This window comes from Bacillus cereus group sp. MYBK216-1 (assembly GCF_051916495.1).
Taxonomy (GTDB): Bacteria; Bacillota; Bacilli; order Bacillales; family Bacillaceae_G; genus Bacillus_A; species Bacillus_A thuringiensis_K.
The window spans coordinates 173,014-285,888 of sequence record NZ_JBQAGT010000004.1 but is presented as its reverse complement, the minus strand read 5'-3'; the positions used below and the strand labels follow the sequence as shown (position 1 = coordinate 285,888).

Below are 112,875 nucleotides of genomic sequence, written 5' to 3'. Positions count from 1 at the left end.
GCCAAAAATCGCTCCAGAGCATGGTGAAATACCAGCTTGTTTTGCTTTTTGAACTGTATCAACACGATCATCGTACGTATGAGTTGAACAAATACTATCGTAATTATTTGCATGTGTATTTAAGTTGTGGTTATAACGATGCACGCCTGCTTCCGCTAAACGTCCTGCTTGATCTTCATTTAAGAAACCTAAACAACAACAAATCTTCAAGTCTGTCGTTTCACGAATTTCCTTAACTGCTCCAATTACGTGATTTACCTCTTTATCCGTCGGACGACGACCAGACGCTACAATACAATATGTACCTGCTTTACGGCGTATTGCTTCATGTGCCCCTTCTACAATCTTCTCCTGCGTTAACCATGCATATTTATCAATCGGTGCTTCTGAAATAATAGACTGTGAGCAATATCCACAATCTTCAGGACATAATCCAGATTTCGTATTAATAATCATATTCAATTTTACTTTCTTACCAAAATGATGATGGCGAATAATGTAAGCTGCATTCATAATTTCTAAAACTTCTGTATCATCAGCTTCTAATATCGCTATTGCATCTTCTTTCGTAATCATCTTCTCTTCCACTACGTCGTATGCTAGTTTTTTCCAATCCTTTTTTGTTTGCACTTGTTTCATTTCATCTCTTCCCCTCTTTTGTTATATGCATAAATAAAGCATGATACGTTGCCATTATCCCTTCATTTCCCGTGAAGTCTCTTTCGTATATGCGTAGCATCGCACGAAAGAGTGAGGGACTTTGACAATATGATCCTTCATTGCTATTAGTTGCTCCTACTTTTCGAATAGAATGCAGAAACTCCTTAACTTCTGTAAAACTCTCTATGTAACATGTTTCAGAAACATGCACCTCCCCTGTTTCTATCTTGCATATATGAAGCAACTGATCTTTTGAATAAAAACGTTGACCAATCGATGTTTCATTTTTTATATTTCTTTCTTCTTTCGCACGTTGGAACGAAGCATGCAATTCTTGAAATGTTTCATGTCCAAACGTTGAAAAGAGTAATATCCCATCTATAGACAAATGTTGAAATAAATTTCTTAACACTTGTTGTAAATTATTTAACCATTGAAATGTAGCATTTGAAATAATGACATCATATGATTCTTCTAATCGTAATCGCTCAATATCTTCACAGTGAAACGTTACATTTTTTACATTTTGTCTAGTTTGCGCAATCGCAATCATACTTTCAGCAAAATCAACTGCTGTAATATGTGCTTTCGGAAATAACTTTGATAATTGCTCTGTTACATAACCCGTCCCGCACCCCAGTTCTAAAATACGTATCGGTGCCGTTTCACTATATCGTTCCTTTAAGATTGAAAGTAATGAATGTGCCATCTTTTTTTGTACATTTGCATATCGATCGTAAGATACGGCTGCCCCATTAAACCGTTTTTGTAGTAACGTTTTGTTGATCATGTCGTATCCCCTCTACAAATTGAATTATCTCATTTGCGCAATATTCAAAATTCGTTACACATAATGCATGCCCTGCTTCACTTACTACTTTCAGCTCGCTGCTGCTATTCTCCGTCATACTACGTGCCGCAGACAATGGGCATATTACATCCTGTTCTCCGTGGATAAGTAGTATAGGTACTTTAATTTCTTTTAGTTCTTCTCTCATATCTGTTTCTATTAAATAATCCAAACCTAGTTGTAAAGACTGAATAGAATCACCTTTAAAATGTTCTACAATGTCCTCAAAGTTTTTGTTCTCTTTTAGCTCATCTTTCGTAAACATATTTTCATAAAACCGCTTGAGCGTATCTTCTTTCCTTCTCGCCAAATTCCTTTTCAGCCGTTCTACATGCAAAGCATTCCATCCATTACTATAGTCGCTCGTATTTGTAAATTTAGCGGTCCCACCAATTAATACGATACCTTTTGCCTCAATCTTTTTATAAGCTTCAACTGCTGTTAACGCTCCTAGTGACCATCCAACTAAAATTACGTTGTCGTTATGCGCTACATCTATAATTCGTTCTGTAAATTCACTTCGTTCTTTCACATTACGCCAATCTATGCATTCAACAGGATATCCTTTAAAATACGGAAGTACTAAATCCCAAATATTCTCTTCCATTCCCCATCCGGGGATAAAAATAATCTTTAGCTCGTTCATACGAAAATCTCCTCTTCTTTCGCAATGTGAATAATTCGGTCAATAGCCCATTTTAAATCAGCTATTGTATGTTGCGATGTAACTGCAAAGCGAATTCGAGAACTATGAACCGGCACAGTTGGCGGACGAATTGCAATGGCCGCAATCCCTGCCTCTTGCAACCTTTTACTAAATCGTAAAGCATGTTCATTTGAACCGACTACAATCGGTACAATATGAGTTGAACTATTCCCAATATCAAAACCAGCATCCCTTAATTTAGTTCTGAAGTATTCTCCGTTTGCTATAAGGTTCTCTCTTCTTTCGTTATCTTCTTTTACAATTTCAATTGCTTTTTGCACTGCTCCTAACGTACTTGGTGGTAAAGCCGTAGTAAAAATAAAGCTTCTCATCATATTTTGTAAATACTCTATATAAATTTCATCGCCTGTCAAATACGCACCATAACACCCTAAAGCCTTGCTAAACGTCCCCATATGTATATCAATTTTTTGAGCAAGTTTTTTTTCTATATGAGATAACCCAGCTCCGCCGATTCCATATATTCCACTCGCATGTGCTTCATCGACTATAATGATTGCCCCGTATTTCTCTTTCAGCTGTACTAAATCTCTCAAATACGCAGTATCACCATCCATACTAAAAACGGTATCTGTTACGATTAATTTCCTTTTTTCAGGCGAAGCCATTTTCAACAGCTTCTCTAAATGATCCAAATCATTATGACGATACCTTTTATGCTCTGCCCCGCTTAATATGATTCCATCAACAATACTTGCGTGATTTAACTTATCACTAAAAACAATATCGTGCCGAGAGGCTAAAGAAGATATGGCACCTATATTTGCCGTATACCCACTATTTACAATTAAAGCTCTTTTAGTACCTTTCCAGTCACATATGCTTCTCTCAACCTCTTCATATAATGGATGATTTCCTACAACGAGACGAGAGGCAGTCGCTCCAGTTCCATATCTTTTTGTACAGGCAATAGCAGCTTCTTTTAACCTTTCATCTCCAGCTAACCCTAAATAATTATTTGACGCTAAATTTAACATCCTTTTTTTATCTCGAATAAGCCAAGTCTCTTCTGCCTTCTCTGTTACATGCAAATCACGATACTGCCCTTGCTCATGTAATTGTTGTAATTTAGATTGAAGGTGCGCCCGCCAATTTTGATTCATTTTGGATAAACTCCTCTAATTTTGAAATCATAATATATTCTTTTGCAGATTCTAATACTTCTTCTTTCGTAAACTCACCTTCAAAGAATGGTAATAATCCTAAAACTGGTACCCCACTCAGCTCTTCAATCATTTCTTTATTTTCTTGCACTCTTTCCATTTCACATTCTTTGCAACCTGATAAAATGACACCCGCTACGGTTAAGCCATGCGCCTTTGCGTAAGCAATCGTTAACACTGTATGATTTACTGTTCCTAATGTAGGACGAGCTACTACAATAAGAGGCAACTGTAATTCTTTTGCAAAATCAATTACTAAAGCATCTTCTGTATATGGGACAGCAAGCCCACCTGCTCCTTCTACAAATAAGCTATTAAACTCTTTTAATAGTTCATTATAGTAATCAGTAATTTCTTTTAACTTTACTACTCTTCCAGCTCTTTTCATGGCAAGTCTCGGAGCAAGTGGTTCTTCAATAGAATAAGGGCAAATTTCATTTTCTTGTGTCGGTACACCTGATAATGCTTTTAACCTTGCTGCATCTCCCTCAGGGTTTGATGCAACATGCCCACTTTGTAACGGTTTATACACCCCTACGTTATATCCTAATTCTCTAAATACACCTGCTATAGCACCTGCAACTACTGTTTTTCCAACTTCAGTATCCGTTGCTGTTATGAAAAAACCACTCATTATTCTCCCTCCGTAACATCCGAGATTGCCTTATATAAAATGCGTAACATATCATCAATCTCTTCAAAAGTAGAAGCAAGTGGCGGCATAAATACAATCGTGTTACCTAGCGGTCGTAAAATCATACCCAGCTCTCTTGAGCGTTTACATACTTGAACACCGATCCTCTCTGTCCAGTCAAACGCTTCTTTCGTTTCCTTATTCTTCACAAGCTCAATACCAACCATTAATCCGCACTGACGAATATCACCTACATGTTTATACGCAAAGAGCTTTTCTAATTGCGCTGCCACATAATCCGTTTTACGTGCCACTTCTTCTATTAAATTTGTTTTTTCATATAGTTCTAGATTCGCGATTGCTACCGCACACCCTAACGGATTGCCTGTGTAGCTATGTCCATGAAAAAATGTTTTTTGTTCTTCATATTCTCCTAAGAAGGTATTATATATTTCATCTGTCGTTACCGTAACTGCAATTGGTAAATATCCACCTGTTAAACCTTTCCCAGCAGTTAAAATGTCTGGCGTCACATTTTCATGTTCACACGCAAACATTTTCCCTGTACGCCCAAATCCAGTCGCTACCTCATCTGTAATAAATAATACATTGTACTTAGTACATAAATCGCGCAGTCCTTTTAAATATCCTTTTGGCATTGTAATCATCCCGCCAGCACCTTGCATTAATGGCTCTACAATGATGGCAGCTACTTCTTCATGCTTTTCTTTCAACAATTCTTCCATTTCTTCTAAATGGCTTTTTACAATTTCCTCCTTATTATTTCCGTAAGGAGAACGATATGTATATGGATACGGCATTTTAATCGCATCAAATAAGAGCGAACTATACACTTGGTGAAACAAGTCTATTGCTCCTACCGAAACAGCTCCAATTGTATCACCGTGATATGCTTCTTTTAATGTAACGAATCTTTGTTTCTTTGGTTTCCCTTTATGCTGCCAATATTGGAAAGCCATCTTAATTGCAATTTCAACAGCCGTAGAACCTGAATCAGAATAGAATACCTTCTTCAATCCATCTGGTACAACCTCAATAATTTTTTCTGCTAATAAAATAGATGGAACGTTAGCAAGTCCTAACATAGTAGAATGAGCAATTTTATTTAATTGCTCACGAATTGCTTCATCTAATTCCGGTACTTGATGTCCGTGAACATTTAACCATATAGATGAAACACCATCCCAATATTCATTACCATTTACATCGTATAGCTTTCTTCCCTCTCCACGTTCAATAATGACAGGATCTTCTTCTAAATAATCTTTCATTTGTGTAAATGGGTGCCATACGTAAGCTTTATTTTTCTCTGCTAATTCTTCATATGTATAAGATGATTTTTCAATCGTTTTACTTTTTATTGTCACAATTGCCACCCCTAATGTTAACTTATTTATAAATATAGTTAACATTAAATCCGAATGACTGTCAATTATTTTAAAATCAAATAGTTCTTAAAAAAGAACAACTTATCATACGATAAGTTGTTCTACTTTCCATGCTGTATCTTTCCAATTTCTAAAATAATTTCTTCATCTTTTTTCCCCTCTGTATCAATTCCAAGTTGCTTAGCGTGCTCAATTAATAAATCATGACGCTTCTCAAACCTAGCGGTATTTACTTCTTTCGTAACCTCTTCTTTTGTTTTCCCCTCAGTAGAAACTCCTAGTTTCTCTGCTGCTTTTTCCATTGATTTCTTCTCTTCTATTTCTTTTACTTTCTTCACTTCTGACTGTTGTATTTGCTTTTGTTTCAACTGCTGTGATTCAGCCGCAAAAGCTGTGTAAATTCCAGCACTTCCGCCAACGACTAGTAAGATGGTAAAAAGAATTATTTTTTTCTTCACTCTTTCCTCCCCTTTCAAATTCATTATAACGTACAAAATTAGAGCTTTAAAACAATTATCCTTTATTTCCCTAAAAAAACATTTAATATTTTTATTGACATGTAAGATGAAAATATGATAAAAATTTAACTAACATCATATGAATCGGCGTTGATAGGATTTAGTAGTATTTCGATTTCTGATTTCAGAGAGCTGGTGGTCGGTGCGAACCAGTACAGAGCGAATTATGAATTACCCCCTGGAGCTTCTTTTACGAAACGTGAGGAGTAGTGAAAGACGGTTATAGACCGTTATGTCTAAAGAGTGGTGAAACGACACTGTTTCACAATTTAGGGTGGTACCGCGAATTTTTCGTCCCTGCATATATTGCAGGGGCGTTTTTTATTTTATAAGCGCATATCATATGACCCTTTATTTTGTGATACATTCATTTCACAAGCTAGGGTGGTACCGCGATTTCTTCGTCCCTGCATAATTATATGCAGGGACGTTTTTTTATCCAATCATTTCCGCATCATATAGAAGAACTAACAATTACCGGTAATTTGTCACAAAATTCTAAATTTTAGAAGGAAATATACAATATTGGCGAATTTTATATAAAAAAGAGCTATTTCACATTACTTAGGAGGGGAAAACAATGGTTTCAAAAATTGAGTCTGTTCTTTTAACAATTTTTATCTTTTTCTGTATTGGTTTTAGTGTTATTCAATTAGAAGTTTCACCACACATCCCAATTTTATTTGGTATCGTTCTTTTATTAGCATTTGGATTCTTAAAGAAAATCTCTTGGTCTACTATGGAGAAAGGGATGATTAGTAGTATTTCAGCTGGTATTCCATCTATATTTATTTTCTTACTTGTAGGTGTATTAATTAGCGTTTGGATCGCAGCTGGAACTATTCCGACTTTAATGGTATACGGCTTCCAACTTGTATCTCCAAAAATTTTCGTTCCAACTGTTTTTGTTGTTTGTGCAATTGTTGGAACGAGTATCGGTAGTGCTTTTACAACTGCTGCAACTGTAGGACTTGCCTTTATGGGAATGGGTACTGCCCTTGGATACGATCCAGCTCTTATTGCTGGTGCAATTATTTCTGGTGCATTCTTCGGAGATAAAATGTCTCCTTTATCTGATACAACAAACTTAGCGCCTGCTGTAACGGGTGTAGATTTATTTGAACATATTCGTAACATGCTTTGGACAACAGTTCCAGCTTTCATTATTGCTTTTATCGCATTTTTCATTTTAGGAAGCGGATCTGGTGGAAACGTTGATTTCTCAGCATTTATTAACACACTAGAAAAAAATGCAACGATTTCTATCGTTACACTGATTCCTATTTTATTACTGTTCCTATTCGCATTTAAAAAGGTACCCGCAGTTCCAACATTACTTGCAGGAATTGTGGTAGGGATTATTATTCTCTTTATTTTTAAACCTAGCACTTCTTTAGCTGATTTAATAAAAATTATGCAAGACGGTTACGTTTCTAAAACTGGTATCAAAGACATTGACAGCTTATTATCTCGCGGTGGCCTGCAAAGTATGATGATGTCAATTGCTCTTATTTTCCTAGCTCTTTGTATGGGAGGATTATTACAAGGAATGGGTATTATAGCGCAGCTGATGAATATTATCTCTAGCTTCGTAAAAACTAGTACACGCTTAATTATTTCTACTGCTTCAACTGCAATTGGTGTAAACTTCTTACTTGGTGAGCAGTACTTATCCATCGTTTTAACAGGACAAGCATTTGCTAATAAATACGATGAAGTCGGTTTAGAACGTCGTAATTTATCACGAGTATTAGAAGATGCTGGTACAGTAATTAACCCACTCGTACCATGGGGTGTCAGTGGCGTATTCTTAACAAACGTTCTTAGCGTTCCAACATTCGATTACCTGCCATACGCAATCTTCTGTTTAGCTTGTCCAGTCGTAACCATTATCGTCGGCTTTACTGGATTCGGTCTTTCATGGAAAAAAGAAAAAGCAGTACCAGTTTCATAATATAACAAAAAGGATTACCAAATCGGTAATCCTTTTTATATTTCTCGACTATCTATTCGCTTTCTTTCTTCTAAATAACATAAGTAATCCCGCTCCAACAAACGCAAGACCAGCTCCAATTGTAGAAGCAATACTTGCACCTGTTTTCGGTAAATCACGTTCATCTTTTTCAGCTTCTTTATTTTCACTTACAGTTGTTGTTTCTTTTGTATTTTGATCATCTGTTGTAGTTTGTCCAGATCCAGTAGTGTTTCCATCTTGCTTTGGTTCATTACCATTATTACCTTCTTCTGTTGGTGGTGTTGGTTTTTCTTCATTACCTGTTGGCGGTGTTGTTGGGTTTTCTCCATCACCTTTTGGTGGTGTTGTTGGATTTCCTTCACCAGTTTCTTTATCATCATTCTTCTTCGTTATATCAATTGCATATTTAGCAAATTCATTTTCAGATGGTCCAACATATGAAATCTTTCCATCTGCCTTTATATACTTTTGTGCATTTGGTGAAGAATCAAATGTTGTATTTAATTTATCTGCAACAATCGGTTTAAACGTCCAATTTTGATCAGCTGCTGGATTAATAACTGGTGTTTCTTGCATATACTTCACAATAATTTGACGTGTTTCATCTTGCGATTGGTAAATAACTTCTCCTTTACTTACACCAGGGAACGTTTTACTGCTACCGCGATAATTATTTGTAGCAACGATGAACTTTTGATCATCAGCTACTGGCTTACCTTCATATGTCATATTTACAATACGATTCGTATTTGCATTTACAACTTTTCCATCTTTATCGTATTTCGCCGGTTGTGTTACATCAATTTCGTATTTTAAGCCATCTAAAATATCGAAGTTATATGTAGGATAGCCTATATTTACTAACGGCTGTTCTTCTGTTTTCTTTGGATCAATTTGATTAAACTGACCTGCAGACATTTCAAGCCATTCTTTCACTTGTGCCCCATTTACTTTTACAGCATATAACGTATTTGGATATACGTATAAATCTGCAACGTTTTTAATCGCTAACGTTCCAGCTGGAATATCAGTATAATATGTTGCACCGTTTCGGCCACCTGCTTTAAATGGTGCACCTGCAGATAAAACCGGAATATCTTTAATCTTTTCATACTCTGGTTTTTTAAGTTCTTGTTCTACATACCATTTTTGCGCATTTGTCACAATTTGTACGGAAGGATCATCTTGTACTAATGAAAAATAACTATTAATTGGTGCAGTTGTTTTACCTACAGCTGTATTCACATAATCGATTGTCGCTTGATGATCATCTTTAATTTCATTAACTAGTTTTTGATCAGATTCTACTAATGGATTACCTTTACTATCAGCAATCGGACGAAGTTGCGGCTTAGACTGATCTTTTTGCACTTCCCATTTTCCGTTTACCTTTTTCAATTGCATATCAATAATACCTAAGTTACTACCAAAAACACCAGGCATTACAACTGGAACACCATTAAATACATCCTTCACTTCGGTATGTGAATGTCCCATTAATACTGCATCTACGCCAGGAACTTGTGTTGCTAAATAAAACGATGCATTTTCCATTCCTTCGTTGTATCCACTCTTATCAACACCTGAATGCGCTAGTGCAACTATAATATCCGCACCTTGCGCCTTCATTTCCGGAACTAATTTTTTCGCTGTTTGCACAATATCTTTTGCCTTTACTTTTCCTTCTAAATTCGCTTTATCCCAATTCATAATTTGTGGTGGAACAAATCCCATTACACCAATTTTCACTATTTGTTTTTGGCCTGCTTCATCCACTACTTCTTTCTCTAAAATATGATATGGTCTATCAAAGTAATGCTCGTCATTCTCATCATTACCATCATGGTCATCTATATAGACATTCGAGTTAATAACCGGGAAATCCGTTTTTTCAATCACTTTGTTTAGGTAATCTAAACCGTAGTTAAATTCATGATTCCCAAGAGAGATGACGTCATACTTCATTAAATTCATTAAACGATATAATGGATGTGTATAACTAGGATCCACACGATTCTTCGGATCTTTTATTTTATTCGCTACATAATCTCCAAGCGGTGTCCCTTGTAATGCATCCCCATCATCAAATAGGACAGAGTTTTTCGCTTCTTCACGTGCTTTATTAACAAGTGTTGCCGTTTGTACGAGACCTACTTTATTATCTGTTTTCGTTTGATAATAATCGTAATTCATTAAGTTAACGTGAATATCTGATGTTTCTAGAATTCGTAAGTTAACTGTACTCTCCCCAGTGTTCTCATCTGCATGAGCTGTTGCTGGCATTACTTGCGGTGCTATAACACCAATCGCAAGAGTTGCTCCAGCTAGCATTTTTTTTGACTTTTTCACAAAAAATCCCCCTTATACAATTACCAGAAATAATGAAATGAATCCCTATCTGTCTCTAACCACATACCTTTTTTCTTCTATTAGAGACACAATTTTCATTTCACCCTGCGCTAACGAGTAGTCCCCTTAAACGCCCGATTGATGATGACTAACAATTAATAGGAAATAAAGCTCCCACTAATTAAAGTTTCACCTTATCTGACATTATCATATATAAAGTTCTTTCCTATCGTCAATATTTTTTGACAAACTTCAACAAATTTTCTGTAAAGTTATTATAAACTTTTCATAAACATATAATATGCCCTTACATTGCTAATACTGCTGAATATGATACAATTACCAATTACAAGGAGGATGAATTTATGAAAAAAGTCATCTTAACAATTGTTTGTCTCCTCCTTCTGATCATTTCTTATTCTTATTTTGAAAAGAACGACGAGACAAAACAAAATGAATCTGAAGAAAAAACAGAAAAAACATCTGCTCCAAATTGGATTGATAAGCAAACAAACGAATCTTTTTATCATCTTGTATTAGGTGATTCACTCGCTAAAGGATATGGATCGACACAAGGTGGGTTTGCTGAATTAGCTTCTAAGCAAATAGAAGCACAAATTCACAAACCAATTACAGTAGAAAACCTTGGGGTAAACGGTCTTACAACAGATCGTCTCGCAAAAAAAGTTCAATCAGAAGATGTAAAGGAAAAAATTAGAGCAGCAAATATAATTACAATTAATATTGGAGGAAATAATTTATTTCGTTTAAATCGTGATGTTGGTGTTATAGATGGTATAAAAATGTTAAATAAAGAAAAAGCCCATTTTGAAGCGGATATAAAAAGTATTGTAAAGACAGTTCGAGATCAAAATCCTGACGCTTTACTCATTCTCTCAGAACTCTATAATCCGTTACAACTCGATGACTCCATCGCAAGTTATGCAGATATGTTTTTAGATGGCTGGAATGAATCTGTTTATTCCATTTCCAAAGCAAATCAACCATCTATCGTTTTACCAATTCGCAAATTAATATCGAATGATAAAAAAGAGTTATTATTTGACCAAGTACACCCAAATGATAACGGCTATGCGATTATTGCCAATACATTTACAAAGCAAGTGTTATCCTACAAATATTAAAGCGACCATGAAACAATTCTATTTTTATAACATGTCTTTTTTGTTACAATGATAGTGGAAGGGGGCCTTTATATGGAATCACGCGAGTGGGAACGTATTGTTGATCATCTTCTTTCGCTAGTGCCTCTTTTTTATCGCAAATTTATGCTTCCTGGAGAATTTTCTTCTCAAAGACATATGCCGCCATCACATACACAAGTATTACTGCTTTTGCATGAAAACGGCACATTAGCAGTTTCCGAAATCGGCAAGCGGCTAGCGATTTCACGGCCTAACATGACACCTCTATTAAACAAACTTATTCAAGAAGAACTAATAGAGCGTCATTATAGCGAAAAAGATCGACGGGTCATTTTAATTTCTCTAACAGCTGAAGGGAAATTATTAGTAAATCAGTATCAGCAATTCATTTTAGACAAACTAAAAGAAAATTTCCAAACATTATCTGAGGAAGAGCGCGAAAAGCTCATTCATTCTCTTCAAACCATTCAAAATTTAATTTTGAAAACAAACGTATAAAGCTGCTTCTAAATAGAAGCAGCTTTATGATTCGTAATAGTTACCATAGTATACATTGGAATATGGCCATGTTGTTAAATATGGTTTTTTTTCCTGCGTAGGCTGTTGTGTTGGTAATTGTGGTATTTGTGATAATTGCTGTAATTGTTGTTGCCGATATAATTCGTATTGTCTACTCGTATCATAAACCGGATAATAACTTACATATGGATATACTTGAGGTACGTAATAATAATACATTATCCTCTCCTCCTTTTTCTTAAACATATTCAAAGGAGAAAATGAATGTGACATTGTTTATAATTGTACAAGTGGTTCTCTCACTCGTTTCTTCCTTTTCTTCAAACGTAACTTACGGTTCTTTTCGTATAAATAATGCACAACGAAATATGAAATGAGACCAAACCCAACTCCTAAAATCGTCATTCCAATTAATACATACACTTCACTTTGTAATAAGCTCTTTAATATCGTAAAAATGTGACTTGAAAACAAGTCCGATATCGTAAATGGTTCATGTTGAATTTTCTGTACATGAAATGGATAAATCATTTTTCCTAGCGCATACGCAAGCGGAAATAAAAATACTGGGAGAAACGATATTTTCCCAATAATATTGCCAATAACTGCCGCAGGAAAAGATCCCTTTGCTAACCTGACGATTGGATAAAATATTACATATACGAGCGATGCCGTATAAATGACTAACATTTCTAAGCCGAATCCTATAGCAAACCCTAACGATACTTTCTTTGCGCCTTCTGGCGATCGAAGCAACTTATAATATTGAAACTTTAATATTCTCCACATCCGCTGAAAAAACGAATATGTTTTCTTAGTTGTTTTCACCCTCATCATCTCTTTAACTATATTTTTATATGTAGTATGTCCTTACACACTCTGAACAACAAATTTAGTTTTCTCTTTTATTATAAATGATATCAAAATGGTTAACCAAATATACATCCAACATTTTAATATAAAAAAACCTCCCTTTTAGGAAGGCTCTTCTACATTTTTAAATAAACTCACTAATAACGCTTTTTGAGCATGCAATCGATTACCAGCTTGCTCAAAGACGATAGACTGTGGTCCATCTATAATTTCTCCTGTTACTTCTTCTTCACGATGGGCAGGTAAACAGTGTAAGAAACGATATGTTTGCTTCGCATGCTTAACAAGTTCGTCATTGATTTGGTAAGGTTGAAATAAAGTATATTTCTCTTTTTCGCCCTCTTGCCCCATGCTCATCCAAACGTCAGTATAAATGAAATCTGCTTCATTCACCGCTAATTCAGGATCATGCAAAACTTCAATTTCAGCTCCTGTTTCCTTGGCAATCGCTAACGCTTTTTTTACAATCTCTTCATTCGGTTCATATCCTACAGGCGTTGCAACAGTCATATGCATTCCGACTTTTGCACTCGCTAGCAACAATGAATGACATACATTATTTCCGTCACCTACGTAAGCCAATTTTATTCCTTTAAATGTATTTGTTTCTTCATATATCGTCATGAGGTCTGCCAATGCTTGACAAGGATGATGATCATCCGTTAAACCGTTAATAACAGGAATACTCGATTCTTTTGCAAGCTCTTCTACATCCGCGTGTGAAAATGTACGTATCATGATCCCGTCAATATACTGTGATAATACTTTCGCAGTATCTGAAACGGTTTCTCCTCTTCCCATTTGCATCTCTTTCCCACTTAAAAACATACCATGTCCCCCGAGTTGTACCATTCCCGCTTCAAAAGATACACGAGTACGAGTTGAATGCTTATCAAAAATAAGCCCTAATATTTTGCCTTGTAATAAAGGCTCTTGCTTATTCTTTTTTAAATATATAGCGAACTCAATTAATGAAATGATTTCTTCTTGCGTCAATTCTTCTAATGTTAAAAGATCTTTCGTATTTAATTTTGGTACTTGTACAGTTGACATGAAACTTCCCCCTTATATAATTGATACGTTTTTTGTAAAAACTACTTTTTTTATTATATATACTGCCTGTTCTAACTCTTCATTCGTGACAATGAGTGGCGGTAATAGTCTTATAACATTAGGCCCTGCTTGTAATACGAGAAGTCCTTCGTTTTCTAGTTGCTCTATAAAACTTGCAACTTCATGCTTACACTCAATCCCAATCATAAGCCCTTTACCACGTATATTTTGAATACATTCGACATGCTGTAATTCCTCTTGCAACTTCTGTAATACGTACTCGCCCTTTTCCTTTACTTCTTTTAAAAACGATGGTTTCTTAGTTATTTGCAATACTTCTTTCGCTGCAGCCATTGCAATATAATTTCCACCAAACGTTGAACCGTGTGATCCTGCAGGAAACGATGTTCCAAGTTCTTTCCGGCCAATCATTGCTCCGACAGGAATCCCATTCCCAAGTGCCTTTGCAACGGTAACGATATCAGGCTCTATTCGCACTTGTTCATAAGCGAATAGTGTTCCAGTTCTTCCTATCCCCGTTTGAACTTCGTCTATAATAAATAAGGAACCGAACTTATTACATAATGTTTCAATCTCTTTCAAAAAAGATAGATCAGCAGGTATCACTCCTCCCTCTCCTTGAACAACTTCTACCATTACCGCCGCAACTTCTTCATTCATTACTTCCTCTAATGCTTTAATATCGTTAAAAGGGATATGTAAAAAAGATGGAAGTAATGGACCAAATCCTTCTTTTACCTTATCTTGGCCCGTTGCACTCATCGTTCCAAATGTTCTACCGTGAAAAGACTGCTGGCATGTTACGACGAGAGATTTTCCAGTATGCTTACGTGCTAACTTTAAAGCCGCTTCATTTGCCTCTGCCCCACTATTACAGAAAAACACATAATCTAATGCTCTATTTTCTGTTAATAATGACGCAACTTCTTCTTGTAAGCTGTTTGTAAACAGGTTAGATATATGCCATATATCATCAAGTTGCTCTTGTACACTTTTGAAAACAGTAGGGTGACAATGTCCTAAATTACATACGCCAATTCCTGATGTAAAATCTAAATATTGCTTACCTTTATTATCAATAACTTTCGTTCCAGTTCCCTTTACAAACTCAATAGTTCTTCTGCCATACGTTTGAAAAAGATGACTCGTCATACAATACTCACACCTTTCGTTACCGTCGTTCCAATACACTCTCCCGTAACCTCAGTAAAATCTTTTGTACCATTCACAATACTTATCTTTTGCACTCCCATTTTTAATGATGCTAGTGCCGCCTGTACTTTCGGAATCATCCCACCTGTAATAACACCTGTTTCTATAAAAGTAGCAATTTCAGATTCATCCGTTTCCTTTACCAAATTCCCTTCATGTAATATTCCATCTACATCCGTAATAAAAACAAGCTCTTTTGCCCCTAACGCGGCCGCAATCCCAGCTGCAGCATTGTCCGCATTTATGTTATAAATTTCATTACCATTTACCCCGATTGGAGCAATAACAGGAATATAATTCATATTCATTACCCCTTTTAGTAAGGACGTTTCGACATAACTTACTTCTCCCACATATCCTATCTCCTCGTTGACAGGTTGAATTTGAAGTAAATTGCCGTCACACCCTGAACAACCTACCGCAAGTAAATTGTGCTTTTGTAAATTCATTACGAGTTTTTTATTCGTACTTCCGCATAGCACCATTTGAACAATATCCATAACTTCTTTTGGTGTTACGCGTAATCCATCTCTTTTTTCTACGTTGATGTTACAATCTTTTAATTTGGCATCAATTTCTGGCCCACCACCATGGACAATCACTACTTTATACTTCTGCTGTAATTTCTTTATACAATCAAAAAACACATCATTTAATTGATCCAACATACTACCGCCGCATTTCACTACAATATAATCGCTCATCTTCCCTCTCCTTATGTACGATAACAAGCGTTTATTTTCACATATTCATAGCTTAAGTCACAGCCCCAAGCTGATCCTGTCTCTTCTCCTAAATGTAAATACACATCAATCATAATTTCATGTTCTTTTAATTTCATTTCCATTTCCTCTTCAGAAAACATTTGAGGTTCACTATTTTTCAGCACCGTAATAGATTGAAGAGTAATATCAATTGTATTTGGGTTAATCGTGACTTCACTTTGTCCAATACTGCTAATAATTCGCCCCCAGTTTGGGTCTTCACCATGTATTGCTGTTTTCACAAGACTCGAACCGACTATTTTCTTTGCAATTTTCTTTGCCTCTTCATTCGTTCGAGCTCCTAACACATTTACTTCTATTAACTTCGTAGCGCCCTCACCATCTTGTGCGATTTTTTTCGCTAAATCTTCACATACCTTCTGTAAAGCAAATACGAAAGTTTCCCAATCTGCATGTTCCATATTGATTGGTTTCGTTTCTGATAATCCACTTGCCATAACGATGACCATGTCATTCGTAGAAGTATCTCCATCTACCGTAATTTGATTAAATGTACGATTCGTTATTTGTGATAATGCTGTTTGCAATTCTTCATGTTCTATATTGGCATCTGTCGTAATAAAACTAAGCATCGTTGCCATATTCGGATGAATCATCCCTGAACCTTTTGCAACACCAGCAATCGCCACTTTCTTCCCATCAATAATCATTTCATAGCAAGTTTCTTTCGTTATAAGATCCGTCGTTAAAATTGCTTCCGAAAAAGAATATGATTCACTTTCTTCCTTCGTCGGTATAAGAGTTGCAACTCCCTTTCGGATTATATCCATCGGCAGCGGAACACCAATTACACCTGTTGAGGCTATTGCAACGTAGTTTTCTTTCATCCCAAAATGTTCTGCCCCTAATGCGCGCATCTCGTAAGCATCTTGCAATCCTTTCATTCCTGTACAAGCATTTGCATTTCCACTATTAACGATAATAGCTTGTAATTTCCCCTCAGCCGTTATACTATCCTTCGTTACTTGCAAGGGGGCTGCTTGTATTTGATTCGTTGTATACACAGCGGCACATGATGCTGGTACATCACAAACGATGGCACCTAAATCCTTTTTCTCCTTTTTCAAACCATTTGCAGTACCAATTGCCGAAAAGCCTTTCGGCGTTACAATTGAACCATTTTCTAATTTTGTAATAGACGCTACTTTAATCATCATGTCCCCCTTATGGATAAAGCGGCATATGTTGTAAACCTGTTGTCTCTTCTAGTCCCGCTATTATGTTTGCATTTTGCATCGCTTGCCCAGCCGCGCCTTTCATCATATTGTCTATAACAGAAACGACCGTAACTCTTTCTGTTCTTTCATCGTAAGCTATGCCAATATCACAATAATTTGAGCCTCTCACTTCCTTTGGACTTGGAAATTTGCCTTGCGTACAAATTCGGATGAAAGGCGATTGTTCATACGTTTCTTCATACAATTTTTGAAGTTGCTTTATTTCCATCTTTTGTTTTACTTTTGCATAAAGTGTAATCATGATTCCTCGTGATATCGGTATTAAATGTGTGCTAAATGTAATTGGCTGTAATTCACTATTCCATTCTGTAAGCATTTGCTCAATCTCTGGAACGTGCTGATGCTGGTTTACTTTATAGATATGTAAGTTATCGTATAGCTCAGGAAAATGAGTCATTGTTGTTGGTGTTTTTCCTGCTCCTGATACCCCTGATTTCGCATCAATAATAATCGAATCTTCTTCAATCATGCCGCTACGTACTAACGGCGCTATCGCTAGCAATGTGGCTGTAGCAAAACATCCTGGGTTTGCAATTAAATTTGCATTTTGAATCTCAGACCTTTTCCATTCACTTAACCCATACACTGCTTTTCTAAGAATTTCTTCTTTCGCTGCTGGCCTTTTATACCACAGTTCATATGACGAAGGATCTATCATACGAAAGTCTCCAGATAGGTCAATTACTTTTAAACCTTCTGCTAATAACTTGGGAGTTAACTTCGCCGATACTCCTGCTGGTGTTGCTAGAAATACAATTTCTGCTTCTTTCCCTATTGTCTCCACATCAATTTCTTGTAACGTATGAACGAGAACATTTCGAAGGTGTGGATATACATTTGTTATACACTCACCAACTTGTGAAAAAGAATGAAGAGATGCTATAGAAAAATATGGATGTTGTTCTAATAAACGAATTAACTCAATGCCCCCATATCCAGTGGCTCCAATAATTGCGACTTTCATAAGTTCCTCCTCATATTGATTCTTTAAATTAAGTATGATTATAATATTGTATATTTATAGAGTCAATTAAATATTTATAAATTTTTAAAACTAAAAAAACTTAATTTTACTAGAAAAACAATATGCACAACCGAATTTTTATACACAAATAGTGCATGGTAGTTTTTTTATTTCACTTCAAGTACAATAAAACAATACATACGTACATACAGGCGGGAAAAAATATGAACGAAAAATTAATTGAGAAAATGATTATAAAAAGTTTTCAACAATATCAATGCAGTCCAATATCAAAAGAAGATCGGGAAATGCTAGTGAAACATATTCAAACGGTGACTCATTCAAATATTGAAATTGATTTATACGAGGAGATTGAGGATATTGTTTATGATTATGTGACTGGAAAACAATAAAAAATAGGAGATTTCCATGTGGAAATCTCCTATTTTTTACTTAATGATTTACCTGCTACACGTTCAAATAAACCTGGGAATAAAGCATAAAGTTTCGGGCCAATTCCCATCCACTTCGGTAAGTTTACTTCACGTTTTTTCGTGTGCATCGACTTTACGATTTGTTCTGCTACGTATGTTGGTTTTAACATGTAACGTCCCATATTCTTTACATATGTACCAGATTGATCCGCTATTTCAAAAAAGTTTGTATCTATCGGACCTGGATTAATTGCTGTAACATAAATATGTGTATTCGCTAATTCCATGCGTAAACTATTCGTAAAACCTAATACAGCATGTTTCGTTGCTGCATAAGCACTCGATTTCGGAGTTGCAATTTTTCCAGCAAGTGAAGCAATATTAATAATATGTCCTTCGTTCTTGTTTACCATATAAGGTAGTACCGCTTTCGTACATGCTACTAATCCAAATACATTTACTTGGAACATATCTTTTACTTCATCCATTGACGCATCTTCAAACGTTTTAAAAATACCAAATCCCGCGTTGTTTACTAATATATCAATACGTCCTACTTCTTGTAATACCTTTGAAAAAACAGACTGTACTTCTATCTCTTCACTTACATCTAATACATAATAATAGCAAGGCGTATTATAAGTTTCTTTAATTTTGTCTACTAACGCTTGTAGTTTCTCTTCTGTTCGAGCCATTAATACGGGAGTCGCTCCCTGTGCTGCAACTTGCATTGCAACTTGCTCACCAATCCCACTAGAAGCACCTGTAATGACGATTACTTTATTTTGTAAACGTCCTGTCATTGCTGTCACCTACTTTGCATAATAAATCAATCGTTGCGATGACTCATCAATCATCACTTGTTGATTATATGCTAAATAGTCCAATTGTCCAACCGTTTCTGAAATAGTAAGTGGTAACTGTTCTTTATATAATACCGGAAATAGTTTTACACATACTTCAAATGCTGTCATTGGTTTTTCCTTTAATAACTCAAGCACTTTAAAAGCACGTGTTTCTTGCTTTTGTAATCTCGTTTCAATAAGTTGTTTCACATTTAGAACATCTTCCCCATGCCCTGATAAAATGCGTGAAATATTCATTTCGCTTAAACGCTGTAATGTTTGATTATATTGTAGTAATGGGCGTGCCCGCTCTGTTTGCCCTTCATATGGCGGTTCTAGTATTGGATTCGAAGAAATATGACTAATGAGAGCATCTCCACCAATTAATATTCCATCAGATTCTCTATATAAAGAAATATGAGTAGAAGCATGACCTGGTGTTTCAAGTACTATAAATCCAGGCAAAGAATCAATACGATCTCCTTCTCTGACAGTATGCGTTAACGATCTATTACAAGAATATTTAAGTGTCCTCGTCGTCAATAACGACTCGTCTTTCAAAAATGCTGCTGGCACACCAAACTGTAAGGCCGTCTCTCTAAAAAATTCATGATACCGCTTTAAAAATTCTGGATTTTGTGTAATCCAAGGCTCATTCCAAGGATGTCCAATAATATTCGTCTTCTCAGAAAATATATTTAAAAGTCCACAATGATCTGCATGATGATGCGTAATGACTACTGTTTCAATTTCTTCTATCGTATGCCCTAATGCACCTAATTGACTTTCTAACGCATTCCTTGCCTCTTCTGTATTCGTCCCTGTATCAATTAATGTTAATGTCTCCCCCTCAACTAAAAACACATTCACAGTTTCCACTGCAAATGGTACAGGAATCTCCATTCGGTGAATCGCCGTCATGCTTAGCCCCCCTGTCTCTTTCCGGTTCAAAAATGAATACTTCTTCAGTTTACAACTTCTATATATATTTGTCATTATTTTCAGACAAAAAGAGGTGTTTCCTATAAAAAAACGAATGTATGTACATTTATAAGAATTTCTAACCAAAATTAAAGGAGGAACATCATGTCTATTCAAAACATTTCCTTTCTCGGTGCAGGCTCTATTGCCGAAGCTATTATTGGTGGCTTGTTACATGCAAATGTCGTTAAAGGTGAACAAATTACTGTAAGTAATCGTTCTAACGAGACAAGATTACAAGAGCTACATAAAAAATACGGTGTCAAAGGTACTCATAATAAAAAAGAATTACTTACTGATGCAAATATTCTTTTTCTAGCAATGAAACCAAAGGATGTTGCAGAGGCGCTTACCCCTTTTAAAGAATACATAAATAATAACGTGCTTATTATTTCATTACTAGCAGGTGTTTCTACTGACTCAATTAGAAAACTACTTCAAAAAGACATTCCAATTATTCGTGCAATGCCAAATACATCCGCAGCCATTTTAAAATCAGCTACCGCTATCTCCCCTTCAAAACATGCAACAGCGGAGCATATTCGCACTGCAACATCTTTATTTGAAACGATTGGTCTCGTCTCTGTTGTAGAGGAAGAAGATATGCATGCTGTCACTGCATTATCCGGAAGTGGACCTGCTTATATTTATTACGTAGTGGAAGCTATGGAAGAAGCTGCAAAAAATATTGGTTTAAAAGAAGATGTTGCAAAATCACTTATTCTTCAAACGATGATTGGTGCTGCTGAAATGCTAAAAGCAAGTGACAAACACCCTTCTATTTTGCGAAAGGAAATTACTTCTCCTGGTGGAACTACCGAAGCAGGTATTGAAGTATTACAAGAACATAAATTTCAACAAGCACTTATTTCTTGTATTACACAGGCAACGAAACGATCACATAACCTTGGAAAAACATTAGAACAACTAACAAAAGAAAAATAGAAAAAGGAGCTCAAGTTTATTTGAGCTCCTTTTTCTATAATTACACTTAGTTATTGTTCTTCCCAAAAATCTCTTCTTGCAGGCGACGACCAGTTGGCGTTGCTGCAAGTCCACCTTCTGCTGTTTCACGAAGTGCTACTGGCATCGTTTGTCCGATTCTAAACATTGCCTCAATTACTTCATCACATGGAATTGTACTCGTTACACCAGCTAATGCTAAATCTGCTGAAATCATCGCATTTGCAGCTCCTGCTGCATTACGTTTTACACAAGGTACTTCTACAAGTCCTGCAACAGGATCACACACTAAACCAAGCATGTTCTTTAATGAAATTGCCATCGCTGTAGCTGCTTGATCTTGTGTTCCACCAGCCATCTCAACTGCAGCTGCAGCCGCCATTCCACTTGCTGAACCAACTTCAGCTTGGCATCCTCCCGCTGCACCAGAAATACAAGCGTTATTCGCAACAACCATACCGAAAGCTCCTGCTGTAAATAAGAATTCAATCATTTCTTCACGTGTAGGCTGCAATTTTTCTCTTAGTGCAAATAGTACACCTGGCACTGTTCCAGCAGACCCTGCTGTTGGTGTTGCACAAATAATTCCCATCGCCGCGTTTACTTCATTTGTTGCAACAGCTTTGCTTACTGCGTCCAAAATCGTATCTCCTGATAAGCCTTTTCCGCTCTTCATATACGCTTGAACTTTTACAGCATCTCCACCAGTTAAACCAGTTGGTGATTTCACGCCGCGAATACCACGTTCTACTGCTTGCTCCATCACTACTAAGTTCTTTTCCATACCAGCAATTACTTCTTCACGTGAAATACTTCTTGTTTCCATTTCACATTGAATCATAATTTCTGCGATTTTTACATTTTGTTCTTTAGCTTGCGCCACTAGTTCCGCTGCGTTCCGAAACATGGTGTGTCCCCCCTGCAATTATTCCATAATAGTTACTTGACAAATATTTTGTTGCGCTTTTATTTCTTCAATTACTTCATCTGCTAATAATTCATCTGTTTCAATGACCATAAGTGCTCTTCTTCCTTTTTCTTTACGAGAAACACTCATTGTACTGATGTTAATCTCATGTTTCGCAAGGATTGAAGCTACCGCTGCAATAGCACCGAAGCGATCGTTATTTACAATAAGTAGTGCTGGGCTCGTGCCTGATAATTGAAGATCGAATCCGTTTAATTCTACAACTTCAATTTTACCGCCACCAATTGAGCAAGCAACAACTTCAATTTCATCTTCACCTTTATACAAACGAATTCTCGCTGTATTTGGGTGAGGTGCATTGGCATCTTCTTCAATGAATTCCACTTCAATTTCGCGCTCTTTTGCTATTTCTAGCGCCTCTGGAATACGTAAGTCATCTGTTTCAAATCCTAATATTCCACCGATTAGTGCTACATCCGTACCATGCCCTCGATACGTCTTTGCAAATGATCCATATAACGAAATGCTTACTCTTTCTGGTTCATGACGAAACAGCTGGCGAGCAACTTGCCCCATTCTTGCTGCGCCTGCTGTATGTGAACTTGATGGTCCAATCATAACAGGACCGATAATATCAAATACTGAGCGATACTTCATCATAACTCCCCCTAAACCTCTATGAAAAAAATTTATTCTACTATTCTATTAAGCTGCTACATCTGTCGCTTTTCCAGTTGTACCACGAATTTGTTCTGCTGTACGAATTGGATAGTTTTGAATAAAAGTAATCCAATATAATCTGAAATAATACCAGTTATCATAATACATAAGAATCTTAGTATTATTTTTATAAAAAAATGATATAAGATAATCCACAATAAAGTCTGGTAGCAATCCAAAGTTTAACACAGAAGCCATTGGAAGCATAGCATAAACAAGTGATATAACCATTGCTAATGCAACTAAATTTGCACCCGCTATTCCGCCTATACTACCTGCTGATGTTCTGAACTCTTTTAAAGAGTGGTGTACCAATTAAATCTCCACCACCTTATTAATAAAAAGCTTCTACTAAGGAACTCGCAATAGATACACTTGCTAATCATATCGTTTAGATAAAAAGTGAAAAAGACTTATGACAAATAATAGTAATATCTTTCCTATTATAATTCTCGTGTTACTCTCTCATGATTTAGTCAACTTCACTTGTTACGATAATGACTAAAATACATGTGACTTATCATAAATTATAATCTGCCCTCATTATAGCTTGTTTTTTATAAAACGCTTACTTTTGTTGAATTTTAAAAGTTCTGAATAAAAGTCCATTTCTGCTATTTGTATCACTTGTATGTCATCTGACTTATATAACAGTTTTTCTAAATAATCATTATTTCGTATTTTTATCCTATATATTCAAACCATCCTAATCTTCTGTATCATCCAAGTATAAGTATAAAATAATAACAGTTTTATTTTTAAATTTTTTTAGACATAAAAAAATGGTAACCCGCCGTTACCATTTTTTACGAAATTATCATTTTTCTACTGGGAATGATTTCAAATCTGTCGCTATTTCTGTATTAGAAAACAACTCTCTAGCCTCTTTCAATAATTCCTTATATGTATCTCCTTGATAGCGAGAACTAATGTGAGTTAATATTAGTCGCTTCGCATTTGCCTGAAGTGCAATGCTCGCAGCTTGCTTAGATGTAGAATGAAAATAATCATACGCTTGTTGCTCATCTTCTGCTGCGAAAGTCGCTTCATGGACAAGTACATCTGCATCTTGCGCAAGCTCCCTACTCGCTTCGCAATATCGCGTATCACCTAAGATAGTAATAATTCTTCCTTTTTGAGGTGGGCCGATAAACTCATTTCCATTTAATATCGTGCCATCCTCTAATTCAACTACTTCACCATCTTTTAAACGTTTAAAGATTGGACCTGGTTTCACACCCATCTCAAGCAACTTATCAACTAAAAGAGCACCTTGTATATCTTTCTCTACAATACGATATCCAAAGCATTCTATACCGTGTGACAATCTTTTCGTTTCTACATAAAATTCATTATCTTCAAATACGGTACCTTCTTCTGTTATCTCCACAACTTCAAGTGGATATTTCACATGTGTCGTACTTACCGATAATGCCACTTCAATAAATTGTTTAATTCCTTTCGGTCCATACACCGTTAAAGGCGTAGTTCCTCCTTGAAATGAACGGCTACCTAATAAACCAGGCAACCCAAAAATATGATCGCCATGTAAATGCGTAATAAATATTTTTTCAATGCGGCGCGGACGTACAGATGTATGTAATATTTGATGTTGCGTGGCCTCACCACAATCAAATAACCAAGTTTGTCCTCGTTCTTCTAACAATTGTAAAGCAATTGCTGAAACGTTCCTTCCTTTTGAAGGAACACCTGCACCAGTTCCTAAAAATACAAATTCCACTTTCTTTCCTCCAGCTCTAAATATACTCTATCTCTCATCTTACGGAATGTTATTTCAAATGGCAAATTGAATTTACATAACGAAACATCTAGACAACTATATAACACGAACGTTATACTTAAAAAATTTAGCTATCGTTCGTTTTTTGTGTTAAAATAATTATACTACATTTTAAGGGAGCGTTTTATTATGAAAGAAGTATTTCGTTTACAAACTGATTTTTCATCTTCATTTGATCGCTGGGTAAGTTCTTTCGTGTCTGATCACCCAGCACAATTAGAATGGACAACTTTAAAGGAATTAATCCATGAATATACAACATCACATACAAATGATACGTTACCAGCATATATTTCTTCAGCTTTAACATATTACGCCCAACGCGTTTCAACTACAAACAGTTCAGAGATTGTTATTTTTGAAAACCCTACAATCTCGTAATCTATAATAAAAAAAGCACTAGTTACAGTGCTTTTTTTATTTATACTTATTTAACAAATAATCATATTCCGTCCAAAAGTCGGTATACATACTTCGCTCAAACTCATTTGAAATTATCTTTTCACTTGATTTATTAAATAATTCTTTTGCTTGTAGTGCAAAAGAAACAATTTGTTTTCTATATTCATTTTCATTCAATTCTATATGAAGTCCTTCATAGTATATAGCCTTTTGATTAGTAGAAATAACTTTGACAAAGTCCTTTAAAATCACGTTTTCACCTATATGGTTTATAGTCCAATGAATTGAAATTGGGCATCCTAACATTAACATAGTGCCACATCCGTGCAAAATAAGCCCCTCTTCATTTTCAATATCACAAATATATTCTTTATCTAAAGTTCGTAACAAAGCTAAAGCTGATTCACTTATTCCCCATTCCTCATCCATACCTGTCTGCGTAATAATCGTTCCAGCCACATTTAAATATATTTCTCCATGAGAACATAAATCTTCCTGCTCATTAAACAACCATTTTTGATTTTCAATTAAAGATTTATTTTTTAATCAATCTTCTTTGACAGGGGAAGCACTTCCTGTAGAAAAATACGAACACTGCTACCATACAGAAAATAAGCATATCTTACCGAAAAACATGAAAAAAATTACAATCCACTCGATACGGAAAACCTTTGCTTCATGGGAACAAATATTGTAAGTGGTAGCGCAAAAGCTGTTGGCATCTCAACAAGTACCGATACGTATTTCCGCTCTTTAGCAAATAAGGTAATTGGAAAGCGTGTAGAAACAAGCTTTGATAAAGGTGTAAACAAAGTAAGCTGGCTCTTAATTACATTCATGCTTATTATGGCAATCGGGATTTATATTCCATTCTCATCACTTGGTGCCTGTATAATAGGAAAGGTGTCATGATTTTACTACTTCATGACACCTTCTACATAAACTTATTTTCTAACTTTTGTTGAAACGACTTCTCTTGCTTACGTAGTAGTTGACTACCTCGTTGTAAAATTGGTGTTCCATACTTATCATTAATTTGATCAATGACAGCAAGTAGTGGTTCTTTTTTCGCATCCTCTTCAAATGAAAACAAATCTAATTGTTTCACCGATTCTGTCTTCCACTCTATTTCAGTAGCTGTAACACCTAGTAAACGAACAGAATCACCATCCCAATGTTGCTTCCATAAACGGGATGCTGCTTGAAAAATATCACGTTCCTCCCAAATTGCATTTTTCAATTGCTTACTCCGTGTTACTGTTCGCCTATCATGGTATTTAATCATAATTTGAATATTATAGCTGACAAGGGTTCGCTTTTGTAATCTTTTACTCACTGATTTTGATAACCGTTCTAACATATCAAGTAATTCTTTCTCTTCATCCATATCCTTTGAAAAAGTCATCGAGTTACCGACACTTTTATGTTGGCCCATTTGACTCGGATCCACTTCCCTATCATCCGTACCTTTTGCACGCTTCTGTAAATCAATACCGTGCTTCCCAATTTTAGCGCGAATGATATGCTCGTCTCCCTTCGCTAATTGTTCAATTGTATGTATATGAATTTCATTTAATTTTTCAGCTGTTTTTTCTCCAATCCCATGCATTGCTTCAACTGGAAGTGGCCAAATCATTTCTGGAATATCACGTTTTCGAAGTACGGTAATACCGAGAGGTTTTTTCATATCAGAAGCTGTTTTTGCTAGGAAAAGATTTGGAGCGATTCCGATACTACACGGAAGCTGCAACTCTGTTAGTAGTGCTTGTTGAATCATCTTTGCTATTTCAAGAGGCGAACCAAGTGCGTAGCAATCTGTAATATCTAAATATCCTTCATCTATTGAGACTGGTTGTATCTTTTCTGTAAAACGAGAAATGACTTGAAACATTTGAAATGAAGCTTCGCGATATAATGTGAAATTAGGACGCCTTACAACTAATTGCGGGCATAACCTTTTCGCTTCCCAAAGGGGCATCGTCGTACGTATTCCGTATTCTCTCGCCTCATAACTACATGTTATAATAATTCCTTTTCTCTCTTTTTCATTTCCAGCAACCGCTAATGGCTTTCCTTGTAATGATGGATCATGAGCAATTTCAACAGATGCGAAAAAACAATTCATATCTACATGTAAAATTACACGACCATTTTTCGGATACATTTCTCGCATAGTACTCACTCCTAATCAGAACGTTCGTTCTTTTATTATATCAAATTTTGCACAATAGTTATAATAATTACTTGTTCTTTTTTATAGTCGATATAAAGAGGATATATAATAAAGTGAAAGTTTAATCAGCCCTCACCAATCGGGCCTTTACGGGCAGCAGGGCCCCACCTAACTTTTTTACTTTCGCTGAATTTTGAGGTAGGGGTGTTACTGCCCGGCAAATAGCGGGATAAACTCAACTATACATTCCTTTTTGTTATATTAATCATTGCAATTAATTATTTACTACTTCCCATTTTCAATATGAATACGTTAGGATTATTCCCTCGTCTAGTATATGTAGCAACAACGTATATACTTCCATAGGTTTTCTTATATTGGCTTATACGTTTTGTCAAAGCAATCGAGTCAAAATAAAAAGCGTGTAAATCACAATTGATTTACACGCTTTTTCTATTCCATTACTTCGCTACTTCTTCAATAATTGCAACAACTAATTCTGCTGTTTTTGCTAACTCTTCAACAGGAATCTTCTCGTTTGTTGTATGAATTTCTTCATAACCAACTGCTAAGTTAACTGTTGGGATACCATGTCCTGCAATTACGTTTGCATCACTTCCGCCACCACTTTGGTGAAGAGAAGGTGTACGACCAATTTTTTCAGCTGCACGTTTTGCGACTTCTACAACGTGATCGCCATCAGCAAATTTAAATCCTGGGTACATAACGTTTACTTCAACGTCTGCATGACCGCCCATTTCTTTTGCAGTTGTTTCAAATGCTTCTTTCATTTTCGCAACTTGTGCTTCCATTTTCTCATTGATTAAAGAACGAGCTTCTGCAAAGATTTGTACATGATCGCAAACGATATTCGTTTGTGTACCACCTTCAAAACGTCCAATATTTGCAGTCGTTTCAGAGTCAATGCGACCAAGTGGCATCTTCGCAATTGCTTTCGCTGCGATAGTAATTGCAGATACACCTTTCTCCGGCGCTACACCAGCGTGAGCTGTTTTCCCGCGAATAATTGCGTTCACTTTCGCTTGTGTTGGAGCTGCAACAACGATTTCACCAACTTTTCCATCGCTATCTAATGCGTAGCCATATTTCGCTGTAATACGCTCACGGTCTAATGCTTTTGCACCAACAAGACCTGATTCTTCTCCGACTGTAATAATAAATTCAATTTTACCATGAGGGATATTTTTCTCTTTTAAAACACGGATTGCTTCGAACATTGATGCTAATCCAGCTTTATCATCCGCACCTAAAATTGTTGTACCGTCTGATACGATATATCCATCTTTAATAGAAGGCTTAATTCCATTACCAGGAACTACTGTATCCATATGAGAAGTAAAGTAAATTGTATCAACACCCTCTTTTGTTGCTGGTAAAGTACAAATTAAGTTACCTGCACCATGACCAGTTACAGCCATTGTGTCATCTTCAAATACTTCTACACCTAAATCTGTAAATTTCTTCGTTAATACTGTGCAGATTTCTGCTTCAAATTTCGTTTCAGAATCTACTTGTACTAATTCCATAAATTCATTTACTAAACGTTCTTGATTAATCATAAGACTGCGCCTCCTGCACTACCATTATGTATGTAACACTATTAATTATAACAGAATTTCGCAAAAGTTTCGAAATACAAGACAAAAAACAGATGGTTTACATGTCTAGATAACCATCTGCTTTCTATTACTCATTTAACAATACCCAGCGCATATGATCTTCCCACACGCCATTTACCATTAACATCTTCCTAGACACGCCTTCATATTGAAAACCTATCTTCGTTACTACTTGTATAGATGCTAAATTACGAGGCATAATCGGAGCTTCTATACGATGTAACTGAAATTCCTCAAAAGCAACTTGAATCGCTTTTCTAAGTGCTTCTGTCGTATACCCTTTGTTTAACTCTGCTTTATCTAATTTATAACTGAGTACACAAGATTGATAAATGCCACGAACGATTAAATTAAATGAAATACACCCAATTATTTTCGTATCATCACCCTTTTTAAAAATCCATAGTCTGATGATTTTCCCTTCTTCGAACTCTTTTCTATCCTTTTGCAATTTTTTCTTTTGATAATCTAGCGTAAAAAAATCATCCGGTCTATACTCTTCCCAAGCTTTTAAAAATTCACGATTTCTGTCGTAATATTGAAGAACTGTTTCAGCATACGACTCATCAATTTCCCTTAAGTATAAACGATCTGTTTCGTATATTTTCATCATCGTATCTCCATTCTTCAGCTTGCTCAACTAAAAATTAACAATATACCCTTTAACTATATTCTCTATACACACTCAAATTTCCTGTTATATTTTGCAATCCCCTCCCGAATTTTGTCCTCACTCTCCTCTTGTCCATAATTTCATTTCTCGTTACAATGAAATTGTACTGATTTGCAAGGAGGTATAACGATGCATAAAAAAGCTCAAAAAATTATGGTTTATGTGATGCTAATTTCTATGCTTGTAACAACATTACTTGCTGGCGCGAGTATGTTTTGGTAAAAAGGGCGATGTGTTCGTCCTTTTTTTACTTTTTACACATGAAAAAATAAACCATCTCGACATCGAGATGGTTTATTTTATATAAAACACAATCGCTACAATACTAAAGGAAAATGACATTACAAGTGCTATTACAAAACTTGTATATTGTTTCTGCTGAAATGCCCCAATAACAAAAGTGAGATTAAGTAATGCCATACATACAATCGCTACAAGATAAGAACATATATTAAAAGTTGCCAATATGAATGTAATAACAAATAGAAATCCCATAAAAAACTGCATATATGAAAGTTTCGGATTCAAGTACATATGAGCAACCCCTTTATCTAATTTTATCTTTCTATACTCTCATTAACGCACGGTTATGTACACATGTCAAGACAACTTATTATAATAGAAAAAGCCAACCTTTTCGTTGGCTTTTTCATATGCAACGGCTCCTTTTTCTTTTGCCAATTGCTGAAATGATTTTTTCGATTTCACAATCCATACTTTCGTTCCAATTGGAATGCGATCAAACAAATATTCCACATCGTTTTTCTTCATTCTTATACACCCTTGTGAAATATACTTTCCAATTGAACTCGGTTGGTTTGTTCCATGTATTCCATATTTACTTCCATCAGTTCCTCTTGCATTAAATCCAATCCACCTTGACCCAAGTGGATTTTTTGGCGATCCACCTGGAATATCCTTCGCAATGTAATACGGATCCTTTGCTTTCATTACAACATCAAAAGTTCCTTCTGGAGTTAATTCATTCGTTTTCCCTGTCGCTACTGGAAAAACCTTTTGAATCTTTCCATCGTCAATGTAAGCTAATTTATTCGTTGCTTTATTTACAATAATAAAAGGATCTCCGGCACGTGGATTATCCCCAAGAGGCCAAATCGGCGATAAAGAAAGACATAATATGATAGAGAGAAGATACGGCATAGATAATTCCTACCTTCTATATAAGTTCTTTTATATTATCCTTTCCCTTAAAGCGACTTTTAATGAGTAAATATTGTTCCATTTCATACACAAGTTGAACAAGTTTCGCACGTATCTCAAATTCTTCGCGTGTAACTGGCAATGGCATGTCTCTAAATAATTCCCTCATTTCTTGAAGCTGCCTTAAGGAAATAACGCCAGTACTCTCAGGGCTAATAGCATTACCAATGTTTTCAACAACATCTGCAATCATGTCAGCTTGTTCATATGTCCACGATAAAGAAGCTGCTAGTGGTATCATTCGCTCTAAAATTTCGAATTGTTGCATGCGCATATTAAAATAACGATAGTAATAATCATCTTCTCGCATAAATGCATTCTCAAGTTTTTTAAACGATAAATCCCTTGCTTCATTTAACATATTCTCGGTTTCAATGAGTTCTGCTCCACTCCAACTACTTTCTCGATTTCGTAAATACACAACCATTTCAAACAAAATCGTTTTAAAATTACTCTCTATTTTATCCTGATACTCTTTTAGCTTATTTTCACTACTCGGCATATACATATTTACTAATAACGCCACGCTAATCCCTATCGTTAATATAGCAATTTCATTTCCAACTATAAGCCATGTAATTTGCTTCAATGAATATAGATGCATAACAATAACTGAACTCGTGACAATACCTTCTTGAATTTTAAGCATTACTGCAGTCGGAATAAATGTAAGTAACAATATGCTAATTGCAAGTGGTGTATAGCCTATCGTTTCAAAAATACAAAACGCGAATACCATTGATAATACACACGCTAGAAAACGATGTAACGACACTTGAAGCGATTTGCGCTTCGTATTTTGTACACATAAAATAACTAAAATACCTGCTGAACTATAAAATTCTAATCCTAATAACTGAGCAATAAAAACTGCCGCGCCTGTCCCTATTGCTGTTTTTACTGTACGATATCCAATTTTAAACATATCATTACTCCTATATGTATAAACGTATTTACAGCTAGTATAAAAAAAGGATGACACAATGTCATCCTTTTCTACTTATTATTCACATAACCTTTTCATATTACAATATTTTTTGTAAAAATTGTTGCGCACGTTCACTTTTCGGCGCTGCAAAAAATTCTTCTGGCGCACTATCTTCTACAAGCTTTCCTCCGTCCAAGAAAAGAACACGATCTGCCACTTCTTTTGCAAAACCCATTTCATGTGTAACGATAGCCATCGTCATTCCTGTCGTAACTAACGATTTCATAACTTCTAACACTTCTTTCACCATCTCTGGATCTAGCGCCGATGTCGGTTCATCAAATAACATAACTTCCGGTTCCATTGCTAACGCTCTTGCAATTGCTACACGTTGCTTTTGTCCTCCCGAAAGACGATTTGGATACGTATCTTTTTTATCTACTAATCCAACCTTTTCTAAAAGTTTCTCAGCTTTCTTTTCAGCTTCTTGCTTCGTTACCCCTCTTACATTGATAGGAGCATACGTAATATTTTCTAATACAGTCATATGAGGAAATAAGTGAAAATGCTGAAATACCATACCGACATTTTCACGAACATGCATAACATTCGTTTTCGGATTGGTTACTTCTTCCGTTCCAATCCAAATGTGACCATCCGTTGGTGCTTCTAACATATTCATACAACGTAAAAATGTTGATTTTCCTGATCCAGAAGGTCCTATAATTGCAACTACTTCCCCTTTTTCAATCGTTGTTGTAATTCCTTTTAATACTTCGTTTTTACCAAATGATTTATGAAGGTTTTCAATTTTAATCACTTTTCTTCATTCTCCCTTCAATTGCCTTCCCGACTAATGTAAGAATAATGACTAACATATAATAAATCAGTCCAACAAAAAGTAATGGTTCAAGATATTTAAATGTCTCACCGCCTACAATGTAAGCACGACGCATTAAATCAGTCGCGCCTATTACTGTTACTACAGCCGATTCTTTCGTAAGTGTCGCAAATTCATTCACAAGCGCTGGTAATATATTTTTTAATGCTTGAGGGAAAATAATATTTCTCATCATTTTTCCGTATGGTATCCCTAAAGCCATTGCTGCTTCTGTTTGTCCTTTATCAACCGCTTGAATACCAGCACGAATTACTTCTGACATGTATGCACCTGAATTCAAGCTAAACGCAAGTACAGCTGCTAAGAATGCTGGTATTTCATAACCAATTATTTGTGGGACGCCGAAATAAATAATCATTAATTGCAATACAAGTGGTGTACCACGAAAAATTGATGTATAAAAATCTGCTGCTATATTTAATGCTCGTATTCTAACAATTTTACAAAGTGCTAATAGCGTTCCTAAAATAAATCCTGCTAAAGCTGATACCGCTACAATTTTCAAAGTAACTTCTAAACCTTTTAGTATATATGGTATCGAAGGCGTAATCGCTGAAAAATCTAAATTCATTCTTTTCATTCCCCTCACAGAAAAGTGAAAGGCAGCTTATTTTCCGCTGCCAAACCATTTCTTCACTAATTTATCCATTTCTCCATTTTCTTGCATTTTTTTAATTACTTTATTAAATTCAGCTGTTTTATCACTGTTTTTCGGAAGGGCAATTGCTGCTCCAACTTCTTCTGGTGCTTCTTTAATTTCAATTCCTTGTAAATCTTTCATTTTCTCTAAATAATTTTTAGCAACTGTGTCTTCTATAATTGCAGCCTCAAAACGACCAGCTTTAATTTCTTGTACGATTTCTGGTATACGGTCACGTCCCTCAACTTGGAAATCTACTTGTTTTTTAAATTCGGCTGCTTTCTCTTCTTGAATAGACCCTGTTTGTACTCCTACTTTTTTCCCTTTTAAATCCTCTACAGATTTAATGTTAGAATCCTTTTTAGAAACGACCATATTTTTCGCAACAAAATAAATATCTGTAAAATCAACGTTATTTTTACGCTCTGCAGTTGGCGTCATGCCTGCCATTACGAAATCAACTTTTCCTGAACTAAGAGATGCTAATAAACCACCAAAATCCATATCTTTCACTTTCACTTCATACCCAAGTTCTTTTCCGATATATTTAGCAACATCAACATCAAAACCAATAATTTCATCACTTTTTGAAGCTTCCACGTATTCATATGGTTTATAATCCGCTGAAGTCCCCATTACGAGTACTTTCTTATTTCCTTTTCTTTCTTTCGGCTCCCCATTACTACAAGCGCTGAATATACTTACAATTAAAATAAGTGCAAACGATATTGATACTAACTTCTTCATCTTTCTTCCCCCTAATAATGTATATTTAAAAGTTTAATAGAATATTTATTCGATGTTTGTATTGTATCAGCACTTTTATTTTTATGCAATATATAAAATAAAAATAAATAAAACAGCAATACAAACGCTGTTTATTATGTATAAAAAAATGCATAAAACAACATAACTATGCATATCTCAGAAATTTTAATAATAAATAAAAAAGCGGCACATCCACTTGATTGTGGATGTGCCGCTTTTTTATTTATTATAGTTCTTCACAATTCTCTTCGAAATACGATTGTAGTTTCGCAATAACTTGCATCGGTTCATGACCTTCAATTTCATGACGCTCTACCATCGTTACAATTTTTCCATCTTTTAATAAAGCAAATGATGGAGAAGAAGGTGGGTACCCTTCGAAATATTCACGCGCTCTTGCTGTCGCTTCTTTATCTTGACCTGCAAACACCGTTACAAGGTGGTTAGGACGTTTATCATAATGTACGGAATGCGCAGCAGCAGGACGAGCAATACCACCTGCACAACCACATACAGAGTTTACCATTACAAGTGTTGTTCCATTTCTTTTAAATGCTTCTTCTACCGCTTCTGGCGTCGTCAATTCTGTATATCCAGCAGAGACAATCTCTTCACGCGCTTGGCGGACAACATCATTCATAAAAAAGTTAAAATTAATCACTCTTTTCCCTCCTCTAAAACTACCTATTTGTATCTTACCAGTTAATGTTTATGAAATACAAGTAAGTTTACTTGTATTTAAGTATAGAAAAGGTGTTAGAGCTCTTGCTCTAACACCTTTTCTTTAATGACCACGATGTTTTTGCTTTGCTTTTTGTACTTTAATTAAACGTCTTCTTTCTTTTTCAGCTTCTCGCTTCTCTTTAGACTGCACTTTCTTTTCTTGCTTATGCAATTCATAAGATAAACTAATCGCCTCTTGCGCCTTAGTAAAACGTTTAATAGTTGTTTCTTTTGCTGCTTGTCGTATGATACGCTTTATGTTTTTAGGACGCTGTTTTTCATTAACTTCTACACCACATTTTGCAAAGTGCTGAAAATGCTCTAAAATTGAACCATTCACAAACATAAGCACTTCTTCATCTGACGGTTCCGCTCCAAAAATATACCTCGCTCCATACAATTTCCCTTTTTCTTTACATGTAATAATTCCAACAAAAAATTGACCATCGTGATATACTGTCAAATCCATTGACAGCCCCTCCTTTAAAAGATTAGAAATACGGGACATCCCGGAGGGGAAGGTTACTGACATGAAATCATGCGTCTGGACTACCAACCAGAGCTGTGTTTTTGTATTTCTTTCACTATTATTATATCTTTTTTTCCATAATCTTCATATATTCAGCAATCATTTTTTTATGCGATCCTACAATATAGTCAGGTAGTTCTGTTAGTGAAAAGAATTTAAGCTGAACTGCTTCTTCTTTATTCATAACAAAATCCCCTTCGTATTCATCCGTATAATAGGCGGTTGTTACAGATTGAAATTCATCACCGTTTGCTAATTTTGTAAAGTAGTTCGCTCCAGAAAATACATTGATTAGTCGCAAATTCTTCACTTTTATTCCTGTCTCTTCATATACTTCACGATAAGCTGTTTCTTCTGGTGATTCACTAAGCTCCATTAGCCCGCCAGGTAGCCCCCATTTTCCGTACGGCTCTGTCCGCTGCTGTAATAAAACATATCCATTTTCATTTATAACGAGTACAACAGCACCAACTAAAATTAAAGGGCGATGACCAACTATTTTTCGTAATTCTTCTACATATCCCACCGTATCGCCTCCTTTTTCGTTGTCCACACTATTGTATCATATGTACGAAACGACAAAATGCGTATATCTTTCATTTTTTTAACAAAATATTTATTTTATGTGATTCATCTATTGTAGCTAACATGATAGATTCGACTTCTGTACTCTCCTCTATAAATTCTCTCGCCCACGCTTCTGTTTTTCCTAATAATGCAAGAACATCTTTCTGTATCCTCCCATCCTTTACTAATACAAAAGAAACTGGAGATTTTTTTCCCGCCACTTTAAGATCAAGCCGCGAAACTGCTTCATATTCTGGATACCGAAATATAGAAACGACACCGTTCGCTTCCCATAATGCTAATTTAATCGTTTGAATATCGCTCACATTTCGCATACGAAATTCCGAAAATAAATATCCCGCCGTAATTCTCGCCTTTTTCAAATTGCTACAATCAATGGAACCATTATGTATAAGAATAATCGGTGCAGGCTTTAAAAACCGTCTCCATCTATCCCATTTCAACATTAAAATAGAGCTTACAATATGAAGTACAACTAGTATACAAATTGTACTCATTGAACCAAGTAATCCGACCTTTTCATCAAAAACTGCATTAGAAATATTCCCGCCAAGTAATAACACTAATACAACATCTAAAAAACGAAGTTGTGCGATAGACCTTTGCCCATCGCTTTCGCAACTAATATTAAAAATATGTATGCTATAATAGCCCGAATAACCCATTTACTATTAGAAAGATGCCGTGCTCCTTCAAAAATATGCATATGCATCACTTTGCACTCCTTACCCGTCTCAAACTGCTATCCTGTTTAGTTTGCAACGTTTATGAGCATATATGTAAAAAAGCTGGTTCGTTTAAAAACGAACCAGTTTTTTTTACTTAACTGAAAACATATATTTTTTATAAGTTTTCCGTACCGATAGTATGAGCCCCATCATAATCATATTCGAGAATAAGGAACTTCCCCCATACGATAAGAAAGGTAATGCAATACCTTTTACAGGCATTAATCCAACAATCATACCGATGTTTTGGAATATTTGAACTGTTAATATACCGATCGATCCAGCGCATAATAATGTACCAAATAAATTATCAGCGGAATAACCAATAATAATTGTTCGATATAGTAGTAATAGGAACAAGAAGACAACTAAGGCTGCTACGATAAATCCACCTTCTTCGGCAATTGTAGCGAAAATAAAGTCAGTATGCTTCTCTGGGATATAGACGCTTCCTCCACCGTATCCTTTACCTTCCATACCTCCACTACCTACAGCTAGAATCGATTGCTGTGTTTGATAGCCTTGATCTGTATGTTCAAATGGGTCCAACCAACCTAAAATACGTGACTGTTGGTGAGGTTTTAGTAATGTAACTAAATTATTATAGAAAAAATCCTGATACTTAAAGTAAATAAACATTAACACAGATAATATCGTCACCGGAATAACTGTGCATATTGCTATCAATTTCTTCTGAATACCTGACATAAATAAAATACATGCAATAGCAGCAGCATATAAGAACACCATACCTGTATCCGGTTGGCTATATACAATTGCCGTAGGAGGAATAGATACTAGCATAATCTTTCCTACTAATATTAAGTCTGTTTTAAATGTTCGAACCATATGCTGTGCATTATGCTTTACGGCTAAATTTGCTACTAACATAACCAGTGCAATTTTGAAAAACTCTGACGGCTGAATAGATCCAATTAGTGGAAATCTAAACCATCTTTTTGCTCCTAGTATCTCCGGTGTAAAGGTTGAAACCGGTAATATTTTTAGTAGAATAATTGACAAAAACGTTGCAATATACAATGGCCATGATAATTTTTGTAGCTGATCTGAATCAACACTTGCAACAAGAAGTAACATTACAATTCCAATTATGTAGTTAATACCTTGTTTCAAAGCAAAATTCTCAGCCCCATATTGGCCAGTTTGCTGACTGCTATATATAGCAGCTATACTCGTCACACATAGTGCACACAAAATTAAAATTAATTTTACATCTAAACTTTTTAGAAACTCGGTACTTCTTTTCATGACATCCTCCTGAAACATTGTTACGGCAAAAATAAAAAACCAGGAGTCAACATTCTTCATGTTTTGACGACTGATTACACATTATCTATAAAACACTTATATAGAATAACTCTCTTTTTCATACAATACAATATATTATACTACAGTTTCATCAGTAAGATTTGCCAAAAAAATTATTCTTTTCTTATTTTATATCCATATACCATATATCAGCAATGTATTTTCGTAAATTCCTAATACATAATCGTTTATTGTAAGATTACTGGGAAAGGTATTTATACATATAGTAGGATGTAGATGAAGAAATAAGATAATAAAAAGCTCGCATAAGCGAGCTTTTTATTAATATACAGATGTATTATTTTCTGACATGTTTTCCAAAATTTCTTTAACACGTCCTAAGAACTTACCACAAATTAAACCATCAAGTACTCGGTGATCAAGTGATAAACATAAGTTAACCATATCACGAGCACCGAACATACCGTTATCCATAATTACTGGGCGTTTTACAATTGATTCAACTTGTAAAATAGCCGCTTGTGGGTAATTAATAATACCCATAGATTGAACAGAACCGAATGATCCTGTGTTATTAATTGTAAATGTTCCACCTTGCATTTCGTCTGCTTTTAACGATTTCGTACGTACTTTTCCTGCAAGTTCTGTAATTTCACGAGCGATACCTTTAATTGTTTTCTCGTCCGCTTGCTTAATTACTGGTACAAATAGTTCTTCCTCTGTTGCAACAGCGATAGAAAGGTTAATATCTTTCTTCTGAACAATTTTATCGCCAGCCCACATTGAATTAATTTGAGGATACTCTTTTAACGCTTGTGCTACTGCTTTTACGAAGAAAGCAAAGAACGTTAAGTTAAAGCCTTCACGCTTCTTAAAGTCGCCTTTAATTGAGTTACGGTATGACACAAGGTTTGTCACATCTACTTCAATCATCATCCAAGCATGTGGTGCTTCGTGTTTACTACGTAACATGTTTGCTGCGATTGCTTTACGCACACCTGTTACTGGAATTTCGATATCTCCAGGCATTGTAGGTACAGAAACTGGTTTCGCAGCTTCTACTTTTTGCGCTACTGGTGCTGCTGGGCGAGCTTCTACTACTGCCGCTACAGCTTCCTCTTTCTTCGCCGCACCTGCTTGCGGAATATTTCCAGATTCCACTAGCTTTAAAATATCTTTACGAGTGATACGGCCGTTTGCTCCCGTACCCTCTACTAGATCTAAATCAACGTTATGCTCACCCGCAAGTTTTAACACAGCTGGTGAAAAACGTGGTTTTCCATCAGTTGGTTGTTTTACTTTCGGTGCTTTTTCAGGCGTAATTGCTGCTGCCTTTGGTTCTTCTTTCGTTTTTTCCTCAACAGCTGTTGCTGCTACTTCGTCTGCGCCTTCTACTTGAATCACACAAACTACTTCACCTACAGCTAACGTATCACCTTCACCAGCGATTAACTCTTTCACAATACCAGTGAAAGAAGATGGTACTTCAGCATTTACTTTATCAGTCATTACTTCTGCAAGCGGATCATACTTGTTTACGTGATCGCCAACATTAACGAGCCATTTACTAATTGTGCCCTCTGTAACGCTCTCCCCGAGCTGAGGCATTGTAATATTTTCTACAGCCATGTATAGTCCCCCCGATTAAAATTCCGCAAGTTCACGCATTGCTTTTTCAACTTTATCTGGATTTACCATAAAGAATTTTTCCATTGTTGGTGCATATGGCATTGCTGGAACGTCTGGACCTGCAAGACGTGCGATTGGCGCATCTAAATCAAATAGACAGTTTTCAGCAATAATTGCTGCCACTTCACTCATAATGCTTCCTTCTTTATTGTCTTCTGTTACAAGAAGAACTTTACCTGTTTTAGAAGCTGCTTCAATGATTGCTTCTTTATCTAATGGATATACAGTACGTAAATCAAGAATGTGTGCAGAGATGCCATCTTGTGCTAACTTTTCAGCTGCTTGAAGAGCAAAATGAACACATAATCCGTACGTGATAACTGTAATATCATCACCTTCACGTTTTACATCTGCTTTTCCGATTGGTAATACGTAGTCATCCTCCGGCACTTCACCTTTAATTAAACGATATGCACGTTTATGTTCGAAGAATAATACTGGATCTTCATCACGAATGGCTGCTTTTAATAAGCCTTTTGCATCATATGGTGTAGAAGGGATAACGATTTTTAAACCTGGCTGGTTTGCAAACATCGCTTCTACAGATTGTGAATGATACAATGCACCGTGAACACCCCCACCAAATGGTGCACGGATTGTAACTGGACAAGTCCAATCATTATTAGAACGATAACGAATTTTTGCTGCCTCAGAAACAATTTGGTTTACTGCTGGCATGATGAAATCAGCAAACTGCATTTCAGCGATTGGACGCATACCATACATTGCTGCACCAATTGCTACCCCAGCAATTGCAGATTCTGCAAGCGGTGCATCAAGCGCACGATCTTCACCAAATTGATCATACAAACCGTGTGTCGCTTTAAATACGCCACCTTTTTTACCAACATCTTCTCCTAAAACGAATACTTTTTCATCGCGTTCCATTTCTTCGCGCATTGCTAATGTAATAGCATCAATATAAGACATTACAGCCATGAAACGTTCCCCCCCTATTCTGCGTATACGTGCTTCAATGCATCTTCAGGTGCTGCATACGGAGCATTTTCTGCATATTCTGTTGCTTCATTTACGATATGCATAATTTCGTCTAACATTTGTTTTTCCAATTCCTCAGTTAACACACCAGCTTCTTTTAAATAAGCCGCGAATGTTATAATTGAATCTTTTTTCTTTGCTTCTTCTACTTCTTCTTTATCACGATAAACACGATCATCATCGTCACTAGAATGTGCTGTTAAACGATATGATACTGTTTCAATTAAAGTTGGGCCTTCACCACGACGACCGCGATCTGCTGCTTCTTTTACAGCTTTATATACTGCAAGCGGATCGTTTCCGTCTATTGTATATCCAGGCATACCATAACCAATTGCACGATCTGATACGTTTTTACATGCTAATTGTTTTTCAACCGGAATAGAGATTGCATATTTGTTATTTTCACACATAAAAATAACAGGTAGTTTGTGTACACCAGCAAAGTTTGCCCCTTCATGGAAGTCACCTTGGTTTGAAGAACCTTCTCCAAATGTAACGAACGTTACTAAATCTTTCTTCTCCATTTTTCCAGCTAGTGCAATACCAACTGCATGTGGTACTTGCGTTGTTACTGGAGATGAACCTGTGACAATACGATTTTTCTTTTGACCGAAGTGACCAGGCATTTGACGACCACCAGAGTTTGGATCTCCAGCTTTCGCGAAAGCAGACAACATAAGCTCTTTAGCTGTCATACCAAATGCTAGTACAACACCCATATCACGGTAGTATGGTAATGCATAATCTTTCTCTCTATCAAGAGCGAACGCCGCTCCAACTTGTGCAGCCTCTTGTCCTTGACAAGAAATTACGAATGGAATTTTTCCAGCACGGTTTAATAACCACATACGTTCGTCGATTTTACGTGCAAGTAACATCGTACGGAACATTTCTAATACTTGCTCATCACTTAAGCCAAGCTCTTCATGGCGCTTTTCTTTTACTTCTGCCATTTTTCATAACCTCCTAAATCCACATTTTTATGCGTGTAACGCTCTTCCATCTACAGCAAGTGCTGCTTCACCAATCGCCTCAGATAATGATGGATGCGGATGAATTGTATGTGCTACTTCCCAAGGTGTTGCATCAAGTACTCTTGCAAGACCAGCTTCAGAAATCATATCTGTTACATGTGGTCCAATCATATGAACACCAAGAATGTCATTTGTCTCTTCATCAACTACAAGTTTTACGAAACCATCTGATTCTCCGTATACAAGTGCTTTTCCGATTGCGCGGAATGAGAACTTACCTACTTTTAACTTATAGCCTTTTTCTTTCGCTTCTTGTTCTGTTAAGCCAACAGAAGCAACTTCTGGACTGCTATATACGCATTTTGATACCATAGAGTAATCAATTGGTGTAACTTCTTTCCCTGCAATATGTTCTACTGCAGTAATTCCTTCATGAGAAGCAACGTGAGCAAGTTGCAGGCCACCGATTACATCTCCAATTGCGTAAATATGCGATTCTTTCGTTTGATAAAACTCATTTGTTTGAATGTATCCTTTTTCCACAACGATATCTGTGTTCTCTAAGCCAATATTTTGCGTATTCGCTTGTCTTCCTACAGATACAAGCATTTTTTCTGCTTTAAATTCTTTATTTTCACCGTTGTGTTCAGCTTGGATTGTTACTCCATTATCTTTTACCAATGTTTCTGGTAATACTTTTGCACCAGTTACCACTTTAATACCTTTTTTCTTGAATAGACGTTGCATTTCTTTTGAAACGTCTTGATCTTCTAGTGGTAATATCGTTTTTGCATACTCTAATACTGTAACTTCTACACCGAAGTCAGCAAGCATAGATGCCCACTCAATACCGATTACACCGCCACCAACGATAATAACCGAACTAGGAAGCGTTTCCATTTTTAGGGCATGATCCGAAGACATTACGTATTCTCCATCTAATTCTAAACCTGGTAATGAATTTGGACGAGAACCTGTTGCAACAAGTACATTTTTTGGAATTAACATTTCATTCTCTTCTCCACTTGCAAGTTCAACTGAAATTGTCCCTGGCATCGGAGAGAAAATAGATGGGCCAAGAATACGGCCAATACCTTCAAACACATCAATTTTACCTTGTTTCATTAAGTGTTGAACGCCTTTATGAAGCTGCGTTACAATCTTCTCTTTACGCTCTTGTACTTTCGCAAAGTTTAGTTCTACATTGCTTGCAATAACTCCGAACTCTTCGCTTTTTTTAGCAGTTGCATATACTTCCGCACTACGTAAAAGAGCTTTACTAGGGATACATCCTTTGTGTAAACAAGTACCACCAAGATTTTCTTTTTCGACTAGTGCAGTTTTTAACCCTAGTTGTGATGCACGAATTGCAGCAACATATCCACCAGTACCGCCGCCAACGATGACTAAATCATATTCTTTTGCCATTATCTCAACCCCTAGCTACCGTTTCTTTTTCACGTACAACGTATTCTTTTGGAGCTTCTTCTTCACGTAATACACGAAGTGCTCCTTCTGCTAACGCTTCTAACTCATCTTCGCCTGGATGTACAATAACATCTGCAATCCAGTCCACTCGCTCTTTTATTTCATCGACAAGAATTTTACTGTATGCCAGTCCACCAGTTAATACGATTGCATCGATTTTCCCGTGAAGTACAGCGCTAGCTCCGCCAATCTCTTTTGCAACTTGATATGCCATTGCTTTATAAATAAGAGTTGCTTCAGGATCACCTTTTTCAACCATTTTCTCTACTTTAATCGCATCATTTGTACCGATTAAACTTACAAGTCCACCTTGTCCGACAAGCTTTTTAATCATTTCATCTCGGTAATACTCACCAGAGAAACACATTTCTACTAGTTGCCCTACTGGTACTGTACCAGCACGCTCTGGACTAAATGGTCCTTCTCCGTTTAAACCGTTATTCACATCGATTACTCTTCCTTTTTTATGAGCACCAACTGTAATACCGCCACCCATATGTGTAACTAATAAATTTAAATCCTCGTATTTGTGATTTAACTGTTCAGCTACTTTACGAGCAACTGCTTTTTGATTTAATGCATGGAAGATGCTTTTGCGTTCCATACCAGCAATACCACTTATACGAGCAACCGGCTCCATCTCATCTACAACGACAGGATCCACAATGAATGCAGGAATGTTTAATCCAGAAGCAATTTCATATGCTAAAATGCCTCCAAGGTTTGAAGCGTGATGACCGCTAAAGCCATTTTTCAAATCTTCTAACATCGCATCGTTTACTGTATACGTACCGCCTTCGATTGGACGAAGTAATCCACCACGCCCACAAACAGCGTTTAATTTTGAAATGTTAATACCATGAGAATGTAGAACTTCTAAAATCGTTTCTTTTCGAAACTCATATTGGTCGATAATTCGCTTGTATTTCCCAATCTGTTCTACGTCATGACGAATCGTTTCTTCTAAAACGGGTCTTTCATTATCAAAAACACCAATTTTTGTGGATGTACTACCTGGGTTAATAACAAGAATTCGATTTACAGACAATGTTGCTACCTCCACTAATAAATTCAAAAGGAAGCGGAAACCTCATAAGAGGTAACCACGCCTTTTGTAAAAGTTATATATGAATGATTAGCGACGGCTAATAATATCGTGACCGTTGCGTAAGTAAGTGCTACGAGAATTTTTCAAGCTTGCAATGCGCTCTTCAGCTAGACGATCTGCCGCTACATAAGTTGCTATGCCATCGCGTTTTGAAATTTCGATTACTTTTGCAATTGTGTCATAAATAGACTCAACACGTTTTAGTGCACGTTCTCTATTGTATCCATATAATTCGTCTGCTACGTTAATTACGCCACCTGCATTAATTACATAATCTGGTGCGTATACAATACCCATTTCATGAATGATGTCACCGTGACGATTTTCTTTTAATTGGTTATTTGCAGAACCTGCGATTACTTTTGCTTTAAGTTGTGGAATAGTTTCATCATTAACTGTTGCGCCTAATGCACATGGTGCGTAAATATCGCATTCAACACCGTAAATTTCATTTGGTTCAACTGCTGATGCACCGAATTCTTCTACAGCACGTTGTACAGCTTCTTTATTAATATCTGTAACGATTAATTTTGCTCCTTCAGCGTGTAAATGTTTGCATAGGTGATATGCTACGTTACCAACGCCTTGAACAGCAATTACTTTTCCTTCTAAATTGTCAGTACCGAAAGCTTCTTTTGCAGCTGCTTTCATACCACGGTAAACACCGTATGCAGTTACTGGAGATGGGTTACCAGAAGAACCGAATGATGGTGAGATACCTGTTACAAAGTCAGTTTCTTCATGGATAATATCCATATCATCTACTGTTGTACCAACATCTTCAGCTGTAATGTAACGTCCGTTTAGTCCTTGGATATAACGTCCTAGTGCACGGAACATTGCTTCGCTCTTATCTTTACGAGGATCACCGATAATTACTGTTTTCGCACCACCTAAGTTTAAACCAGCTGCTGCGTTTTTGTATGTCATCCCTTTTGCAAGACGCAATGCATCTTCAATCGCCGCTTCTTCAGAATCATATGTCCACATTCTTGTTCCACCAAGAGCCGGTCCAAGTGTTGTATCATGAATTGCAATAATTGCTTTTAAACCAGATTCTTTATCTTGACAAAATACTACTTGCTCATAATCATATTTTTCTAAGTATTCGAAGATTTCTAATGTCATTGTCGTTTCCCCCTAATGTTTTACCCTTTTTGGTTTATTTTGAAGCAGTCGCAACTGCCAATGCTAATGAATATACTTTTGTTTCTGCTGAATCAGCACGAGATGTTAAAACAATCGGTGCTTTTGCGCCAGCAATCATTGCTCCTACTTTTGCATCCGCAAAGTATACGAGTGATTTATATAGCACATTTCCAGCTTCAATCGTTGGGACGAGTAAAATATCTGCCTTACCTGCTACATCACTTACTATGCCTTTATGCTCTGCTGCAATTTGTGATACTGCATTATCTAAAGCAAGTGGTCCATCAACGATACAACCTTTAATTTGTCCGCGGCGATTCATTTGTGTTAACATCGCTGCATCAATTGTCGCCTGCATCGCTGGATTCACAACTTCTACTGCTGCGATTGGTGCCACTTTGGGCAAGTCGATTCCTATTGCCTGGGCAACTTCTACAGTATTTTGTATAATAGCAGCTTTTTGTGTTACGTCAGGTGCGATGTTCATCGCTGCATCTGTAACGAAAATAAGACGGTCGTAATTTTGAACTTCAAATGCTGCTACATGTGAAAGTACGCTACCTTTACGTAGGCCCCACTCTTTGTTTAACACAGCCTTCAAAATATTTGCTGTTGGGATGTTCCCCTTCATAAGCACATCTGCTTCACCATTTCTCACAGCTTTAACAGAAAGTTCTGCAGCTTCAGCACTAGACATTGCTGCAATCACTTCAACATGTTCTGAAGTTTGTAAACCATGTTCTTGTAGCATCCCCATTATTTTTTCTTGATTTCCATATAGACGAAATTGAGCTAGCTGTAATTTAATTGCTTTCGCTACAGCTTCAATTACTTCATGATCTTCAGCTACTGCTACAGCCACAGTTTTTTTAGGCTGTCCTGCTTGATCAATTAAGTATTCTAACTTCATATTTTGTAATCAACCCTTTCCGTCGTCCCTCGTCCATTTATAAAGCAAATACCGTGCCAACTTTTAAAAGTGGTCTTACCAATAATGAAAACGTATTCAAAATGCAGTAAAATCAATACTTTGGAAAATAACGAAAAATTCTGTCTTATCTTGTCGCTTTTTGCATACCATGCAATAAATTGCACGGCATGCAATTTATTGCGTGCTATTTTTTGCATGGTTATACTTTTCTAGCTTGTAATATAAATTTCGAACGGAAATTCCTAACGCTTTTGCAGTTTGTGTTTTATTCCCATCAAATCTCTCCAAATATTCATAAATAATATTCCCTTCAAACTCTGTCACTAAATGTTCAAGTGGCTTTTCTTCTAATTCAGGTAATAAATGAGATTGCTTTGACTCCACCTGCTCTTCGTTATGTAATGGCGGTAAATGGTGTACATCAATATAGGTCTCGTTATAATTCATAAAGATAATAGCTCTCCCCAAAATATTTTCAAGTTCCCTCACATTTCCTGGCCATTCGTATGATTGTAAATATAAAACGGCTGAATCAGTGAGCCCTTCTACATTACGACCGTAATCTTGATTAATTTTTTGAATCAACCTGTCCGCAATTGTCGGTATATCTCCTTTACGTTGACGAAGAGATGGAATTTGAATTGGGATTTTATTTAATCGATAATATAAATCCTCCCTAAACTTCCCTTCTAGAATAGCCTTTTCTAAATTCACATGTGTCGCTGCAATTACTCGAACATTAATAGGTATCGCTTTCGTTCCACCAACTTTTACAATTTCTTTTTCCTGCAATACACGAAGGAGTTTCGCTTGTGTATTTGCAGACAACTCCCCTATTTCATCTAAAAAAATACTACCGTTATTCGCTTCCTCAAAGAACCCACGTTTCCCGCCTCTTTTCGCTCCAGAAAACGCCCCTTCCTCATAACCAAATAATTCACTTTCTAACAACGTCTCCGAAATGGCCGCACAGTTTACACGGACGAACTTATTGTATTTTCGATTACTTCCATTATGGATTGCATGTGCAAACAATTCTTTACCAGTCCCAGATTCCCCGCGTAACAGTACTGTTGCTGGTGTATTCGCTCCTAGCTTCGCCTGTTCGATAGCTGCAGTTGTTTCATCTGAATTTCCGACAATATCATCAAATGAATATTTCGCTTCTAATGTGCGAATAATTTGCCTTGCTCTATTCAATTCATTTGTTAATTTTTGAATTTCCGACACGTCACGGATAACGCCGACGCTTCCTTTCAATATTCCATCCACAATAACTGGTGCTACGTTTACAATTACATCTCGCTTTTTTTGCCCAATCTTCATATGTATTCCGCGCACCGCACGACGCGTTCGAAGTACTTTCATATGCATACTTTCGCCTTCTACAATATCAGTTGTAGCAGGCTTCCCAATAATATCTTCTTCTGTTAAACCCGTTAATTTCGTATATGCCGGGTTAATGACTAAACCTCTTCCTTTTTCATCCACAACTGAAATCGCTTCTTCAGATGAGTTAATAATTGCCTCTAATAGTGTTTGAATTTCTTTTAAATCTGTAACTTCTTCCGCAAGATCTACAACTTCTGTTATATCTTTAAAAATTGCAAATGCCCCTTGCACCTCTCCGCCTTCTTTTAATATTGGAATACGCGTTGTAATAATTTTCTTTCCATTCTCTAATGTCAGTTCATAATTTACTTCTATTTGTTTCGTACGTATAATGCGAAGTAATTTACTAGTTGGAATGACTTCTAAAATATATTTTCCTATCGCCTCTTCTTTTTTATATCCGATAATACGCTCTGCACTTTTATTAAAAAGACGAACTTGTCCCTCTCGATCAATTACGATCATGCCGTCATGTGTAGAATTTAAAATTAATTCTCCTTGTTGCGTTTGTTCCTCTAACTGCCCAATTAGCCCTTCCTTCTCATGCGCTAATCCTGTAACAATTTTTGCGATATCACCTGGTATAAGAAGAGTGTCTTTTTTCTTTTTTTCCAATAAAACTTTATGTACATCATCTTCACCTGTCATATCAAATATTACATCAATATGCATAGAAAGAAATGGAGTTACACTTTCTCCAATTGCAATCCCGTATTCCTTAGCAATTTGTAATCCTTTTGCCAATGGATTTATATCAATAATCCCTATAATTTGAAATATATTCGAACTTTGTAACAGATTCAGCAGTGCGCTCCCGCCTTCACCCGCACCAACAATTAATACTTTTTGTTTCATATATTACACTTCCTCTCGAAGTAACTCTGCAAATTTTTTCACACCCTTATCTTACTCGTTCAGCACCCTCTTGACAAACCCCTTTCCGTATAACATCATTAAAATATACGAAATAATCTGAAAAGGAGTATTATGTATGCAGCGTTACGTTGCTCTACTATTAGCACTCATCCCTATTTCATTAGCTGTATTTGGTATAAAGTTAATGAGAGATACGGTATTCGGGATTCTATTTCCACCAATTTCTATACTGTGGTTACAATTTTTAATCGGCGCTCTCTGCTTCGCGCTCGGCTTTTATATCTTTGGTGGCTTCGTCTTGCACCGAGATCGCAAACGAAATAAAGTACAAGCTCGCTTTAGAAGATAGGAATGCCCCACTATTTATAAATAAAAAAATGAGACCGTTACACGCGGTCTCATTTTTTTATTGGCAATAACGTTCTTGCCGTTTCAGGGTAATCAGTAATAATCGCCGATATATTCATATCAAAATATTTACGCATAAGCGTTTCTTCATTAATTGTATAAGGGCGAACCTCTACACCACTTTCCATCGTTAGTTCGACAATAGCATCTTGAAGGTAACGATAATTCGGATGTACTGCTGTAGCCCCCATTTTTTTCGCGTATGCCCACGGACTATGCAAACCTTCGCGATATAAAATTGCTGTTTGAATATCAGGAGCCATCATATGGCACCGTTTCATACTGTAGTGATTAAACGAAGAAAATACAACACGATCCTCTAAACTAAATTTCCGTACAAGCGTTATAACTTCTTCCTCTAAACCTCTGTATGGAATTTTATTATTTTTAAGTTCAATATTAAGTAGCAAACTCGTTTGTTCAAGCCATTCTAATACCTCTTCTAAAAGTGGTATTTTACAAAAACCTACTTTATCACCAAATTTATAACTTGCATCTAACTTACATAAGTCCTCATATACATAATTCCGAACCGCACCTTTTCCATTTGTTGTCCGGTCCACCGTTTCATCATGAATGACGACAACTTTCCCATCTTTCGTTAATTGAACATCAAGTTCAATTCCATCCGCTCTAAAAGACTCAGCCGCTTCAAATGAAATCATTGTATTTTCTGGGTACGTTCCAGCCGCACCACGATGTGCAAATATAAGAGTCATCCTCACTCCCCCAATCTTATGCTATACTATACGAAAAAGGAGGTACTTCTATGAAACCATTACAAATTTCTCCAGACACTGCAGTCCGCTTATCAAAAGCACTAGGTGTTCCACTTGAACAACTCATGCATATGCCGCAGCACATTTTAATTCAAAAGCTAGTTGAATTAGAAAAACAAAATAAAGACGAAGAATAATACAGTCCTGTTTTGCAGGACTTTTTATTATTTTCTATTATATCATGGATGCCTTTCCTACTAAAATCCTTTAACAGATGTGCTACGATGCAATTTAGCCGTCCCTTCATCATTTAATAATGAATCACACCTTTTCTTTTTTGTTACATGTAATAAAGAAAGCAGACCATTTATTTATAAGTTCCCATTGCGTCCTAAAAACACGATTATAAAAAAACTAGAAGCCCTTTATATTATTTTTTATTGAACGTGCGGAGCATCCCCTGATTCGTACAATTCTTTCGCTTTTTCCTCCCCGAATGTAGTTAAAATATAATGTTGCTCTTCTAACGCATCCATTGCTCTAGTTGCTTTACAAATGCTATCTTCTTGAGCATCCGACAAATAACTGTGATCTTCTACAATTTTACTAAAATCCTTTTGTACCCATCTATTAGCAATTGCTAATAGCTCATTTTTCTTCGCAAAGCTATTCTTATTTATAATTTCTTTTAATTTTTTAGCATTATTTTGAATAATTGGGATAGAGCCCGATTTTCGTCCTGCCACCACTTTTTGATGAGTCATGCGATGCATTGCTGTAATGACTTCTCTTTCAGTAGAATTTTCAGTAACATACACATCAACAAAGACTCCATCTATCTACTATTGTTTGGTCTTCTTTTTTATCTATTTGAGCACTCTCTTCTTTATCTACTGGATTATGGGCAAGTTCTAACATTCCAAATGTAACTGCAATAGCAAGAACTCCCATAGCTGCTACTATTCCTAGCCAAGTTGAAATTTTATTTTTCATTCCCCTTCTCCCTATCTATATCTATTTAATTGCCTTATAAAAAACTCACTTACATGTAATATTACTAAAAGTAGGTTTTATTTTCCATGATATCAAATAGTCTCTTTTTCTCAACAAAATAAAAAGACCAACGAATTATAACATTCATTGGTCTTTCATTAAAAAGTTTATTGATTTTAAAATTACTATTGAGCATAGAGTTCCAGCATGCATCGGTTTTACTAAAACGAAAACCCTTTGGTACTTCTACTCTCAGCTAGCTTTATGTTCAAGTCTCAACTTATCCGCAACCATTGCGATAAACTCAGAGTTCGTAGGTTTTGCTTTTGACATGGATACTGTATAACCAAATAAGGACGATATAGAATCAATATTCCCACGGCTCCACGCTACTTCAATTGCGTGACGAATTGCGCGCTCCACACGGCTCGCTGTCGTATTATATTTCTTTGCGATATCTGGATACAATACTTTCGTAATCGATCCTAATAATTCGATATCGTTGTATACCATGGAAATCGCTTCTCGTAAATACATATATCCTTTAATATGAGCGGGTACACCAATTTCATGAATGATACTCGTAATACTCGCATCTAAGTTTTTCGGTTTTCCATCTACTGTTGTTGCTGATCGGAATGATGGTAGTGGACGTTTAATCATAGCGTTTGCTTTACCACTCACTTGACGAATATGACTTGTTAAATTCTCCATATCAAATGGTTTTAATATGAAATATGAGGCACCTAAGTCAACAGCTTTTTTCGTCACATCTTCTTGCCCGAATGCCGTCAACATAATTACGCTAGGCTGTTTTAACCTTTCAATATGTCGCATTTTTTCCAATACAGCTAAACCGTCTAAGTGTGGCATAATAATGTCTAAAACGAGTACATCAGGTTGCTTATCTGTTAATAAGTTTAAACACTCTTGACCATTATAAGCAGTACCGATTACTTCCATATCATCTTGAGCGGCTACATAGCTCTCTAACATTGATACTAGTTCTTTATTATCATCCACAAGACATACTTTAATTTTCTCCACAGCTTTTCCTCCCTTACCGAATCGATTCTCCGACATGTGTATCCTTCTAGGCTACATGAATTGTTCGACAATTGTGTGAAAATTCCCTTTTAAAGTTTCTTACTTTCCGATAAAATCACAAAAAAATATGTTTATCGTTCATTTATTCCCTTTCGCAACACATTCCATCATAGAAATACAACGAAACGTTCAACCCTTTCCTTTTATTTTACAACAAAAAACACCTCTTGCGGAGCTTTTACAAAATTTCAACGAATTTTTCAACAGAAAAAGCGAGCTAATAATATATATTAGCTCGCTTTTTTCTCTTGATCATAAATATTAATTCCAGCTTGATGTAACATCCATTCAATATGAACACCATATCCTGATGTTGGATCATTTACAAATACATGTGTAACAGCACCAATTACTTTTCCATTTTGTACAATTGGACTTCCACTCATTCCTTGTACGATACCGCCCGTTTTCGCTAATAGACGTTTATCTGTTACTTTTATTACCATACCCTTTGTAGCTGGGAATTTTTGCTGCACTGTACTAACAACTTCAATATCAAACGCCTCTACTTTATCTTGATTAATAACTGTTAATATTTTTGCTGGTCCTTCTTTTACTTGATGAGATAATGCAATAGGCATTGCTTTATCCATTATACCGTTTTTCATATTCGTCTTTAATTTTCCAAAAATACCATATGGACTATTAATTGTAATATCGCCAATCACTTCACGGTCTGGTGAGAATCTTGCTAATTTCTCTCCTGGATTCCCATGACTACCTCTTTCAATCGATGTAACTGTCGAGCGCATAATTTGTCCATCTTCGACTTGAATCGGCTTTTTCGTATCATTATCAGAAATAACATGACCAAGTGCCCCATATTTCATAGAATCTGGATGAACAAATGTCATCGTTCCAATTCCAGCTGCCGAATCACGGATATACAAGCCAATTCGATAAGACGATTCACCGTTGTCTTTTTGTGGAGTTAGCTTCGTACGAATATATTTTCCATCTCTTAACAATACAAGATTAAGCGGTTCACCTGTTTCTCCACTATTATGAATAAACGGTGCTACATCACTCATTCTTTCAATTGTTTTACCATTAATTTCAGTAATCATATCTCCGATTTGTACACCTGCTGTTTCACCAGGAGATATTTTACCTTTTTCAGTTTGAATTAAATGATGGCCTACAACAAGTACACCTTTTGTATTTAATTTCACACCAATTGATTGTCCACCTGGAATCACTTTAAAATCTTTTAACACTTTCACATTTACTTTTTTCACTGGAAAACCAGCAAGCTGAAATACCATATCAGCTTCACCATTTTGATGAGAATTTACCATAAGTCCTTGTTTTTGTTCATTCGAACTCACTGTAAATACATGACGATTTGTGGATGAAGCTTTGAAAACTGGTAATGATGATATTTCTGATTGTTGTCCTTCAAAAACAACAAGTTGTTTCGGTGATGAAATAAACGTTCGAAGCGGTTTAAAACATCCAATAAAAACTAAAGAAACAAGGAGACAAAGACCTATTATTTTTCGAAATTTTTCTAATTTCAACTTGTTCACTCTCCTCGCTCCTACCCCACATTCAGCCTCTTGGCTTCACTTTTTAATCTCTCCTTGCAATGCTTTATTTATAACCGGAAGAATTAAGAAATCTTCATTTGAGAAAAAAAGCTATCCATTACTGGATAGCCTCTGCTGTCTGTTTAAAATGATGCGCTTGCGTAAGTAATTCTTTCGCATGCTCTGTCGTTAAATCTGTAATTTCCACACCAGAAATCATTCGAGCTATTTCTGTTACTTTATCCTCCATAGTTAAAACAGTAACCGAAGTAATTGTCCGATCATTCGCTACTTGTTTTCGAATAAATAAATGCGAATCCGCCATTGAAGCTACTTGAGGTAAGTGCGTAATACAAAGCACTTGCGAGTTTACTGATACTCGATAAATTTTTTCTGCAATAGCCTGTGCGACCCGGCCACTTACACCCGTATCCACTTCATCAAAAATAACAGATGCAACCCCTTGATGCTTAGAAAAAATGCTTTTTAAAGCTAAAATGATACGAGATAACTCTCCTCCAGAAGCAACCTTTGAAAGTGGTTTTAGCGGCTCTCCTGGGTTCGTTGAAATATAAAATTCCACATGATCGTAACCGTCCGCCGTAAGTCTTACCGGTGCACCCTCCACAAGGGGCTCTTCTGCATTTCCTTCTCTCTTCATAATTCTCACTTCAAATTTCGTTTTTTCCATATATAATTCTTTTAATTCCTGATGAATTGCATTTGTAAGATGTTCTGCAAGCTCATGACGCATATTACTTAACAACGTTGCTTCTTTCAGAATAACACTTTCTAATTCCTTCAACTGTTTCTTCGTCGTTTCAATATGAACGTCTTTATTTTCAATCGTAAAAATTTCCTTTTCAATTTTATCAGCATACGCTAAAATCTCTTCTACAGTATTTCCATATTTTCTCTTTAGCATACGAATTTCATTCAAACGTGTTTCGATTTCATCTAAACGATTTGGATCATATTCCATCATATCGAGCTTTTCTCTCAGTTGATAGGCAACCTCTTCTAATAAGTAATAACTATTTGCAATTGAATCATGATTCTCTTGATACACTTCATCTAAATGTGTAATACTTTCCATTTGCCCCATTGCACTTCTTACATTATCTAATCCTTGTCCGTCGGCACTTAACGAACGATATGCATCACCTAACGCTTTATAAATCTTTTCAAAATTAGAAATTTGTAATCGTTCCTCAGTTAATTCATTTTCTTCATCCAGCTTTAAATCCGCCTTGCGAATTTCTTCATGCTGAAACTGAATTAAATCTAAGCGATGTGCCATTTGTTGTTCATTTTCACTTAACGATTTCAATTGTTTTTTTAATTTTTCATAGTCAGCGTATACGTTTTGATATATATCTAATTGTTTAACGATTCGATCCCCATCAAAATGATCAAGCATAAACAGATGTCGTTCTTCATTCATTAAATCTTGCGTTTCATGCTGTCCATGAATATCAACAAGTGTTTTCCCAATTTCTTTTAATATGCTAAGTGTAACAAGCTTCCCATTTACACGACATACACTCTTCCCGTTCGCAGCAATATCACGCTTTAAAATAATCATGCCATCTTCTATTTCTATATCTAACTCTTCTGCCTTTTCAATACATGGATGCTTCTCATCTTCAACATAAAATAACCCTTCAATCTCAGCCTTTTCTGTTCCATATCGAACAAATTCTGCTGACCCACGGCCACCTACAAGTAAACTAATTGCATCAATAATAATCGATTTTCCGGCCCCTGTTTCACCGCTTAAAACCGTTAAACCTTTTTGAAAAGAAATATTTAATGCTTCAATAATAGCAAAGTTTCTAATCGATAATTCCGATAACAATGCCCCATTCACCTCGTTATAAAATAATCCCTTACTAAAGGATTTTCTCAGTTCTTCATTCAAATAATCATGCTATATATTTGTATGTATATACTCTTCTAACCCGCTTCATTGTACCAAACATTTGTTTTACGGGTCAATCCATCTATTTTTTAACTTTATACACACAAAATATTATATTACAATTGAAAATTCATATTTTTAAACAATAAAAATATCTTGTTCACTTTCCACTTTATGATGGAAAGCAAACAAGATTTTTTGTTACAACATATTTAAGAAACGATCAGAGACAACACCTGTATCTTCAGGTGTACGGCAAATAATTAAGCAAGTATCATCACCACAGATGGTTCCGATGATCTCATCCCACTCTAAATGATCAATAAGTGCTCCAAGTGAATGAGCGTTACCAGGCAATGTTTTTAGCACAAGCATATGTCCTGCCGTGTCTAATTTTACAAATGAATCCACTAGATTTCGTTTTAATTTTTGTAACGGGTTAAATCGTTGATCTGCTGGCAAGCTATATTTATAGCGCCCATCATGTAATGGCACCTTCACTAAGTGCAATTCTTTAATATCGCGCGATACTGTTGCTTGCGTTACATTAAATCCCTCATTACGTAAAATATCAACTAATTCATCTTGTGTTTCAATTTCTTTGTTTGCAATAATTTCCCTGATTTTAATATGGCGCTGACCTTTATTCATACATTTGCACCTCACACTATCTCTTACCATAGTTTAAACATTGGTATACTTCACTTATTTATGTTAACTTATAATTCGTTTCTTGTACACAATTGTTTTTGCAATCATTATACAATTAAAGCAAAAAGAGGAACAACGTATGTTATTCCCCTTTCCCTTTTTGTTTTAGAACGTCATGCGCTTCTGTAACAACTTGCTCTATAGAAATTGGAGAATGATTTTCGCCATTCTCACGTTCACCATGCCATTTCAGATGAATTAAAAATTCAATATTACCATCCCCACCCGTAATTGGTGAGAATGTTAAACCTTCCACATCATAGCCTTCTTTTAAAGCAAAATCGACAATCATTTCTACAACAGCTTCATGTACTTTTCTATCACGAACGATACCTTTTTTCCCAACTTGCTCTCTTCCAGCTTCAAACTGCGGTTTAATTAACGCTGCTACATCTCCGTTAGGCATAAGCATTGTTTTTAAAACTGGCAGTATAAGCTTTAATGATATAAATGAAACATCAATACTTGCAAATTGCGGTAAACCACGTTCTAAATCTGCTGGTGTCACGTAACGGAAGTTTGTTCGTTCCATTACAACAACACGCTCATCTTGACGTAATTTCCACGCTAGTTGATTGTATCCTACATCTAATGCATAAGATAATTTCGCTCCATTTTGAAGCGCGCAATCTGTAAAGCCACCAGTTGATGAACCAATATCTATCATAACTTTATCTTGTAAATCAAGATGAAATGTCTCTAATGCCTTTTCAAGTTTATAACCACCACGACTTACATACGGCATAACTTGTCCTTTCACCGTAATCTCAGTATCTTGCGAGATTTTCTCTCCTGGCTTATCAAGTCTCATCTCATTTGCATATACGAGTCCGGCCATAATGGCGCGCTTTGCCTTCTCACGCGTTTCTATAAGTCCTCGCTCTACTAATAGTACATCTACTCTTTCTTTTTTTACGCTCATTTGTTACGCCCTTTTTTGTTTTGATGGAATCATTGTATGAATACGGTCTACAACAGCATCTGTCGTTAAACCAATTTCTTCTAATAATTTTGTTACACTTCCGTGCTCTATGAAGCGGTCTGGAATACCCATTCGTTCAACTAATGCACTATGGTAACCATTTTCAGATGCAAATTCAACTACTCCTGTTCCAAAACCACCAATTAAACAAGCTTCTTCAATCGTTAAAATCGGTATATTCTTTCCTAGAAGATCATGTAAATATGCTTCATCCATTGGTTTAATAAAGCGAGCATTCACTACTTTCACTGAAACCCCAGCTTTTTCAAGACGCTCAGCTGCTTCCATTGCCATTGGTATTGTCGTACCAAACGTTAAAATAGCTGCTTGTGTACCCTCTTTTAACGTCTCCCACGTACCGATTGGAATCGCCTTTAATTCTTCATCCATATGAACGCCAAGTCCATTACCGCGCGCATAACGCAATGCGATTGGTCCATCTTCATATTGCATCGCCGTATAAACTAAATGTTGCCCTTCATTTTCATCTTTCGGCATCATAAGCACCATATTCGGCAAGTGACGTAAGAATGAGATATCAAATACGCCTTGATGCGTTTCACCATCTGCTCCTACTAATCCCGAGCGATCTATTCCGATGAAAACATTTAAATTTTGGCGGCATATATCATGAACAACTTGGTCATATGCTCTTTGTAAAAATGTCGAATAAATTGCTAAGAATGGCTTCATTCCTTGCGTTGCCATACCTGCTGCCATTGTTGTAGCATGCTGTTCTGCAATACCTACATCAATCATACGATCTGGGAATTCTTTTTGGAATTTCTCAAGTTTTGATCCAACAGGCATTGCAGGTGTAATTGCTACGATACGCTCATCTGCTCTCGCTAGCTTAAGTACTGTTTCACTAACGACAGCACTCCATGCTGGTGCAACTTCTTTCGGCTTAACGAAGTCACCTGATTCAATTTTATAAGGTCCTGTTCCATGCCAAGTACCGATAACGTCACTCTCAGCCGGTTTATAACCTTTTCCTTTTTTCGTAATAACGTGAACGAGTACTGGGCCTTTTGTTTTCTTTGCATATTGCAACGTTTCGAATAACTTTTCATAATCATGCCCATCGACTGGACCTAAATATGTAAAGCCTAACTCTTCGAAAAAGACACCAGATACTAGTAAATATTTAAGACTATCTTTTATTTTCTCTGCTGTCGCAGCCACTTTCCCGCCAACTGCTGGAATTTTCTTTAATATATACTCTAATTCATCTTTTACCCAGTGATATTTTCCTGCAGTACGTAAACGACCGAGTACATTATGAAGCGCACCAACGTTTGGTGCAATTGACATTTCATTATCATTCAAAATAACAATCATGTCTGTTTTTTCATGTCCAATATGGTTCAATGCCTCTAAAGCCATTCCGCCTGTTAAAGCACCATCTCCAATAATTGGTATAACATATTCTTTCGTTTTCTTTAAATCACGTGCCAGAGCCATTCCCATTGCAGCCGATAACGAAGTCGAGCTATGACCAGTTTCCCATACATCGTGCTCACTCTCGCAACGTTTCGGGAAACCACATAGACCTTGATATTGCCTTAATGTACCAAACTCTTTCGCGCGTCCAGTTAAAATTTTATGTACATAGGATTGATGTCCTACATCCCATAAAAATTTATCTTGCGGGCTATCAAATAATTTATGCAGAGCAATTGTGAGTTCTACTACACCTAAATTAGGTGCAATATGTCCACCTGTTTGAGAGAGCTCTTCAATTAAAAACTTACGAATATCCTCACTCAATCCCTCTAGTTCACTGATAGACATATCTTTCAAAAAACTAGGGTTTTGAATTTGCGTTAGATCCACATGGATCACTCACTTTCATTTCATAATCTGTCAACATGTCAAATATTATAAAAAAACATTTACACAAAACAAGAAATTCTCTTTTCTATTTTTCGTCTTGTCCCGCTATTAACCAGTCTATTGCGCCCTAATCCTATTATAAACCATATTTCTTTAGGCGATGAAAAAAATAGCCGCTAACACGAAGTGATAACGGCAATGTAATCTACATATATTTTTGCCAATAACAAGAAAAGAAAAACCTTTTCCTACATTTATATCATAAAATGATGAATGACTCAACAAATGAAAACGCTGTTATATTAGTTATTACGTTTTGCAATCAAATCACAAATAGATAGTAAATATTCATCTTGTAATTGCAAGGAGCTAATCGCACCTTTTGCTTCTGCAATTGTTTCTTCTAAAATATCCTTTGCTCTATCTATAGTAAACAACGTCGTATATGTGCTCTTTTCGTTAGAAAGATCGCTACCAATCGGTTTTCCAATCTCTTCTTCAGTTCCTTCGACATCTAAAATATCATCTCGAATTTGGAAAGCTAGACCGATATATTTAGCAAAAGTAAGCAACTTTTCTTCTTGCTCTTCTGTCGCATCAGAAAGTATCGCACCCGCAAGTACAGCAAATTCAAGCAGTTTTCCGGTCTTATGTTTATGGATGTACTCCAATTCATCAATCGTAAGGCGTTTCCCTTCCGCTTCCATATCTGCCACTTGTCCGCCAACCATTCCTTCTGGTCCTGCTGCTTTTGCAAGTTCAAGTACAAGTCTTACTTTTTTTTCAGCAGAAATTTCTTTTTGCTCATATGCCATAATAACTTGAAAAGCATACGTCAATAAGCCATCTCCTGCTAAAACTGCCATCGCTTCACCAAATACTTTGTGATTTGTGGGCTTTCCTCTTCTTAAATCATCATCATCCATACAAGGTAAATCATCATGAACTAACGAATATGTATGAATCATTTCAAGAGCACAAGCTGCACCTACTCCAAGATTTCTTTCTTTCCCAAACGCTTGTAATGTTGCAAACAAAAGTAACGGGCGGAGACGTTTTCCACCCGCTTCCAAAGAATATGCCATTGCTTCACGAAGTACATTTGGACATTGTAATTCATTTGCATAGCTTACAAGTTTTTCTTCTACGAAAGTTTTACTTTCTTTCAAAAAAGTATCAAAAGCAATCGTCACTATGCTTCATCTCCTAAAGCAGTAAACGGTTCAAGCTCTCCATCTTCCCCAAGAATAACTGCCATTTGTTCTTGTACATTCTTCAGCTTCTCATCACAAAGCTTAGATAATTCCATACCTTCTTTAAAATAAGAAATCGCTTCTTCTAAAGGTACGTCACCTTGTTCTAGCTTAGAAACAAGATGCTCAAGTTGCGAAATTGCCTCTTCAAAGCTTAATTTATTTTCCATTATTCAATTCACGCTCCTCTATGCCTGATACGCTACAATCTAGTATTCCATCTTGTAATTGAACTGAAACAGCATCTCCAAGGCTTACATCTTTCACACTTTTTAACACTTGCTTCTCTTCATCATATACAAGCCCGTACCCTCTCATCATTACTTTAAGCGGACTTAACGCTTCAAGTTTTTGAGCAGCTCTTACAAAGGCAAATTCTTTCGTTTGAAGTAACGTTTGCATTTCACGTTGTAATTGCTTTTGCAACGTTTCAACAGCTACCTTTGTTTGCATAATTTTTTGAGATGGGTGGTGCTTCTCTAAATAAAATGAAAGTTGCTTTAACTGATTCACCTTTTTATCAATATAGCGCTCTTTCGCTAAAACAAGCTGTTCTAGCGCTCTATCTAATTGCTCTTCCTTTTGCTCATATACTTGTCTTGGATAACGGAACGCATACGATTTTTGCAACACTTGTAGTTTTTCTTCTTTTTTATGTACTAACTCTCTCATCGCTCTTTGCAATCTCAGAGTTCTTTGTAATACCTTTTCTTGTAACTCTATAATGTTAGGTGCTGCCAGCTCAGCTGCTGCAGTCGGTGTTGGCGCGCGTAAATCTGCAACAAAATCTGCGATTGTAAAATCCGTTTCATGGCCTACTGCCGAAATAATAGGAATTTCACTCTTAAAGATTGCTCTTGCAACCATTTCCTCATTGAAAGCCCATAATTCCTCAATAGAACCTCCACCACGTCCAACGATTAGTACATCTATCTCTCCCATTTCATTCGCTGTACGAATCGCTTGTACAATCGAGGGAGCCGCTGACTCCCCTTGTACAAGTACCGGAAATACAATAACATTCCCAATTGGATAACGACGTTTAATCGTTGTTATAATATCACGAATCGCTGCTCCTGTTGGCGACGTAATCACACCTATTGTTTTAGCGTAAGGAGGAATTGCTTTTTTATAAACTTGAGAAAAAAGTCCTTCTTCTTCTAAACGAACTTTTAACTGTTCGTACGCTAAATGTAAATTTCCGACTCCGTCAGGCTGCATGTCTTGAATATAAATTTGATAAGAACCACTCGCCTCGTAAACAGAGATTTTCCCTTTCACGAGTACCTTCATCCCATTTTCAGGTTTGAATTTAATATTACGATTATGACCCGCAAACATAACCGCTGCGATTCTTGCATTTTCATCTTTCAATGTAAAATACATGTGGCCACGGCTATGATTTTTAAAGTTGGAAATTTCACCTTTTAACCAAACAGACTGCAAATGCGGATCATATTCTATTTTTGTTTTTATATAGCGTGTTAACGCTGTAACGGTTAAATATTGCTTCTCCATTTCTCTCTCCTCATAGCCGATTCAAATTATTTACAAACGACACCTGCACGTTTGGCAGATTCAACAGTATTATGAAGAAGCATTGTGATTGTCATTGGACCAACACCCTTTGGTACAGGTGTAATGTAACCCGCAACATCTAACACGTTGTCAAAGTCAACATCACCACAAAGTTTTCCTGTTTCTAAACGGTTAACACCAACATCAATTACAACCGCTCCTTCTTTCATATAATCAGCTGTTATCATTTTAGGTCGTCCAACAGCTACGATTAAAATATCAGCTAACTTCGATAACTCTTTCATATTTTGCGTCTTAGAATGACAATATGTGACAGTTGCATTTTCATTTAAAAACAATTGCCCCACTGGTTTACCGACAATATTACTTCTTCCAATTACTACTACATGTTTCCCAGAAATATCAAGATTTGTTTCTTTTACTAATTCTACAATACCATGCGGTGTACATGGAAGGAATGTATCTTGTCCCGTCATCATGCGTCCCACGCTGATTGGGTGAAATCCGTCTACATCCTTTTCTGGTGAAATTCTTTCAATGATAGCTTTTTCTTCAATATGTTTTGGTAAAGGTAATTGCACTAATATACCATTAATACGGTCATCGCCATTTAAGCGATCGATTTCAGCAAGCAAACGTTCCTCAGTAATTGTTTCAGGAAGTTCAATTAGCTCTGAGTAAATTCCTACTTGTTCACAGCCTTTTTCTTTTCCTTTCACATAAGAACGAGATGCTGGATCTTCTCCAACTAAAATAACTGCTAATCCTGGTACAATACCTTGCTCTTTCAACTTCACAACTTCTTCTGTTAATTGTGCTCGTTTTTTCTCCGCAACTTCATTTCCTTTGATGATTACTGCTACCATTTTAAGATTCCCCCTTAAAGAATTTACAGTGTATCTTTTATATTAGATAAAACGCCGTTAATAAAACGACGAGATTCCTCATCCCCAAATGTTTTTGCAATTTCAATTGCTTCGTTAATTGTTACGTTATGTGGAATTTCTTCCATGTACTTCATTTCATACACAGCTACACGTAAAATACTGCGATCAACAATACTAATACGCTCAAGCTTCCACTTTTTTAAGTTTTGACGAATCGCTTCATCGATTGCTTCTTTATTTTCTACAAAACCTACTACAAGTGACTCTAGAAACTCATTTGTTTCTTCGCCTTCATCTAGCGTGTTTTCCACTGCTACTTTCGGTTCTAATTCACCTGTAATATCCATTTGGTATAATGCTTGCATTGCTCTTTCTCTAGCCGTCCTACGTTTCATTGTAACTCTCCTTTATGCTTCAAGTCTTTCCTTATACTTTGTTATATTATTATAATTTATAAGCCGTCAATTCACTTACTCTTACAGTTTTCATTGATTTTCCAACCTTATAATACAATGATAATAACACAATTTATCGTTTCACACACGGGTTACAAGGCTGAAAAATAATAAAAAGATTAACTTCAAGTTCCATATCTTATCACAATGTACGTTTTTTGGAAAAACGACACATTTTCTTGTTTATTTCTTATTTTTTGAAATAGTATAATAATTAGAGGGTTGTAATTTGTGAAGAAATGAAACGATAAAAAAGATGCCTATGTTACTAGGCACCTTTTCATTCTTACACTGGTTCGATTTCTGTTTTTTGTGTTTCGAATGTTACGCCAACGATGTGAACATTCACTTCTTTTGGCTCAAGTCCTGTCATTGTAAAGAGTGCTTGGCGAATATTGTCTTGAATCTTTTGTGCAACAACTGGAATTGCTACACCAAAATACATTACAACATAAAGGTCAACGATAATATCTTCGTTTGCTAATTCAACCTTTACACCTTTACCATGATTTTTCTTACCTAACTTCTCAACAACATCTGTAGCAAAATTACCGCGCATTGCCGCTACACCTTCTACTTCAGCAGCTGCAATACCTGCAATTACTTCAATTACTTCTGGTGCAATTTCTACTTTACCAAGAGTTGTATCTTGACCCATATCTAACATATGTTCAGCCATGAAAAAAACCTCCTTTAATGTATCACTGCGTCACAAGTTCATGCTCTTCCAAAAACTTCGTATTAAACTCACCTTTTACAAAATCAGGATGATCTAACAATTGCAAATGGAACGGGATTGTTGTATGTACGCCTTCAATGACAAATTCACTAAGTGCGCGCTTCATTTTTGCAATTGCCTCTTCACGTGTTTTTCCGTGAACAATTAATTTAGCAACCATCGAATCATAGAAAGGTGGGATTGAATATCCCGGATATACAGCTGAATCGACGCGAATACCAAATCCTCCTGGTGGTAAGTACATTTCTACTTTACCTGGAGATGGCATAAATTTTTTGGCAGGGTTTTCCGCATTAATTCGACATTCAATTGCCCAACCATTAAATTGTACTTCTTCTTGCTGTAACGATAACTTTTCTCCTGAAGCAACAAGAATTTGCTCTTTAATTAAGTCCATTCCCGTTACCATTTCAGTAACCGGATGCTCAACCTGAATTCTCGTATTCATCTCCATGAAATAAAAGGTTTTCGTTTTATATTCATAAATAAACTCAACCGTACCAGCACCTGTATAATCAACCGCTACCGCCGCTTTAACTGCCGCTTCACCCATCTGCTTGCGAATATCTTCATCAAGTGCAGGTGATGGACTTTCTTCTAATAGTTTTTGCAAACGGCGCTGAATTGTACAATCACGCTCTCCTAAATGAATGGCATTTCCGTGTGTATCTGCCATTATTTGAATCTCAACATGGCGGAAATCTTCAACGTACTTTTCTAAGTATACACCAGGGTTCCCAAAAGCGGTACTAGCTTCTTGCTGTGTAATTTGAATTCCTTTTATAAGCTCTTCTTCATGGCGTGCAACACGAATACCTTTTCCGCCGCCACCTGCAGTCGCTTTAATAATAACTGGATATCCAATTTGATTAGCAAGCTCGATCGCTTCTTCGGTATTTTTAATAATCCCTTGTGAACCTGGTACAATCGGAACCCCTGCTTCTTTCATTGTATCACGAGCAACGTCTTTTGTGCCCATCTTTGAAATAGCTTCTGGACTTGGACCGATAAAAATCAAGTTACATTCACGGCATAACTCTGCGAAATCTGCATTCTCTGCTAAAAATCCGTATCCCGGATGAATAGCATCGCAGCCTGTTAACTTCGCAACGCTAATAATGTTTGTCAAATTTAAATAGCTTTCTTTCGAAATCGTTGGTCCTACACAATACGCCTCGTCTGCAATCTGTACGTGAAGTGACTCTTTATCTGCTTCTGAATAAATTGCAACTGTTTCAATATCCATTTCTTTACAAGCACGAATAATTCGTACAGCAATTTCCCCACGATTGGCTATTAATACTTTTTTTATCATCACAAAGACTCCCTTATTACGCTTTTACAAGAAATAGCGGTTGTCCATACTCAACAAGCTGTCCGTTATTAACAAGAATTTCAACAATTTCGCCCTCTACATCAGCATCAATTTCGTTAAATAACTTCATAGCCTCGACAATACATACGATAGAATCTTTCGATACTCTATCCCCAACACTTACATATGGAGGTGTATCAGGCGAAGAAGAAGAATAGAATGTACCTACCATCGGTGATGTGATTTTATGTAGGTTTTCATTTTGAACAGCCTTCTTCTCTTCTTGTTTTGGTGCTTCTGCTTGCGCTGCTGCTACTTTCGTTTCAACTTCAACAGGCGCTACTGGTTGCATAGCTTGTTTTGCTGCAGGTGCTTGCACAGCAACAACTTCATTACCACGCTTTTTCATTTTGATTGTTGTACCGTCTTTTTTGTATTCAAATTCATCAATATTAGAGCTATCAATTAATTTAATTAATTCGCGAACTTCTTGAATTTTAAACATGTAAAATCCACTCCCATACTCTTGTTTGTCCCGTTTTTACAGATTCTCGTCACGAAAACTAGATTGACTGTAAAAATACGATGTATTCTATTAGAAAATATATTTCATTAACTAATAGAAATATTTACTATTTCCATCTTACGATAAATTTTTTAAACATTCCAATTTATATTTCTTTATAATAAATCGAAACTCCTGTAAAAATATTATTCCAACAAAAATTTAATACCTAGTAATAATACCAAGTTTCACATGAAATTGGCAAGACCACTTCTTAAAAAACATTCACTACTTTTTCAAAACGTTACACAGCAAACATGCCATTCCCTCTCCACTCTTCACCACATCTATAGTCAATAATATATTTTTACCAAATATTATTTTTTTGTTTACACGCCGTTCATCATTCCTTCATATAAGAATAGTATGTTCAAGGTGTAGAAAATATATTGTGTCGAGGTGTGGAAATATGATATGGCTCATTCTCTTTTTACCTGCCGTAATCGTTTGGGCATGCGTTCTTTTCATCCACGTCAAATCCGGAAAAAGTAATCATCAGTACCATGAACCATTAATCTTTTACTCACAACGTGTTTCTCCATTCCGAGTTGAACATAATAAAAATAAATACAAAGACGAAATAGAAAAAAGCTATCGAAAATGATAGCTTTTTTCTATTCACACGCTTACTTACATACTCTATTTTACTATTTGCATACCTTTTGCTTAGTAAAAGATAATAATCCGCAGGGAAATCCCTACGGATTAAAGTTTCACTTATTTCGCTGGTGGATCAAATTTCACACCTACATCTTTTGATCCACCTTCACTTCTTACAAGTTGAATAATTTTATTTGCTTCTTTCTGTGAATGTTTTGCCGCTTTAACCGTTACTCTAATATCAGTACCATCAGCTCTTACAAGAGCATCTGGATATCCTCCTTGAGATTTAATTACTGTCTCAAGTAATTCTTGCTTCGTTTCCATTGTAGTGATTGCATCAAAGTTATCTTTCGCTTTACTCTTTTCTGTCGCTGAAGATTTCGAAGAATTCATCACTTCTTGTAATTTTGCTTTCTCTTCACTACGCTGATCTTCCATTTGCATACGTAAAGCTGTGAAATTCTCATCACTTGATTGAACTGATACATTACCCTCTTTTTTACTTGTTTCTTTTTTTGCATTTTCTTTTTTGTCTGTTTCTTTATTTGTTGTTTCCTTGCTTGTATTTTCTTTTTTCGGAGTTTCTTTAGGCGCTTCGTTTGTTACCGCTTTATCAGTACCTTGTTTTTCTTGTCCAATCTTTTCACCTGTTGCTGGCGATGCTGTATTCATTTTGTCAGGAGTTGTCACGTAATACACAGATAGTACAACAACTAAACTTAACATCGTTAATAGCCAAACTGTTTGTTTTTTTAACACTTTATTTCCTCCCTATCAATTTTTCGGTGAAACTGAAACGCGATGGGCCGGTACATCTAGCAGCCTTATCACAGCTTCTTTTACCATTGCTTTAACTTGTATATTATCCACTCCCTTTGCTACGACAAGAACACCACGTACTTTCGGCTTCTCTGTTCGTAAAACAACAGGAGTTTCTTTATCCCCTTCACGTATAATGACAGTCTTTTCATCAAGAGACTCGTCCTCTACTTCTCTCTTACCGCCTGTTTTATCTGTTTCACCTGTTGTTTGTGAGCGTTTCACTGTATTTTTTTCTAAAATTTTTTCTTCAGATGAATCTAAATTCACTTTAATCGTTACGTCTTTTACTCCTGCTATTTCTTCTAAAGCAGTTTTTAATTCTTGTTCATACGCTTTTTCATATTTTTCTACATTTGACATACTATCATTACTTTTTTGTCCGAAAGTTGGTACGTCTTTTTCTTGGTTTTGAGTTTTTTGTTCTTTAAATACAGGTACTTCTTCTTTTTTACTTGAAAAGAGACTACTAGAAAACATAAGCAAAATTCCAAGTATGAGTAGGACAAGTAAAAACTTAGGTGTTACCTTTTTACCCTTCTCGTTGCTTTCTTTTTGATCCCCATTCAATAAGTTTCGAAAAAATGAGAACTTCGAATTTTTATCTTTATTGTCCATTTACTCTACCTGTCCTCCCTTCCATTTGAACTTGGATTTGTTTACTCCCTAGTTGCCACCTGCTTGAAAAGAAATCTTTCATTTCTCCATTCGTTTCTTCCACTTTTTTTGGAGGCTCTTTCGTGTTAATTTCAATTGGCTTTACTGTTTCAATTGCATCATTTTTACTACGTTCTTTTTCTTTCAACGTCACAACAACAGATTGAATATCTTTCGCTGACTTTACTTCTTCTGTATTTTCTGCTGCGACTATTTGTATTTCGGAGACAGTCATACCATACTTTTTCTCAAACTCTTTTCCTACTTCTTTTTTCATTTTGGTAGCCATCTCTTCTAAACTATATGCACGTGTTAGAGCTTGTATTTCTTTTTTCTTCGAATCTATTGAATTTTTTACAGATCCTTCTGCTACGTACTTTTCTTCATTAAAATTTGCAATTACTTCATTTATATCTGTCTGCAATAGTTTAAAAAGAGGCGTTAAAATTAATACGACTAACAAAAGACTTACAACGAATTTAACGTATTTTTGCAAATTCGAATTTGGAAGAATAAGATGAAGCATTGTTGCTAAGAGCAAAAAAACGATAATATTTCTGATCCACTCTGTAACAAATTGCATACTCTTCACCTCCTATCGCATCATAAGTGTAATATTCCCCGCAGCAATAATAATTGTAATACTTAAAAAGAACATAAATGATACGATAGCTAAGCAAGCAAATACGTAAATGATGCTTCGTCCAATAATGTCTAAACATTGAATAATTGCTCCGCCGCCAACCGGTTGCAATACTGCTGCTGCAAATTTATAAATAAATGCAATACAGAAAATTTGAATCGCAGGAAAAGCAACAATTAAGCATAAAATGACGAGCCCAATAATTCCGACTGTGTTTTTCAATAATCCTGATGCGCTAATAACAGTATCTGCCGCTTCGGTAAACATCCTTCCAACTACTGGAATGAAGTTTCCTGTTACAAATTTAGCAGTTTTCACAGCTATTCCATCAGCAACGGCTGTCGCTGTTCCTTGTACAGATAATACTCCTAAAAAAATCGTTAAGAAGATACCGATAATCCCAACGCTAACGTTTTGCAGAAGCTTGGACAATTTCGTAACTTTATATTGATCACTCATTGTACTTACAATACTTAATATCGTTGCCAGTAATAAAAGCGGTAGAACGATATAATTCATAAGAAGCCCGCTTGTATTCATTAAGAAAATGATAATCGGATGAAAGAAAGATACAGATACAACCCCGCCACCAGTCGCTATAAGCGCCAATAAAATTGGCAATAGCGCTAATATGAAATCTACCATTGTTTGTATCGTTTCTCTTGCATATGTCATAACGACATAAAAACTATTCAAAGCAAAAATAATAAGTACCATATATACAACAGCATCAGCAATTTTACTTACACTACTTTTTGAAAAAGCAGATTGTAGTGATTGCAACAATGCACTAAAGATTGTGAGCATAATGAGTGTGCCAAGCAGTTTTCCATTAGCTGCAAGCTCATGAAATAAATATTTTAATAACCCTATCATCCACTCTTTTAGAGAGAATTCTTTTTCTCCCTTTACAAACTCCATAAAACTCCCTTTTTGACTCTCTGGCAAATAGCCTCCATATTTTGTAACAAGCCCGTCCCAAAATTGCTTCACATCTTCAATTCCGAGCTTATCCAATTGTTGATCAACGACGTTTGTTTCTACAGGAGAAGCTTGTACAACAACCGGTAAAGAAAAGAAAAGGAAGCAAGCAAATAGCAGCTTAGCTCCAAACCTCCTCAACATTCACTCCCCCTTATCCTGTCGGTAAAAATCCGAGAATAGTTTCAATTACAACCGTCAAAATAGGAATTGCCATAACGAGAATTAAGATTTTCCCAGCAAGTTCAATTTTCGAAGCGATGGCACCTTGACCAGCATCTTTTGTGATTTGAGCTCCAAACTCAGCAATATAAGCAATTCCAATAATCTTTAGTAACGTTTCCACGTAGACATTACTAACTTTCGCTTCACTCGCTACTCTCTCAATCATTTGTAAAATAGAATGAATTTGATCGATTAAAATAAGAAACATCACACTGCCTACGAACACAATAAATAAAGATGTAATACTAGATTTTTGCTGGTTCAAAACAGCAGCTAAAAACGTAGCAACGAGGCCTAATCCGACAATTTGTATAATTTCGATTCGAACCGCCTCCTTTACTGGAAGAGAAAGACACTTTTAATCTTGTCGAATAGCGTATTAATTAAAAATGCAACATGAAATAAAATGACGACAAAACCGACAAGGATAACCCAATTTGCAATATCCTCACGCTTCAATTCTTTTAGTACAGTATGAATGAAAGCTAAAACAATGCCGATTCCGGCGATTTGAAATATTAATCCAACATCAATGGACATCGCCTTTCTCCCCCCTATAGCAGTAAAATTACAATTAGTAGCCCTGCTAGTACCCCTAAGCTCTTGATCATTTTTTCGTATTGCAGTTGTAAAGCTTTTGCTTCCTCTTCTTCTCTCTCCAAATGTGTAATACATAAGCGAATATGTTTTTGTTGTGATTCACGATCATGTTGCCCGAGAGTTTCACCAAATTGCTGCAGTATTTCATACTCGGTTTGTTGAAAAGCCGTCAACTTCCAATTCTCTTTCAAACTATCTATCCAAGCTTCCCTTACTGTTTGTTCTCCACTTTCTAGTTTTTTAGCGAAACTTTGAAATATCCAATTTAATGGCTTTGGCATTTGTTTAACTAATCGCTCGGCAGCCTCAGATAAAGGTGTGTGTCCATACATAATTTCTGCCTCTAATGATTGAAGTGCTGATTTTAATAACCTAAGTTGCCTAGGCCTCTCACTGTATCTTTTAGCGTACGAAAACCCGAAAAAGGTGCTGACCGCAACGATTAACACTGCACCAAATATTTTCACCATACGCCCTCAGCCTTTCTATTTGATAACACTGGTTTTCCATATTTATCTTTCACCTGCATAACCGTTCCTGGACCCCTCGCTTTTGACAACTCCACAAACCTATCAAATATACCAAGCTCTAGCACTGCCTTGAGCGATGGACGTCTCACAACATCCTCATAGGAAAATCCGTGTGCACTTATAAAAAGCTGAACACCTGCATGCACTGCCTCCATAATTGCTTCACTATCTTCTTTACGGCCAATTTCATCTACGATCAAAATATCAGGACTCATAGAACGAATCATCATCATCATTCCTTCTGCCTTTGGACATGCGTCTAACACATCGACTCGGGTACCAAAATCGTATTGCGGGATCCCTTTCACACAGCCAGCAATTTCTGACCGTTCATCAACAATCCCCACTTTACAGGAAGGAATTTCCGAAGCACTTACCCCTTGACTCATGCAACGTGCTACATCTCTTAAAAGTGTCGTTTTTCCTGTTTGGGGAGGGCCAATTACCATCGTGTTTAACCACCTTTTTTCATACAAATATGGCAAAAGCGGTTCAGCAATCCCTATTTTTTGACGAGCAATACGAATATTAAAGGAAGAGACATCACGAATCATTTTCACTGCGCTTTTTTCTGTAATGACTTTTCCTGCTAACCCGATTCTATGCCCCCCGCGAAGCGTCACATACCCACGTTTTAATTCCTCTTCCATCGTATAAATTGAGAATTGACTTAACTTATTCAATAAGTAAATAGCATCCTCTGCAGTAGTAATATAGTCATAAAAAAACACCTTTCCGTGTGCAATACACTCTAGCGGCCTTCCAATTCGAACACGAATTTCCTCTAAAGCATCGTATTGCTTACATTCTTCAATTAAGTACTTCATCGTTTTTGGTAAAACTTCTAATACCTCTTTCATCGGCTTCTCCCCACTATACTCGACTTACTATTTCAGTAATGCGATAAAAATACAGCAAATTCCAAGCGCTAGAAAAAAGAGCTTCAAGAAAGAAATTTCACTTGCTACACTCGCTATCCCAATTGTCATTGTTAAAATTAATACGGTAGGTCCAACAAACGCCAACATACCATTTATAAACAACGCTTTCTTCGCATCATTCACATAAAGCATAAGCAAAGCAGCAAATATCTCCGCACTACCTGAAAATAATCGAAGTGCTCCCATAACAAGCACAGATGTTTCCATTGCCGCTAGCCACTGTTTCATTCTTCCACCTTCTCCCGTAACAGTTACTAACTTCGTATTCTAAAAAAGAATATATTTGTACAACCATATGCAGAGGTTGTCTATTTCAGAAGTAAAAACATAATTTTTCTCTAAAGTCTGAATTACAATCTGAATATTCATATTATTTTATGGTATATTATGGTACATTTAGTTTAAAAGGGGTATAAAACATGCAGCACGTCACTTTATTACCACTAGATTTATGCTATACAAATGTGATTTTCGAGCTATCAAATGATCTACATATAAAAAATGCATTGGGGATAACGGTAGAAAACATCGAAGATACGAAAGCATTTCTTCTTTTTGCAATAGAAGAAGAACGTCAAAAGAAATCCTTATCGAGAATGATTGTGAATGAAGAGGATGAAATAATTGGCCTCACCACACTTAAACATATTAATAATGAGAAGAAGCAATCTCACATTGGTAGTTGGCTTGGCTATCCGTACTGGGGAAAAGGCTATAACGAGGCTGCTAAAAAAGAAATCTTTAAAATAGCCTTTTTAGACTTACAACTTTCCTACGTATTTGCTGGTGCTAAAACGAATAATATCCGCTCATTAAAAGCACAAGAAAAACTACCTTATATTTCATTGCATGTGGAAAACAAGTTTCCAGACGAACACGCTGCACTAGAGAAAGAAGTAAAGTCACCTTGCTCTCTGCATGTCGTGTCACGTGAAAATTTTTTAAACTGGTTGAAATTACAGAATGAGGAGGAAAAATATGAAGGCATTGAAAGTTAGTTTAACCGTTGTAGTAGAATTAGCTCTTATTTATCTTTTTTCATTATTGGTCGGTTGGTCATTTATAGAGACCTTTTTCCTTGGTAGTTTAGCAATATTTGCAATTATGTGGTTAATTATTATGAGTAACCATAGAAATAACATTACAGATCACGCAATAAGTAAAACATTAACTGGCGTTGAGACTGGCGAAATAAAACCATTTCAAATTGTTTTGACTCCATCTATTATGGGTACTCTTTCACTTGTTTTAGTCAGTTTTATAATAACAGCTATTTACTATCTACCCTATTTCCTATAAAAAAGCACTCGTGAATTATCACGAGTGCTTTTCTACTATGCACGAGAAACGTATTTACCTTCACCAGTGTTGATGATAAGCATTTCGCCTTCGTTAATGAAGATTGGTACTTGTACAACAAGACCAGTTTCTAATGTAGCTGGTTTTGTTACGTTAGAAGCAGTATCACCTTTAATACCAGGCTCTGTTTCTGTAACTTGTAATTCAACTGTGTTTGGAAGTTCAACACCAAGTACTTCGCCTTGGTAAGTCATGATTGCTACTTCCATGTTTTCTTTTAGGAATTTAAGCTCGCGCTCGATTTGGTTTTCACCAAGTTCGATTTGCTCATAAGTTCCGTTATCCATAAATACGTGAGCCTCACCGCTTGCGTATAAGTATTGCATACGACGGTTTTCGATGTGTGCTTTTTCTACTTTCTCGCCTGCACGGAATGTTTTCTCTTGAACAGAACCTGTGCGAAGGTTACGTAGTTTAGAACGAACGAATGCAGCACCTTTACCTGGCTTTACGTGTTGGAAATCAAGTACTTGCCAAAGGCCATTATCCACTGCAATTGTTAAACCTGTACGAAAATCGTTTACTGAAATCATGTAAAAAAATCCTCCTGTATGTTACAAAATAATAAGTTCTTTTGGTGATTTCGTAATTACTTCATTACCTTCACTTGTTACAATGATATCATCTTCAATACGTACGCCGCCAATACCTGGAATATAAATACCTGGTTCTACTGTTACAGCCATACCTGGTTCAAGAACTGTATCAGAACGGAACGCTAAACCTGGTGCTTCATGGATTTCAAGACCGATTCCATGGCCAGTAGAGTGTCCGAAGTATTCACCGTATCCTTTTTCCGTTATGTAATCGCGCGTTAACGCATCCGCTTCACGGCCTGTTAAACCAGCTTTAATACCGTTCACACCACGTAGTTGTGCTTCTAAAACGATATTATAAATTTCTTTCAATTTATCAGATGGTTCACCAACTGCAATCGTACGAGTAATATCAGAACAATATCCTTTATAATAAGCGCCGAAGTCTAATGTAACGAAATCTCCTGTTTCTATCACTTTTTCAGATGCCACGCCGTGCGGTAATGCCGAACGAAGACCTGAAGCAACGATAATATCAAACGAAGAAGATGTTGCTCCTTGTTTTCTCATGAAAAATTCAAGTTCATTTGACACTTCAATTTCAGATACTCCCGGGCGAATGAATGATAGAATATGCTCAAAGGCAGCATCTGCAATCTGTGCAGCTTCCTTTAATATCTTAATCTCTGAATCAGTCTTTATCAAGCGTAACTTTTCTACAAGGCCAGAAGTCGGGATAAATTCAGCATCAATCGCTTCCTTATGCACTGAATAAGAACTATATGTAAGAGTATCTTGCTCAAAACCAAGCTTTTGAATTCCAAGCTCTTTCACTTGCTTTGCCACTTCATCAATGATCAATCCTGCGTGCTGCACAATCTCATATCCAACCGCTTGTTTACTTGCCTGCTCGACATAACGGAAATCTGTAATAAATTGAGCACGATCTTTTGAAATAAGAACAACACCAGCTGTTCCTGTGAAGTTAGCCATATATCTACGACTATGTTCATTTGTTAACAAAATACCGTCAATACCAGCCTCATCAAATGCACTTCGTAATCTTTCGATTTTCTCCATTACTTTATGCCTCCCTCAATTTCTCCATTAATGCAAATAACGCTAACTTATAGCCATAAAAACCAAATCCAACAATTTGTCCCGCACAAACAGCTGCCGTCACAGATTCATGACGGAACGACTCACGCTGGTGAATGTTAGAAATATGTACTTCAATAACAGGAATCGAAATGCTCGCAATTGCATCTCGAATCGCATAGCTATAATGTGTAAATGCTCCAGGATTTAAAATGATCCCTTCATATATATCTTCCGCCTCATGAATACGATCGATAATCGCACCTTCATGATTCGATTGGAAACATTCTAACTCCACTCCCATTGTTTCTGCTTCTTGCTTCATATCTGCTTCAAGTGTCGCTAGCGTGCCCTTTCCATATACATTTACCTCACGAACACCAAGGCGATTTAGGTTAGGACCGTTTACGAGGAGTACCTTTTTCATATGCTTAAAACTCCTTATTATTAAATGTCTATACAACATTTTAACATAGGAGTTACTTATTTGAATAGTTTGTCTTCTCTTCCCCTTCTCGCTCGGCCTTATTGGTATTTACTGCGTAAGAAACAGAGTAGGCTATAAACACACCATACAATATAAAAATGCATATGGTCGTCACAATTGTTTCTTTCGGTAAATGGAGTGCACTTTTAATAGCAGGAGCCATTAAACCCATCCCCAAAAACAGTAGTGCCCACCAAAATAGCCCATAAATAATTCCCGCTATAATCCCTTCAAACTTCGCAAAAAATGCTTTATACAAAAAGGCAATCAAAATTGAAAGAAGTCCCATACACACTATTCCGGACACATTGCCCCATACACCCTCTTTCCAACTTCCAAACGCAAATGGTAAAAGGAAATAATTTGGTCCCGCCTCCGTGAATGAAAATATATGAAGGAAATACCATATTCCGCCCCAAAAGATTCCACCAAACAAACCAATCTGCACAAAATTCCTTGTTCCTAATTGTTCTTGACTCACATCAACACCTCCGCTCAATAGTATGCCCGAAACTATTTTGAAGCATGTTTAAATACTGCGAAATTTGTCTATAAAAAGAATAAGAAATGTCCGACTCTCATAACATTTTCACTTGTCATCTACTTGTATTTGCCGATAAAATAAAGGAAACTCGGTGATTGTCTTATTTCAAAACGACAGAACCCAGTATGACAATTGCCTCTTTTTCTACATAAGAGAGAAACAAATACAGGTTGGTGTTAACATGGCAGAAGAGTCAAAACAAATATATGGCGGGCAAGCGGTCATAGAAGGAGTTATGTTTGGCGGTAGAGAATATACTGTTACAGCGGTTCGTCGTAAAGATAAATCGATTGAATTTTATCGATTACCACGCGTTCGTAATAAAGTACTATCTACCCTAAAAAAAATTCCATTTTTACGAGGGATTGCCGCTATTGTGGATGCAAGTGCGAATGGAGCAAAGCATTTAAACTTCGCTTCAGAACGATTTGACGTCCACCCAGAAGATGATGAACAAATTGCAAATAAAAAAGAAGAACAATCAAAATTAACGATGGTATTAGGAGTTGCAGCTGTTGGCGTTTTATCTTTTATATTCGGTAAAGTCATTTTCACAGCAGTTCCTGCACTATTAGCTGAATTAACGAGACCGATTTTCCCATCTCATACTGGGCAAATCATTGTCGAAAGTGTCATTAAGCTCATGCTATTATTGAGCTATATATACTTTATTTCTTTAACCCCACTTATTAAGCGGGTATTTCAGTATCACGGTGCAGAGCATAAGGTAATCAATGCTTACGAGAATAACCTTCCTCTGACTGTAGAAAACGTTCAAAAGCAAACTCGTCTCCATTATAGATGCGGCAGTAGCTTTATTATATTTACAGTCATTATTGGAATGTTCGTTTATTTCCTAGTCCCTACAGACCCTCTTTGGGCACGAGTTATAAACCGAATTTTATTAATTCCAGTTGTACTTGGTATTTCTTTTGAAGTATTGCAATTTACAAATCGATTAAGAGATATTCCCGTATTACGCGTACTTGGATATCCTGGGTTATGGCTACAACTATTAACAACGAAAGAACCAACAGATGACCAAGTGGAAGTAGCAATTGCATCGTTTGAAGAATTATTACGTTTAGAGAACAAACAATAATTATTTAAAAATGGTGTTCAACTCCTTTCCTCATCGTTAATATACTAATTTTAATATACGTTTTTAGGAGGTGTCCCTTATGAACGGTCGTTCGTTTACTTTCGCTATATTTGTGCTTATTATCGGATTGGCAATATTCGGCCTTGTTTCATCTGTTATTACAAATCCCATGGGTGTATTAAGAAATATCGGGTACATGTTACTTGTTGTCGGTATCTTTTACTTGCTATACAAGATGTTTACAAATTCCAGTGGTTCTGCAAATTCGCAAAGCTCATATAAGCGTGCGGCAAAACAATCGAACCGCAAACATGGGAAACAAAATGTAGCACCCCTAGGCAATTCTTTCTTTAAGTCAAATACTTCTAATGACAAAATTAAAAAAGGGAATTCTTCCACTTTGAAACGAAAAAGAAAACAGTCTCATTTAACTGTCATTGAAGGCAAAAAAAGCAAAAAGAAAGACCGTGCTTCCTTTTAGGAAGTACGGTCTTTTTTTATACTTTGAAGCACTTCTTTTAAACTTTTCTCTTTCATACTTTCAATTCGAAGATGATGATTTTCAAATGGTAAATTCCGCGTCACATCATTGGGTACCACAATGCACGTTAATCCCGCTGCAACTGCTGCTCTCAATCCATTTAATGAATCTTCAAATACAACAGCTTCAGACGGCTTAATTCCTAATTCTTCTATTGCAACTCGATAAAGAGCTGGATCTGGTTTTACCTTCTCAACATCTTCTCTCGTTTTAATTACTTCAAAATATTCTCGAATTTGTAGTTCTTCTAAAAAATGAATAACCCATTCTCTAGACGAACTAGAAGCTAGTGCGATTTTTAATCCCATTTCTTTCGCTTCTTCTAAATATTCTTTTACCCCGTCACGAGCTTTTGGTATTTTCATTTTCTCTTTATGTAAAGTTGCCACTTTTTCTTTTAATGCACTTTTGTTAAAATTCTCTTTTAATTGATCATTTAAATATGCATAAAGTACCTCATCTGTTGTTCCAATGCATTTCGCAAATTCCTCTAAAGGTAGTTCCCCGCCGTATTCACGAACAGCATCTCTGAAAGAGTGAAACCATATCGTTTCTGTGTCCACAATTAATCCATCAAAATCAAAAATAATTGCTTTCATAATTCTCCCATCCTTTTCGAATTGAAATAAAAAAGGAAACGCCATACGTTCCCCTTAATTACTTTTCTCTTCATTTGCTCTTTGAACACCGCGAAGTGTTTCCACTCGGACTGCATCTTGTTCAAAGTATTGCACTAAATCACCAATGCGATCAATCGCTTCCCAACTTAAATGATGTTCAATTCCTTCTACATCATTGTAAATTTTACCTTCATCCACACCGATAATACGCATAAATTGCTCTAGCAAATCATGACGATATACGAGACGTTCTCCGATTTTTTTACCTTTTGTTGTTAATACAAGCCCTCTATATTTTTCATAAATTAGATATTCATCTTTGTCTAATTTTTGCACCATTTTTGTTACAGAGGATGGATGTACACTAAGCGCTTCAGCAATATCAGATACGCGGGCATAACCCTTTTCATCAATCAACAAATAAATTTGTTCAATATAATCTTCCATACTAGGGGTAGGCATCGGTTTCCTCCATCCAAGTTCATTTTGCTTATTCCGTACGAAGCAATCAATAAAATGATACACCAGAAAGAATAACGTGACAAGGTGGAAACGAGCCTAAATATATAAAACAAAAAAGAATCTGTATTTGCATACAGACTCCCCTTAAGTAAAATATTGTATTTCGGCATTAGGGAAAAACTCATTTATATAACCTCTTATCGTTTCTTCCAATACTGTTGCATCATCCTTTTTATATACATATTTTCCGATGCCATATCGGCCCCATTTATACTTTCGCTTCTCTTCATCCATTTCAAGCTTCGTATTTGGATAACGCTCTTGAATAACCTTTTTCGCTGGTTTCGTAAAACGATGCTGAATTAATTCAAACGTTAAATTTGGTATCGTCATATCTTTCAGCGCATTGTACAGTCGCTCAAATAGTTCACGATATCCTTCTTCCCATCCTTCATGCATATAAAGTGGCGCGACTATAAAACCAAGTGGATAACCTGCACCTGCTACTTTACGCGCCGCCTCTATTCGCTCCTCAAACGGCGATGTCCCTGGTTCAAAATTTTTAATTACATATCGTGAATTTATACTAAACCTGAAACGAGTTTTCCCATTATGTTTTGCATCTAATAAATGATCAACGTGCGAATATTTCGTTACGAAACGTAAGCGCCCATGTTCACTTTCTCCAATGAATTCAATCGCCCGCTTTAATGCATGTGTTAAATGGTCAATCCCAACAATGTCTGATGTACACGCTGCTTCAAATCTTGTTATTTCAGGTGCCCTTTCATCCATATATTGCTTTGCCTTCTCAAATATTTCATCAAGATTGACATACACACGAACGTAAGGCTTACTCCCAAGTGTCGTTTGCAAATAGCAATAATGACAATGTCCCATACACCCTGTTGCGAGCGGAATTGCATATTCAGCTGACGGTTTTGACGTATCAAACTTTAGCGTCTTCCTTACTCCAACAACAAGTGTAGCCTTTGCATTACGATACTTTTGCAAATCATTTTCTCCTGGCAAATTTCTAATTTGATTATGTGATGTCGTTTCACGAATTTCTAATCCCATCTTCGTAAACTTCTCATAAAGCTCTTTTCCAAGTGGATATTCAAGTGCCTTCGGTTCAAAGTAAACGAGTTTTGGCATAAATGGTTTCATACGCTTCCCTCCTCTTGTTAGTATGAGGAACGCGGAAAAATTAAAACACATTAAAGTTTTCCACTTCAGTAACTCGCATTGCAAGTTACTGGATGTTATAATTTGGATAACAGCTACCTTGCAACGCAAGTTACCTGAGTAAAAGGTGGTGAAATCATGCACAGCCAAATGTTAAAAGGTGTACTAGAAGGTTGCATCCTATACATCATTTCACAAGAAGAAGTGTACGGATATGAACTGAGCACAAAATTAAATAAACATGGCTTTACATTCGTAAGCGAAGGAAGCATCTACCCTTTATTATTACGTATGCAAAAAGAAAAATTGATCGAAGGAACATTAAAAGCTTCCTCACTCGGTCCAAAGCGAAAATATTATCACGTAACCGATAAAGGGTTAGAACAACTTGAAGAATTTAAACAAAGTTGGGGAATGGTTTCTACTACGGTAAATAACTTATTACAGGGGGAGTGATAGGGATGAATGCACAAGACATGATTGAATTGAATAATAAAAAACGTGAGTTTCTAACTTCCGAAAACGAAGCTGCTTATGGCGATATGTTAGTATATCTTCGAATATCAAACGTACCTGAGCAACAAATGGAGGAACTGTTACTAGAAATATTAGATCACCTCATCGAAGCACAAACAGAAAATAAAAGCGCTTATGACATTTTCGGTAGTGATTTACAATCTTATTGCGATGAACTTATATCAGCTTTACCAGCCCAAACAAAATTAGAAAAAACTTCTTTAATCGGTTTTGTTGTTAGCTTACTTCTTGCTATACAGTTTGGCATAAATGCAATTATTTCATTTTTTATGTTTCTCTTTGAAAAAAACAATACATTATCAAGTCCGCCTTTTAGCATCCTTGGAACTACTTTGTCTGTTTCAATAATTATACTAGGTATACTATTTATTTTATATTTATTAAAGCGTTACTCATTTAATCAGAAAATGAATTGGAAAAGAAGAATTCTATTTGGATTCGCATTTGCTACTCCATTTTGTTCCGCTGTATTCTTAAATATTTATTTCCAAAAGCAACCTTATCTCATTTATCATCTAAACTTTTGGCAAAATGCTTTAATTGCTATCTTATTTTTTATTTTATATAAATTACTATATAAAAAATCAAATTTTTAACAGCCCTTCAAAAGGCTGTTTTTTCTTCTGTCTAATTTTACAAATTGAAAAATTTCATAAAGAAAATAAGAAAAATGCAAAATAATTAAAGTTAATTGTTGACGTGATGCTTTTATTATCGGTATCATAAATCTTCGTGAGCAATTATTTTTCGTTATACGATTTTTTTATTATTACTGAATTTTTGAGAGGAGAAATTAGATGTCAGTTAAGAAGAAAACGCAAGTACGCACCGGCAAAATGGTACGTGAACTAATGTTAGCAGACGAAGATGTAAATGCTTCGCTAATTATGGTATATAGTGAAAACGGTGTAAACGCAGAAATTAAAATCGAGGGCTTAACGCCGAAATGTAACGAAGAATTATTTTTGAGCGGAAACGTGGATTGGAACAAGAGTGTTATTTATAAAATTGTTGATTTCACTGGAAACGCTGAAGTTGGTAAAGTTACATTAACAGCGATGAACAAAAACAATGTTTCTCTAGAAATTGAACGCGTTATGTGGAGTAAAGAAAATAAAGAAGCTGCCGAGCAAGAAGAAACACGGGTAGAAGCAGCACCGAAAAAAGAAGTAGTTGTAGAAGCTCCAAAAGCAATTACACCTGCTCCTAAGCCTGTTACGCGGGTGGAAACACCTGCTATGGCACCTAAGCCTACTCCGGTACCGACACCGAAGCCAGTAAGCGTAGAAGCAGCTGTAGAACTAGCAACTCCAGCGCCTGTGAAAAAAGCAGTCCCTACTCCAGTTACAAAGCAAGAGACAGCACCGGTTGCTCCTGCAAAACCGAAGCAGCCTGCTTTGACTGAAACAAATTCAAAACTACAAGAAAATTATGTTAAACTCGTGAAAAAGACAATTGAAGTTTGTCAAGATTACGAGCTTGGCATCGACATAGATGATTCTATTGAAAGCTTAAAAGAAGAACTACAAAACCAAGGTATTAGCGTTACATTTGACAAAGAAATTATGGACGTTGTAAGTCGCCTTCGTTCTTTACAAGATAAAGGAATCAAAGTAGAAAAAGTACTTAATTTACTATAAAAAATAAGAGATGGCAATTGCCATCTCTTATTTTTTATAGTTCCACTCATTACTTTCATACTTTTCTTTCGCTAACGTTTGAACTTCATGTAACTGTTCTTCTGTTAATTCATATGGAACAAGTTCTATATCTAATCCTTCTTCAAAGCCAACTTCAAACGCTTTAATTAACTGTTCTATCGTAAATGTACGGTCTGTTAATTCATTAATTGCTACTGCTTTAGAAGAGAACATACTCTTCATACGTTCCTTCACACGTTCATTTGGGAATAAAAATAGATCATATAGTTCATCTAAATCAATTTCTAATGGAATCGATCCATGCTGTAAAATAACACCTTTTTGACGTGTTTGAGCACTACCAGCAATTTTTCGTCCTTCCACTACAATTTCATACCAAGATGGTGCATCAAAACATACGCCTGAACGTGGATTTTTTAAATTTTCACGATCTGCTTCTGTTTTTGGAACTGCATAATAGGCTTCTAACCCTAATGCCTTAAAACCATCTAATAAACCTTGCGAAATAACACGATACGCTTCTGTAACTGTTTTCGGCATGTTCGGATGATCTTCAGACACAATAACACTATACGTTAACTCTTTGTCATGTAGTACCCCCCTGCCGCCTGTTTGACGACGAACGAATCCATATTTCTTTTCGTTAACTACATCCATATTAATATCTTTTTCAACACGTTGAAAATATCCAACTGTTAATGTTGGTACTTCCCATTCATAAAAACGAATTGTTGGTGGCATTTTCTTGTCACTTTGCCAATTTAACAAACATTCATCTAACGCCATATTAAATGCCGGTGAACATTGACCAGAGTTAATATAACACCATTTTTCTTTTCCCATCCTGCACCTCATATAACCAATTATTTTTCACATTCTCTAGTCTACCAAATTCGACAAAATTTGTGAAAGAATAAGAAATTTCTTCTTATATGCAAATGAATCTGTTGCATAAATACATATGGGCATTATAATATTGAAAGTAGGATAAGAAAAAAGGGAGCGATAGAATCGTGTCAACAACTTGGATTATTTTATTAGCCGTAATCGTAGCATTTATCGGCTACACTGTATGGATGTACTTCTATCAGAAAAAATTAATTAAAACTCTTACAGAAGAAGAATTTCGCGCTGGCTACCGTAAAGCACAGCTTATCGATATTCGTGAAGCAGACGAATATAACGCAGGGCATATTTTAGGTGCACGTAACATTCCGTTATCACAAATTCGCCTTCGCCATAAAGAACTTCGTCAAGATCAACCTGTTTACTTATATTGCCAAAGCGGATTCCGTACAGGTCGTGCAGCGCAATACTTAAAAAAACAAGGCTACAAAGATTTCTACCAATTACAAGGTGGATTTAAATCTTGGACAGGCAAAATTAAAAAGAAATAATAACATACAAAAAACTAGCTGAATAAATCAGCTAGTTTTTTCATTTCATCTTATTCACAATGTATAATAAACTCTGCTTGATTACCTTTTCATCGTTCTCTTCTACATTCCGATATAGCAGGCGATATTCAATGCCTTTCTCTTTCCACGTTATTCTCACACATTTTGACAACACTTTTTGCAAACAAAAAAGACCCCTATTATTCTTACGCCCAAGTGAAAAGGTTACGCGAATAAAAAGAAGTCTTATTAATACCATAGTTTGTGAAAAGCTTTTCAGGTCAAGATTTTTTCTTTCTTATTATTTTCCCTTTATAATAAGGGAAAGAGGTGATACATATGGCCAATATAAAACAAATTGCTAAAACTGCTGGTGTATCGATATCAACTGTTTCTCGTGTCCTGAATAATCACCCTTACGTAAAAGAAGAAAAGCGTAAGCGTGTTCTAGATGCTGTTGAAGAATTAAACTACGCAAAAAATATAAATGCTGTCCATTTAATAAAAGGGAAAACATATACAATTGGCGTTATGCTTCCTTTCATTAACCTCCCCTACTTCAGTACGATTATTGAAGGAATCGGAAACGAAGCGTTATTAGCTGGGTATCATATTAATTTATGTCAAACGAATTACGATAGCATTGAAGAAATTCGTGTTCTTGAAATGATGAAAATGAAACAATTTGATGGGATGATTATTTGCTCCCGAACGAGCTCTTGGGAACAAATCGAACCTTTTGCAAAATTTGCCCCTATTATTTCATGTGAAAAAATGAAGCATCCCCTCATTTCATCCATCTACGTAGATCATTATGAAGGTTTCCGTCTCGGTACTGCCTATTTACTAAGTAGAGGCCATGAAAAAATCGGAATTTGTTTAGCAAGAAAAACAAGTGTAAATTCCATGGAGCGCGAAAAAGCATTCGCCGATACACTTCGTAACGAAGGGAAAACGTTGCATCCTGAATGGATTTTCCACCAATGCTATACAATGCAGGATGGTGCACAAGTACTCCATCGTATTGTAAACATGAAAAATCGTCCAACTGCTATTTTTACAGCGAACGATCAAGTTGCAGCTGGTTTATTAACAGAGGCTCGAAAACATGGCATTCGAGTACCTGAAGACCTTGCTATCCTTGGGTTTGATAATCATGAAATTTCAAAGGCATTAGAAATTTCCACAATTGAACATCCCGGTCTCGCAATGGGCTCACATGCTTTTTCTTTATTCCATAAGCAGATCCAAAGCGAGCAAATTGTCGGCAGTGCAAAAGAGCTTTCATTCCATTTAATTGAGCGAGAGACTGTCTAAAAAGAGCGTTACCTATAACGCTCTTTTTCAGCTTTTCACCTATTGACTTTATATTTTCCATCTCATATAATGAACCTAACGAACGGTAGGTAGGGGATGAAAATGACAGCAAACCGCATTAAAGCTGTAGCACTTTCTCATTTCGCACGCTACGGCTACGAAGGAACTTCATTAGCAAATATTGCTCAAGAAGTTGGGATTAAAAAGCCATCGATTTACGCACACTTTAAAGGAAAAGAAGAGCTATATTTTATATGCTTAGAATCCGCTCTTCAAAAAGATTTACAAAGCTTCACTGAAGATATCGAAAAATTTTCAAATTCGTCTACTGAAGAATTGCTCTTACAATTACTAAAGGGCTACGCAAAACGATTTGGTGAAAGTGAAGAATCAATGTTTTGGTTACGAACTTCTTATTTTCCGCCTGATGCATTTCGCGAACAAATTATCGAAAAAGCGAATGCGCACATTGAAAACGTCGGAAAACTTTTATTCCCTATATTTAAACAGGCAAACGAGCAAAGTGAACTGCATAACATTGAAGTGAAAGACGCTCTAGAAGCTTTTCTATGCTTACTGGACGGACTTATGGTTGAACTACTATTCGCAGGTTTAAATCGCTTTGAGACTCGTTTAAACGCCTCTTGGCAAGTATTTTGGCGAGGCCTTTCAAACTGACGGATTGCTCCTTTGCAATGCGTCGTTTTTAAGCCCTTTACCTAACGACTGGTAGGAAGGAGAAATGAAAAATGGCATGGATTTATGTAATCTTAGCTGGTATTATTGAAATCTTTTGGGTGATTGGATTAAAACACGCGGAAGCACCACTTCAATGGGCTGGTGTTGCTCTATTAATTACAATTAGTTTCGTCTTATTATTTAGAGCTTATAAAGATTTACCTGTCGGCACTGTATACGCAGTCTTTACAGGTATTGGAGCTGGTGGAATCGTTCTTACTGAGATTTTCGTTTTCGGAGAACCTTTCTCTATCGTAAAAGTTTTATTAATCGGTTTAATCTTCTTCGGAGTAATTGGTTTAAAACGAGTAACAGAAGAAAAAGAAGCGAAGGAGGCCGCATAAAATGGCTTGGGTATTTTTAATTCTAGCTGGTATTTGTGAAATTATTGGTGTACTCTTTATGAAAGTAGCCACTGAAAAGAAAGGCTGGGCACCAAAAGTTATCTTAATCGCTAACTTCGGTGTAAGCTTCTTCTTCTTATCCCTTGCGATGAACACATTACCGATGGGAACTGCTTACGCGATTTGGACTGGAATCGGAACTGCCGGAAGTGCACTTCTAGGCATTCTCATTTTCCGAGAATCAGCGGATTGGCGTCGTCTTGCTTTCTTAAGCTGCATTCTATGCGGCGCTGTTGGCTTAAAACTATTAAGCTAACGTGAGGTGAATGTCATGTGGAAAGAAAAAGGAAAGAAAATATTAGCATGGATCACACTTGGTATCGTCATTCTATTACAAATAAGTTTTCATATAATAGAATCATTGTTTCATAAAGTATTATCCATTCTCACATTCCTTCCTAACATGACACTTGAAATTATATCGATTGTTTGGTCCATTATCGCCTCCATTGCAATCGTCATTATATGGAGTATCGCCAAACTATGGAATAAGTTATTAAAAAAGGACAGTACTTCTGAAAAAGAATAACTGTCCTTTTTTATATTCATTCAGACTTTCTGTAGAAGTTAGATGTGATAAGACAAAATAGACCAATTATAACAATACTTATACCAATTGCTTTATGCAAATTAGGAAACGGTGATGGTATGTCTGAATAAAAATTTGCTAATATGAGACCGATTGAAACGAAAAGTACCCCTATTCTATATAAACATTTTCTTTTGTCCATCATTCTCCCCTCCTAAAATTTTTCATACACTCCTTTCTTTTGGACATACTACCTAAAAAAGGAGTGAATAATATGCAAAATTCTATACATAAGCAAATCCTATTTTTATTTTTCCTCTTTCTTATTCTCGTTATCGTTTTCAGCTTTATATTACATACTCCGAAAGATGTGCCAAATAGCGTTTCTTTTTATAAACTACTGCTCTCGTATTGTCGTTATTGAAGAAGGTGCCTTTTATAGGGCACCTTTTAAAATTCTCTTTTTTCATATATTTTTACTGAAACAAAGATAGATGCTATGAACATGCACATTGAACTAATGAATAACAAGCTGTTGTATAGTTGAATTTGTTCTAAGTTAATTTGAAACAAAGCTTCTAAAACAACTATCGGTGCCATGAATATTACTATCGTAATGAAAATGGTTTTCTTATACCCTAGCCAAAAGGATATTGGTAAAACAAAACTTAAATACAATAAAATAAAGCTAATACTAGCAACCATTGTCGTTTCAATAAATTCAAATAAGTTAACCCCGCTCTTCATTCCCATCGTGAAACAACCGACCGTTACACTTATAAAAAGAATAATAATTGCTACTATATATTTCGCATACACAATTTGTTTTCTCAATATTGGTAAACTATTTACTATAACTTCACTCTCATTTTTACTATCTGCTTCAAATGTTTTTACTGTTGCCCCAATTGTAATAATTACTGACATAATGATGAACAAATTTTCCGTATCTGTTAAGGCCATATAAAAGAAAACAGGATACAATATGTACCAAATTAAAAATTTCCATTGAATGATGAAATCTTTTAAAATTAGTGGCTTGATCATGTATTACCCCTCCTAATATGAAAATGTCCCTTCTATAACTCTGCCTCCTGAAACATTTTCATTGAGAGAAACATTGATATGACTATACTTACTAACACTCCGATACCAAGAACACCCATTGCTTGTGTAGCCTCTTGAGAGTGAAGTACTTTTAACATAATTGTTTTATCACCAAAAATATTGCACATAAGACCAATCATACCCATTAAAGGAAAAAGCATAATCAAATTCAAGACAGTAATAGCTTTATATCCCCCAATGTAATTAGTCGGTATCGTTACTGCACAATAAATCAAAGTTGCTACTATTGCTGAAAATATTGCATATCCAGGCATAACTATATCTCTGTTCAATAAAATATTTCCTAATATTACGACTATAAAAGTTACACTCAAACCAGCCATAATAAATAATGTACTTGAAATATATTTAGCTATAATTATCTCTTTTCTCGTTATAGGCAAACTCACTAATACTTTTTCTGCCTTACTTTTCTCGTCATAATAAAAAGAAATATATATAATCGTACTACATGTTATAAATAATCCTATTGCAATCCCCATTGGTTCGACGGAATTCTTAAAAATAGATAAAATGGGTATTAAAAAATAGAAAGGAAACATCTTCTTCTGTAAGAAAAACTCCTTCAAAATCAACTGTTGCATATGAACTCTCCTCTCTATAAATCACACGTTTCATAAATTTTAATTGTAAGAAACATAGAAGCGATATAGACACTAGCTAATATCATTCCTCCAACTATAAATACACCAATATGTACTGGATTCATAATCCACTCACTGAATGAAGATGTTGTTTCATTCAGCCCATCACTAATAAATATCCAAAGAATTACACCCACTCCTATTGATGCTGCTGATACTATACTTCTTACTACCTTCGATTTTGTACCATAATAACTAGGAAAAAACGTGACAACAAAAAATGTGGCATAAACAGCTCCATTTATGACTTCATACCATGGAATTTCAATGTATAGATTAGTATGATATACACCGATATCACTAATAATCACAATACCTCTTATAAGAAAAACAACTAACATCGTAGAGATCATGCCACCTACAATGAATATTGCACAGGAAATATATCTAGCAATTATGATTTCCTTTCGACTTACCGGTAAACTATTTATAACAATGTCACTTTTATTTCTTTCATCCATAACGGTTAACGTCATAACCGATGAAAAGGTTATAAATAGACAACTCATTGGAAATAACAATTCACCACTTGCATCTAACATAAAGAACAAAAGGGGCATAACAAAATTCACTAACCACATAACCCGAAAAAAGAACAAATCTTTATATACGAGCTGACGCATAGGCACCTCTCCCTTTCGCAGTGTAAACGATGATATCGTCTAATGTAGGCTTTTCTATTACAACCTCATTTCCAAACCAATCGATAATTGCTTGTTTATCCTTCGCTAAACCTTCAAAACCAAATTTATTTTTTCGTAATCCAACAAATAGTTCTTTTCCTTCTTGATCTAATAAATCATTGCTTCCCTTTACGATTACGTAGTTCTCCATTAATTCATCTTTTTCACCAGTAAATATAATCTCTCCATCATTGATGAACGTAATATAATCTGCAATGCGCTCTAAGTCTGTTGTAATGTGTGTTGAGAATAATACAGATACTTCATCTTCCATTACAATTTCTTGCAACATATCAAGTAATTCACTTCGGACAACTGGATCTAATCCTGCTGTCGGTTCATCCATAATAATGAATTCAGCATGATGTGAAAGCGCGATTGCAATCGCAAACTTCATTTTCATCCCTTTAGATAGCTCTTTAATTTTTTTATACTTTGGAACTTGTAATCTGTGCATATACGATTGGTATTGATTTTCGTCCCACTTTTTATATAACGGTGCAATAATACGTTTCATTTGTTCACACGTTAAATCTTCGTAATAATGATTTTCATCATATACAAAGCCGATATTTTGTTTTATGTCCTTTCCGGCTTTCTTATTGTCTTTGCCAAAAATTTTTATATAGCCGCTATCTTTTCTAATTAAATTCATAATCATTTTGATCGTCGTACTTTTTCCGGCCCCATTCGGTCCGACAAACCCCATAATATATCCGCGTGGCAGTGTAAAACTTATATTTTCCACTGCGAAATCTTCATAACTTTTACAAACGTTTTTTAGCTCTAACACCCTTTATTCCCCCTCATATAAACACGCAATCATCTGCTGTAAATCTTCAAGTGAAAGCTGCAACGCTTTACTTTCATTTACAACCTCTTCCGCTTTACTTTCCAATAGACGAAGCCTTTGTTCTTTTAGTAGTTCATTATTTTTACGTGAAACATAAGTCCCCTTCCCAGCAACAGTTTCTATATATCCTTCTTTTTCAAGCTCCTCGTACGCACGCTTCGTTGTAATTACACTAATTTGTAATTCCTTCGCTAAGCTACGAATAGACGGTAATTGGTCTCCACCCTTTAAACCACCATTTAAAATAAGCTGGCTTAATTGTTTTCTTATTTGTACATAAATAGGGTCTTGGGAAGAATTCGAAATAATAATATTCATGTTTTCCTCCAGTGTGTATATACTGTATATACCTTATATATACAATATATACACACCATCCTATTTTTGGCAAGAAAAAAAGACCAACATTGCCCTGTTGGTCTTTCGTATATGTATCACTTTTCAAAGCGATCTAACATCTCGTCTCTCATTCCGAAACTTACTACTGCAATTCCTATATACATAAACAGAAGGAATGCCGGATGAACCGTGTTGTACCAGCTGCTGTCAACGATTAAGTAAACCGTTAATGCCACAACAAGAACAAACGCTAAGATAAACATATAAAAGTGTCTTGTACTACCCATGATAAACTCCTCTCTTCTCACTTCACCATTCAACAGTTTATTTTATCGAATAATTCGATATGACTCAAGGTTAACTTTCTGTTATGTAATCAAGTTCCACCTTTACAATATCCTCACATGCTATTGAAATGATTGTTCCTTGTTTATCAATCGCCGTCACTTCTCTATTATCCATTACACGATTTGCTACTCTTTCTAACACTTTTCCTTGGTCTCGATAGCAAAATTCTTTTACATCTTTAATTGTTTCTCCATTTTCTAAATGGTATACCATTCTATAACATCGATATCCCACACTTTCACCCCCGTCTTGCTCGTTTTTTCACATATACATAAAAATGAGTAATCTTTGCCTCATCACACCTTCTTAATTTCAATAAAATTCTAACAAAAATAAATACTTTTATCAAACCGACTTTTTCAACAAAACTACCTATAAAACTACATCTTTACACCATTAGGAAAGAAAAAATATAATTTTTCAACATTTTCTTCACTATTTCTGCATAAAGTGAAACTTTAATCAGTGGGAATTTTTGTTCATCCCCACTGATTATTAGTTGAACCAATCGGGCATTTACGGACAGTTTATCTCCCACCTGACTTCTTTGCACCAGCTAAGTTTTGAGTTGGGAGTTTACTGTCCGTTAATGCGGGACAAATTCTCCATACAAAAAAAGAACTCGCATATAGCGAGTTCTTCCTTTGTTATTCTAATCAAACTTGTACAGGAGCTGGCTTTTCATAACGTAAAACTGGTTTACGTGCAGCCATCGTTTCGTCTAAACGTTTAATGACTGTCGTATGCGGTGCTTCTTGTACAACTTCTGGATTTTCTTCTACTTCTTTAGCGATTTGAATCATCTTATCAATGAAACCATCTAATGTTTCTTTTGATTCTGTTTCTGTCGGCTCAATCATAATACATTCTTCCACATTTAATGGGAAGTAAATTGTTGGTGGATGGTAACCGAAATCAAGCAGACGTTTTGCAATATCTAATGTACGTACACCAAGTTTCTTTTGACGACGACCTGATAATACAAATTCATGCTTACAATGTCTATCGAATGGAAGATCGTAGAATGGTGCTAATCTTCTCATCATATAGTTCGCATTTAATACAGCATACTCAGTTACTGCACGCAAGCCATCTGGACCCATAGAGCGAATATACGTGTATGCACGAACGTTAATTCCGAAGTTACCATAGAATGGTTTCACACGACCAATTGCTTCTGGGCGGTCGTAGTTGAAGTGATAACCATTTTCCGTTTTCTCTAAAATCGGTTTTGGTAAGTACGGAATTAAATCAGCTTTCACACCTACTGGACCAGAACCTGGGCCACCACCGCCGTGAGGACCTGTAAATGTTTTATGAAGGTTTAAATGCACAACGTCAAATCCCATATCTCCTGGGCGTGCTTGGCTTAATACCGCATTTAAGTTTGCACCATCATAGTATAATTTACCGCCTGCATTATGGACGATTTCTGCCATTTCTAAAATATTTTCTTCGAATAGACCTAATGTATTAGGATTTGTTAACATAAGTGCTGCTGTTTCTTCGTTTACAACACGTTTTAAATCTTCTAAGTCAACAAGACCATGTTCATTTGATTTTACTGTAATTGTTTCAAAACCAGCTACAGTTGCAGATGCTGGATTCGTTCCGTGAGCAGAGTCAGGAACAATTACTTTCGTACGGTTAAAATCACCATTTGCTTCATGGTATGCACGAATTAACATTAACCCTGTCCATTCTCCGTGTGCACCAGCTGCTGGTTGTAATGTAACAGTATCCATACCTGTAATTTCAATTAAATGCTCTTGTAAGTCGTACATTAATTCCATTGCACCTTGTACTGTCTTTTCATCTTGCAGTGGATGAATATTTGCAAATCCTGCGAAACGAGCTACATTCTCATTAATTTTCGGATTATATTTCATCGTACAAGATCCAAGTGGATAGAATCCAGAATCAACACCGTGGTTACGGTTTGAAAGTGCTGTATAATGGCGCATAATATCAAGTTCAGATACTTCTGGTAGCTCCGCATCTTCTACTCGAATATAATCGCTCTCAAATACATCTTCTAGTTTCACTTCTTCTACATCTAATTTTGGTAGGCTATATCCTATGCGTCCTTCTTTACTCACTTCAAAGATAAGTGCTTGGTCTTGGTTCTTCATTGGATAGCCCCCATTTCGTTTACAAGTGTGTCAATTTCCTCTTTTGTTCGAAGCTCAGTTGCTGCTACAAGCATATGGTTTTCATGCTCTTTATAATCACGGCCTAGGTCGTAACCGCCGATAATATTCTTTTGTAATAATGCATCGTTTACTTCTTTCACTGGACGTTTGCAATCTACAACAAACTCATTGAAGAATGGTCCAGAAAATGTTACTGTGAAGCCTTTCGCTTCAAATTGACGTTTGGCATATTGTGCTTTAGAAATGTTTTGACGTGCCATTTCCTTCACACCTTGTTTGCCAAGTGCCGTCATTGCAACAGAAGCTGCTAATGCATTTAACGCTTGGTTTGAACAAATGTTAGATGTCGCTTTATCACGACGAATATGCTGTTCACGTGCTTGTAACGTTAATACAAATCCACGTTTACCATCTGAATCTACAGTTTGTCCAACAAGACGTCCTGGAATTTTACGCATAAATGCTTTCGTTGTTGCAAAGTAACCACAGTGCGGTCCACCAAACTGCGTTGGAATACCGAATGGTTGTGCATCACCGATTACAATATCAGCACCAAATTTCCCTGGTGGTGTTAATGCGCCTAATGATAATGGATTTGAAGAAACGATAAATAATGATTTTTGTTGATGAACGATTTTTTCAATATCAGCTAATTTTTCAACTTGTCCGAAGAAGTTTGGATATTGAACGATTACACAAGCAACTGTATCATCTACTTCACTTTGTAATACGTCTAAATCTGTTACACCATCTTTATGATTAATTTCAACAACTTCAAGATTTTGACCTTTTGCATACGTTTCAAGTACTGCTCTTGATTCTGGATGAACCGCACTAGATACAAGAATTTTCTTTTTGCGAGTATGGCCAGCTGCTAACATTGCCGCTTCAGCTAAAGCTGTTCCCCCGTCATACATAGAAGAGTTTGCTACATCCATTCCTGTTAATTCACAAATCATTGTTTGGAATTCAAAGATTGCTTGTAATTCCCCTTGTGAAATTTCTGGTTGGTATGGTGTGTAAGCTGTATAAAATTCTGAGCGAGAAATAACATGATCTACAATTACTGGAGCGTAATGATCGTATACGCCTGCTCCTAAGAAAGAAGCGTATTCTTTTAAGTTAGCATTTTTACTAGCCATTTGAGATAGCTCTTTTAAAAGCTCTGGCTCTGATTTTGCTTCTTTAATTTTTAAATCCCCTTTAAAACGAACACTCTCTGGAATATCAGAGAATAATTCATCGATCGTTTGAACACCGATCGTTTGTAACATTTCTTTTTTGTCTTCTTCTGTCATTGGAAGATAACGATGCAACATGAAATCTACCCCTCTCCCCGTTACTTTGAACGTTTGTAAAATGGTGTTGGAACAACTACTGCTTTGACGCGTTTATTACGAATTTCAATTTCTACTTCTGTATCAACTGCTGCGTATTTTACATCAATTAGTGCTAAACCAATGCTTTTCTTTAACGTTGGAGATTGTGTACCACTCGTTACTTCCCCAATTTTTTCTTCACCAATAAATACAGGGTAATGCGTACGAGGAATTCCACGTTCGATTACTTCGATGCCGACTAATTTACGAGGCGCACCGTTTTCTTTTTGCTCTTTTAACGTTGCTTTTCCAAAGAAGTCTGCTTCTTTATTTGTTTTTACCGCAAAGCCAATTCCAGCCTCAATCGGTGTAATATCTTTTGATAATTCTTGTCCATAAAGTGGTAATGTTGCTTCGAATCGAAGTGTATCACGAGCACCTAAACCACATGCTTTTAAGCCCTCTTCTGCTCCAACTTCAAGAAGTTTCTCCCAAAGTTTTGCAGCATCTTCACTCTTACAATAAATTTCGAATCCATCTTCACCTGTGTAACCTGTACGAGATACAAGTGTTGGAATTCCATCTACAAGAATATCGTTTTTAAATTTAAAGAACTTAATTTCTTTCAAATCTTCTGACACAACTTTTTGTAAAATGCCTTCTGCTTTTGGTCCTTGAATTGCAAGCTGTGCAACTTCACTAGAAACATTGACTACTGTCGCATCGCCAATTACATGACTTGCTAACCATTCGTAATCTTTCTCGATATTTGATGCATTGATTACTAATAAATAGTCTTCTTCACCACGTTTGTAGATTAATAAATCATCTACTGTACCACCATTTTCGTAGCACATAGCTGTATATTGTGCGCCCCCTACCTTTAAGGTAGATACGTCATTTGTAACAACACGTTGTAAAAATGCTAAACTATCTACACCTTTTACCTCAACTTCTCCCATATGAGACACATCGAACAAACCCGCAGCTGTACGTACAGCTTCGTGTTCTTCTTTAATGCTTGAAAATTGAACTGGTAATTCCCAACCACCGAAGTCGATTGTTTTCCCACCATACTTCGCGTATACATCAAATAACGGTGTACGTTGTAATGTAATCATGCTCTCTCCCCCTTATGCTTTGACAAATCAATAAAAGTTGCTTCCCTTTTCTAAACATTTTCATTCTGAAAAGATAGGATATACGGAATCTCATTATATTTTTTTATGAAAGCGTAAATAAAAAATCACTTTCTTGGATAAAATACGAAAGATTCCACACATTTCACACCATTATCCTAACATCATTCGCTATATTTCATCAATATTCTAGCATAAAAAATAATTTAGAATTTTTTATGTTAAAACACAATAAATACAGCTTTTGAGATTTAATACTTTATTATTGTCTATCATATAGCCTTTAATAACGATAATTATGCCTTCTTTTAAGGCAAATCATCATACATTAAAAAATAATTACTTTAGTTTATAAAAGGTGGGAGAGTTGTAATGAATGTCGATATTTCCGTAGATCGGACATGGCAAAACAATTTTTTAAATAGAATTGACGAAGATGGTCCTTGGACAAACTGGGATTTATATCACTTAGCTTATGAAACAGAAAAATCGTTACTTGTTCCTACTTTTGATGGACTACAAGCACCGAAACATTTATCCCATTTCACACCGCTTCCGCATCAATTAGAAGTCGCTCAAAATGTGATTGAACAAATGAACGGTAAAGCGATTCTAGCAGATGAAGTAGGCCTTGGAAAAACAATCGAAGCTGGACTTATTTTGAAAGAATACATGGTCCGCGGGCTTGTGAAAAAGGTACTTATACTTGTCCCAGCTTCTCTCGTATCACAATGGGCATACGAACTGAATACAAAGTTTTTCATTCCCGCTGTAGCACAAAAGAAAAGCTACTCATGGGAACAAGCTGACGTAATCGTATCATCAATTGATACTGCGAAACGTTCACCACATCGCGATATCGTGTTGAACTTGGAATATGACCTTATTATTATCGATGAAGCACATAAACTGAAAAACAATAAAACAAAAAACTATGAATTTGCACAACGATTAAAAAAGAAGTTTTGTTTATTACTAACCGCTACTCCTGTTCAAAATAAGATTGATGAAATTTTTAACCTTGTTTCTTTATTAAAACCAGGACATTTAGGCAATCAATCCAACTTTGAAGAATATTACGCTTCCAAAAATCGCTCAGCCGAATCAGATGAAGACTTAAAAGCTCTCATTAATAAAGTAATGGTGCGAAATAGACGACATAATACCGGTATCGATTGGCCGAAGAGACATGTACGTACAATTTTTGTTGAGTTTAATGAACAAGAACAAGCTCTATATAATGATATCGAAAATTGGCGAGGACAAGACGCCTTCACATCTGCTTTCTCATCGTTAACTTTAAAACGTGAAGCGTGTAGTAGTCGGGAAGCTGTTTACTATTCATTGAAAAAGCATGTAGAAAAAAGACAGAAAGAAAATGAACATTATATAAAAGATCCACATATCGATGTGCTAATGGACAAAATTAATCATATTCCTTTCAACTCAAAAGCAAATAAAGCTCTTGAGCTTATAAAAGAAATTGACGATAAAGTCGTTATCTTCACAGAATATCGAGCGTCACAAATGTACTTACAATGGTTTTTACAACAACACGGTATTTCTTCCGTTCCATTCCGCGGTGGGTTTAAACGCGGGAAGAAAGATTGGATGAAGGAGCTTTTCCAAAACCACGCACAAGTATTAATTGCAACTGAAGCTGGTGGTGAAGGGATTAACTTACAGTTTTGTAGCCATATGATCAATTATGATTTGCCATGGAATCCAATGCGTCTTGAGCAAAGAATCGGACGTATTCACCGTCTTGGACAAAAAAATGATGTTCATATTTATAACTTAGCTACAAAGCATACTGTTGAAGAACATATTCTGAAACTGTTATATGAAAAAATCAACTTATTCGAGCGTGTTATCGGTGAACTCGATGAAATTTTAACAAGAATTAATATGAAAAACATCGACGCGCACATTCAAGAAATTTTCGCGCAATCAAAAAGCGAAGGTGAAATTAGAATTAAGATGGAAAACTTAACATCTATTATCGACTTTGCGAAACGAAATGAAGCTGAGGTGCAAGGCTATGCAGCAACATGAAATTCATAATTACTTATACAATTTCTTTGAGGCGAATAACTGTGAAATTTTAGAACGTTCTCCTCATTTATTAGATGTACAGTTAACAATTGAGATGGATAAATTATTAATGAATCGCCCTTTTTATTGGCACTATCTTGAGAAAACAGGAGGCGTACCGAATCCAATGCGCCTTACTCTTATTACAAATCCAGAAAATGAAGAAAATGATGGTGAGCTTATTCACTACGGTTCACCACGTCTACATCAAATTTTCCAAACGACAAAAGAATTAGGCTCATACATACGTTTATATGAGGATGTAAGACATAATGGGGCAACACATACACCGCTCCACCCTTGGCTCGGTATTAATATAAAAGTTTCCTATCAATGTGATCGAAAAAAAGACATCCTTCACTCGATTGGTATTCATCTCATTTCTGGAACAATGATGGCAAACTTTCATGAAACATTAACAAACATTAAACTTACACCAAAAATACCTGATTTTTGTTTTACGCTCTCGCCCATCATTAAACCTCAAAGTGGTTTACAACGCATAGAAGACGCTTTAAAAAATATAATTGCAGAAGATGACCATACGTGGGCAAAAGAAGCAAGAGTGCGTTGGAATCATGATTTAGACCTTTTAAACCGTTTTTATGAAGAAAGTGACGAACTTCCTGAGAGCTATGAAATTGAAAAACAAGCTCTGCAAGAACAGTATGAACCACGTATTACAGTGCAAATTATTAACGGTGGACTCTTTTATGTTACCGCGAATCATTTTCTATCAAAATAAAGCTCCTTCTGCTTTAGAAGGAGCTTTATTTCGAGTTATTCTCTATCCTCATTACGCTCTTGTTGTTTTTGCTTTGCCATGCGTTTTTGATACGCACGATCCTTCGCGCTCACATGATTTGCATCAGTTGGAAGATTTTCTTTCGAACGTCCAATTCCATTGCTCATCTTTCCCACTCCTTTTTACGTTTTTCAGAATACATGTTTATTTTCAGCTAGAGTTACAATCCTTATACAAAAAAAAATAAGAGCAGCCATTGGCCACTCTTACTCGCTCACATATTTTTGAAACATATCATGGATGCCTTTATTTACTAGGTTCGAGATCTGCTCGTCAGATTTATTCGGATAACGATCACGCAATCTGATAGATGCCTTCACCATTAAATTTTCTAATACAGAACGGCCACCTTCTCCATAAATAATTTCAGCATATTTAACAAGCCTTCCATCCTCTACTGTTGCTGGATTATGATTGAAGAAAAATTTACTCATTGTCTCCACCTCTCTCTTTTGATAACGTTTACATTTATATAGATTATTTATGTTATTTATTTCACAATATTGTATGCATGTATATTTAATTAGTTTCATTATAAAGCAACATATAGATAGTAAATATGTGATTTTCCGTCCATTTTGTGAACAAATCAAAATGAAAGCGTTTCCTTTATTATATACTAAAAAAACTTACTACGCTAGGGGCAATTTTTTTCAATCTACTAACCCCTCGAAAATTGATATATTTTTTCTTTTCCCATTAAACCTTATACAATTTTCAGAAATTATATTATAAAATATATGTATGACTTAAGGAGGCTTTGTATGAATCAAAATAAAAAAGCTATATTAGATCTTGTCTTTTATCTCGTAATCCCATTCCTCATTTGGAAATTTGCAAAACCTTATATCGATCCTTATTACGCGATGTTACTTTCCTCTGTTCCGGGGATTATTTATACACTGTATACCTTTAAAAAAGAAAAACAGTTTAACGTGACAGGGTTCTTTATTTTAATTACACTTATTTCTAATACAACGGTAGATTTATTATCTGGGTCAGCTGAACGAATGTTGTGGAATGATGCATATTATCACATCGTACTCGGTATTATCGTCATCTGTACAATTTTCATAAAAAAACCACTCATGTTATATTTCGCTGCGGATATTGCAGCGCTGCAAGGGCATGACCGCGATAAAAGTCGTGAGCTTTATCGTGATAGTCGTATCTATCCAGCACTACAATATTTAACGTTATTTTTCGGGCTGCAATTTATATTAAAAAGCTTTTTAAAAATTTATTTCATCTCTGTTTTTGGTGTAGATGGCTATGGTGAAATGAGAGCGATTATGACCGCTGTCGGCTGGGGCATTTCTATTTGTATCGGAATAGGGTTCGTATGGGTTAACAATAAAATACATGCCGTTACGGAAGAAAAAGAATCCGTGCAGTAAATAAAAATCCCCTAGTGTAATACGACACTAGGGGATTTTTGGTTTGCTAGACATATGACTAAAATTTAACTTGATTTTTTTCTTTTACTTTTTACATTTCGGTAAAACAAAGCAGCACTCAGCGGCATAACACCAAACCACTTATTCATAAATGGCTCTTTTTCAGCACGGCGTTGTTCTTTCTTTTGTTTTCGATCTTCTTTTGGAGCATCCATATACGACACAAACTGCTGCGTCACAAAGCGAACATAATCATTAGTAGACATATTATCATCACCTCTACTTGATTAGTATGTCCACTTTTTTATACATTAATCTTTTCCTTTAACTCATTCATAATTTGCCTTACAGGCTTATTTGTCGTATCGATATGAATGTGAGCCTCTTCATAATAAGCTCGGCGTGATTCAAATTTCTTTACGAATGCATCTATATCTTTCTTTTGAAATAGTGGACGTGTCGTATCTTCACGAAGCCTTTCTGCAATTACATGCGGATCACAATATAAATACACGACAGTTCCGTTCTCTTTCATCCACTTGCGATTTTCCGCTCGTTCAATAATTCCCCCACCAGTTGTAATAATGACATTATGGACTGGTAGCGAACGTAACATTTCGCTTTCATATTCCCGAAAAGCCATTTCACCTTCTTCGGCAAAAATATTTCGAATTGCCTTCTCTTGCTTCTCTTCAACTTTTTGATCAGTATCTACAACATCTATTTGAAGTTCTTTACTTAACGCTTTTCCAATTGTTGTTTTTCCTGCTCCCATATAGCCGGTTATGTATATAGATTTCATTTTCTGTCCTCTCAATCGTCATTTATTAATTGTTATTATAACGAAAGATGCTACTTTGTTTAATAAAAAACGTTTTGTTCTTATACTATGAAGAACAAAACGTAACACTCGCTTTTACTTATAAGTACCTCTTCTCACCCACTGCGTTGCAATCCATTTCTCGCCTTTCGTTACAGGTGCCCCTCCGTGTAACGTAAGCTCATTTAGTGATTGATCTTGATAAAAATACTCAAAGTATACTGCCATTCCCTTTCTAGGGTGTACAGAAAGATTTAATTTCGGGAAGTACGTTTCCCCGCCTTCTTCTACATCATTTAAGTACATTACAAGCGTACTAATACGATTGTTAGCAGCTGATCTACTATGTTCCGCAAAATAATCATAGTGTGCTTTATATTGTTGATCCACTTCATAATTTAAAATGTGCAATCCTTCACCATGCGACGCAGGAACATTCATGATAGATGAAATTCGTTTTTCAATCTTTAAAGTAAGTTCACTGTCTTCTAAAAATGCACCGCTACTTGTTCGAATATCATTTACATCACGTGATGAACCAACTTTAGAACGCTTCATTTTATTTTTAGACATTTCAATTAATTCATCACACTCTTCATCACTCAGTACATTTGCTAATACGACAATAAGAGGTTCTTCGAATTTTGAAATAATGTGTATTTCTCTATCTTCTGTCATAATCGTATTTCCTTTATGATCAAAAATAGTTTGTTCCTTATTTTCACCTATTTGATTGTTGTTTGTCATTTCCCTATTCTCCCTAAAAATAATGATTGGATAGCATGAATATATCACATTCTTTCTACCTTTCTCTTTTTTGAGAAAATTTAAACTTTTAATCATTATATTTATCCATTTCTTCTAAAAAATCAATTCAATTTACAATAGAAATCCCTGGTTTTTCTTCGTATTTTTTACATATTATCCTTCTATCCAATCGACTATTTTTCCATCCTTTTTTCTATACCGAAAGCTCACCGTATAGAAAGCTTCCTGTTTGAGTGTGCACTGTAACGCAACGAGAATTAAATCATTTTCAAAGACATAATTTCCACTCGCTTCTCCCTTTTCATACTGAAAGAAGAATGTACCTTCATTTTCTTGTTGCTGTAAGTCTTTTTTTATATCTGTAATAGATCGGTTAAGTAGTTCATCCAGTAAAAACTTTTGTTCTATTTCTATATAAAAATTTTTATCTGTAAACAACATATTTGTTTCGTATATAAAAAAAGAAGTTAATAAAATAAGAAAGATAATCGTCCCAGGCATTGTAAATCCATTTTGCTTTCTCATACGTTTATTCCTATTTCGCTATATCGCATAACTACACCTTCATATATTTCCCCACTAGTATCTTTCACATTTATAATGAGTACATGAGGTGTTAGTTTGTAAGAAACCGTTCCAATATTTTGTAAAACAACTTCCCTCCCGCGCCTATTTACCTTTCTTATAAGACGACTATTCTCTTTTTCATACGATACTTCACTCCCATTACGCGATCGGAATCGTAAAATACTTTCTCCATTTTCAAATGCTAGCTGTTCTCCAGATGATACTTCACGAAACTCCAATTGCATTTGACCTAAAAACACATTCCACTCCCAATCATTTAACCCTTTCGACTGTTTATTTTCCATTTCAATGAAATGTAGGCGGGGAAAGAGCAAAAAAAATATTGATAATAGAAACAGACATACAATCATTTCTATTAATGAAAAACCAAATTCTAATTTATTTTTTCTCCTACATAAAAGCATTGTTCCATCATTCTGTCTTTCACATCTCTCCACATGGTACAAACTTCGTTGCCTCCCCAATATGTGTAATACACAATTCCATTTATATTCTTTTCTATTATTCGCTTTTCTTCATTTCCATACATATATATAGCTGCTTCTTTTTTTAATAACCCAGATGCCTTATAACGAATTTGTATATTTTTTCTTTCTTGCATAACTAATGCTGTTTGCGGTAGTAGTAACGATACAGCCATCATTAAAACACTTAACGATACAATCATTTCAGCCATTATGGATCCTTTTTGACATTTCACGATACGTAAATCTCCCTCTTCCAAGCTGAAATACAATTTCATATTTATAATTTCTATACGAAATTATAATCGTACCACCTCTATTAATATTTCCACTTGGATTATATGTCATCGGATTTGGAAACGTATGCAAATCGATTTGTATATCTTCTTCATACTCTCGCTTGACGATATAATACTTTGTACCTGACTCTTTTATAGCATACATATTTCTATCTTTATGCCAACGTAATGTATAGTGCTTTTGACGGTTTATCGCTAATTGCTGCATATATAAAATATCATTTGAAAACTGTCTCAAAAATTGTTCAACTTTTTGTCGCTCGTATAAGGAATGAACACTAAAATACGTAACTATACTTAATACAGAAATAGCAAATAAAACGAGTAACATTTCTAAAAAAGTAAATCCTTGCTGTTTCACAATGCCCTAATTGATACTGTGCCATCATCTGATATATGAATAGATTCGCCATTCGGACACTTATCAGTTGTAATATACTTTTCATCTGCCAGTTCTTTTAACGATGGAATTTTATTATGTTGTAATTGATATACTTGTATTTGCGCTTCTATAGATTTCACGTAAGCTGCACACCCTTTTCCTTGGACCGATGAGCGCTGTGTAACTACATTCGGAATAATTAATAGTAATAATATAGTTATGACAACCATTACTAATAGCATCTCTAACAGAGTAAATCCTTCCTCATTTTGCATACAAATGCCCCCTAAATAGAATCCATCATTTGAAACATCGGCATAATCATCGCTAAATACATAAGGACAACGATTCCTCCAATACATGTAAATAAAATAGGCTGAATGATAACTAACATATGTTTAATTTTCCGTTCCATCTTTTCCATAATAAGATCGCTATAGTCACCTAATTCAATCCCTAAATTGCCGTTTGCTTGTCCATGCGTAATAACATAAGAAAGTTCTTTCTCGTAATACCCACTTTTAGCAATGATAGATTGTAACTGTTCTCCTCCAATTAATTGTCTTTCAATCCGGCTCGCTTCATATTGAAAGAACGGATGATATCTTTGCTCCATCATTATTGTTAAAGCTTCGCATACTGATAGTCCACCATTTAATAAACCACTCAACTGAGTAGCAAAATAATGTGAATGCTTTAAAATAAGAAATGTTTTGATGAGAGGAATACGAAGCATGATTTTTACCTGTCTAATATGTGGAAGTTTCCTAAAATACAACATATATAAACTACATCCAATAATAACAGTTAAAATAGCGGTTAAAATAATGTAAGGTAGCAGTTTTATTGCACTTAGAATTTGTTCTGTAAGTAGTGGTGTATTAGAACCGAACGAACTATAAACCATTTCAACCTGAGGTAATAAAATGAGTTTAAAAATAAAAAGCATGATTAGTAAAAAAAACATCAAAAACATAGGATACTGCATTATTTTCATCATGTCTCTCCTATACTTATCTTTCTTATAAAGAAGTGCACTTCCTTGTTGCAAAGCAAAAGAAATATCACCATGTTGCTCGGCATAAAATAAATAACTTAACATGTCCTGATGAAACTTTAACTGATGAAAAGAATCGTGTAGACTTTTCCCATCTTTTAACCCCTCAATCATGCCCTGCAATTGTACTTTCTTTTCTACAGGTAATTGAAACTGTAAAAATTCTAATGCTTGTAAAAGAGAGTAGCCTTTTTCTAATAATTCTCCTAAACGTTTCAACAATACTACTTGATCACTTAAACTCCAAGTTTTCTTAAACATAAACATCTTCTTCTAAAAAACCTAAAGCATATCCTTTTCGTATTGACGATTCTAAAGTCTCATGTTTGTAAGTAACACATTCTCCATCTGCTTCTTTAAGCGCTTGTTTTAACTCATATCCATATAGTAGCTCATAAATGCTTGCTTGCCTTACTTGCCTCATTGATTTACATAAAGTTGAGCACTTTCCTCTGCAAAACGGACACTTCAATTCGACAAGTCGCTGTGCAGCCACAGCCAATAAAGACTGTTCAATCTCTTGCCTCGTTATACCATAATCCATGAAACGAATGATTGCTCCTTTCGCATCATTCGTATGCAGCGTTGTCATTACTAAATGTCCTGTCAAACTTGCTCTTATAGCTATTTTTGCTGTTTCTTCATCACGTATTTCACCGACTAAAATAATATCTGGATCATGACGTAAAATAGCCTTTAATCCTGTTTCATATGTGAGACCCGCTTTTTCATTTATTTGAATTTGTAATACATCGTCACTTCTTTTTTCAACCGGATCTTCAAGTGTAATGATGCGGCGTGTTTTCTTTTTTCTAATTACCTCTAATAATGCATACATTGTCGTCGTCTTCCCAGATCCAGTCGGTCCAGTAAACACGAGTAGCCCCTGTGAATAGCGTAAAAACGAGAGTAGTTTTGCTGCTGTACTTGGAAATAACGAAAGATGTGATAAGGGCTGAACAGATGCTTGTAAATGGAGGCGAATAACAAGACTTTCTTGATATACTGTTGGAAGTGTTGAAAGGCGTAAATACACTTCTTGTCCATCAATTTGCAAATACAACGAACCATTCTGTGGCTTCCGTTTCTCTCCTATGTCCATAGATGCTAAAAATTTGAAATGTGAGACAAGTTTTTCTCCAAACTCCTTTTCAATACACTGTCTCGTCATTAAATCTTTTCCTATACGTAGTTGCACCGCTACATCCTTCTGCCGGGGCACAATATGTAAATCTGACGCTTGTACCCTACACGCTTCTTTTAAAATTGCATTCGCAAAAATTTCAATCCCATTCATCACTTTTCCCTCCTCACTATGTATATAGCATGAAAACATGCGCAATAAAAATTGGGACTTTTGTATTTTCAATAGAAGAAAAAGGAAAAATATGTTTGTGAAATTATGAACAATTTCCGAATTATTGTCTGAAATTACCTATACTTATGTTTATCTGTATTATAATGTTATTATCTTGGATAAAGTGATAAAGGTGGAGATCCTCATGGAACAAGCTTTAAAAATTACAGGTGTTTTAGCTGACCCAACTCGTTATTACATTTATAAATATATTTCGCAAAAACATAGTTACGTAACGGTACAAGAAATTGCAGATGAATTCGATATTCATCCAAACGTAGCACGTTTACATTTATCTAAATTAGAAGATGTTCATATGCTTAAATCGGAAACGAAGAAAACTGGAAAAGGCGGAAGACCAAGCAGATTATATGTCTTATCTGAAGATGTTATTCAATTGCAATTTCCATTCCGTGATTATCAATTGTTAGCAAGAATCGCATTCAATTCTTTACTTAGCCTTGGCGCTGCTGGTGAGAAAGCGCTATACGAAACAGGAAAACAATTTGGGGCAGAATTAATGCAACAACATATGCTGCGTTTAAATGTGAGTGAAGATGCTTTAACAGTGGAACAAAAGGTTCAAATTGCAAAAGAAGCTTTCTCAACAGCTGGCTTATCACCTGCATTTGAATTAAGTGCAGATGGAACAAAAATTTTCTATGATGTACACAATTGTCCATTTAAGGAAGTTGCTGTTCATCACCCAACTGAAATTTGTAACATGCACGGAGATATGATGAAAGGAATTTTTGAAATCCTATTCCCTAACATGGAATTAACTCGAAATGATAGTCTATTAGATGGATGTAAATCTTGTAATTATAAACTAACAATTTAATTTCTCATATAAAAAGAAGCCATTTATAAATGGCTTCTTTTTATATGAACGAATATTTACAATAGTAAGAAAAATAAACTATAATGAGGTGAGGTTTACTTTTTTTAGAAAAGGAGGGAGATGGCATGGAGCGCATGTTTCGCGTTCTCGGCTTTTGGACTGGAATTTTCTCGGTTATGTTTTACGTAGGGGATATGCAACAGGCCGCACTACTATTTTTAGGACAAACAGGATTCTTCGTACTTTTAAGCTATTTAAAATTAACAGAGCGTATGTATATATACGTATTCGGGGCATATTTAACTGTTTTCTTCATAGGATTTACATACTACACGACATTCTTACTTGTGCCTGGAGCTGGACATTAAAAGATGGCATTTTGCCATCTTTTTTTTAATTCCGTAATTTCCTAGTTGACTTATAGGTTTTATTACCTTATATTCTATATAACAGATTGGAATTAGGGGGAATCAACATGAATACACTGCTTGTCGGAATTAACGTTGCAGTCATGCTCATCTTAGTTGGCGTATTATATTATATGCAACGTAAGCATGTATCTTTTAATAAACGTGTATTTACCGCTTTAGGAGTCGGTATTTTATTCGGTCTTATATTACAATTTATTTATGAGCCAACTTCTAAAGTAATTATTGAATCAAATACTTGGTTTGGCTTAATCGGTAACGGTTATGTAAAATTACTTCAAATGATCGTTATGCCACTTATTTTAGTATCTATTATTTCAGCATTTACAAAATTACAGTTAACGAAAAATCTTGGTAAAATTAGTGGCCTTATTATCGGTATTTTAATTCTTACTACAGGAATCGCTGCAGCTGTCGGTATCGCTGCAAGTGCAGGATTTGATGTATCTGCAACAGGCCTACAACAAGGTGATGCAGAATCTGCTCGTCTGAAACTAGTTGAAGAAAAATTTACTTCTATTGAAAAGACAACAATTCCAGATAAATTATTAGAGCTATTACCTACAAATCCGTTTCTTGATTTAACAGGCGCTCGTCCAACATCAACAATTTCTGTCGTAATATTTGCAGCCTTTATCGGCATTGCCTTTATAGGTGTAAAACGAAAATATCCAGAACAAGCAGAACTATTTAAGAATATGCTTGATGCTGTATATGCAATCGTAATGCGTATGGTAACATTAATTTTACGCCTTACTCCATACGGCGTATTAGCTCTTATGGCAAAAACAGTTGCTGGTAGCGATATAAATGCTATTTTAAAACTTGGTAACTTCGTGTTAGCCTCTTACGTAGCACTTATCGTAATGTTTATCATTCACTTATTATTAATTGCATTGTCTGGTTTAAATCCAATTCAATATTTGAAAAAAGTCTTCCCTGTACTAACTTTTGCATTCACATCTCGCTCTAGTGCTGGTGCGATGCCATTAAATATTGAAGCTCAAAAAGAAAAGCTTGGTATTTCCGAAGGAATTGCAAACTTCGCAGCTTCATTTGGGGTATCTATCGGACAAAACGGTTGCGCAGGTATTTATCCAGCAATGCTTGCAATGATGGTCGCTCCAACTGTAGGAATTGATCCATTACAACCACAATTTATTTTAACTTTAATCGCTGTTGTTGCTATTAGCTCATTCGGTGTTGCCGGAGTTGGTGGCGGCGCAACATTCGCAGCTTTAATCGTACTATCTACGATGAACTTACCAATCGGTATTGTTGCTCTAGTTATCTCGGTTGAGCCATTAATCGATATGGGGCGTACAGCTCTTAACGTAAGTGGTTCTATGACAGCAGGTCTTATTTCAAGTAAATGGCTTGGTGAATTAGATCAAGATACGTACAATCAAGATGATACAAAAACTGGTGAAATTGCTTCATAATGAAAAAAGACGCTAACATACAATTGTTAGCGTCTTTTTTATTCCGTTCCCTCTTTATAGATTTTATCTTGAGAATTATCACTCCAAGTATTCTTCTAGTTACTCTTTTAACTCTTCCTCAATCCCATAACAAGATTCATCAGCGAGTTCCCCTACTTTCTTACTCCCCAAAATGTTTGATTGAATTGGCATTCCTAAAAAGATTCTTTCGCATTTCCAAATTAGAATATTATGAAATTCAATCATCTCTTTTTCTTCATCTAATATAGCTATAGCAACTGATGAATAATAACCCACCTCAAAGGGATTCTCTTTTTCTCTTGCAAATCCCATATCTAATTCCATGTGTTTTTCTATTTATAAATGCGAATACTCTTTATGCAGTTTAAGTGATATTCGCTCTATTTCCTTCTCCATACATTGAATGTTCTCTTTTAACTCCAACATAAACTCCTGTTCTTTATATTTCATTTTCGCCTCCTTAAACATAGAAAAAGAGAATACAATAACATATCCTCTTTCCTCAAATATATTTCATTATCTCACAGCCCGTCCTTTTCACAAATAACCATTTTGTTCGCACCATTTATGAAATTGTCCTACGTCTACTCCAACTAACACGATATCCTTTAGCTCTACATCAATGATTTGTTCTCCAATTACAATAGCAAACTGCGATGCTAATTTTGTCTTGTTTTTCTTTACAATTCCAATTCGGTTCCGATGCGGTCCATCTTTTATATATGCTTTTTGTCCTACAATATCAAAGTTCAAGATTCTCACCTCTTTTACTGCGCTCAAATTGGAAATACGATCTCCACCTCGGAAAATTTCCTTTCATTGCACTATTTCTCTATATATATGACGAAACAATAAAAGAGTCCTTCCTTCTTTACAATTATTTTTTCTTTGTTTCATTTTTGTGATTGAAACGTAAAGTTTATAATAAAATACATTTGGAAGCGCTTTCTATGTAATTTTTTATGTTATAATATATAAGTAGAACTTCGCAAAGAGGGTTAAAAAATGAATACAAAAATGATTAAAAAAGTAATTGAAGCATTAAAAGTATATGGCTTTCAGGATGTATCATTCTGTGACAAAACGAAGCAATTTTTATTTCATAACGAAACCGATATTATGAGCGGCTATGCAGAAATAACATATAGTAGTCAATTTGAAAAATTCAACGTACAAATTCATCCAATTGAAACACATCACCAAGCAGAGTTACAAGAGATTGAAAGACATATACAAGCTTGTATAAGAAAAGTGGAATATTTAAACGCACTTCTTACCGGGCAGACAAAACTAGATGATAAAATTATTATTATGTAAAAAAGAACGTGATCCAATCACGTTCTTTTTTCATTATACGTTCATCTTTTCCTTTAGTTGTAATCCTGTAACAGATTCTAATACATCCATCGATTCTCCAAATGTCATATCAAAAATTGTCTTGTCCTCTATGTATGGAAATTGTCTGAAACGCTTTTCTAACACCTTCACAGCATCTGATGTAAAGCTTGCACTATCAATGCCAAATTCTGTTTCAAGAAGAACTATCCAATCTAGCACATGAAAACCTAATCCATTGACGAATGAAATAAGTTTTTCTTCTGGGTTTGAAGATAAGAATACTTGGCGTTCCATCTCACTAAAAAGTTCTTCTCCTAAGATTTCAGCTAACTCATCATCATGTTCACGTTCAACAAGTTCTTCGTAGCCGTAATCATCCACAAGCTCTTCTACTTCTTCACTATCCTGACAAAGCAATTGACTAAGAAGTGCCTCTTTCTTAAATTCACTATTTTGTACGACTTCTAAAAAGCTCGTTTCCCATCCATTTTCTAATTTCATATTATGTACTCCTTTATATACGTTTCTTATCATCACTGTACCCAAAAGATCACTTTTATAACCTTTTAGGTAGTTACTATTATTTCATATGATTCATAACATAAGATGCAAACTCAGCTACATCTCCTTCAAAAATATTTATTTCCGGCAAGTGATAGAACGTTGTTTGGAGCGGGTTTTCTGCCTGATATACATATATCGTTTTCTCTAGTGCAATCGCCATTCCAAACTCTGTATGGCTCCCGTTTCCGCCATCTAATATAAGTAAAAATACATCCGCTTTTTTTACAGCGTTTTGTTCTGCCTGACCAATTTCTCTTAATTGTTCTTCATTCGCTACTCTTTCGTTTTTTGTCCAATCATATGTATGGTGCCATCCTGCATGTTTCAGTTCATTTGCTACGGAACGTACAAGATGTTTATTTTGGAAACCTGAGGCGATATAAAAATTCATTTATATACACTCCTTCATTATGTATGGGGAAACTCCTTTTTAGCGTTATTTGTTATAGCTATAATAAAGAACAACTTCAAAAAAAATCCCCATCTTTAAAACTTATTTGCGTTTAAATGATGAGATGCTTCATGGTCTTCTTTTATTTTTTGTTTTTTATAACTTTCATCAGCTAACATTTCTAGTTCAGCTGTTATCTCTGACTTTTCAAGCTCTCTTTCTTGCGAAAATTTCCTTGAAATATAAACAATAACACTACCAACGTACAACACAAAGCATATAATAAGTGCAGTATTTTCATAGAGACTTAGCTCCAACACAGTCACTCCTAATCCATTCGTATTTTCACGCTTCATTAATTGGAATTTCCCTATTAACCCATTTGTTATCCCGCTATTTGAGGGCAGTAAGACTCCCTCCTCAAAATTCAGTAAAAGTAAAGAAGTTAGATGTGGGATGCACCCAACTGATTAAAGTTTCACTTTATTGTAACATAAAAATATCAATTCTTGGAATCTTTCACCCTACTAAAAGAGGCATGATTGTTTCATCATGCCTCTGAAATATTTTGAATGATTGTTTTAATTGCTTCTTTTCCATTATATTTTTTTAGTGCTGTTTTATACTTCTCATTATTTTGATTCAATTCTTCGACATACTTTATAAGAGATTTTACAGTTACATCTTCTTCATATAATACGGAGGCATACCCTTTCCTTTCAAAGGACTCTGCATTTAATATTTGATCTCCACGGCTTGCAAATTTCGATAATGGAATTAAAACCATCGGCTTTTGTAATGTTAAAAATTCAAAAATTGCGTTGGAGCCCGCGCGTGAAATAACAAAATCTGTTACCGCTAATATATCTGGCAGTTCTCCATGTACATATTCAAATTGTCTATATCCATCTTTATTTTGTAAACTTTCGTCAAGGTTACCTTTTCCGCAAAGGTGAACAATTTGATACTTGTTAAGAAGTTCTGGTAATGCTTCTCGAGCCGTATCATTAATTTTTTTCGCGCCCAAGCTGCCCCCCATAATCGTAATAACTGGCTTTTTACGTGAAAAACCTAAAAATGCTAAACCTTTTTCACGATTTCCCTTCAGCACTTCTTCACGTACAGGAGATCCCGTATATATTACTTTTTCTTTCGGTAAATGTTTCGCTGCTTCTTCAAATGTAACAAATATTTTCGAAGCAAAACGAAGCGCAATTTTATTTGCTAGTCCTGGCGTCATATCAGATTCATGTAATAAAACTGGTACTCTATTTAGCCATCCTCCAATTACGACTGGTACAGATACGAAACCGCCTTTTGAAAAAATCACATCTGGTTTTAGTTTTCGAATCCTTACATACGCATCCATAACACCCTTCATTACAAGAAAAGGATCTTTTATATTTTTCAAATCAAAATAACGACGTAGCTTTCCACTCGAAATACTATAGTAGGGAATGCCTTCCTTTTCTATAATCGTTTTCTCAATACCTTGATGAGAACCAATATAAGAGATATCCCAGTTGTCTTCCTGTAAATATGGGATAATGGCTAAATTAGGTGTTACATGTCCTGCCGAACCGCCACCTGTAAAGACTATTTTCTTCATACGTCTCCCCCTTCAAGACTATAATACACTAAAATATCTTGCCTCAGGGTGAGAAAATACCATAGCCGTTACGGATGCTTCTGGCTCCATCATGAATCCTTCTGTTAATGAAATACCTATTTCCTCTGGATGAATTAAGCGAAATAGCTTTTCTTGATCTGCAAGTTCTGGACACGCTGGATAACCAAATGACACACGTATTCCTCTATATTTCGTACGGAAACGTTCTTCCATCGTCAGTTCAGGTGAGTCCGGAATGCCCCAGCGATCACGAATGAGCATATGTGTTTTTTCAGCAAGTCCTTCTGCTAATTCAAGCGCTAACGATTGAATGGCATGACTACGTAAGTAATCACCTTTCCCCTTCCACTCTTCAGCAATGTCCCGAACTCCTTCCCCAACCGTAACAGATAAGAAAGCAACATAGTCCATCTCATCTCCAATTGGGCGCAAATAATCACTTAAAGTACGATAGGGGGCCTTTCCTTGTCTAGGGAATGTGAAACGCTCTATAACACGTGTATGATCTTCTGGATCATATATTACAATGTTTTGTCCGTCGCTTTGCGCTGGGAAAAATTGATACACTGCTTTCGGCTTTAACCAAGATTGTCCTTCCTGCAATAATTCATCTATTAAATCATTTAATTCATGCGCTCTCTTATCTCCCTCTTTCAAAAGCTTCTTCACATTTCCTTTTAATCCAAGGTGATGCCCAAGTAGCATTTGTCTATTTAAAAATGGGGCGAGATGAAGGGCCGGAATATCGCGTAATACAATTCGTTTTGTTGAATCAGGCACGATAACTTCAGCCTTCGGTAATAGCTCAATTACTGCTGGAATTTCTACTTTCTTCTCCTCTTTTTTTACGATATGAAGATGACGTTCTTTTTTATCCTGTTTCATCTTCTCACGCTCTTCTTCTTTTTGAAGCTTATTAATAATATCGAGCCCCGTCATCGCATCACTCGCATAACAAACGAGCCCTTTATATGATGGTGAAATCCGATTATCTGTAAACTTTCTCGTTAACGCTGCACCACCTACAACAATGGGCACATCAATATTTGCTGCTTTTAAATCTTCAGCAGTCGTTACCATTTGTTGCGCTGATTTTACTAATAAACCTGAAAGACCTATAATGTCTGGCTTCTTTTCTTGTACTTCTTGAACAATTCGATCCGAACGTACATTAATTCCTAAATTAATAATCTCATATCCGTTATTCGCTAAAATAATTTCAACGAGATTTTTCCCAATATCATGCACGTCACCTTTTACAGTTGCTAATAACACTTTCCCTTTTTTCGCACTATCACTAGATTCCATATGTGGCTCTAAATAGCTTACAGCGGCTTTCATACTTTCGGCACTTTGCAATACTTCAGCAACAATAAGTTCATTATTATTAAATAGTCGTCCTACCTCGTCCATCCCTGTCATAAGCGGACCGTTAATAATATCAAGAGGTTTTCTTCCTTCTTCAAGTGCAAGACTTAAATCCTCGTGTAATCCTTGTTTCGTA

Annotated in this window: 134 protein-coding genes, 6 pseudogenes and 1 other annotated feature (2 of these 141 cut by a window edge); of the genes and pseudogenes, 32 read left to right on the top strand and 108 right to left on the bottom strand. The window is 35.8% G+C overall.

The genetic code is table 11. From position 1 onward, the window contains the following. From bioB to ACTFRH_RS15945, 7 genes are all read right to left on the bottom strand, one after another. Window positions 1-639, bottom strand: the 5' portion of a protein-coding gene (gene bioB / locus ACTFRH_RS15975; RefSeq protein WP_000815835.1) for a biotin synthase. Its footprint begins 360 nt before the window's first position; 639 of the gene's 999 nt are visible here — the first part of the coding sequence; its start codon is at window positions 637-639; the stop codon falls past the left edge of the window. A gap of 1 nt (window position 640) precedes the next feature. Further along, complete coding sequence (gene bioC, locus ACTFRH_RS15970) at window positions 641-1,450, bottom strand: malonyl-ACP O-methyltransferase BioC (RefSeq protein ID WP_000608901.1); 810 nt, start codon at window positions 1,448-1,450, stop codon at window positions 641-643. Continuing rightward, on the bottom strand, window positions 1,416-2,156 hold the full coding sequence (locus ACTFRH_RS15965; RefSeq protein ID WP_001004162.1) for an alpha/beta fold hydrolase: 741 nt from the start codon (window positions 2,154-2,156) through the stop codon (window positions 1,416-1,418). Before ACTFRH_RS15965 ends, bioC begins: the two co-directional genes overlap by 35 nt. After that, window positions 2,153-3,340 (bottom strand): 8-amino-7-oxononanoate synthase, encoded by a 1,188-nt coding sequence (gene bioF / locus ACTFRH_RS15960; protein ID WP_001075422.1) that lies wholly within the window; start codon window positions 3,338-3,340, stop codon window positions 2,153-2,155. Before bioF ends, ACTFRH_RS15965 begins: the two co-directional genes overlap by 4 nt. Beyond that, window positions 3,306-4,034 carry a dethiobiotin synthase gene (gene bioD, locus ACTFRH_RS15955; RefSeq protein WP_000012472.1) on the bottom strand — a complete coding sequence of 243 codons (729 nt, stop codon included), beginning with the start codon at window positions 4,032-4,034 and terminating at the stop codon, window positions 3,306-3,308. The genes bioF and bioD overlap by 35 nt, the downstream gene beginning before the upstream one ends. Next, window positions 4,034-5,467, bottom strand: coding sequence for an adenosylmethionine--8-amino-7-oxononanoate transaminase (gene bioA, locus ACTFRH_RS15950; RefSeq protein WP_002164169.1), 1,434 nt, complete (start codon window positions 5,465-5,467; stop codon window positions 4,034-4,036). The genes bioD and bioA overlap by 1 nt, the downstream gene beginning before the upstream one ends. Window positions 5,468-5,544: 77 nt before the next feature. Next, a complete protein-coding gene (locus tag ACTFRH_RS15945; protein WP_000726885.1) occupies window positions 5,545-5,901 on the bottom strand; it encodes a hypothetical protein in 357 nt (118 codons plus the stop codon). A 141-nt stretch (window positions 5,902-6,042) separates the two neighbouring features. Further along, window positions 6,043-6,263, top strand: a binding site (T-box leader). Window positions 6,264-6,541: 278 nt separating this feature from the next. Here ACTFRH_RS15945 and nhaC point away from each other — a divergent pair. After that, on the top strand, window positions 6,542-7,915 hold the full coding sequence (nhaC, locus tag ACTFRH_RS15940) for a Na+/H+ antiporter NhaC (protein WP_000253730.1): 1,374 nt from the start codon (window positions 6,542-6,544) through the stop codon (window positions 7,913-7,915). Window positions 7,916-7,963: 48 nt separating this feature from the next. Here the strand turns inward: nhaC and cpdB are convergent, their stop codons facing one another. Continuing rightward, window positions 7,964-10,285: a bifunctional 2',3'-cyclic-nucleotide 2'-phosphodiesterase/3'-nucleotidase gene (gene cpdB / locus ACTFRH_RS15935; protein ID WP_000748641.1), complete on the bottom strand. Its 2,322-nt coding sequence runs from the start codon at window positions 10,283-10,285 to the stop codon at window positions 7,964-7,966. A gap of 365 nt (window positions 10,286-10,650) precedes the next feature. On the opposite strand from cpdB, the gene ACTFRH_RS15930 reads away from it, so the two are divergent. Continuing rightward, a complete protein-coding gene (locus tag ACTFRH_RS15930; protein ID WP_000755850.1) occupies window positions 10,651-11,430 on the top strand; it encodes a GDSL-type esterase/lipase family protein in 780 nt (259 codons plus the stop codon). A 72-nt stretch (window positions 11,431-11,502) separates the two neighbouring features. After that, entirely contained in the window at window positions 11,503-11,949 is a 447-nt protein-coding gene (locus ACTFRH_RS15925; protein ID WP_000445819.1) for a MarR family winged helix-turn-helix transcriptional regulator, read from the top strand. Window positions 11,950-11,973: 24 nt separating this feature from the next. Here the strand turns inward: ACTFRH_RS15925 and ACTFRH_RS15920 are convergent, their stop codons facing one another. From ACTFRH_RS15920 to argC, 7 genes are all read right to left on the bottom strand, one after another. After that, window positions 11,974-12,189, bottom strand: coding sequence for a hypothetical protein (locus ACTFRH_RS15920; RefSeq protein ID WP_000291961.1), 216 nt, complete (start codon window positions 12,187-12,189; stop codon window positions 11,974-11,976). A 57-nt stretch (window positions 12,190-12,246) separates the two neighbouring features. Beyond that, window positions 12,247-12,807, bottom strand: a complete 561-nt coding sequence (locus tag ACTFRH_RS15915) for a DUF2062 domain-containing protein (protein WP_033672806.1) — start codon at window positions 12,805-12,807, stop codon at window positions 12,247-12,249. Window positions 12,808-12,945: 138 nt separating this feature from the next. Further along, a complete protein-coding gene (argF, locus tag ACTFRH_RS15910) occupies window positions 12,946-13,896 on the bottom strand; it encodes an ornithine carbamoyltransferase (protein ID WP_000108892.1) in 951 nt (316 codons plus the stop codon). A gap of 12 nt (window positions 13,897-13,908) precedes the next feature. Further along, the gene (locus tag ACTFRH_RS15905; RefSeq protein WP_000200542.1) at window positions 13,909-15,069 is read right to left on the bottom strand and encodes an acetylornithine transaminase; all 1,161 of its coding nucleotides are present in this window, start codon (window positions 15,067-15,069) and stop codon (window positions 13,909-13,911) included. Then, window positions 15,066-15,833: an acetylglutamate kinase gene (gene argB, locus ACTFRH_RS15900; RefSeq protein ID WP_001286778.1), complete on the bottom strand. Its 768-nt coding sequence runs from the start codon at window positions 15,831-15,833 to the stop codon at window positions 15,066-15,068. Before argB ends, ACTFRH_RS15905 begins: the two co-directional genes overlap by 4 nt. An 11-nt stretch (window positions 15,834-15,844) precedes the next feature. Next, a complete protein-coding gene (argJ, locus tag ACTFRH_RS15895) occupies window positions 15,845-17,068 on the bottom strand; it encodes a bifunctional glutamate N-acetyltransferase/amino-acid acetyltransferase ArgJ (protein WP_000598381.1) in 1,224 nt (407 codons plus the stop codon). A gap of 10 nt (window positions 17,069-17,078) precedes the next feature. Further along, window positions 17,079-18,116 (bottom strand): N-acetyl-gamma-glutamyl-phosphate reductase, encoded by a 1,038-nt coding sequence (gene argC / locus ACTFRH_RS15890; RefSeq protein ID WP_000861255.1) that lies wholly within the window; start codon window positions 18,114-18,116, stop codon window positions 17,079-17,081. Window positions 18,117-18,340: 224 nt separating this feature from the next. On the opposite strand from argC, the gene ACTFRH_RS15885 reads away from it, so the two are divergent. Continuing rightward, window positions 18,341-18,529, top strand: coding sequence for a YqzH family protein (locus tag ACTFRH_RS15885; protein ID WP_001003225.1), 189 nt, complete (start codon window positions 18,341-18,343; stop codon window positions 18,527-18,529). Window positions 18,530-18,558: 29 nt separating this feature from the next. On the opposite strand, the gene ACTFRH_RS15880 is transcribed toward ACTFRH_RS15885, so the two are convergent. Then, window positions 18,559-19,353: an SDR family NAD(P)-dependent oxidoreductase gene (locus ACTFRH_RS15880; protein WP_000147790.1), complete on the bottom strand. Its 795-nt coding sequence runs from the start codon at window positions 19,351-19,353 to the stop codon at window positions 18,559-18,561. Window positions 19,354-19,362: 9 nt separating this feature from the next. After that, a complete protein-coding gene (locus ACTFRH_RS15875) occupies window positions 19,363-20,316 on the bottom strand; it encodes an MBL fold metallo-hydrolase (RefSeq protein ID WP_000125121.1) in 954 nt (317 codons plus the stop codon). Between the two features lie 165 nt (window positions 20,317-20,481). Between ACTFRH_RS15875 and proI the strand changes: the two genes are divergently transcribed. Next, on the top strand, window positions 20,482-21,321 hold the full coding sequence (proI, locus tag ACTFRH_RS15870) for a pyrroline-5-carboxylate reductase ProI (protein WP_000027247.1): 840 nt from the start codon (window positions 20,482-20,484) through the stop codon (window positions 21,319-21,321). 46 nt (window positions 21,322-21,367) lie between these two features. Here the strand turns inward: proI and sdaAA are convergent, their stop codons facing one another. The 4 genes from sdaAA to rnz all read right to left on the bottom strand — a co-directional run bounded on the left by sdaAA (window position 21,368) and on the right by rnz (window position 24,728). Further along, window positions 21,368-22,246: an L-serine ammonia-lyase, iron-sulfur-dependent, subunit alpha gene (sdaAA, locus tag ACTFRH_RS15865; protein ID WP_000489461.1), complete on the bottom strand. Its 879-nt coding sequence runs from the start codon at window positions 22,244-22,246 to the stop codon at window positions 21,368-21,370. Window positions 22,247-22,264: 18 nt separating this feature from the next. Further along, on the bottom strand, window positions 22,265-22,924 hold the full coding sequence (sdaAB, locus tag ACTFRH_RS15860; protein WP_000877445.1) for an L-serine ammonia-lyase, iron-sulfur-dependent subunit beta: 660 nt from the start codon (window positions 22,922-22,924) through the stop codon (window positions 22,265-22,267). A gap of 48 nt (window positions 22,925-22,972) precedes the next feature. Next, the gene (locus tag ACTFRH_RS15855) at window positions 22,973-23,302 is read right to left on the bottom strand and encodes a hypothetical protein (RefSeq protein WP_003302503.1); all 330 of its coding nucleotides are present in this window, start codon (window positions 23,300-23,302) and stop codon (window positions 22,973-22,975) included. A gap of 502 nt (window positions 23,303-23,804) precedes the next feature. Next, window positions 23,805-24,728 (bottom strand): ribonuclease Z, encoded by a 924-nt coding sequence (rnz, locus tag ACTFRH_RS15850; protein ID WP_000397455.1) that lies wholly within the window; start codon window positions 24,726-24,728, stop codon window positions 23,805-23,807. Window positions 24,729-24,917: 189 nt separating this feature from the next. On the opposite strand from rnz, the gene ACTFRH_RS15845 reads away from it, so the two are divergent. Then, window positions 24,918-25,169, top strand: coding sequence for a DUF3932 family protein (locus ACTFRH_RS15845; protein ID WP_000665709.1), 252 nt, complete (start codon window positions 24,918-24,920; stop codon window positions 25,167-25,169). 36 nt (window positions 25,170-25,205) lie between these two features. On the opposite strand, the gene ACTFRH_RS15840 is transcribed toward ACTFRH_RS15845, so the two are convergent. Continuing rightward, entirely contained in the window at window positions 25,206-25,718 is a 513-nt protein-coding gene (locus ACTFRH_RS15840) for a hypothetical protein (protein WP_033690062.1), read from the bottom strand. On the opposite strand from ACTFRH_RS15840, the pseudogene ACTFRH_RS15835 reads away from it, so the two are divergent. Beyond that, window positions 25,714-26,042: pseudogene (locus ACTFRH_RS15835) on the top strand (P-type ATPase); the annotation flags it as partial. The gene ACTFRH_RS15840 and the pseudogene ACTFRH_RS15835 sit on opposite strands and share 5 nt — an antisense overlap. A gap of 82 nt (window positions 26,043-26,124) precedes the next feature. Here the strand turns inward: ACTFRH_RS15835 and ACTFRH_RS15830 are convergent. From ACTFRH_RS15830 to ACTFRH_RS15820, 3 genes are all read right to left on the bottom strand, one after another. Then, window positions 26,125-27,363 carry a DNA polymerase IV gene (locus ACTFRH_RS15830; RefSeq protein WP_001208853.1) on the bottom strand — a complete coding sequence of 413 codons (1,239 nt, stop codon included), beginning with the start codon at window positions 27,361-27,363 and terminating at the stop codon, window positions 26,125-26,127. 461 nt (window positions 27,364-27,824) lie between these two features. Continuing rightward, a complete protein-coding gene (locus ACTFRH_RS15825; RefSeq protein ID WP_000609824.1) occupies window positions 27,825-28,943 on the bottom strand; it encodes a tripeptidase T in 1,119 nt (372 codons plus the stop codon). Between the two features lie 127 nt (window positions 28,944-29,070). Further along, a complete protein-coding gene (locus ACTFRH_RS15820; RefSeq protein WP_033672813.1) occupies window positions 29,071-29,616 on the bottom strand; it encodes a GNAT family N-acetyltransferase in 546 nt (181 codons plus the stop codon). Between the two features lie 189 nt (window positions 29,617-29,805). On the opposite strand from ACTFRH_RS15820, the gene prli42 reads away from it, so the two are divergent. Beyond that, window positions 29,806-29,898, top strand: a complete 93-nt coding sequence (gene prli42, locus ACTFRH_RS15815) for a stressosome-associated protein Prli42 (RefSeq protein WP_000549037.1) — start codon at window positions 29,806-29,808, stop codon at window positions 29,896-29,898. 72 nt (window positions 29,899-29,970) lie between these two features. Here prli42 and ACTFRH_RS15810 read toward each other — a convergent pair whose 3' ends face one another. From ACTFRH_RS15810 to ACTFRH_RS15720, 19 genes and pseudogenes are all read right to left on the bottom strand, one after another. After that, window positions 29,971-30,210 carry a DUF3894 domain-containing protein gene (locus ACTFRH_RS15810; RefSeq protein WP_000281167.1) on the bottom strand — a complete coding sequence of 80 codons (240 nt, stop codon included), beginning with the start codon at window positions 30,208-30,210 and terminating at the stop codon, window positions 29,971-29,973. Window positions 30,211-30,276: 66 nt separating this feature from the next. Next, a complete protein-coding gene (locus ACTFRH_RS15805) occupies window positions 30,277-30,837 on the bottom strand; it encodes a L,D-transpeptidase (protein ID WP_001146566.1) in 561 nt (186 codons plus the stop codon). Between the two features lie 16 nt (window positions 30,838-30,853). Beyond that, window positions 30,854-31,822, bottom strand: coding sequence for an aromatic acid exporter family protein (locus ACTFRH_RS15800; protein ID WP_000472672.1), 969 nt, complete (start codon window positions 31,820-31,822; stop codon window positions 30,854-30,856). Between the two features lie 100 nt (window positions 31,823-31,922). Beyond that, window positions 31,923-32,645 (bottom strand): amino acid ABC transporter ATP-binding protein, encoded by a 723-nt coding sequence (locus ACTFRH_RS15795; RefSeq protein ID WP_000590204.1) that lies wholly within the window; start codon window positions 32,643-32,645, stop codon window positions 31,923-31,925. Next, window positions 32,638-33,297: an amino acid ABC transporter permease gene (locus ACTFRH_RS15790; RefSeq protein WP_001046920.1), complete on the bottom strand. Its 660-nt coding sequence runs from the start codon at window positions 33,295-33,297 to the stop codon at window positions 32,638-32,640. Before ACTFRH_RS15790 ends, ACTFRH_RS15795 begins: the two co-directional genes overlap by 8 nt. 36 nt (window positions 33,298-33,333) lie before the next feature. After that, window positions 33,334-34,113 carry a transporter substrate-binding domain-containing protein gene (locus ACTFRH_RS15785; RefSeq protein WP_000737669.1) on the bottom strand — a complete coding sequence of 260 codons (780 nt, stop codon included), beginning with the start codon at window positions 34,111-34,113 and terminating at the stop codon, window positions 33,334-33,336. 247 nt (window positions 34,114-34,360) lie between these two features. After that, window positions 34,361-34,774, bottom strand: a complete 414-nt coding sequence (locus ACTFRH_RS15780) for a BrxA/BrxB family bacilliredoxin (protein WP_001979317.1) — start codon at window positions 34,772-34,774, stop codon at window positions 34,361-34,363. 144 nt (window positions 34,775-34,918) lie between these two features. Next, window positions 34,919-35,326, bottom strand: a complete 408-nt coding sequence (locus tag ACTFRH_RS15775; protein WP_000366582.1) for a YjdF family protein — start codon at window positions 35,324-35,326, stop codon at window positions 34,919-34,921. Between the two features lie 121 nt (window positions 35,327-35,447). Then, on the bottom strand, window positions 35,448-35,912 hold the full coding sequence (locus tag ACTFRH_RS15770; RefSeq protein ID WP_000542550.1) for an NUDIX hydrolase: 465 nt from the start codon (window positions 35,910-35,912) through the stop codon (window positions 35,448-35,450). Between the two features lie 70 nt (window positions 35,913-35,982). Then, window positions 35,983-36,686 (bottom strand): annotated as a pseudogene (locus ACTFRH_RS15765) (DUF421 domain-containing protein). A 106-nt stretch (window positions 36,687-36,792) separates the two neighbouring features. Then, window positions 36,793-37,971, bottom strand: coding sequence for an FtsW/RodA/SpoVE family cell cycle protein (locus ACTFRH_RS15760; RefSeq protein ID WP_000831183.1), 1,179 nt, complete (start codon window positions 37,969-37,971; stop codon window positions 36,793-36,795). Window positions 37,972-38,313: 342 nt separating this feature from the next. After that, a complete protein-coding gene (locus tag ACTFRH_RS15755; protein WP_000257643.1) occupies window positions 38,314-39,621 on the bottom strand; it encodes a dihydrolipoamide acetyltransferase family protein in 1,308 nt (435 codons plus the stop codon). A gap of 15 nt (window positions 39,622-39,636) precedes the next feature. After that, entirely contained in the window at window positions 39,637-40,620 is a 984-nt protein-coding gene (bfmBAB, locus tag ACTFRH_RS15750) for a 3-methyl-2-oxobutanoate dehydrogenase subunit beta (protein ID WP_000290071.1), read from the bottom strand. Window positions 40,621-40,634: 14 nt separating this feature from the next. Beyond that, window positions 40,635-41,636 (bottom strand): 3-methyl-2-oxobutanoate dehydrogenase subunit alpha, encoded by a 1,002-nt coding sequence (bfmBAA, locus tag ACTFRH_RS15745; protein ID WP_000852550.1) that lies wholly within the window; start codon window positions 41,634-41,636, stop codon window positions 40,635-40,637. A 27-nt stretch (window positions 41,637-41,663) separates the two neighbouring features. Further along, entirely contained in the window at window positions 41,664-43,085 is a 1,422-nt protein-coding gene (gene lpdA, locus ACTFRH_RS15740) for a dihydrolipoyl dehydrogenase (RefSeq protein WP_001051297.1), read from the bottom strand. A gap of 4 nt (window positions 43,086-43,089) precedes the next feature. Continuing rightward, on the bottom strand, window positions 43,090-44,193 hold the full coding sequence (buk, locus tag ACTFRH_RS15735; protein ID WP_000115780.1) for a butyrate kinase: 1,104 nt from the start codon (window positions 44,191-44,193) through the stop codon (window positions 43,090-43,092). Window positions 44,194-44,280: 87 nt separating this feature from the next. Further along, window positions 44,281-45,381 carry a leucine dehydrogenase gene (locus tag ACTFRH_RS15730; RefSeq protein ID WP_000171357.1) on the bottom strand — a complete coding sequence of 367 codons (1,101 nt, stop codon included), beginning with the start codon at window positions 45,379-45,381 and terminating at the stop codon, window positions 44,281-44,283. A gap of 34 nt (window positions 45,382-45,415) precedes the next feature. Next, window positions 45,416-46,312 (bottom strand): phosphate butyryltransferase, encoded by an 897-nt coding sequence (gene yqiS, locus ACTFRH_RS15725; RefSeq protein WP_000764681.1) that lies wholly within the window; start codon window positions 46,310-46,312, stop codon window positions 45,416-45,418. A 195-nt stretch (window positions 46,313-46,507) separates the two neighbouring features. Beyond that, window positions 46,508-48,580 (bottom strand): sigma-54 interaction domain-containing protein, encoded by a 2,073-nt coding sequence (locus ACTFRH_RS15720; protein ID WP_000810969.1) that lies wholly within the window; start codon window positions 48,578-48,580, stop codon window positions 46,508-46,510. 136 nt (window positions 48,581-48,716) lie between these two features. Here ACTFRH_RS15720 and ACTFRH_RS15715 point away from each other — a divergent pair, with 136 nt between their 5' ends. Then, window positions 48,717-48,950 carry a DUF2627 domain-containing protein gene (locus ACTFRH_RS15715; protein WP_001190210.1) on the top strand — a complete coding sequence of 78 codons (234 nt, stop codon included), beginning with the start codon at window positions 48,717-48,719 and terminating at the stop codon, window positions 48,948-48,950. 49 nt (window positions 48,951-48,999) lie between these two features. Here the strand turns inward: ACTFRH_RS15715 and ACTFRH_RS15710 are convergent, their stop codons facing one another. Next, the gene (locus ACTFRH_RS15710; RefSeq protein ID WP_000172585.1) at window positions 49,000-49,728 is read right to left on the bottom strand and encodes a glycerophosphodiester phosphodiesterase; all 729 of its coding nucleotides are present in this window, start codon (window positions 49,726-49,728) and stop codon (window positions 49,000-49,002) included. A 50-nt stretch (window positions 49,729-49,778) separates the two neighbouring features. Between ACTFRH_RS15710 and ACTFRH_RS15705 the strand changes: the two genes are divergently transcribed. Further along, window positions 49,779-49,925: a YycC family protein gene (locus ACTFRH_RS15705; protein WP_000803575.1), complete on the top strand. Its 147-nt coding sequence runs from the start codon at window positions 49,779-49,781 to the stop codon at window positions 49,923-49,925. 240 nt (window positions 49,926-50,165) lie between these two features. Here the strand turns inward: ACTFRH_RS15705 and ACTFRH_RS15700 are convergent. From ACTFRH_RS15700 to accB, 15 genes and pseudogenes are all read right to left on the bottom strand, one after another. Further along, window positions 50,166-50,721 (bottom strand): annotated as a pseudogene (locus ACTFRH_RS15700) (PRK06770 family protein). A gap of 252 nt (window positions 50,722-50,973) precedes the next feature. Beyond that, on the bottom strand, window positions 50,974-51,768 hold the full coding sequence (gene spo0A / locus ACTFRH_RS15695; protein ID WP_011110369.1) for a sporulation transcription factor Spo0A: 795 nt from the start codon (window positions 51,766-51,768) through the stop codon (window positions 50,974-50,976). A gap of 290 nt (window positions 51,769-52,058) precedes the next feature. Further along, window positions 52,059-53,357, bottom strand: coding sequence for a SpoIVB peptidase (spoIVB, locus tag ACTFRH_RS15690; RefSeq protein ID WP_002164177.1), 1,299 nt, complete (start codon window positions 53,355-53,357; stop codon window positions 52,059-52,061). Between the two features lie 118 nt (window positions 53,358-53,475). After that, window positions 53,476-55,215: a DNA repair protein RecN gene (recN, locus tag ACTFRH_RS15685; RefSeq protein WP_000947761.1), complete on the bottom strand. Its 1,740-nt coding sequence runs from the start codon at window positions 55,213-55,215 to the stop codon at window positions 53,476-53,478. A 264-nt stretch (window positions 55,216-55,479) separates the two neighbouring features. Next, complete coding sequence (gene argR, locus ACTFRH_RS15680) at window positions 55,480-55,929, bottom strand: arginine repressor ArgR (protein WP_001032581.1); 450 nt, start codon at window positions 55,927-55,929, stop codon at window positions 55,480-55,482. A gap of 142 nt (window positions 55,930-56,071) precedes the next feature. Continuing rightward, window positions 56,072-56,911, bottom strand: coding sequence for a TlyA family RNA methyltransferase (locus tag ACTFRH_RS15675; RefSeq protein ID WP_000111872.1), 840 nt, complete (start codon window positions 56,909-56,911; stop codon window positions 56,072-56,074). Between the two features lie 3 nt (window positions 56,912-56,914). After that, window positions 56,915-58,807, bottom strand: a complete 1,893-nt coding sequence (dxs, locus tag ACTFRH_RS15670) for a 1-deoxy-D-xylulose-5-phosphate synthase (protein WP_000366452.1) — start codon at window positions 58,805-58,807, stop codon at window positions 56,915-56,917. A 302-nt stretch (window positions 58,808-59,109) separates the two neighbouring features. After that, window positions 59,110-60,000, bottom strand: a complete 891-nt coding sequence (gene ispA / locus ACTFRH_RS15665; RefSeq protein ID WP_000150373.1) for a (2E,6E)-farnesyl diphosphate synthase — start codon at window positions 59,998-60,000, stop codon at window positions 59,110-59,112. Continuing rightward, entirely contained in the window at window positions 60,000-60,230 is a 231-nt protein-coding gene (gene xseB, locus ACTFRH_RS15660) for an exodeoxyribonuclease VII small subunit (RefSeq protein ID WP_000428423.1), read from the bottom strand. Before xseB ends, ispA begins: the two co-directional genes overlap by 1 nt. Further along, window positions 60,220-61,578 (bottom strand): exodeoxyribonuclease VII large subunit, encoded by a 1,359-nt coding sequence (xseA, locus tag ACTFRH_RS15655; RefSeq protein ID WP_000415249.1) that lies wholly within the window; start codon window positions 61,576-61,578, stop codon window positions 60,220-60,222. The genes xseB and xseA overlap by 11 nt, the downstream gene beginning before the upstream one ends. A 26-nt stretch (window positions 61,579-61,604) precedes the next feature. After that, a complete protein-coding gene (folD, locus tag ACTFRH_RS15650) occupies window positions 61,605-62,465 on the bottom strand; it encodes a bifunctional methylenetetrahydrofolate dehydrogenase/methenyltetrahydrofolate cyclohydrolase FolD (RefSeq protein WP_000226734.1) in 861 nt (286 codons plus the stop codon). Window positions 62,466-62,488: 23 nt separating this feature from the next. Next, window positions 62,489-62,881: a N utilization substance protein NusB gene (gene nusB / locus ACTFRH_RS15645; RefSeq protein ID WP_000830247.1), complete on the bottom strand. Its 393-nt coding sequence runs from the start codon at window positions 62,879-62,881 to the stop codon at window positions 62,489-62,491. A gap of 346 nt (window positions 62,882-63,227) precedes the next feature. Beyond that, complete coding sequence (locus ACTFRH_RS15640; protein WP_000807630.1) at window positions 63,228-63,620, bottom strand: Asp23/Gls24 family envelope stress response protein; 393 nt, start codon at window positions 63,618-63,620, stop codon at window positions 63,228-63,230. A gap of 22 nt (window positions 63,621-63,642) precedes the next feature. Continuing rightward, window positions 63,643-64,995 carry an acetyl-CoA carboxylase biotin carboxylase subunit gene (accC, locus tag ACTFRH_RS15635; RefSeq protein WP_000592870.1) on the bottom strand — a complete coding sequence of 451 codons (1,353 nt, stop codon included), beginning with the start codon at window positions 64,993-64,995 and terminating at the stop codon, window positions 63,643-63,645. 16 nt (window positions 64,996-65,011) lie between these two features. Next, window positions 65,012-65,500, bottom strand: coding sequence for an acetyl-CoA carboxylase biotin carboxyl carrier protein (gene accB / locus ACTFRH_RS15630; protein ID WP_000472859.1), 489 nt, complete (start codon window positions 65,498-65,500; stop codon window positions 65,012-65,014). 469 nt (window positions 65,501-65,969) lie between these two features. On the opposite strand from accB, the gene ACTFRH_RS15625 reads away from it, so the two are divergent. Continuing rightward, window positions 65,970-66,164, top strand: a complete 195-nt coding sequence (locus tag ACTFRH_RS15625; RefSeq protein ID WP_000638001.1) for a hypothetical protein — start codon at window positions 65,970-65,972, stop codon at window positions 66,162-66,164. A 113-nt stretch (window positions 66,165-66,277) separates the two neighbouring features. On the opposite strand, the gene ACTFRH_RS15620 is transcribed toward ACTFRH_RS15625, so the two are convergent. The 9 genes from ACTFRH_RS15620 to ACTFRH_RS15580 are packed head-to-tail and all read right to left on the bottom strand — an operon-like array spanning window position 66,278 to window position 71,787. Next, window positions 66,278-66,922, bottom strand: a complete 645-nt coding sequence (locus tag ACTFRH_RS15620; RefSeq protein ID WP_000914709.1) for a SpoIIIAH-like family protein — start codon at window positions 66,920-66,922, stop codon at window positions 66,278-66,280. Between the two features lie 15 nt (window positions 66,923-66,937). Next, window positions 66,938-67,600 carry a stage III sporulation protein AG gene (gene spoIIIAG / locus ACTFRH_RS15615; protein ID WP_000368890.1) on the bottom strand — a complete coding sequence of 221 codons (663 nt, stop codon included), beginning with the start codon at window positions 67,598-67,600 and terminating at the stop codon, window positions 66,938-66,940. After that, the gene (spoIIIAF, locus tag ACTFRH_RS15610; protein WP_001161028.1) at window positions 67,590-68,222 is read right to left on the bottom strand and encodes a stage III sporulation protein AF; all 633 of its coding nucleotides are present in this window, start codon (window positions 68,220-68,222) and stop codon (window positions 67,590-67,592) included. Before spoIIIAF ends, spoIIIAG begins: the two co-directional genes overlap by 11 nt. A gap of 12 nt (window positions 68,223-68,234) precedes the next feature. Continuing rightward, on the bottom strand, window positions 68,235-69,407 hold the full coding sequence (gene spoIIIAE / locus ACTFRH_RS15605; RefSeq protein ID WP_000946110.1) for a stage III sporulation protein AE: 1,173 nt from the start codon (window positions 69,405-69,407) through the stop codon (window positions 68,235-68,237). Between the two features lie 10 nt (window positions 69,408-69,417). Then, a complete protein-coding gene (gene spoIIIAD, locus ACTFRH_RS15600) occupies window positions 69,418-69,801 on the bottom strand; it encodes a stage III sporulation protein AD (protein WP_080545903.1) in 384 nt (127 codons plus the stop codon). Window positions 69,802-69,824: 23 nt separating this feature from the next. Continuing rightward, a complete protein-coding gene (gene spoIIIAC / locus ACTFRH_RS15595) occupies window positions 69,825-70,028 on the bottom strand; it encodes a stage III sporulation protein AC (RefSeq protein WP_000020914.1) in 204 nt (67 codons plus the stop codon). 14 nt (window positions 70,029-70,042) lie between these two features. Continuing rightward, entirely contained in the window at window positions 70,043-70,558 is a 516-nt protein-coding gene (spoIIIAB, locus tag ACTFRH_RS15590) for a stage III sporulation protein SpoIIIAB (RefSeq protein ID WP_000238702.1), read from the bottom strand. Further along, window positions 70,552-71,478, bottom strand: coding sequence for a stage III sporulation protein AA (gene spoIIIAA, locus ACTFRH_RS15585; RefSeq protein WP_000665905.1), 927 nt, complete (start codon window positions 71,476-71,478; stop codon window positions 70,552-70,554). Before spoIIIAA ends, spoIIIAB begins: the two co-directional genes overlap by 7 nt. 27 nt (window positions 71,479-71,505) lie before the next feature. Further along, on the bottom strand, window positions 71,506-71,787 hold the full coding sequence (locus tag ACTFRH_RS15580) for a YqhV family protein (protein ID WP_000816050.1): 282 nt from the start codon (window positions 71,785-71,787) through the stop codon (window positions 71,506-71,508). 191 nt (window positions 71,788-71,978) lie between these two features. On the opposite strand from ACTFRH_RS15580, the gene ACTFRH_RS15575 reads away from it, so the two are divergent. Next, a complete protein-coding gene (locus tag ACTFRH_RS15575; protein ID WP_001164982.1) occupies window positions 71,979-72,557 on the top strand; it encodes a GNAT family N-acetyltransferase in 579 nt (192 codons plus the stop codon). Next, the gene (locus ACTFRH_RS15570; RefSeq protein WP_000645695.1) at window positions 72,538-72,858 is read left to right on the top strand and encodes a hypothetical protein; all 321 of its coding nucleotides are present in this window, start codon (window positions 72,538-72,540) and stop codon (window positions 72,856-72,858) included. Before ACTFRH_RS15575 ends, ACTFRH_RS15570 begins: the two co-directional genes overlap by 20 nt. Window positions 72,859-72,893: 35 nt before the next feature. Here the strand turns inward: ACTFRH_RS15570 and efp are convergent, their stop codons facing one another. From efp to ACTFRH_RS15550, 4 genes are read right to left on the bottom strand one after another with little or no spacing between them, the layout of a single operon-like run. Then, the gene (gene efp / locus ACTFRH_RS15565; RefSeq protein WP_000626510.1) at window positions 72,894-73,451 is read right to left on the bottom strand and encodes an elongation factor P; all 558 of its coding nucleotides are present in this window, start codon (window positions 73,449-73,451) and stop codon (window positions 72,894-72,896) included. Window positions 73,452-73,472: 21 nt separating this feature from the next. Further along, window positions 73,473-74,534: a Xaa-Pro dipeptidase gene (pepQ, locus tag ACTFRH_RS15560; RefSeq protein WP_000411038.1), complete on the bottom strand. Its 1,062-nt coding sequence runs from the start codon at window positions 74,532-74,534 to the stop codon at window positions 73,473-73,475. A 4-nt stretch (window positions 74,535-74,538) separates the two neighbouring features. Continuing rightward, entirely contained in the window at window positions 74,539-74,979 is a 441-nt protein-coding gene (gene aroQ, locus ACTFRH_RS15555; RefSeq protein WP_000757087.1) for a type II 3-dehydroquinate dehydratase, read from the bottom strand. A 52-nt stretch (window positions 74,980-75,031) separates the two neighbouring features. After that, on the bottom strand, window positions 75,032-75,520 hold the full coding sequence (locus ACTFRH_RS15550; protein WP_000076884.1) for a YqhR family membrane protein: 489 nt from the start codon (window positions 75,518-75,520) through the stop codon (window positions 75,032-75,034). Between the two features lie 244 nt (window positions 75,521-75,764). Between ACTFRH_RS15550 and ACTFRH_RS15545 the strand changes: the two genes are divergently transcribed. Continuing rightward, entirely contained in the window at window positions 75,765-76,685 is a 921-nt protein-coding gene (locus tag ACTFRH_RS15545; protein ID WP_000807121.1) for a DUF1385 domain-containing protein, read from the top strand. Window positions 76,686-76,764: 79 nt separating this feature from the next. Next, the gene (locus tag ACTFRH_RS15540; RefSeq protein ID WP_001014460.1) at window positions 76,765-77,166 is read left to right on the top strand and encodes an SA1362 family protein; all 402 of its coding nucleotides are present in this window, start codon (window positions 76,765-76,767) and stop codon (window positions 77,164-77,166) included. On the opposite strand, the gene ACTFRH_RS15535 is transcribed toward ACTFRH_RS15540, so the two are convergent. From ACTFRH_RS15535 to splB, 3 genes are all read right to left on the bottom strand, one after another. Further along, complete coding sequence (locus tag ACTFRH_RS15535) at window positions 77,163-77,825, bottom strand: HAD family hydrolase (protein WP_033673105.1); 663 nt, start codon at window positions 77,823-77,825, stop codon at window positions 77,163-77,165. The two genes, ACTFRH_RS15540 and ACTFRH_RS15535, sit on opposite strands and share 4 nt — an antisense overlap. A 54-nt stretch (window positions 77,826-77,879) precedes the next feature. Further along, window positions 77,880-78,308 carry a transcriptional regulator MntR gene (mntR, locus tag ACTFRH_RS15530; protein WP_001143082.1) on the bottom strand — a complete coding sequence of 143 codons (429 nt, stop codon included), beginning with the start codon at window positions 78,306-78,308 and terminating at the stop codon, window positions 77,880-77,882. A 144-nt stretch (window positions 78,309-78,452) separates the two neighbouring features. After that, window positions 78,453-79,478, bottom strand: coding sequence for a spore photoproduct lyase (splB, locus tag ACTFRH_RS15525; RefSeq protein ID WP_000802101.1), 1,026 nt, complete (start codon window positions 79,476-79,478; stop codon window positions 78,453-78,455). Between the two features lie 156 nt (window positions 79,479-79,634). On the opposite strand from splB, the gene ACTFRH_RS15520 reads away from it, so the two are divergent. From ACTFRH_RS15520 to ACTFRH_RS15510, 3 genes are all read left to right on the top strand, one after another. Beyond that, window positions 79,635-79,952: a PadR family transcriptional regulator gene (locus tag ACTFRH_RS15520; RefSeq protein WP_000556083.1), complete on the top strand. Its 318-nt coding sequence runs from the start codon at window positions 79,635-79,637 to the stop codon at window positions 79,950-79,952. A gap of 5 nt (window positions 79,953-79,957) precedes the next feature. Beyond that, a complete protein-coding gene (locus tag ACTFRH_RS15515) occupies window positions 79,958-80,629 on the top strand; it encodes a DUF1129 family protein (protein ID WP_000993575.1) in 672 nt (223 codons plus the stop codon). 201 nt (window positions 80,630-80,830) lie between these two features. Beyond that, the gene (locus ACTFRH_RS15510) at window positions 80,831-81,673 is read left to right on the top strand and encodes a hypothetical protein (RefSeq protein ID WP_000111903.1); all 843 of its coding nucleotides are present in this window, start codon (window positions 80,831-80,833) and stop codon (window positions 81,671-81,673) included. Window positions 81,674-81,700: 27 nt separating this feature from the next. Here the strand turns inward: ACTFRH_RS15510 and ACTFRH_RS15505 are convergent, their stop codons facing one another. Continuing rightward, window positions 81,701-82,537: a lipoate--protein ligase family protein gene (locus ACTFRH_RS15505; RefSeq protein ID WP_000514065.1), complete on the bottom strand. Its 837-nt coding sequence runs from the start codon at window positions 82,535-82,537 to the stop codon at window positions 81,701-81,703. Window positions 82,538-82,707: 170 nt separating this feature from the next. On the opposite strand from ACTFRH_RS15505, the gene ACTFRH_RS15500 reads away from it, so the two are divergent. Continuing rightward, window positions 82,708-83,091, top strand: a complete 384-nt coding sequence (locus ACTFRH_RS15500; RefSeq protein WP_000108653.1) for a rhodanese-like domain-containing protein — start codon at window positions 82,708-82,710, stop codon at window positions 83,089-83,091. 40 nt (window positions 83,092-83,131) lie between these two features. On the opposite strand, the pseudogene ACTFRH_RS15495 reads toward ACTFRH_RS15500, so the two are convergent. Beyond that, window positions 83,132-83,245: pseudogene (locus ACTFRH_RS15495) on the bottom strand (DNA polymerase III subunit delta); the annotation flags it as partial. Between the two features lie 185 nt (window positions 83,246-83,430). Between ACTFRH_RS15495 and ACTFRH_RS15490 the strand changes: the two are divergent. The 5 genes from ACTFRH_RS15490 to ACTFRH_RS15470 all read left to right on the top strand — a co-directional run bounded on the left by ACTFRH_RS15490 (window position 83,431) and on the right by ACTFRH_RS15470 (window position 86,079). After that, window positions 83,431-84,408, top strand: coding sequence for a LacI family DNA-binding transcriptional regulator (locus ACTFRH_RS15490; protein WP_001273977.1), 978 nt, complete (start codon window positions 83,431-83,433; stop codon window positions 84,406-84,408). Between the two features lie 96 nt (window positions 84,409-84,504). After that, a complete protein-coding gene (locus ACTFRH_RS15485; protein WP_002164178.1) occupies window positions 84,505-85,086 on the top strand; it encodes a TetR/AcrR family transcriptional regulator in 582 nt (193 codons plus the stop codon). 71 nt (window positions 85,087-85,157) lie between these two features. Beyond that, window positions 85,158-85,490, top strand: coding sequence for a DMT family transporter (locus ACTFRH_RS15480; RefSeq protein ID WP_000312354.1), 333 nt, complete (start codon window positions 85,158-85,160; stop codon window positions 85,488-85,490). Between the two features lies 1 nt (window position 85,491). After that, the gene (locus ACTFRH_RS15475) at window positions 85,492-85,806 is read left to right on the top strand and encodes a DMT family transporter (protein WP_000312623.1); all 315 of its coding nucleotides are present in this window, start codon (window positions 85,492-85,494) and stop codon (window positions 85,804-85,806) included. A 15-nt stretch (window positions 85,807-85,821) separates the two neighbouring features. After that, window positions 85,822-86,079, top strand: coding sequence for a DUF3975 family protein (locus tag ACTFRH_RS15470; protein ID WP_000265370.1), 258 nt, complete (start codon window positions 85,822-85,824; stop codon window positions 86,077-86,079). 16 nt (window positions 86,080-86,095) lie between these two features. On the opposite strand, the gene ACTFRH_RS15465 is transcribed toward ACTFRH_RS15470, so the two are convergent. The 11 genes from ACTFRH_RS15465 to gcvT form a co-directional block, all read right to left on the bottom strand. Continuing rightward, the gene (locus ACTFRH_RS15465) at window positions 86,096-86,284 is read right to left on the bottom strand and encodes a hypothetical protein (protein WP_002164179.1); all 189 of its coding nucleotides are present in this window, start codon (window positions 86,282-86,284) and stop codon (window positions 86,096-86,098) included. A 245-nt stretch (window positions 86,285-86,529) separates the two neighbouring features. Next, entirely contained in the window at window positions 86,530-87,123 is a 594-nt protein-coding gene (locus ACTFRH_RS15460; RefSeq protein WP_074593489.1) for an ABC-2 transporter permease, read from the bottom strand. Between the two features lie 35 nt (window positions 87,124-87,158). Beyond that, window positions 87,159-87,791, bottom strand: a complete 633-nt coding sequence (locus ACTFRH_RS15455) for an ABC-2 transporter permease (RefSeq protein WP_001186559.1) — start codon at window positions 87,789-87,791, stop codon at window positions 87,159-87,161. Window positions 87,792-87,805: 14 nt separating this feature from the next. Further along, entirely contained in the window at window positions 87,806-88,474 is a 669-nt protein-coding gene (locus ACTFRH_RS15450) for an ABC-2 transporter permease (RefSeq protein ID WP_001249561.1), read from the bottom strand. Further along, window positions 88,455-89,327, bottom strand: coding sequence for an ABC transporter ATP-binding protein (locus tag ACTFRH_RS15445; protein WP_000891284.1), 873 nt, complete (start codon window positions 89,325-89,327; stop codon window positions 88,455-88,457). Before ACTFRH_RS15445 ends, ACTFRH_RS15450 begins: the two co-directional genes overlap by 20 nt. Window positions 89,328-89,330: 3 nt before the next feature. Next, on the bottom strand, window positions 89,331-89,705 hold the full coding sequence (locus ACTFRH_RS15440; RefSeq protein WP_001021358.1) for a GntR family transcriptional regulator: 375 nt from the start codon (window positions 89,703-89,705) through the stop codon (window positions 89,331-89,333). Between the two features lie 116 nt (window positions 89,706-89,821). Further along, entirely contained in the window at window positions 89,822-90,013 is a 192-nt protein-coding gene (locus ACTFRH_RS15435; protein WP_000535936.1) for a hypothetical protein, read from the bottom strand. Window positions 90,014-90,083: 70 nt separating this feature from the next. Continuing rightward, window positions 90,084-90,287, bottom strand: a complete 204-nt coding sequence (locus ACTFRH_RS15430) for a DUF3929 family protein (protein WP_000262496.1) — start codon at window positions 90,285-90,287, stop codon at window positions 90,084-90,086. Window positions 90,288-90,730: 443 nt separating this feature from the next. Beyond that, complete coding sequence (gene gcvPB, locus ACTFRH_RS15425) at window positions 90,731-92,206, bottom strand: aminomethyl-transferring glycine dehydrogenase subunit 2 (RefSeq protein WP_000795690.1); 1,476 nt, start codon at window positions 92,204-92,206, stop codon at window positions 90,731-90,733. Next, window positions 92,203-93,546 (bottom strand): aminomethyl-transferring glycine dehydrogenase subunit 1, encoded by a 1,344-nt coding sequence (gene gcvPA / locus ACTFRH_RS15420; protein WP_000903241.1) that lies wholly within the window; start codon window positions 93,544-93,546, stop codon window positions 92,203-92,205. The genes gcvPB and gcvPA overlap by 4 nt, the downstream gene beginning before the upstream one ends. A 20-nt stretch (window positions 93,547-93,566) precedes the next feature. Next, window positions 93,567-94,667 (bottom strand): glycine cleavage system aminomethyltransferase GcvT, encoded by a 1,101-nt coding sequence (gene gcvT, locus ACTFRH_RS15415; RefSeq protein WP_000631774.1) that lies wholly within the window; start codon window positions 94,665-94,667, stop codon window positions 93,567-93,569. 390 nt (window positions 94,668-95,057) lie between these two features. Here gcvT and ACTFRH_RS15410 point away from each other — a divergent pair, with 390 nt between their 5' ends. Then, window positions 95,058-96,740 carry a DEAD/DEAH box helicase gene (locus ACTFRH_RS15410; protein WP_001100037.1) on the top strand — a complete coding sequence of 561 codons (1,683 nt, stop codon included), beginning with the start codon at window positions 95,058-95,060 and terminating at the stop codon, window positions 96,738-96,740. Further along, window positions 96,727-97,524: a YqhG family protein gene (locus ACTFRH_RS15405; RefSeq protein ID WP_001183964.1), complete on the top strand. Its 798-nt coding sequence runs from the start codon at window positions 96,727-96,729 to the stop codon at window positions 97,522-97,524. Before ACTFRH_RS15410 ends, ACTFRH_RS15405 begins: the two co-directional genes overlap by 14 nt. Window positions 97,525-97,559: 35 nt before the next feature. Here ACTFRH_RS15405 and ACTFRH_RS15400 read toward each other — a convergent pair whose 3' ends face one another. Next, on the bottom strand, window positions 97,560-97,691 hold the full coding sequence (locus ACTFRH_RS15400; protein WP_000064668.1) for a hypothetical protein: 132 nt from the start codon (window positions 97,689-97,691) through the stop codon (window positions 97,560-97,562). Window positions 97,692-97,790: 99 nt separating this feature from the next. Further along, window positions 97,791-98,018: a hypothetical protein gene (locus tag ACTFRH_RS15395; RefSeq protein WP_000032702.1), complete on the bottom strand. Its 228-nt coding sequence runs from the start codon at window positions 98,016-98,018 to the stop codon at window positions 97,791-97,793. Window positions 98,019-98,091: 73 nt separating this feature from the next. Here ACTFRH_RS15395 and ACTFRH_RS15390 point away from each other — a divergent pair. Both ACTFRH_RS15390 and ACTFRH_RS15385 read left to right on the top strand, forming a co-directional pair. After that, a pseudogene (locus ACTFRH_RS15390) lies at window positions 98,092-98,207 on the top strand (GTP pyrophosphokinase). Window positions 98,208-98,348: 141 nt separating this feature from the next. Further along, the gene (locus tag ACTFRH_RS15385) at window positions 98,349-98,981 is read left to right on the top strand and encodes a VC0807 family protein (RefSeq protein ID WP_001073110.1); all 633 of its coding nucleotides are present in this window, start codon (window positions 98,349-98,351) and stop codon (window positions 98,979-98,981) included. A 65-nt stretch (window positions 98,982-99,046) separates the two neighbouring features. On the opposite strand, the gene ACTFRH_RS15380 is transcribed toward ACTFRH_RS15385, so the two are convergent. From ACTFRH_RS15380 to comGA, 10 genes are all read right to left on the bottom strand, one after another. Next, a complete protein-coding gene (locus ACTFRH_RS15380; protein WP_000106083.1) occupies window positions 99,047-99,247 on the bottom strand; it encodes a YqzE family protein in 201 nt (66 codons plus the stop codon). 38 nt (window positions 99,248-99,285) lie between these two features. Further along, window positions 99,286-99,783: a shikimate kinase gene (locus ACTFRH_RS15375; RefSeq protein WP_000836647.1), complete on the bottom strand. Its 498-nt coding sequence runs from the start codon at window positions 99,781-99,783 to the stop codon at window positions 99,286-99,288. A 114-nt stretch (window positions 99,784-99,897) separates the two neighbouring features. Beyond that, on the bottom strand, window positions 99,898-100,548 hold the full coding sequence (locus ACTFRH_RS15370) for a 2OG-Fe(II) oxygenase (RefSeq protein WP_000183865.1): 651 nt from the start codon (window positions 100,546-100,548) through the stop codon (window positions 99,898-99,900). Window positions 100,549-100,722: 174 nt separating this feature from the next. Then, the gene (gene comGG / locus ACTFRH_RS15365; RefSeq protein ID WP_001231319.1) at window positions 100,723-101,094 is read right to left on the bottom strand and encodes a competence type IV pilus minor pilin ComGG; all 372 of its coding nucleotides are present in this window, start codon (window positions 101,092-101,094) and stop codon (window positions 100,723-100,725) included. Beyond that, on the bottom strand, window positions 101,091-101,561 hold the full coding sequence (comGF, locus tag ACTFRH_RS15360) for a competence type IV pilus minor pilin ComGF (protein ID WP_000923105.1): 471 nt from the start codon (window positions 101,559-101,561) through the stop codon (window positions 101,091-101,093). Before comGF ends, comGG begins: the two co-directional genes overlap by 4 nt. Beyond that, entirely contained in the window at window positions 101,531-101,833 is a 303-nt protein-coding gene (locus ACTFRH_RS15355; protein WP_000829463.1) for a hypothetical protein, read from the bottom strand. Before ACTFRH_RS15355 ends, comGF begins: the two co-directional genes overlap by 31 nt. Further along, on the bottom strand, window positions 101,826-102,281 hold the full coding sequence (comGD, locus tag ACTFRH_RS15350; RefSeq protein ID WP_000813141.1) for a competence type IV pilus minor pilin ComGD: 456 nt from the start codon (window positions 102,279-102,281) through the stop codon (window positions 101,826-101,828). Before comGD ends, ACTFRH_RS15355 begins: the two co-directional genes overlap by 8 nt. Next, a complete protein-coding gene (gene comGC, locus ACTFRH_RS15345; protein ID WP_001178686.1) occupies window positions 102,278-102,577 on the bottom strand; it encodes a competence type IV pilus major pilin ComGC in 300 nt (99 codons plus the stop codon). Before comGC ends, comGD begins: the two co-directional genes overlap by 4 nt. An 11-nt stretch (window positions 102,578-102,588) precedes the next feature. Then, window positions 102,589-103,626 carry a competence type IV pilus assembly protein ComGB gene (gene comGB / locus ACTFRH_RS15340; protein ID WP_002164182.1) on the bottom strand — a complete coding sequence of 346 codons (1,038 nt, stop codon included), beginning with the start codon at window positions 103,624-103,626 and terminating at the stop codon, window positions 102,589-102,591. After that, window positions 103,613-104,656 (bottom strand): competence type IV pilus ATPase ComGA, encoded by a 1,044-nt coding sequence (comGA, locus tag ACTFRH_RS15335; RefSeq protein ID WP_001013169.1) that lies wholly within the window; start codon window positions 104,654-104,656, stop codon window positions 103,613-103,615. Before comGA ends, comGB begins: the two co-directional genes overlap by 14 nt. Window positions 104,657-104,861: 205 nt before the next feature. On the opposite strand from comGA, the gene ACTFRH_RS15330 reads away from it, so the two are divergent. The 3 genes from ACTFRH_RS15330 to ACTFRH_RS15320 all read left to right on the top strand — a co-directional run bounded on the left by ACTFRH_RS15330 (window position 104,862) and on the right by ACTFRH_RS15320 (window position 107,427). Beyond that, a complete protein-coding gene (locus ACTFRH_RS15330) occupies window positions 104,862-105,557 on the top strand; it encodes a helix-turn-helix transcriptional regulator (protein WP_000434104.1) in 696 nt (231 codons plus the stop codon). A 125-nt stretch (window positions 105,558-105,682) separates the two neighbouring features. Beyond that, window positions 105,683-105,925, top strand: a complete 243-nt coding sequence (locus ACTFRH_RS15325) for a DUF2626 domain-containing protein (protein WP_000440717.1) — start codon at window positions 105,683-105,685, stop codon at window positions 105,923-105,925. 107 nt (window positions 105,926-106,032) lie between these two features. Then, window positions 106,033-107,427, top strand: a complete 1,395-nt coding sequence (locus tag ACTFRH_RS15320; RefSeq protein WP_001094343.1) for an L-cystine transporter — start codon at window positions 106,033-106,035, stop codon at window positions 107,425-107,427. Between the two features lie 99 nt (window positions 107,428-107,526). Here ACTFRH_RS15320 and ACTFRH_RS15315 read toward each other — a convergent pair. Continuing rightward, a pseudogene (locus ACTFRH_RS15315) lies at window positions 107,527-107,898 on the bottom strand (hypothetical protein). Window positions 107,899-107,985: 87 nt separating this feature from the next. Beyond that, window positions 107,986-108,201 carry a DUF3912 family protein gene (locus ACTFRH_RS15310; RefSeq protein ID WP_001008332.1) on the bottom strand — a complete coding sequence of 72 codons (216 nt, stop codon included), beginning with the start codon at window positions 108,199-108,201 and terminating at the stop codon, window positions 107,986-107,988. Between the two features lie 252 nt (window positions 108,202-108,453). On the opposite strand from ACTFRH_RS15310, the gene ACTFRH_RS15305 reads away from it, so the two are divergent. Then, on the top strand, window positions 108,454-108,765 hold the full coding sequence (locus ACTFRH_RS15305) for a hypothetical protein (protein WP_001093237.1): 312 nt from the start codon (window positions 108,454-108,456) through the stop codon (window positions 108,763-108,765). Between the two features lie 33 nt (window positions 108,766-108,798). On the opposite strand, the gene ACTFRH_RS15300 is transcribed toward ACTFRH_RS15305, so the two are convergent. The 5 genes from ACTFRH_RS15300 to metH form a co-directional block, all read right to left on the bottom strand. After that, window positions 108,799-109,287, bottom strand: coding sequence for a hypothetical protein (locus ACTFRH_RS15300; RefSeq protein WP_000764269.1), 489 nt, complete (start codon window positions 109,285-109,287; stop codon window positions 108,799-108,801). 79 nt (window positions 109,288-109,366) lie between these two features. After that, a complete protein-coding gene (locus tag ACTFRH_RS15295) occupies window positions 109,367-109,741 on the bottom strand; it encodes a nucleoside 2-deoxyribosyltransferase (RefSeq protein ID WP_001012347.1) in 375 nt (124 codons plus the stop codon). A gap of 95 nt (window positions 109,742-109,836) precedes the next feature. Beyond that, window positions 109,837-110,097 (bottom strand): DUF3966 domain-containing protein, encoded by a 261-nt coding sequence (locus ACTFRH_RS15290; protein ID WP_000817964.1) that lies wholly within the window; start codon window positions 110,095-110,097, stop codon window positions 109,837-109,839. A gap of 194 nt (window positions 110,098-110,291) precedes the next feature. Beyond that, window positions 110,292-111,350, bottom strand: a complete 1,059-nt coding sequence (murG, locus tag ACTFRH_RS15285; protein WP_000724778.1) for an undecaprenyldiphospho-muramoylpentapeptide beta-N-acetylglucosaminyltransferase — start codon at window positions 111,348-111,350, stop codon at window positions 110,292-110,294. Between the two features lie 18 nt (window positions 111,351-111,368). After that, window positions 111,369-112,875, bottom strand: partial view of a methionine synthase gene (gene metH, locus ACTFRH_RS15280; protein WP_000649690.1) — the 3' portion only. The gene runs 1,892 nt beyond the window's last position; 1,507 of the gene's 3,399 nt are visible here — the last part of the coding sequence; its start codon lies beyond the right edge, outside the window — the gene reads right to left on this strand; its stop codon occupies window positions 111,369-111,371.

Coding starts and splice junctions, on each gene's coding strand:
- ACTFRH_RS15720 (WP_000810969.1), bottom strand. CDS start 48,580: ATGAAACAAAAAGTATTAATTGTTGGTGCGGGTGAAGGCGGGAGCGCA.
- ACTFRH_RS15775 (WP_000366582.1), bottom strand. CDS start 35,326: ATGGATTTGACAGTATATCACGATGGTCAATTTTTTGTTGGAATTATT.
- ACTFRH_RS15930 (WP_000755850.1), top strand. CDS start 10,651: ATGAAAAAAGTCATCTTAACAATTGTTTGTCTCCTCCTTCTGATCATT.
- spoIIIAC (WP_000020914.1), bottom strand. CDS start 70,028: ATGTCCATTGATGTTGGATTAATATTTCAAATCGCCGGAATCGGCATT.
- ACTFRH_RS15545 (WP_000807121.1), top strand. CDS start 75,765: ATGGCAGAAGAGTCAAAACAAATATATGGCGGGCAAGCGGTCATAGAA.
- ACTFRH_RS15825 (WP_000609824.1), bottom strand. CDS start 28,943: ATGATTAATCAAGAACGTTTAGTAAATGAATTTATGGAATTAGTACAA.
- ACTFRH_RS15915 (WP_033672806.1), bottom strand. CDS start 12,807: ATGATGAGGGTGAAAACAACTAAGAAAACATATTCGTTTTTTCAGCGG.
- ACTFRH_RS15440 (WP_001021358.1), bottom strand. CDS start 89,705: ATGAATATTATTATTTCGAATTCTTCCCAAGACCCTATTTATGTACAA.
- ACTFRH_RS15430 (WP_000262496.1), bottom strand. CDS start 90,287: ATGGTATACCATTTAGAAAATGGAGAAACAATTAAAGATGTAAAAGAA.
- ACTFRH_RS15465 (WP_002164179.1), bottom strand. CDS start 86,284: ATGATGGACAAAAGAAAATGTTTATATAGAATAGGGGTACTTTTCGTT.
- folD (WP_000226734.1), bottom strand. CDS start 62,465: ATGGTAGCAGTAATCATCAAAGGAAATGAAGTTGCGGAGAAAAAACGA.
- nhaC (WP_000253730.1), top strand. CDS start 6,542: ATGGTTTCAAAAATTGAGTCTGTTCTTTTAACAATTTTTATCTTTTTC.
- ACTFRH_RS15295 (WP_001012347.1), bottom strand. CDS start 109,741: ATGAATTTTTATATCGCCTCAGGTTTCCAAAATAAACATCTTGTACGT.
- ACTFRH_RS15520 (WP_000556083.1), top strand. CDS start 79,635: ATGCACAGCCAAATGTTAAAAGGTGTACTAGAAGGTTGCATCCTATAC.
- accC (WP_000592870.1), bottom strand. CDS start 64,995: ATGATAAAAAAAGTATTAATAGCCAATCGTGGGGAAATTGCTGTACGA.
- ACTFRH_RS15805 (WP_001146566.1), bottom strand. CDS start 30,837: ATGCCGTATCTTCTCTCTATCATATTATGTCTTTCTTTATCGCCGATT.
- gcvT (WP_000631774.1), bottom strand. CDS start 94,667: ATGATTACATTACAACGTACACCGTTATTTGATGTATACGCGAAGTAT.
- ACTFRH_RS15470 (WP_000265370.1), top strand. CDS start 85,822: ATGTGGAAAGAAAAAGGAAAGAAAATATTAGCATGGATCACACTTGGT.
- sdaAA (WP_000489461.1), bottom strand. CDS start 22,246: ATGTTTCGGAACGCAGCGGAACTAGTGGCGCAAGCTAAAGAACAAAAT.
- ACTFRH_RS15875 (WP_000125121.1), bottom strand. CDS start 20,316: ATGACGGCGATTCACCGAATGGAGATTCCTGTACCATTTGCAGTGGAA.
- ACTFRH_RS15300 (WP_000764269.1), bottom strand. CDS start 109,287: ATGAAATTAGAAAATGGATGGGAAACGAGCTTTTTAGAAGTCGTACAA.
- accB (WP_000472859.1), bottom strand. CDS start 65,500: ATGTTTAAAATTCAAGAAGTTCGCGAATTAATTAAATTAATTGATAGC.
- mntR (WP_001143082.1), bottom strand. CDS start 78,308: ATGCCTACCCCTAGTATGGAAGATTATATTGAACAAATTTATTTGTTG.
- efp (WP_000626510.1), bottom strand. CDS start 73,451: ATGATTTCAGTAAACGATTTTCGTACAGGTTTAACAATTGCAGTGGAT.
- spoIIIAA (WP_000665905.1), bottom strand. CDS start 71,478: ATGAAAGAGGTATTAGAAGTTTTACCAAAAACGATGAAGTACTTAATT.
- comGA (WP_001013169.1), bottom strand. CDS start 104,656: ATGAATGGGATTGAAATTTTTGCGAATGCAATTTTAAAAGAAGCGTGT.
- ACTFRH_RS15455 (WP_001186559.1), bottom strand. CDS start 87,791: ATGCAACAGTTGATTTTGAAGGAGTTTTTCTTACAGAAGAAGATGTTT.
- sdaAB (WP_000877445.1), bottom strand. CDS start 22,924: ATGAAGTATCGCTCAGTATTTGATATTATCGGTCCTGTTATGATTGGA.
- ACTFRH_RS15755 (WP_000257643.1), bottom strand. CDS start 39,621: ATGGCTGTAGAAAATATTACAATGCCTCAGCTCGGGGAGAGCGTTACA.
- ACTFRH_RS15920 (WP_000291961.1), bottom strand. CDS start 12,189: ATGTATTATTATTACGTACCTCAAGTATATCCATATGTAAGTTATTAT.
- ACTFRH_RS15370 (WP_000183865.1), bottom strand. CDS start 100,548: ATGACAAACAACAATCAAATAGGTGAAAATAAGGAACAAACTATTTTT.
- ACTFRH_RS15510 (WP_000111903.1), top strand. CDS start 80,831: ATGTCAGTTAAGAAGAAAACGCAAGTACGCACCGGCAAAATGGTACGT.
- ACTFRH_RS15410 (WP_001100037.1), top strand. CDS start 95,058: ATGAATGTCGATATTTCCGTAGATCGGACATGGCAAAACAATTTTTTA.
- yqiS (WP_000764681.1), bottom strand. CDS start 46,312: ATGAAGTTAGAATACTTAATTGATCAAGCAGGACAGCCTAAAAAAACT.
- ACTFRH_RS15375 (WP_000836647.1), bottom strand. CDS start 99,783: ATGAAATCTATATACATAACCGGCTATATGGGAGCAGGAAAAACAACA.
- ACTFRH_RS15305 (WP_001093237.1), top strand. CDS start 108,454: ATGAATACAAAAATGATTAAAAAAGTAATTGAAGCATTAAAAGTATAT.
- proI (WP_000027247.1), top strand. CDS start 20,482: ATGTCTATTCAAAACATTTCCTTTCTCGGTGCAGGCTCTATTGCCGAA.
- ACTFRH_RS15885 (WP_001003225.1), top strand. CDS start 18,341: ATGAACGAAAAATTAATTGAGAAAATGATTATAAAAAGTTTTCAACAA.
- ACTFRH_RS15290 (WP_000817964.1), bottom strand. CDS start 110,097: ATGAAGCGTGAAAATACGAATGGATTAGGAGTGACTGTGTTGGAGCTA.
- nusB (WP_000830247.1), bottom strand. CDS start 62,881: ATGAAACGTAGGACGGCTAGAGAAAGAGCAATGCAAGCATTATACCAA.
- ACTFRH_RS15515 (WP_000993575.1), top strand. CDS start 79,958: ATGAATGCACAAGACATGATTGAATTGAATAATAAAAAACGTGAGTTT.
- ACTFRH_RS15640 (WP_000807630.1), bottom strand. CDS start 63,620: ATGGCTGAACATATGTTAGATATGGGTCAAGATACAACTCTTGGTAAA.
- comGC (WP_001178686.1), bottom strand. CDS start 102,577: ATGCAAAATGAGGAAGGATTTACTCTGTTAGAGATGCTATTAGTAATG.
- ACTFRH_RS15490 (WP_001273977.1), top strand. CDS start 83,431: ATGGCCAATATAAAACAAATTGCTAAAACTGCTGGTGTATCGATATCA.
- ACTFRH_RS15330 (WP_000434104.1), top strand. CDS start 104,862: ATGGAACAAGCTTTAAAAATTACAGGTGTTTTAGCTGACCCAACTCGT.
- bioD (WP_000012472.1), bottom strand. CDS start 4,034: ATGAGTGGTTTTTTCATAACAGCAACGGATACTGAAGTTGGAAAAACA.
- ACTFRH_RS15820 (WP_033672813.1), bottom strand. CDS start 29,616: ATGATGAAAATATACGAAACAGATCGTTTATACTTAAGGGAAATTGAT.
- ACTFRH_RS15450 (WP_001249561.1), bottom strand. CDS start 88,474: ATGCGTCAGCTCGTATATAAAGATTTGTTCTTTTTTCGGGTTATGTGG.
- xseA (WP_000415249.1), bottom strand. CDS start 61,578: ATGGAGAAGCAATATTTAACCGTTACAGCGTTAACACGCTATATAAAA.
- ACTFRH_RS15480 (WP_000312354.1), top strand. CDS start 85,158: ATGGCATGGATTTATGTAATCTTAGCTGGTATTATTGAAATCTTTTGG.
- ACTFRH_RS15485 (WP_002164178.1), top strand. CDS start 84,505: ATGAAAATGACAGCAAACCGCATTAAAGCTGTAGCACTTTCTCATTTC.
- comGG (WP_001231319.1), bottom strand. CDS start 101,094: ATGAGAAAGCAAAATGGATTTACAATGCCTGGGACGATTATCTTTCTT.
- ACTFRH_RS15435 (WP_000535936.1), bottom strand. CDS start 90,013: ATGGGTAGTACAAGACACTTTTATATGTTTATCTTAGCGTTTGTTCTT.
- ACTFRH_RS15580 (WP_000816050.1), bottom strand. CDS start 71,787: ATGAAACAGTGGCTAGCGGCAATGGAAACATCTGTGCTTGTTATGGGA.
- ACTFRH_RS15320 (WP_001094343.1), top strand. CDS start 106,033: ATGAATACACTGCTTGTCGGAATTAACGTTGCAGTCATGCTCATCTTA.
- ACTFRH_RS15965 (WP_001004162.1), bottom strand. CDS start 2,156: ATGAACGAGCTAAAGATTATTTTTATCCCCGGATGGGGAATGGAAGAG.
- argB (WP_001286778.1), bottom strand. CDS start 15,833: ATGAGCGATTATATTGTAGTGAAATGCGGCGGTAGTATGTTGGATCAA.
- ACTFRH_RS15780 (WP_001979317.1), bottom strand. CDS start 34,774: ATGAATGATGTTGTCCGCCAAGCGCGTGAAGAGATTGTCTCTGCTGGA.
- argF (WP_000108892.1), bottom strand. CDS start 13,896: ATGTCAACTGTACAAGTACCAAAATTAAATACGAAAGATCTTTTAACA.
- argJ (WP_000598381.1), bottom strand. CDS start 17,068: ATGATTAAAGTAGCGTCTATTACAAAATTAGAAAATGGTTCAATTGTA.
- bfmBAA (WP_000852550.1), bottom strand. CDS start 41,636: ATGGCAGAAGTAAAAGAAAAGCGCCATGAAGAGCTTGGCTTAAGTGAT.
- prli42 (WP_000549037.1), top strand. CDS start 29,806: ATGCATAAAAAAGCTCAAAAAATTATGGTTTATGTGATGCTAATTTCT.
- gcvPB (WP_000795690.1), bottom strand. CDS start 92,206: ATGAAGAACCAAGACCAAGCACTTATCTTTGAAGTGAGTAAAGAAGGA.
- comGB (WP_002164182.1), bottom strand. CDS start 103,626: ATGTTTATGTTTAAGAAAACTTGGAGTTTAAGTGATCAAGTAGTATTG.
- bfmBAB (WP_000290071.1), bottom strand. CDS start 40,620: ATGGCTGTAATGTCTTATATTGATGCTATTACATTAGCAATGCGCGAA.
- ACTFRH_RS15385 (WP_001073110.1), top strand. CDS start 98,349: ATGAATCAAAATAAAAAAGCTATATTAGATCTTGTCTTTTATCTCGTA.
- murG (WP_000724778.1), bottom strand. CDS start 111,350: ATGAAGAAAATAGTCTTTACAGGTGGCGGTTCGGCAGGACATGTAACA.
- ACTFRH_RS15325 (WP_000440717.1), top strand. CDS start 105,683: ATGGAGCGCATGTTTCGCGTTCTCGGCTTTTGGACTGGAATTTTCTCG.
- argR (WP_001032581.1), bottom strand. CDS start 55,929: ATGAATAAAGGTCAGCGCCATATTAAAATCAGGGAAATTATTGCAAAC.
- argC (WP_000861255.1), bottom strand. CDS start 18,116: ATGAAAGTCGCAATTATTGGAGCCACTGGATATGGGGGCATTGAGTTA.
- spoIIIAE (WP_000946110.1), bottom strand. CDS start 69,407: ATGTTGAGGAGGTTTGGAGCTAAGCTGCTATTTGCTTGCTTCCTTTTC.
- splB (WP_000802101.1), bottom strand. CDS start 79,478: ATGAAACCATTTATGCCAAAACTCGTTTACTTTGAACCGAAGGCACTT.
- aroQ (WP_000757087.1), bottom strand. CDS start 74,979: ATGAAAAAGGTACTCCTCGTAAACGGTCCTAACCTAAATCGCCTTGGT.
- ACTFRH_RS15845 (WP_000665709.1), top strand. CDS start 24,918: ATGAAAGAAGTATTTCGTTTACAAACTGATTTTTCATCTTCATTTGAT.
- gcvPA (WP_000903241.1), bottom strand. CDS start 93,546: ATGTTGCATCGTTATCTTCCAATGACAGAAGAAGACAAAAAAGAAATG.
- ACTFRH_RS15625 (WP_000638001.1), top strand. CDS start 65,970: ATGATATGGCTCATTCTCTTTTTACCTGCCGTAATCGTTTGGGCATGC.
- ACTFRH_RS15405 (WP_001183964.1), top strand. CDS start 96,727: ATGCAGCAACATGAAATTCATAATTACTTATACAATTTCTTTGAGGCG.
- bioA (WP_002164169.1), bottom strand. CDS start 5,467: ATGTTAACTATATTTATAAATAAGTTAACATTAGGGGTGGCAATTGTG.
- ACTFRH_RS15575 (WP_001164982.1), top strand. CDS start 71,979: ATGCAGCACGTCACTTTATTACCACTAGATTTATGCTATACAAATGTG.
- bioF (WP_001075422.1), bottom strand. CDS start 3,340: ATGAATCAAAATTGGCGGGCGCACCTTCAATCTAAATTACAACAATTA.
- lpdA (WP_001051297.1), bottom strand. CDS start 43,085: ATGGCAAAAGAATATGATTTAGTCATCGTTGGCGGCGGTACTGGTGGA.
- ACTFRH_RS15355 (WP_000829463.1), bottom strand. CDS start 101,833: ATGGCTGAAATGATTGTATCGTTAAGTGTTTTAATGATGGCTGTATCG.
- ACTFRH_RS15715 (WP_001190210.1), top strand. CDS start 48,717: ATGCAGCGTTACGTTGCTCTACTATTAGCACTCATCCCTATTTCATTA.
- bioC (WP_000608901.1), bottom strand. CDS start 1,450: ATGATCAACAAAACGTTACTACAAAAACGGTTTAATGGGGCAGCCGTA.
- pepQ (WP_000411038.1), bottom strand. CDS start 74,534: ATGGAGAAAATCGAAAGATTACGAAGTGCATTTGATGAGGCTGGTATT.
- spoIIIAF (WP_001161028.1), bottom strand. CDS start 68,222: ATGCAATTTGTTACAGAGTGGATCAGAAATATTATCGTTTTTTTGCTC.
- ACTFRH_RS15925 (WP_000445819.1), top strand. CDS start 11,503: ATGGAATCACGCGAGTGGGAACGTATTGTTGATCATCTTCTTTCGCTA.
- ACTFRH_RS15505 (WP_000514065.1), bottom strand. CDS start 82,537: ATGGGAAAAGAAAAATGGTGTTATATTAACTCTGGTCAATGTTCACCG.
- ACTFRH_RS15400 (WP_000064668.1), bottom strand. CDS start 97,691: ATGAGCAATGGAATTGGACGTTCGAAAGAAAATCTTCCAACTGATGCA.
- ACTFRH_RS15730 (WP_000171357.1), bottom strand. CDS start 45,381: ATGACATTAGAAATCTTCGAATACTTAGAAAAATATGATTATGAGCAA.
- ACTFRH_RS15790 (WP_001046920.1), bottom strand. CDS start 33,297: ATGAATTTAGATTTTTCAGCGATTACGCCTTCGATACCATATATACTA.
- ACTFRH_RS15570 (WP_000645695.1), top strand. CDS start 72,538: ATGAAGGCATTGAAAGTTAGTTTAACCGTTGTAGTAGAATTAGCTCTT.
- ACTFRH_RS15880 (WP_000147790.1), bottom strand. CDS start 19,353: ATGACAGGACGTTTACAAAATAAAGTAATCGTCATTACAGGTGCTTCT.
- ACTFRH_RS15830 (WP_001208853.1), bottom strand. CDS start 27,363: ATGCGAGAAATGTATCCGAAAAATGGTCGTGTAATTTTACATGTAGAT.
- xseB (WP_000428423.1), bottom strand. CDS start 60,230: ATGGAAAATAAATTAAGCTTTGAAGAGGCAATTTCGCAACTTGAGCAT.
- ACTFRH_RS15475 (WP_000312623.1), top strand. CDS start 85,492: ATGGCTTGGGTATTTTTAATTCTAGCTGGTATTTGTGAAATTATTGGT.
- spoIIIAG (WP_000368890.1), bottom strand. CDS start 67,600: ATGGACAATAAAGATAAAAATTCGAAGTTCTCATTTTTTCGAAACTTA.
- ACTFRH_RS15710 (WP_000172585.1), bottom strand. CDS start 49,728: ATGACTCTTATATTTGCACATCGTGGTGCGGCTGGAACGTACCCAGAA.
- ACTFRH_RS15675 (WP_000111872.1), bottom strand. CDS start 56,911: ATGAGCGTAAAAAAAGAAAGAGTAGATGTACTATTAGTAGAGCGAGGA.
- ACTFRH_RS15380 (WP_000106083.1), bottom strand. CDS start 99,247: ATGTCTACTAATGATTATGTTCGCTTTGTGACGCAGCAGTTTGTGTCG.
- ACTFRH_RS15760 (WP_000831183.1), bottom strand. CDS start 37,971: ATGAAAAGAAGTACCGAGTTTCTAAAAAGTTTAGATGTAAAATTAATT.
- ACTFRH_RS15785 (WP_000737669.1), bottom strand. CDS start 34,113: ATGAAGAAGTTAGTATCAATATCGTTTGCACTTATTTTAATTGTAAGT.
- ACTFRH_RS15705 (WP_000803575.1), top strand. CDS start 49,779: ATGAAACCATTACAAATTTCTCCAGACACTGCAGTCCGCTTATCAAAA.
- spoIIIAB (WP_000238702.1), bottom strand. CDS start 70,558: ATGGTGAAAATATTTGGTGCAGTGTTAATCGTTGCGGTCAGCACCTTT.
- ACTFRH_RS15395 (WP_000032702.1), bottom strand. CDS start 98,018: ATGAGTAAATTTTTCTTCAATCATAATCCAGCAACAGTAGAGGATGGA.
- ACTFRH_RS15800 (WP_000472672.1), bottom strand. CDS start 31,822: ATGTTTAAAATTGGATATCGTACAGTAAAAACAGCAATAGGGACAGGC.
- comGF (WP_000923105.1), bottom strand. CDS start 101,561: ATGCTTTTATGTAGGAGAAAAAATAAATTAGAATTTGGTTTTTCATTA.
- ACTFRH_RS15535 (WP_033673105.1), bottom strand. CDS start 77,825: ATGAAAGCAATTATTTTTGATTTTGATGGATTAATTGTGGACACAGAA.
- ACTFRH_RS15540 (WP_001014460.1), top strand. CDS start 76,765: ATGAACGGTCGTTCGTTTACTTTCGCTATATTTGTGCTTATTATCGGA.
- ACTFRH_RS15905 (WP_000200542.1), bottom strand. CDS start 15,069: ATGACGAGTCATCTTTTTCAAACGTATGGCAGAAGAACTATTGAGTTT.
- ACTFRH_RS15810 (WP_000281167.1), bottom strand. CDS start 30,210: ATGTACTTGAATCCGAAACTTTCATATATGCAGTTTTTTATGGGATTT.